The sequence below is a fragment of the Pseudomonas sp. SWRI81 genome (assembly GCF_014268545.1).
Taxonomy (GTDB): Bacteria; Pseudomonadota; Gammaproteobacteria; order Pseudomonadales; family Pseudomonadaceae; genus Aquipseudomonas; species Aquipseudomonas hamedanensis.
Window position 1 is genome coordinate 1 of the sequence record NZ_JABWQS010000019.1, and the last position, 105,092, is coordinate 105,092.

Below are 105,092 nucleotides of genomic sequence, written 5' to 3' on the forward strand. Positions count from 1 at the left end.
GGTATACCGCAATCGCGAGCAGGCTCACTCCTACAATGGTTTTTGGTGTCCTGAAGAGTTGTGTTACAGGCCTACAACATCCTCAGCCTGCAACCCCTTCTCGCCAGTAATCACGGCGTACTCGACCTGTTGACCTTCGGTCAGCGAGCGATGCCCTTCGCCGCGAATCGCGCGGTAGTGCACGAACACGTCCGCTCCGTCTTCGCGCTGGATAAAGCCGTAGCCCTTGGCGTCGTTGAACCACTTCACGTTGCCGGTTTCGCGTGTTGCCATCTGTTCATACTCCTTTTTTATTATTGAACGGGCTTTTCGCAGGAAAGCCTTCGAGGAACGTCAGCCTGCGTCCGACGTCCACAAGAGGGCACCGGCAACAGACCGCCGAGTATATGACAGGTGCGGAAACTCTCAACAGGAGATTACTTCGGCGCTTTTTTGCCGATTTTCCGTGAATCCGGCACACTATCGACCGCCCGAGCGCCTGCTCGGTTTTATTCACTCACGCAGAAGCCGTATGACCCGTTCCCCGTTCCGCCGTCTTGTGTTTGGCACCCTGCGCCGCTTGTTGTATCTCTGGGTTCGCTCCGAGACCATCAACCAGTCGTCGTTCACCCTCAACCTCGACCGCAGTCGTCCGGTGTTCTACGTCCTGCAAAACCCTTCGCTGACCGATCTGGCCGTGCTCGACACCGAGTGCACCAAGGCCGGACTGCCGCGTCCGGTGCTGGCGGTATCGGTGGGTTCGCTGATCGAGCCGGCAGCGTTTTTCTATCTGACGCCGGACCCGGACTGGCTTGGCCGCCAGGACAAGCGCGGTGCGCCGCCAACGTTGACCCGACTGGTCAGCGCATTGACCCAGAACGCTGCCGAAGACGCGCAAATCATTCCGGTCAGCGTGTTCTGGGGCCAGTCGCCGGACAGCGAAAACAGCCCGTGGAAACTGTTGTTTGCCGATAGCTGGGCAGTGACCGGTCGCCTGCGTCGGTTGCTGAGCATCATCGTCCTCGGCCGCAAGACCCGCGTGCAGTTTTCCGCGCCGATCCACCTGCGCGAACTGATCGATCACAACAAGGGCCACGAGCGCACCGTGCGCATGGCCCAGCGCATCCTGCGCGTGCACTTCCGCAACCTGAAAGCAGCAGTCATCGGCCCGGACATTTCCCACCGTCGTAACCTGGTGAAGGGTTTGCTCAATCAGCCGTTGGTCAAGCAGGCGATCCTCGACGAAGCCGAGCGTGAAAATATCTCCCCGGAAAAAGCCAAGGCCCAGGCCCTGCGCTACGGCAACGAGATCGCTTCGGACTACACCTACACGGCGATCCGCTTCCTCGAAGTGGTGCTGAGCTGGTTCTGGAACAAAATCTACGACGGCATCAAGGTCAACCACATCGAAGGCGTGCAGAACGTTGCTCAGGGTCACGAAGTGATCTACGTGCCGTGCCACCGCAGCCACATCGACTATCTGTTGCTTTCGTACCTGCTGTTTCGCAACGGCCTGACCCCGCCGCACATCGCCGCCGGGATCAACCTCAATATGCCGGTGATCGGCAGCCTGCTGCGCCGTGGCGGCGCGTTTTTCATGCGCCGCACCTTCAAGGGCAATCCGCTGTACACCTCGGTGTTCAACGAATACCTGCACACGCTGTTTACCAAAGGCTTCCCGGTCGAGTATTTCGTCGAAGGCGGCCGCTCGCGCACCGGGCGCATGCTGCAACCAAAAACCGGGATGCTTGCCATCACGTTGCGCAGCTTCCTGCGCTCGTCGCGCATGCCCATCGTGTTTGTGCCGGTGTACATCGGTTACGAGCGCGTGCTCGAAGGCCGCACTTACCTGGGCGAGTTGCGCGGGGCAAGCAAGAAGAAAGAATCGATCTTCGATATTTTCAAAGTGATCGGCGCGCTCAAGCAGCGCTTCGGCCAAGTCGCGGTGAATTTCGGCGAGCCGATCAAACTGGCGGAGTTCCTCGACGCTGAACAACCGGACTGGCGCCAGCAGGAACTCGGCCCGCAGTTCAAACCGGCGTGGCTCAACGAAACCACCAACCGCCTCGGCGAAAAAGTCGCCCGGCACCTCAACGAAGCGGCGGCGATCAACCCGGTGAACCTGGTGGCACTGGCCCTGCTGTCGACCACGCGTCTGGCGCTGGATGATCGCGCCATGGCACGGGTGCTGGATCTGTATCTGGCGCTGCTGCGCAAGGTACCGTATTCGCCGCACACGACATTGCCCGAGGGCGATGGCCGCGCGCTGATCGAACATGTGAAGGACATGGACCTGCTCGCCGAACAGAACGACGCACTGGGCAAGATCCTTTATCTGGACGAGCAGAACGCCGTCCTGATGACCTACTACCGCAACAACGTGCTGCACATTTTTGCGCTGCCGTCGCTGCTGGCAAGTTTCTTCCAGAGTACCTCGCGCATGAGCCGCGAGCAGATCCTGCGCTACACCCGCGCGCTGTATCCGTACCTGCAATCGGAGCTGTTCATCCGCTGGAGTCTGGAGGAACTTGATGCGGTGATCGATCAGTGGCTGGAAGCGTTCGTCGAGCAGGGTCTGCTGCGGTTCGAGAAGGACCTGTACCTGCGTCCGGCACCGAGTTCGCGACATTTCGTCCTGCTGACGCTGCTGTCCAAAAGCATCGCCCAGACCTTGCAGCGCTTCTACATGACTGTGTCGTTGCTGCTCAACAGCGGCCAGAACAGCATCAGCGCCGAAGAGCTGGAAGACCTCTGCACAGTCATGGCCCAGCGCCTGTCGATCCTGCATGGTCTGAATGCGCCGGAGTTCTTCGACAAGAGTCTGTTCCGCCACTTCATCCAGACCCTGCTGGACCTCGACGTGCTGCGCCGCGACGAAGCCGGCAAACTCAGCTACCACGAACTGCTCGGCGAACTGGCCGAAGGCGCAGCCAAGCGCGTGCTGCCGGCGGAGATTCGCCTGTCGATCCGCCAGGTGGCGTTACATCGCAGTGAAGATGCGGCGGATCAGATCACGCCACAGCCTGAGGCTTGATGCCTTACCCCTGTGGGAGCGAGCCTGCTCGCGAAGACGGAGTGTCAGTCGACATTTATTTTGACTGAACCACCGATTTCGCGAGCAAGCCCGCTCCCACACTGAAAGGAGATTCATCCATGAAAAAACTACTGACCCTTGCCGCCGCCACGCTGCTCAGCGCCTGCCAATCAACCGCCCCCGCCGGCAAGGCCAGCCTCGACGGCGAGGTCTTTTACCTGCAACGCATCGCCCTGCCACCGAGCGCCACCCTGAGCGTCAGCCTGCGAGACGTGTCACTTGCCGATGCGCCAGCCGTTGTCCTCGCCGAACAGAAAGGCCCGGTCAAAGGCCAGGTGCCGTTGCCGTTCCACTTGAGCTACGATCCGGCGCAGGTCAAACCCGGCCATCGTTACTCGGTCAGCGCACGCATTGAAGTCAACGGCGAGCTGATGTTCATCACCACCGAAAACCACGCCGTGCAACTCGACGGCAACGACCCGCAGCCGCTGAAAGTCCGCGTCGACGCCGTTCGTTAATCCACCTCGCCACAAGGAAGCCGCCATGCGCCGCCCTACCCTTCGCTTCGCCGCCGCCTGCGCCGGCCTGCTGATCTCCGCCAACGCCCTGGCCCTGTCGCTCAACGACCTGTCGCAACAAGACGCCACCGGCGGCCTCAAAGACGCCCTGACCCAAGGCGCGCAGATCGCCGTCAAACAACTCGGCACCCCGGGCGGCTTCAGCAACAATCCCGAGGTCAAAATCGAACTGCCGGGCAAACTCGGCAAAGCCGCAAGCAAGATGAAAGCCTTCGGCATGGGCGCCCAGGTCGAAGAGCTGGAAACAGCGATGAACAAAGCCGCCGAATCCGCCGTGACCCAGGCGCAACCGATCCTCGTCGACGCCGTGAAGAAAATGAGCGTGGCCGACGCCAAAGGCATCCTCAGCGGCGGCAACGACTCGGCGACCCAATACCTGAACAAATCCAGCCGCGAACAGATCCGCGCCAAATTCCTGCCCATCGTCAAACAAGCTACCGACAAGGTTGGCGTCGCGCAGAAATACAACTCCTTTGCAGGTCAAGCTGCGGCCTTCGGCGTGGTCGATGCGAAGAGCGCCAATGTTGAAAGCTACGTCACCGAGCAGGCGCTCAATGGCCTGTTCGAGATGATCGGCAAACAGGAAGAAACGATTCGTCAGAACCCGGCCGCAGCGGCGACGAGTCTGGCGAAGAAGGTGTTTGGTACGCTTTAAACGGTCATCACACAGGGGCGAAGTGATTCGCCCTCAAGTCATTCAGCCTTTTTCGGTAAACCTCGGTAAATCCGACCACGGCTCGCAAAATAACTGAACACTGAAGCTCGATGAAATAAGTCAGATCCAGTTCATCTGCCTCGGTGTGCAGATAGGAGCGTCCGTATTTCACCGGCGCATTGCGCAGCAACAGACTGATCGCAATGTAGCGAAACGCAGCAAACTCGTGTTTGAACATGAACCAGTAGAAAAGCGCCCGGGCGACCCGACCGTTACCGTCGCGAAAGGGGTGTTCAAAACCCAATGCGAAATGCAGCGTGATGGCCTTGATCATTGGATGCAGAAAGTTGTTGTCCAGAATCGAGCCATCGGGCTGGTTGATCCAGCCGGACAGCCTCGCCAACCGCAAAACCAATCCAGCAACAGGAGGCGGTCGGTGCACGGTGTTGCCCGCACCATCCTGAACGACTACTTCATCATTGGTTCTGAACATCCCGGGTGAATACTGCTCGTCATCGATCCCCTCCACACCCACTCGATGGATCTCTGCAATCAGCTCAACGCTCAGTGGTTCATAGCGCTTTTCCCAGGCGAAATTCATCATTCGATAATTACCCATCACCATGCGCTCATCCGGCGTACGCGGCTGGCGCTGATGCTTGAGCATGTCCTTGGCAACACGAGTCGTGGTCGCCGCGCCCTCCAGTTGGCTACTGGCGATGGCTTCGTCTTCAATCAAATCATTGAGCAGGTAGGAGAAATGCACACGCTCGCCGATCTGACTGGTCATGTACTCCAGCGCGGCGGTACTGGTGTGACGATCCACCACAGATATGGTTTTCTGAGCCAACGGCGTCGACACATATTTGCCCCACTGCACCGGTTCGCCCAACGGCAACAAATTGACGTACTGCGCCGCCCGAGCCTTTTTCACCAACGCCCAACAGAGGTTCGCGTCCAACCCTGCAGCCCAGCGATAGCGCAACGCCTCAAAGGGCAAATATCGCCCCTGATCATCGAGCGGCTTCAGCAATGCCAGGTAATCGGGCAGACGCTGTTTATGTGGCGGGCGGGCCAACAGGTCGAAGACAGGATCGGTTCTGCCAGTTAATGTCGGTGGTTTCATCGGGGCAGACTCAGGGATTCGGGAAAACAGAACCCGGAGTACAGCATCTGACAGGCAGCGTCTCAAGATCGGAGGTTTCTGAAAAAGATGTAGGAAGGGAGCGAGGGCTTGCGGATGGAAATGTGTAGGCTGTCAGGCCGCCTTCGCGAGCAGGCTCGCTCCCACAAAGGGAATGGGTGTATTCAAATAGAAATAGGTCGGCTGCCAGGCCGCCTTCGCGAGCAGGCTCGCTCCCACAAAGGGAATGGGTGTATTCAGATAGAAATAGCTCGGCTGTCAGGCCGCCTTCGCTGGCAAGCCAGCTCCCACAAAAGCCGAGCCAGAGCCAGAGCCAGAGCAACCAGTCCAGCCCCACGCGGCGAAGCCGCCCCACTCAACAATGAGCGCAAGCTCGAGTACCGCTCTTGATCTTGATCCACGGGCGACGTCGGAAGGCTGAGTGGAGGGATTGATCCGGGCGTGGGAGCGCAGCGACCGTCTGGCGCAGCCAGACACAGCGGAAGGAGGTGCAGCGAAGCAAACCGGAAACGCTGCGCCCGGATCGATCCCGCAGCGAAGGAACCCGAGCCTGCGAGGGCCGAACGCAGGAGCAAGCGTTTTGGGTTACCTTTTTGGCGTTTGAAAAAGGTGACCCGCCGTAAGGGCGGAACCGTAATCAGCAACCCCCACAGCAACGGATATACACCCAAAACCCCCTAGTCATGGTCGGCCCGAAGGCCGCCAAGACAAAGAAACTCAAGCCTCCTTACGCACCCGAAACCAGGCCGCATACAACGCCGGCAAAAACAACAAAGTCAGCGCCGTAGCCACAATCAACCCACCCATGATCGCCACCGCCATCGGCCCGAAAAACACACTGCGCGACAACGGAATCATCGCCAGCACCGCCGCCAACGCCGTCAACACAATCGGCCTGAACCGCCGCACCGTCGCCTCGATAATCGCCTGCCAGGGCTTAAGCCCGGACGCAATATCCTGCTCGATCTGATCGACCAGAATCACCGAATTACGCATGATCATCCCCGACAGCGCAATCGTCCCCAGCATCGCCACAAACCCGAACGGCTGACGGAATACCATCAGAAACAGTGTCACCCCGATCAACCCCAACGGCGCCGTCAGAAACACCATTGCCGTGCGCGAGAAACTGCGCAGTTGCACCATCAGCAAAGTCAGCACCACCACAATAAACATCGGCACCCCGGCATTCACCGACTTCTGCCCACGCTCGGAATCCTCAACGGTGCCGCCGACGTCCAGCAGATAACCATCGGGCAGTTCGGCACGAATAGAATCCAGCGTCGGCATGATCTGCTTCACCAGAGTCGCCGGTTGTTCCTTGCCATAAATGTCCGCTCGCACCGTCACGTTCGGCAGCCGATTGCGGTGCCAGATGATGCCCTCCTCGAAACCGTATTCCAGCGTGGCAATCTGCGACAGCGCGACACTGCGGCCGTTATCGGTCGGCACCGCGAGACTCGGCAGCAACGACAATTCAGTGCGTTCATGCACGGTGCCGCGCAGCAGAATTTCGATCAATTCGTTGTCTTCGCGGTACTGGCTGACCGTCGAGCCGACCAGTGAACTCTGCAGGAATTTCGCCAGATTGGCCGTGCTCACCCCGAGGGCGCGGGCGCGATCCTGATCGATGTTCAGATAGACGACCTTGCTCGGCTCTTCCCAGTCCAGATGGACGTTGACCACATGCGGGTTCTCGCGAACCTTCGCTGCCACCTTGCGGGCCAGCGCGCGGACCTCCTCGATGTGTTCGCCAGTGACGCGAAATTGCACCGGATAACCAACCGGCGGGCCGTTTTCCAGACGCGTGACCCGCGAACGCAGGGCCGGGAATTGTTCGTTGAGGGTTTCGATCAACCAACTGCGCAGCGCTTCACGCTCTTCGATGGTTTTCGCCAACACCACAAACTGAGCAAAACTTGCCGCCGGCAGTTGTTGATCCAGTGGCAGATAGAAACGCGGCGAGCCGGTGCCGACATAGGCCACGTAGTTGTCGATGCCGGCGTGTTCCTTGAGCAGCGCTTCGAGGCGTTTGACCTCAGCGGTGGTGTTGGCCAGCGAAACACCTTCGGCGAGCTTCAGATCGACCATCAGCTCCAGCCGGTTGGAGGCCGGGAAAAACTGCTGCGGCACGAAGCGGAACAACATCACCGAAGCGATAAACAGGCCAACGGTAAGCACAATCACCGTTTTGCGGTGCGCCACGCACCACTCCACCAGACGCCGCACACGTTGATAGAACGGTGTGGCATACGGATCGGGCTGGCCATTGCCAGTGCCGTGTTTCGCCGCGTGAATTTTCGCCAGATCCGGCAGGAGCTTTTCCCCCAGATACGGCACGAACATCACCGCTGCCACCCATGAGGCCAGCAAGGCAATGGTCACTACCTGGAAAATCGAACGGGTGTATTCGCCGGTGCCCGATTGGGCGGTGGCAATCGGCAGGAAGCCGGCGGCGGTGATCAGCGTCCCGGTGAGCATCGGAAACGCGGTACTGGTCCAGGCATAACTCGCCGCACGAATGCGGTCGAAGCCCTGCTCCATTTTGATCGCCATCATTTCCACAGCGATGATCGCGTCATCCACCAGCAAGCCCAGCGCCAGCACCAACGCACCGAGGGAAATCTTGTGCAAGCCGATCCCCAGGTAGTACATGCAGGCAAAGGTCATCGCCAGTACCAACGGAATGGTCAACGCGACGACCATACCGGTGCGCACGCCGAGGGAGAAGAAGCTCACCAGCAATACGATCGCCAGCGCCTCGACCAACACCTGGACGAACTCACCGACCCCGGTTTTCACCGCGGCCGGCTGATCGGAGACCTTGCGCAATTGCATGCCGGCCGGAAGGTTTTTCTGGATCCGCGAGAACTCGCCCTCCAGCGCTTTGCCGAGCACCAGAATGTCGCCGCCATCCTTCATCGCCACGGCGAGACCGATCGCATCGTCGCCCATAAAACGCATGCGCGGCGCCGGTGGATCGCTGAAACCGCGACGCACGTCAGCGATATCAGAGATGCGGAACGTACGATCGGCGACGCGGATCGGAAAGTTTTTTATCTCATCGACCGTCTGAAAATTCCCCGAGACGCGTAGCTGCAAGCGCTCGCTGCCGGTCTCGAAGAATCCCGCCGTGGACACCGCGTTCTGTTCCTCGAGAGCCTGCTGCACCGCCGCCAGCGGCAAGCCGAGGGTGGCGAGTTTGACGTTGGACAGCTCGACCCAGATTTTCTCGTCCTGCAGCCCGAGCAGTTCGACCTTGCCGACATCCTTGACCCGTTGCAGCTGGATCTGGATGCGGTCGGCGTAATCCTTGAGCACGGCGTAATCGAAGCCGTCACCGGTCAGCGCGTAAATATTGCCGAAGGTGGTACCGAACTCATCGTTGAAGAACGGTCCCTGAATTCCCGGTGGCAGGGTCTGGCGGATGTCGCCGACCTTTTTGCGCAACTGATACCAGAGGTCTGGAATGTCCTTGGAATGCATCGAATCACGGGCAATGAAGGTCACCTGGGATTCACCGGGGCGGGAGAACGACATGATGCGTTCGTACTCACCGGTTTCCATCAGCTTCTTTTCGATGCGTTCGGTGACCTGGCGCGAGACTTCCTGTGCCGTCGCGCCGGGCCAGCGGGTCTGGATGACCATGGCCTTGAAGGTGAATGGTGGGTCTTCGCTCTGGCCAAGTTTGGTGTAGGACAACGCACCGACGACAGCGAGCAAAAGCATCAGGAACAGTACGATCTGGCGATTACGCAACGCCCATTCGGAGAGGTTGAAGCGCATCGGGGCTTACTCCTTGTTCGCCAGATTGACCACACGGTTGGAGCGATCCACCGGCCGCACCTGCTGACCATCGAGCAGCACATGAACGCCAGCGGCCACCACCCAGTCGCTGGCATTCAGGCCTTCGAGCACCGCCACGCTTTTCTCGCCGAAGGGGCCGACCCGCACCGGGGTTTTCTTTAGCGTGTTGTTGCCGTTGACCACCCAGACATAGGTCGCGCCGTTTTCCGCGGTCAGCGCTGAAAGCGGTACTGACAGCGAAACACTGTCGGCCGATTGCACGAAGACGCGGGCGCTCTGGCCCAGTTCAGCCGGGACTTTGCCACTGGTGAACGCGATTCGCGCGGCGAAGGTGCGGGAACGCGGGTCGGCCGATGGCGACAGTTCGCGGATCTGCCCGGCAAAACGCTGATTCTGCTGCGCCCACAACTCCACGGACACCGGCTGACCGACCTTGAAGCGGCCGAAACTCTGCTCCGGCAGGCTGATCAACACTTCGCGCTCGCCATCGGTGGCGAGGGTAAACACTGTTTGCCCGGCGGCGACCACTTGCCCGACCTCAACCGAACGCTTGGCCACTACGCCATCCTGCGGCGCACGCAGCACGGCGTAACTGGCCTGATTGGTCGAGACGTTGAATTCGGCTTTGATTTGTTTAAGGCGGGCTTCGCCGGAGCGGTATAGATTTTCGGCGTTGTCGTAGGCCGAGCGGCTGACCATCTGCCGTTCCATCAGGGTTTTGTAGCGATCCCGTTCGGCGCGCACCAGATTCAGATTGGCTTCGGCGGCGGCGACCTGCGCGCGGGTGGCCTCCAGCTGCAGGCGCACGTCCTGCGGATCGAGTTCGGCCAGCGGCTGGTCGGCCTTCACGCGCTGGCCTTCATCGACCAGTCGTCGGCTGACTTTGCCGCCAATACGGAAGGCCAGATCAGGCTCATAGCGGGCGCGCACCTCGCCCGGATAACTTTCCATCGCCTGCGCCGAAGGCTCGGGCTGTACCACCATGGCCGGTCGCACGGTGACTTTCGTCACCTCTTCCTGACCGCAGGCCGATAACAGGAATGCCAGACTGGCTGGCAATGCAAAGGACAACGCATGGCGGAACATGGTGACGGACCTTTCGCGAATGGGGCTTGGAATATTTATACTGGCGGGTATGGTATTAATAGCAAACTCACCAGTCCAGTATTAAAAACGAAAAATGTCGAACAATCTTTCCGCTCCAAACGGCCCGGGCCGTCCCAAGGACCTGGCCAAGCGCCAGGCCATCCTCGAGGCGGCGAAAACGCTCTTTCTGAGTCATGGCTACGCCAACACCAGCATGGACGCCGTGGCCAGCGAGGCTGGCGTGTCGAAACTGACGGTTTACAGCCATTTCAACGACAAGGAGACGCTGTTCTCCGCTGCCGTGGTCGCGAAATGCGAGGAGCAACTGCCGCCGCTGTTCTTTGAGTTGCCGGACGGCATCGCGGTTGAAGACGTATTGCTGAATATCGCCCGCGGCTTTCACCAACTGATCAATAGCGATGAATCGGTGAATCTGCACCGGCTGATCATGGCCCTTGGCAGCCAGGATCCAAAGCTGTCGCAAATCTTCTTCGAAGCAGGCCCCGAGCGGGTGGTGAGCGGAATGGAAGGGTTGCTGACGAAAATCCACGCCAGCGGCGCGTTGAGCATCGATCAGCCACGCAATGCCGCCGAGCATTTCTTTTGCCTGATCAAGGGCGCGGGCAATTTTCGCCTGTTGTATGGCTGTGGCGAGCCGCTGACCGGGGAAGCGGCCGAGCGGCATGTGCGCGAGGTGGTGGGGTTGTTTATGCGGGCGTACAAACCCTGACTCTTCGCTGCCTGAACTGGCGCTATCGCGAGCAGGCTCACTCCTACAGTGGATTTGCGTTCACCACAGATCAGTTGTGGGAGCGAGCCTGCTCGCGAATAAGGCAACCCGGTCTCACGGCTTGAGCGCTTTCTTCGGGTAGATATCGTACCGGCTCGACTTGCCATCCAGCGCATGGCTCGGTTTCGGCCCCTCAATGCACGGTGCCTTGCGCGGACGCTTGACCACCACCCGGTGCGTCGCCAATGCCAGCGCCGCCTGCAACAGCGCAGGCGCGTCCGGATCATCGCCGACCAGCGGCCGGAACAGGCGCATCTCCTTCTTCACCAATGCGGTTTTCTCGCGATGCGGAAACATCGGATCGAGGTAGATCACCTGCGGCGGCTCTCCTTCCCAGTTCTGCATGACCTCGATGGAATTGCCCTTGAGCAATTTCATTCGCGCGACAATCGGCGCCACCTCGAAATCTTCCGCCGCGCGCGCCAGACCGTCCTCAAGCAACGCACCGATCAACGGCTGGCGTTCGATCAGGCTCATTTCGCAGCCCAGACTGGCCAGCACAAACGCATCCTTGCCCAACCCCGCCGTGGCATCCAGCACCCGCGGGCGCACGCCTTGAGCGATACCGACCGCCTTGGCGATCATCTGCCCGCTGCCGCCGCCATACAACCGACGATGCGCCGCGCCGCCTTCGACAAAGTCGACCCGCACCGGTCCCGGCGCATCCGGGCCGAGCTGTTGCAACTGCAAACCCTGCTCGCCGACCTGCAAGGCGAACTCGCCGTCAGCCTCGTCGAGTGGTAGGCCAAGACGCTCGGCCCACTGCTCGGCTTGCGCTTCAAACGCCGGGCCGAGCGCCTGGACATGGATGCGGCAGGCCGCGGGTGACTCAATCATGAAAAAACGCTCAAAAAAGTTAAGGATCGACAAAAACCGCCGATAAACCATTCAACGCGCATTTTGCCAGAGCTGAGCGTCAACCGAAAAAAATGTCAGGCATTCTTCCCACATCGATTGGCTACATTTCGCCCCATGGCGACTTCAGCCGTCATAACACTCAAGCACTGAGCGGCGTCAGTCACCTGTGGCAGGATTTCTTTGCCCAGGCCCTGGCCGAACAGACGAGTGATGTGGTGCCCGCCTGCGGCACGTTTCCTCCGGTTGACCTGAACAGCCCCGTAGAACCGACCGTCGGCAGCGAGCTGCACGCGCACATCATCAGCCAGCGCGAGTGCGATGTGGTCGAAACCCAGGTTCGCCCGCCAGAACCGCTGTTCCTGCCGATCGCCGAATTTGAAATGGAACTGCTGGACAAGCCGTTCCCACCGTTCCCGCCGGAAGAACTCAAGGCTCAGCAAGAGCAACAGGATTTCGACAGCAGCTGGGTTCGCCCGATCGTCGTCAACAATGGCCAGCCACTGCCAGAGCCGGGCCCTGCTCCGCAGAAACGCCCACTGTACCTGCCGATTGCCGAGTTCGACCTCGACCTGCTGCAAAAGCCTTATCCGCCGTTCCCGCCGGAAGAAATCGTCGAGCAACAGAAGGCGCTGGACTTCGATAATGGCTGGGCGCGCCCGATCGTTCTGCAGAACCTGCGCCTCGCCGCCTGATCCTCAGCGACACACACTCCAGCGCCCGACATCGACATGAAAGTGATTGCGATGGGCGGCGTTGTAATCCGGACTCAACACCACACTGAACGCCTCGCAGGCGCCATCACGCACCTGACGCAAAAACTGTGCATCCTGATTTTGCTTCGGCCAGTCCTTGAGTACGCTGACGGCGCGCCCGTCGGCCAGGCGAAAACCGGCGATATCCAGCGCATCGGCGCTGGCATGGCGGCTGAGTGCACCGCTCTCGCGGTTGTAGACATTGCGGCAGGCAAAGCTGCCGAGGTGATCGAGGCGCGTGACCTTCTGACCGTAAATGGACTGCGCCGCGGGTTGCAAGGTGTGCTGTTCAAACATCGCGTAGGCCACGGCCAGCGGGCAGCTGGCGATGAAACTGCTGCTCAGCGCCACTTCGCCGCCCTGCACACGCAACGCGCCGATCAGCGGGCACTTGGCGCCGGGGCTGTCGGCTTGCCGGCTGACGCGCAGTGCCGAACTGCTCAAGGCCTTCGCGCATAGCGCGGGATCGCCGCGCAAGCGCATGAGTTTGTAACCGGTCAACCCGTTGGGCGCAGCCTTTACGTCCAGTGGTGCCCACGGATTCCATTCGGGCGGCACGTCGAGCCAGCCGCGCCAGACACTCACCGCAGTGCCGCCAAACCCCAAGACGACCAGCCAGAACAACCACCGCCCCATGCTCAATCCTTGAAGAACTGGTTGGCCTTGGCGTACGGCATTGATTGCGAGGTGAAGCCGAATGTGCCGGACTGGCGAATTTCTTCAGCGGCGCGGAAAAATTCACCGAACGCTGCCAGCGCGAGCGCCGAACCGGTGCTGATCCGCCGTACACCCATGTCTGCGAGTTGCTGCACGGTCAGTTTTAATCCGCCAGACATCAACACGTTGACCGGTTTCGGCGCCACCGCACGCACCACCGCCAGCACTTCTTCGGCATTGCGCAAACCCGGCGCGTACAAGACATCGGCACCGGCTTCGGCGAACGCCTGCAAGCGGCGGATGGTGTCGTCGAGGTCGGGATTGCCGTGCAGGTAGTTTTCCGCCCGGGCGGTGAGCATGAAAGGAAACGCTAGGGTGCGCACCGCAGCGACGGCAGCTTCAATCCGCGCCACAGCGTGTTCGAAGCAATAGATCGGCGCGTCCGGGCGGCCCGTGGCATCTTCGATCGAGCCGCCCACAGCGCCCGCCTCGGCGGCGCGCAACAAGCTCTGCGCACACTCGACCGGATCGTCGGCAAAGCCGTTTTCCAGATCCACCGCCACCGGCAAATCCGTCGCGGCGACGATGGCACGGACGTTGGCCAGCGTCTCATCAAGACTTAAGGCACCGTCGGCCTTGCCTTGGGAAAACGCATAACCGGCGCTGGTGGTTGCCAGTGCCGGATAGCCGAGGCTGGCGAGCATTTTCGCCGAGCCGGCATCCCACGGGTTGGGGATGACGAAGATCTCTGGACGATCATGCAGAGCCTTGAAGGCCTGGGCTTTGCGGAGTTGGTCTTGACTGGCTTGAACATTCATCGACGGGCTCCCGGGCAGAAAAAACCGCCTCAGAGCAGGCCAAGCTGCTCGGCGGCGGGTTCTCTGTATAGCTCAGGCAGCGCGGGCAAGCCAGGCAAACGTTGCATCAGTTGCGCATGAAAACGTTGTGCCAGCTTCGCTGCCAACAGGTTGTCGGCCGTGTGCAGAAAGATATAGGGCGTGCGGCCTTCTTCGATCCACTCGGCGATTTTTGCCACCCACGGTGCGAGAAACGTGTCGTTCGCTTCCAGTTGTGGATGGCCGATGAAACGCACCTGCGGAGATTGGGTGAACGCGGCTGGCCGCGTCGGCACGCGGGGCTTTTTCGACTGTGCGTGAATCACCGAAGACTCGGTCGACAGGCAACTGAACAATGCGCGCGGGTCGAGGCAGATGCGCTCCACGCCACGATCGAGCAGCAGACGATTGAGCAGTCGCTCGCTCTCGCCTTTGGCGAAGAATTGGTCATGGCGCACTTCAACTGCCAGCGGACAGTCCAGCGCATCGATGAAGGAGGCCAGCTCGGGCAGACGCTGCGGTGTAAAACCCTTGGATAATTGCAGCCACAACGGCGATACGCGTTGGCCTAACGGTTTGAGCAATTGCAGGAAGGTTTCGGCAGCAGTCAATTGTTCGCGCAAATCGCCGCTGTGGCTGATGTCGCCGGGGAATTTTGCGGTGAAGCGAAAGTGCGTCGGCATGATCTCGGCCCAACGCTGCACGGTGGCGGGTGACGGGCTGGCGTAGAAGGTCGTGTTGCCTTCGACTGCGTTGAATACCTGGCAATAAAGGGCGAGAAAGTCGGAGGTTTTGGCGTCTACCGGATACAGATACTCGCGCCAGGCGTTTTCGCTCCAGGACGGGCAACCGAGGTAGTAAGGCAGATCCATCAGATGTACAGATCGAGGCCCAGCACGTCCGCATCCCAATCGACAAAACCGGCAGTGCTCAGGTAGCTGGCCAGCGCCATGGCTACGCTTTTCTTCATCGCGCGGTGGTAGATCATGTCTTGCTGACGGGCAGGCAGATTGCTCAGGCGTTGCGCAGCAGATTGGGCGGCACGGGCAGCCAACTGCTCTTCGGTCGGTAATTCCAGCTCGCCGTCGATAATCTCGACGGACTCATCCAGCGCCGCATTGCCTTTGCGAGGCTTGCGCTTGATGGGGTAGGACTGAGAGGAAACGCCGTCTATACGCATAATTTCATGCTCGGTATCAATGATGGCAATTTAGCGGCACCTGACCGACTTAGCAAACTGCCGAGTGATAACTAGAACACAGAAAGCGCAAAAGGTTTTAAGCGAGGGGGCAGAAACTGACGATTGGCGATATTTGCCTGTGGACACCGAACCTGTGGGAGCGAGCCTGCTCGCGAATGCGGTGTGTCAGGAAAGCTGATTGAGACTGATACACCGCATTCGCGAGCAGGCTCGCTCCCACAGGGGGAGAGCGTTGTGTCAGCGGGCCTTGGGGGTGGCGACTTTATCGCGCAGGTAAACCGGTTGTGCGTCGTCCGCCACAATCGACTCACCGCGTTCCCAGGCGAAGCGCGCCAGGGTCAGCAGGTCTTCGGCGTGGGGCAGCATGCCGGCATCGGAGCCGGTCAGGTTGACTGCAATGCGCTCTCCATAACCCCAGCCAGTGCCGGCACCGAACCACTCGCCGCTGGCATCGGCCGGCAGCGCAGCGACTTCCGGCGGCAGCACCGCTTCGGCGCCGACCAGACGCATCTCCCCCGCCGTCTCGCGGTAGCAGCCCCAATAGACTTCATCCATTCGTGCATCGATGGCGGCCGCGACCTGGCTCACGCCGTGTTCACGAAAGGCCCGCTGTGCCAGCACCGCAAGGTTGGACACTGGCAACACCGGACGATCCAGCGCAAAGGCCAGGCCCTGCACCACACCAATGGCGATGCGCACACCGGTAAACGCCCCCGGGCCACGACCGAAGGCAATCGCGTCGACTGCCTGCAACGTGGTGCCGGCGTCGGCCAGCAGTTGCTGGATCATCGGCAGCAGCTTCTGCGCGTGCAGGCGCGGGATCACCTCGTAATGGCTCGTGACCTTGCCGTCGTGCAGCAAGGCAACGGAGCAAGCTTCAGTCGCGGTGTCCAGGGCCAGCAAGGTGCTCATCGATGTTTCCAAAACAGGGGTGGGAAAAAGTGCGTCAGTATAAACAACTACGGCCCGCAAGCGGGCCGTGGATGATGCGGCGGTTCAGACTTTTCAGCTCAGCGCTTCAAGTACCTTGGCGGTGATCGCTTCGACCGAACCCACACCCGGAATGTGGCTGTACTTCGGCTTGCCGCCATTCTGCGCGGAGAGGTTCTGATAGAACGCCACCAGCGGCTTGGTCTGCGAATGGTAGACCGACAGGCGATGACGCACGGTTTCTTCGGTGTCGTCCTTGCGCTGGACCAGTTCTTCGCCAGTGATGTCGTCTTTGCCAGCCAGCTTCGGCGGGTTATAGACGATGTGGTAGACGCGGCCGCTGGCTTCGTGAACACGACGACCGGCAATGCGCTGAACGATCTCTTCGTCTTCAACAGCGATTTCAACGACGGCGTCCAGCTCGACGCCGGCAGTGACCAGCGCTTCAGCCTGCGGAATGGTGCGCGGGAAGCCGTCGAACAGGAAACCGTTGGCGCAATCCGGTTGAGCGATGCGGTCCTTGACCAGCGCGATGATCAGGTCATCCGACACCAGGCCGCCGGCATCCATGATGCTCTTGGCTTGCACGCCCAGTGGAGTGCCGGCCTTGACCGCAGCACGGAGCATGTCGCCGGTGGAGATTTGCGGAATGCCGAATTTCTCGGTGATGAACTTTGCCTGAGTACCTTTACCGGCCCCGGGAGCTCCCAGCAGAATGACGCGCATCGATGTGCTCCTCAATTTTTTATATAGAAAACAACGGGATTCGCCTCTTGGGGCCAATCTTAAAAATACGGGTCGTGACCGCACAAACGGCCAAAGGCTGATCAAGATACACAGCAGGCTGCGCCCACACAAGACGCCAAAAGTCGGAGAAACCGACGCGCGCCGCGACGTTGCGCCACGGTGAGCCAAGTCGCAACCCGAGCATTAACTGTCGCCTGGCGATACTTTCACGCGCTGCACAAAGCGACGCCCGAGGTGGGCCTCGGGCGTCGCAGGTCTGCTCAAAAACATCAGCCGGTGTTGCGCAATCCGGCGGCGATCCCCGCCACAGACACCAGCAGCGCCTGTTCCACCGGGCTGCCCTGCTCGACATCCTGCTGCCGCGAACGGGCCAGCAGTTCCGCCTGCAATAGATGCAGCGGGTCGAGATAGGTGTTGCGCAAGCGGATGAATTCGAGGGTCTCGGGGCTGTGTGCGAGCAGCTGCGACTGCCCGGTCAGGCCGAGCACCACCGAGCACGCCTGCGACAATAGGTCGCGTAACTGCGCGCCCAACGGCAGCAGATCCAGCTCGACCAGACGCTCGTCATACGAGCGTGCAATATCCGCGTCCGCCTTGGCCAGGACCATTTCCAGCATGTCGATGCGCGTGCGGAAGAACGGCCATTGCTCGCGCATTTGTCCGAGCAGCTCGCCTTCGCCGCGCGCCAGGGCCTTGCTCAGGGCAGTCTCCCAGCCAAGCCACGCCGGCAACATCAGGCGCGTTTGGGTCCAGCCGAAGATCCACGGGATCGCCCGCAGGCTTTCGATGCCGCCGGCACGACGTTTGGCCGGACGACTGCCAAGGGGCAAACGGCCCAGCTCCTGCTCCGGCGTGGACTGGCGAAAGTACTCGACGAATTGCGGATTTTCCCGCACCACCTGGCGGTAAGCGCTGACACCGTCCGCCGCCAATTCATCCATCAGGTGCCGCCACTCGGGCGTCGGCGGTGGGGGTGGCAGCAGCGTTGCTTCGAGCACCGCCGCCAGATACAGGTTGAGGTTTTGCTCGGCGATGTCCGGCAGGCCGAATTTGAAACGAATCATTTCGCCCTGTTCGGTGGTGCGGAAACGTCCTGCCACCGAACCCGGCGGCTGCGACAGAATCGCCGCGTGTGCCGGGCCACCACCACGGCCCACGGTGCCGCCACGACCATGGAACAACAGCAGCTCGACTTGCTGTTCGCGGCAAATCTCCACCAGCCGTTCCTGGGCACGGTATTGCGCCCAGGCCGCAGCGGTGGTGCCGGCGTCCTTGGCCGAGTCGGAATAGCCAATCATGACTTCCTGCGGGCCCTGCAGCCGTGCGCGGTAGCCCGGCAGGTGCAGCAGGCGTTCCATCACCGGTCCGGCGTTATCGAGGTCAGCGAGGGTTTCGAACAGCGGCACCACGCGCATCGGCCGCAACACGCCAGACTCTTTGAGCAGCAATTGCACGGCGAGCACATCGGACGCGGCGCCGGCCATGGAGATCACGTAAGAACCCAGCGAAGCCGCCGGTGCTGCGGCAATTTCCTTGCAGGTGTTGAGCACCTCAGCGGTATCGGCCGAAGGTTTGAAATGCGCCGGCAGCAATGGCCGACGGTTGTTCAATTCGCCGGTGAGGAAGTCGATGCGCTGGTCTTCGTTCCAGTCCTCATAACGACCAAGGCCCAGATAATCGGTGATTTCGGTCATCGCCGAACTGTGTCGCGACGAGTCCTGGCGCACGTCCAGACGCACCAGAAACAGGCCAAACGTCACCGCCCGGCGCAGGCAGTCGAGCAACGGGCCGTCAGCGATCACGCCCATGCCGCATTCGTGCAGGGAGTTGAAACACAACTCCAGCGGTTCGAGCAGATCACGATTGTTGTGCAAGACATCGGCCGGCGCCGGCGTCGGCGCGGTCAACGCGGCATGGGCCCAATTGCGCGTAGCACGCAGGCGCTCACGCAATTGCTTGAGCACTGCGCGATACGGTTCGGCACTGTCGCCGGCCCTGGCCCGCAGCGCGTCGCTGGCCTGCTGCATCGACAGGTCGGCCGCGAGGTGGTCGACATCGCGCAGGTACAAGTCAGCCGCCATCCAGCGTGCCAGCAGCAACACTTCGCGGGTCACTGCCGCCGTAACGTTGGGATTGCCGTCGCGGTCGCCGCCCATCCACGAGGCGAAACGAATCGGCGCGGCTTCCAGCGGCAGGCGCAGGCCGGTCGCAGCGAACAGCGCCTGGTCGGCCTTGCGCATGTGGTGGGGAATCGCTTGCCACAGCGAATGCTCAATCACCGCAAAACCCCACTTGGCCTCGTCCACCGGCGTCGGCCGGGTGCGGCGGATTTCTTCGGTGTGCCAGGCTTCGGCGATCAGCCGTTGCAACGTGCTCTGGATCTGCTCACGCTCGGCGCTGGTCAGGTCGCGGTGATCCTGCGCAGCCAGTTGCGCGGCGATGGCGTCGTACTTCTGGATCAGCGTGCGTCGCGCCACTTCGGTGGGATGCGCAGTCAGCACCAGTTCAATGTCCAGGCGCGCCAGTTGTCGCGCCAGGGATTCGGCGCTGTGGCCTTCGCTGCGCAAGCGCGCGAGCAATTCAGGCAACACGCGGGATTCAAACGGCGCGGCCTGCGTCTCTTCGCGCCGGTGGATCAACTGATACTGCTCGGCGATGTTCGCCAGATTGAGGAACTGGTTGAAGGCCCGCGCCACCGGGAGCAGTTGGTCCTCGCTCAATTGATTGAGGCTGGCGCTCAGTTCGGCGTCCATCGAGCCGCGACGGTCAGCCTTGGCGCCCTTGCGGATCTCTTCGATCTTGTCGAGGAACGCCTCGCCGTACTGGTCTCGAATGGTGTTGCCCAACAGCTCTCCGAGCAGGTGAACATCTTCGCGCAAGCGTGCATCAATATCGGTCATCAGCAGTTCTCCAGCGGTAATCCGGGCGGCCTAGAAACGAGTGAATGACTCAGAGAGTGCCGCGCTGCGGCGCTTCTTACAAGCAGGCGACGAAGGGACTTTAAACCTTGCGGGCGAAAGCTAGTCTCAACAGTAAGCCGCACAACGGCTGGCCGCCGCGACGGCGGACACTCACCCAGACCTGCCATGAGCGGGTGCGCAATGAGGCCATCATGAAAATCCGTGAACTTGCCCAGCATTGGGAAGAAAATGCCAAAGGTCGCCTGACCGACACCGGCTACACAATTCACCTGGACGTCGAGGCCGCTGCGCGTCTGGCGGCGATTGCCGAGATGTACCCCAAACGCCATCCCGAGGAACTGCTCGGCGAACTGATCGGCGCGGCGCTTGAAGAGTTTGAGGCGAGCCTGCCGTACGTGAAGGGTTCGACCGTGGTTGCGACCGATGAGGAAGGTGATCCGCTGTATGAGGATGTCGGGCCGACGCCGCGATTCCTGGCGCTGTCGAGACGGCATCTGCATGATTTGTCCGCCTCCGAAACCAAGCAAAAGCACTGACACAACGCAGATCAAACTGTAGGAGTGAGCCTGCTCGCGATAGCGTCTTTTCAGCCACCACATGTGTGACTGACGCACCGCTATCGCGAGCAGGCGAAGGCCTACAATGGACTGTGTACACCCTCAATGTCCGGCTTCATTAGACCCCGCGCGTACCGCTTGAAACCGCCAAAGTTCCCGTTCCAGAGCCTTGTCCGAACGGTCAATTTAATTTTTGGCGATAGGCCATCTTTTCTGAACTTTTCAAAAATGCCTTCGGTCGGAACAGGTAACCACGCCTGGAACGAGCGTTTCAATTCGCGTCAACAAGCGATGCTTTCGGCTCCTCTGCCAGGATGGATTCAGTTGTATTTTCAGGAGATGCCTAATGGAGTTGAAGACCATGAAAACCCAAACCTCGTTTTCCCACCTGCACGGTCTGAAACTGGCCGCTCTGGCCATCGGCACCAGCTTCATCCTTGCCGGTTGCGCCGGTAACCCACCCACCGAGCAGTACGCGGTGACCCAGTCGGCGGTCAACAGCGCGGTCAGCGCTGGCGGTACCGAATTCGCCGCCGTGGAAATGAAGCAGGCGCAGGACAAACTGAAACAAGCTGAAATCGCCATGCACGACAAGAAGTATGACGAGGCACGTCGCCTGGCCGAGCAGGCTGAGTGGGACGCTCGTGTCGCTGAACGCAAGGCACAGGCCGCCAAGGCCGAACAGGCTGTGAAGGATTCCCAGAAAGGTGTTCAGGAACTGCGTCAGGAAAGCCAGCGCACCGTGCAGTAAGCGCGCATCCGGACCGCAAAGCTGAAACTCTTACCGATAGAAAGGACGACAAATTATGCGTAAGCAACTGATGATTCCCGCTCTCCTCGCCGCAAGTGTTGCTCTGGCCGCCTGCTCCACCCCGCCTAACCCGAACCTGGAACAGGCGCGCACCAACTACGCAGGCCTGCAAGCCAACCCACAGGCGAGCAAAGTCGCGGCGCTGGAAACCAAAGATGCCAGCGATTACCTGGACAAGGCCGACAAGGCTTATCTGGACAAAGAAGACGCGGCCAAGGTTGATCAACTGGCTTACCTGACCAACCAGCGCGTGGAAGTGGCCAAGCAGACCATCGCTCTGCGCACCGCTGAGAACAATCTGAAAAACGCCGCTGCCCAACGTGCCCAGGCACGCCTGGACGCCCGTGATCAGCAGATCAAACAGCTGCAGGACAGCCTCAACGCCAAGCAGACCGATCGCGGCACGCTGGTGACTTTCGGTGACGTGCTGTTCGCCACCAACAAGGCTGAACTGAAATCCAGCGGCCTGGTGAATATCAACAAACTGGCGCAGTTCCTCCAGGAAAACCCGGATCGCAAAGTGATCGTCGAGGGTTACACCGACAGCACCGGTACCGCGAGCTACAACCAGTCGCTGTCCGAGCGCCGCGCGACGTCCGTGCAGATGGCCCTGATCAAGATGGGCGTCGATCCAGCACGCATCGTCGCTCAGGGTTATGGCAAGGAATATCCGGTCGCTGATAACAGCAGTGTCTCGGGCCGTGCGATGAACCGTCGCGTGGAAGTGACCATTTCCAACGACAACCAACCGGTTGCACCGCGCTCTTCGGTGAGCTCGAACTAAGCTTCACCGCGTAGCGCAAAAGCCCCGCCTGATTTGATTCAGGCGGGGCTTTTTTGTGCATGAAGACAAATCCTGTAGGAGTGAGCCTGCTCGCGATAGCGCCCGATCAGCCAACATTGATTTGGCAGACACACCGCTATCGCGAGCAGGCTCACTCCTACATTGGATCGGGTTACTGCTCGAGTTTTTGTGGGGTCTCTTCGCCCATGCAGCGCACCGCTTTTTTCTGCGCATTGACCAACACTCCGGTCAGGCCTTTCTGCTCGGTATCAAATAGCACCAGCACGCCATCAATGCACTGCGCCACTTGCGGCGCGGGCGTCAGCGAGACTTTGTAGTCCTCGCCGGGAACGGTTTTGAGCATGGTGAATTCGTTGAGCAGCAGCGCATCCTCGGGTTTGGCGAAGTGCAGGTAGCCGTAGTACCACAGCGCCCCGACAGTGCCGAGGATGCTGCAAATACCGGTGATGATCAGCGGGATGGCGTTACGTTCTTCAGTCATTGCGGACTCTCATCTTCAGAATTCGGGGGTGGCGGGTAATTGGGGATTTCGCCGAGGCGGCGCAGGCCGTTGAAGTGTTCGGGATCGTCGAGATAGCGCAGCATGACCTGCCGCCACACCGGGTCGCCGAAGGTCTGTACGTGACCGCCGCGAGTCAGTTGCAAGACGCGTGGTGGCGGCGCTGCCTGATACAGGCGGATGCCGTTGGCCATCGGCACCAGCGGATCGTCGATGCTGTGGAAGATCAGCTTGGGCACGCCCGTCAGCTGCGCCATCGAGTTGATCGCGCTGTCGCCATCCGGCACCAGCCACGACAGCGGCACTTGCAATGGCCAGGTCAGCCATGAGGTGCTGAGGGCGAACTGGCCGACGCTGCGGTAACTGGCGGGCACACCATCGAGCACCAGCGCCTTGAGCTGTTTTTGTCGCTCGGGGTGCTGCACCAGCCAATGCACCGCCATCGCACCGCCGAGGCTTTGCCCGAGCAGCACCAGCGGTTTGCCTTTGACTTCGGGCGCGTTGTCGAGCCAGGCGAACGCGGCGTCGATATCCTGATAAATCGCCGGCAAACTCGGCTTGCCCTCGGACAAGCCGTAGCCGCGATAATCGACCAATAGAACCTGATAGCCGTTCTTCGGGAGCCACCAGCTACCGCCCAGGTGCATCGGCAGATTGCCGCCGTTGCCGTGCAGGTGCAGGACAGTGCCTTTGACCTCGACACCGGGTTTGGCCGGTAGCCACCAGGCGTTGAGCTTGAGGCCGTCGGCGGTGGTCAGGGTGACCGTGCGGTATTCGAGTTTGGCTTTATCGGGGGTAAAGACCTGGCCCGGTTCCGGGTAGAACAGCAGCGAACTGCAACCGCCGAGGGTCAGGAGCAGGCAAAGGATGCCGAGGATTCTCATCCGGTGAAACCTCGCAGAATTCAGGTTGGAATGCAGAACAAACCTGTAGGAGTGAGCCTGCTCGCGATAGCATTGTGTCAGTCGATATATCGGTTGATTGACACACCGCTATCGCGAGCAGGCTCACTCCTACAGGGGGTTTGCGTTGGGGTTAAAGGATATTGGAATAATCCGCCTCAATCCGGTCCAGGCTCAAATGGTTGAGGAAGTTGGAGAAGCACATCCACGCCGACAGCGCGTTCAAATCGCGGAACTGATCGGGCAGATATTTGGGCGGCACCACCAGTCCTTCGTCCACCAGTTGCCGCAGGGTACGCATGTCTTCCAGGGTGGTCTTGCCGCAGAACAACAGCGGAATCTGCTCAAGCTTGCCTTTACGCACGGCCAACTGAATGTAGTTGTAAACCATGATAAAGCCCTTGAGGTAGGACAAGTCTTTGGTGAATGGCAGACCGGTCGGTGTCGAGCCACGGAAAACCCGACTGGCGTTGCCGTAGCTTTCGGCCATCTCGAAGCCCTGCTCGCGGAAGAATTCGAACACCTGCAAAAAGTCCGCGCCCTCCTCGACCATATGAATCGCCCGAGTGCGGTTGGTCAGTTTGCGCAGGCGGCTCGGGTAGGAAGCGAAGGTGATGATTTCCATCAGGATCGCCAGGCCTTCCTGGGTCACCGTCGACGAGGGCGGGCCTTTGGACAGGAAGGTGCAGATCGGCTGATTAAGCCCGTTGAGCGTGGTGCCGACGTGGACCAGCCCTTCGTGGACTTCCAGCGCGCGTACGTCGCGCTCGTTGAACATCGCGTCGGTGCGGATCTTGATGTAGTCAGCGCCTGCCGCGGCGTCGGCCACGATACCGTCGGACTCGAACACGCGGATGGTTTCCTCGGCCTCGCCGAACACTTTGTTCAGCCGGGTCTGCAGCAGGTGCACAGCCTCCTTGGCGGTGAGGACCTTCGGTTCGTCCTTCAGGTCGCCGCGGCCATCGATGTTGTTGAGGTAGTCGGACATCATCAGGCCGAGATCGGCCAGGGTCGGATCCCCCGCATGAAAGGCATCGGAGGCAGCGCCGTACAATTCTTGCGAGATCAGGCCGAAATCCTCGGTGCCGCGCGCTTCGAGCATGCGCACGACCATGCGGTACTCCTTGCACATGCGCCGCATGATCTGCCCGACCGGGTTGAACTGACCGAGCTGACGGGTGATGTCGCGCTCGATGTTCTGGAATTCCAGTTTGACCTGGCTTGAGTCGAACGACAGCGGCCGGTTGAGGTAATAGTCGCGATCAACGGCGGGCAGTTCCTTACCCTTGGCCTTGAGAAAGCCCTTGCGCACGTTCTCGTCCCATTTCACCGCGTCGAGCACGCGGATCGGCGTCTGCGCCAGCACAATGCGGTCGGACAACATGCGTATCGTCTGCTGGTAATCGTCCACCCGAAACTCCTGTAGAAAACGTGACGTACTGAATTATTGGCCGCGCGCCTGGCGTTGATAGCGCACGGCTTCGACGAAGACATCGGAATTGGCCGGATCGTCGAGGTAAGCAAAGACCTTGTCGAGATTGCTGTCGACGTGCATGCCGTCGCCGTCATCGGTCTGGAAGGCTTGACCACTCAGGGCTTGCTGTTTGATGGCTTGATTGATCTGGTCGAGGTCGAGGTTGTAGACCACCAGTTCGTGCGTGTCAGTCAGCTCGAAACCGGCGATGGTGAAGTGGCCGCCGTATTGCGCCGGGACTTTTGCCGACAGATACCAGCGGCTGCCGTGGCGCGACACGGTGAACGGATAGGCTTCACGCTCGCGCGGTTTGGCCTTGAAATACGTGACGGCCTGATAACGATCCTTGCCGACGCGGGTCAGCTCAAGGTTCATCGGCTCGCCCCAGGCGTTGATGCTCGACCATGTACCGAGCAGGCCGTTGGGCGCCGATTCATGGGCCGGCAGTGGTTCCTTGAACGTCACCAGGCAGCCGCTGAGCAGCAGCAACGACAGGGCCATCAGCACGCCACGCCAGGGTTTCATTTGATACTCCTATGAACATTCGCCGCCCTTAGGGTGATCGCTTTCCCTGTAGGAGTGAGCCTGCTCGCGATAGCAGAGTGTCAGCCAACAAAGATGTTGAATGAGAGACAGCCATCGCGAGCAGGCTCACTCCTACAAGGGTTTACGTTACACCGACGCCAGGACGAGGTGCATATACCGCGTCAGAATCCCGAGCATGTCCTCTTCGGCCAAAGGCTCGGCGTCGTTGAGCAGGCCCTGATATTCCATCCGTCCGATAATCGCCGTCAACACTTTGGCATCCTGTTGCGGTTCACGCGAGCCCAGGACCTGAAACAACTGGCAGGTGCCCTGCAACAGAATCTGCTGATGGGAGCGCACCAGCAGCGCCAGACGCGGGTTGAGCAGCGCTTCCTGGCGGAAGGCCTGCTCGGCCATCAGGTGCTCGCGGCGGTTGACCAGTTGCCGGTGAACGTAGTCGGCCATCAGCCGCGCGATATCGTCGGCCAGTTGCGAGCGCGACTCGGGGCTGCCGTCGCCGCTGACCACCATCTCACGCAGCAGGCCTTCATTGTTGATCCACAACTTGGCCATGTAGGCCGCACTGCGTTCAACGTATTGCGCGAAAGTGTCGGTGAGCAGGTCGTCGATGTCCTTGAAGTAATATGTGGTCGCCGACAGTGGCACACCGGCTTCCGCCGCTACCGCCCGGTGTCGTACGGCACGCACGCCGTCGCGCACGACAATGCGCATCGCCGCATCGAGAATGTCCTGGCGACGCTGCTCACTGCCCTGTCGGCTGGCCTTGCGGCCCTGGTACTGAACACTTTCAGCGACCGCAGTGGCGATACCCGCTGCACCTTCTTGAGCTATTGCACCCATCACGACAGCACTTCCTCTGCTATTTGCAAATTAACCAATTGATACATTTGTACCAGACAGGCAATAAAAAGCCGCCTGTTTTAGGCGGCTTTTTAACTGAAACGTTTACGCTTGCGGTCGCATGTGCGGGAACAGGATCACATCGCGGATCGACGGCGAGTTGGTCAGCAGCATCACCAGACGGTCGATGCCGATACCCTCGCCGGCGGTTGGCGGCATGCCGTATTCCAGCGCCCGCACGAAGTCGGCGTCGTAGTGCATGGCTTCGTCGTCGCCAGCGTCCTTGTCGGCGACCTGCGCCATGAAGCGCTCGGCCTGGTCTTCGGCGTCGTTCAACTCGGAGTAGGCGTTGGCGATTTCACGGCCGCCAATGAACAGCTCGAAACGGTCGGTGACGTTCGGGTTGTCGTCGTTGCGACGCGCCAGCGGCGACACTTCGAACGGGTACTGGGTGATGAAGTGTGGCTGCTCCAGCTTGTGCTCGACCAGTTCTTCGAAAATCATCACCTGAAGTTTGCCCAGACCTTCGAAGCCCAGCACCTTGGCGCCGGCCTTCTTGGCGATGGCGCGAGCCTTGTCGATGTCGTTCAGATCATCGGCGGTCAGCTCAGGGTTGTACTTGAGGATCGAATCGAACACCGACAGGCGCACGAACGGCTCGCCGAAGTGGAACACCTTGTCGCCGTACGGCACGTCGGTGCTGCCCAGTACCAGCTGCGCCAGCTCGCGGAACAGTTCTTCGGTCAGGTCCATGTTGTCCTCGTAATCGGCGTACGCCTGATAGAACTCCAACATGGTGAATTCAGGGTTGTGACGGGTCGAAACGCCTTCGTTACGGAAGTTGCGGTTGATCTCGAAGACTTTCTCGAAACCGCCGACCACCAGGCGCTTGAGGTACAGCTCCGGGGCGATGCGCAGAAACATTTCCATGTCGAGAGCATTGTGGTGGGTTTCGAACGGCTTGGCCGCAGCGCCGCCGGGAATGGTCTGCAGCATCGGCGTTTCGACTTCAAGGAAGTCGCGCTTCATCAAGAAGCTGCGGATGTGCGCGATCACTTGCGAACGCACGCGGAAAGTCTGGCGCACGTCTTCGTTGACGATCAGGTCGACGTAGCGCTGACGGTAGCGCTGTTCGGTGTCGGTCAGGCCGTGGTGCTTGTCCGGCAGCGGGCGCAGCGACTTGGTCAGCAGGCGCACGTTGGTCATTTCAACGTACAGGTCGCCCTTGCCGGAACGCGCCAGGGTGCCTTCGGCGGCAATGATGTCGCCCATGTCCCAGGTTTTCACCGCGGCCAGGGTTTCTTCAGACAGGGTTTTACGGTTGACGTAGACCTGAATGCGACCGGTCATGTCCTGAATCACCATGAACGAGCCACGGTTGAGCATGATGCGACCGGCAACCTTGACCGGGATTGCAGCCTCGGCCAGCTCTTCCTTGGTCTTGTCCGCGTACTGTTTCTGCAGTGCATCGCAGTAGTGGTCGCGGCGGAAGTCGTTCGGGAAGGCGTTGCCCTTGGCGCGCTCGGCAGCAAGCTTTTCCTTGCGCAGGGCGATCAGGGAGTTTTCTTCCTGTTGCAGGGCTTGCGGGTCGAGTTGTAGGTCGCTCATGTCTTTAAGTATTCCATCAGGTTCATTGCCCCCGGACCTTGCGGCCCGGGAATCGCTCAGCAGGGACCAGGCGTCCCCCTGAGCTCCTACAGTGATCGAGTCGAATCGGTCGATCCTGTGTTGGCGTCTGTTACAGGCCCGATTTCAGGCTGGCTTCCAGGTATTCGTCGATATCGCCGTCGAGTACCTTGTCGCAGTCGCTGCGTTCGATGTTGGTGCGCAGGTCCTTGATCCGCGACGCGTCGAGCACGTAGGAGCGGATCTGATGACCCCAGCCGATGTCGGACTTGGTGTCTTCAAGCGCCTGCGACGCAGCGTTGCGCTTCTGCATTTCCTGCTCGTACAACTTGGCCCGCAGCATTTTCATCGCGGTGTCCTTGTTGGCGTGCTGGGAACGCTCGTTCTGGCAGCTGACCACGGTGTTGGTCGGTACGTGGGTGATACGTACGGCCGAGTCGGTGGTGTTAACGTGCTGACCACCGGCACCGGAGGAACGATAGGTGTCGATCCGCAGGTCTGCCGGGTTGATTTCGATTTCCACCTTGTCGTCGATCTCTGGCGAGACGAAAACCGCGGAGAACGAGGTATGGCGACGGTTGCCGGAGTCGAACGGGCTCTTGCGCACCAGACGGTGCACGCCGATCTCGGTACGCAGCCAGCCAAAGGCGTATTCGCCCTTGATGTGCACGGTCGCGCCTTTGATCCCGGCGACTTCACCGGCCGACAGCTCCATGATGGTCGCGTCGAAACCGCGTTTGTCGGCCCAGCGCAGGTACATGCGCAGCAGGATGTTGGCCCAGTCCTGCGCTTCGGTGCCGCCGGAGCCGGCCTGGATGTCCAGGTAGGCGTTGTTCGGGTCCATTTCATGGCTGAACATGCGGCGGAATTCCAGCTTGGCCAGATTTTCCTCGAGACGGGCCAGTTCGGCGACGACATCGCCCACTGCGCCTTCGTCGTTTTCTTCGACGGCCATGTCGAGCAAGTCGCGGCAATCGGCCAGACCGCCGTTCAGTTCGTCGAGGGTATCGACGATCTGCGCCAGCGCGGCACGCTCGCGGCCCAGCTCCTGGGCGTATTCAGGTTTGTTCCAGACACTCGGATCTTCAAGCTCGCGATTGACCTCGGTCAGACGCTCATGCTTTTGATCGTAGTCAAAGATACCCCCGAATAGTTTCGGAGCGCTCGGACAGGTCCTTGATGGTGTTCAGGATCGGGTTGATTTCCATGACGGGCAGCACTCGTTGGCGAACTTTTGAAAGCCGGCGAGTATAACGTAAACAGGCTGTCGCGGCAGCCCGTCTGGCGGGTGTGGGGGCGATTCACTTGACATGGCCTGATGGAGATTCCCTGTGGGAGCGGGCTTGCTCGCGAAAGCGGCGTGTCAGGCGACATCAATGCTGAATGACACACCGTATTCGCGAGCAAGCCCGCTCCCACAAGGGTATCGCGTCGCTATTCAATCCCGACCTGATTACGCCCGTTGTTCTTCGCCAGATACAACCCGCGATCCGCCGCCGAAATCAGCAACCGGCAATCACTGCCCGCCTGCGGCACCATGGTCGCCAGGCCGATGCTGATGGTCAGGTTCGAACCTTCGACCGGGGTGTTGTGTGGAATCTTCAATGCCGCCACGGTCTGGCGCAGCTTCTCTGCCAACAGCCGCGCACCGCCCGGCGAGGTGTTCGGCAACACCAGCACAAATTCCTCACCGCCGTAACGCGCCGGCAGATCAGACGGCCTCGCACTGGCATCACGAATGGCCGTGGCGACCTTGCGCAGCGCCTCGTCACCCTCGACGTGGCCAAAACTGTCGTTGTACGACTTGAAATAGTCGACGTCGATCATCAGCAATGACAACTGGCTCTGATCGCGCAACGAACGGCGCCATTCCAGCTCCAGGTATTCGTCGAAATGCCGGCGGTTGGACAGCCCGGTCAGGCCATCGGAGTTCATCAACCGTTGCAGCACCAGGTTGGTGTCGAGCAGTTGCTGCTGACTGACGCGCAGCGCGCGGTACGCCGCATCGCGTTGCAACAGGGTCATGTAGGAGCGCGAGTGGTAACGGATGCGCGCGACCAGTTCGATGGTGTCCGGCAGCTTCACCAGATAGTCGTTGGCCCCGGCGGAGAACGCCGCACTCTTGATCAGCGGGTCTTCCTTGGTCGACAGGACAATGATCGGGATGTCCTTGGTCGCCGGGTGGTTGCGATACTCACGCACCAGGCTCAGGCCGTCGAGGCCGGGCATCACCAGATCCTGCAGGATCACCGTCGGTTTGATGCGCACCGCCTGAGCGATGGCCTGTTGTGGGTCGGAGCAAAAGTGGAAGTCGATGTTTTCCTGGTTCGACAGCCCACGGCGCACGGCTTCGCCGATCATCGCCTGATCGTCTACCAACAACACCATGGCGGCGTTTTCGTCGGTTTTAATGTCGTCGATCTGTAAATCATTCATGGGCGGTCACCTGAGTACTGCGGGGGCCAGGATTGCGGATAAGCCTGTTCATTGAGGGAAAATCTCGAGCAATCGTGGCGCTATCTTTTCCAGAGGGCGGATCTCCACCGCGGCATCAATCGCCGCGGCAGCCTTCGGCATGCCGTACACCGCACTGCTGTGCTGGTCCTGCGCAATGGTCAAATAGCCCTGCTGACGCATAAGCTTAAGCCCTTGGGCGCCATCGCGCCCCATTCCGGTCAACAAAACGCCGACCGCGTCGCCATTCCAGTAACTGGCGACACTCTCGAAAAACACGTCGATGGAAGGGCGATAAATCTCGTTGACTGGCTCGGCGGTGTAGGCCAGCGTGCCGTTTTTCAATAAACGAATATGGTGATTGGTTCCGGCCAGCAGCACCGCACCGCTTTGCGGCGGCTCGCCTTCGCGGGCCAGGCGCACATCCAGGCCACTGGCACTGGCCAGCCATTCGGCCATGCCGGCGGCGAACACCTGATCGACATGCTGCACCAGCACAATCGCCGCCGAGAAATTGTTTGGCAGGCCTTTGAGCAGCACTTCGAGCGCAGCCGGTCCACCGGCGGACGAACCGATGGCGACCAACCGCTGGCGTGAAGCCGAACTGCGTTGAGCGGGCGGTGCCGGGCGCGATCGCGGCGGTTTCTCGCCGATCAGCCAGCCGATATTGAGGATTTTGCGCAGTAGCGGCGCCGCAGCTTCCTGAGCGTTGCCGGCGCCCAGAGCCGGGGTGTCGACCACGTCCAGGGCGCCGTGGCCCATGGCTTCGAACACCCTGTGCACGTTCTGCTGGCGGTCGACCGTGACGATGACGATCGCGCACGGCGTGTCGGCCATGATCCGGCGCGTGGCTTCAACGCCATCCATGATCGGCATGATCAGGTCCATCAGAATCAGGTCCGGCGTGTATTCGGCGCAGCGTTGCACCGCCTCGGCGCCGTTGCTCGCGACCCAGACCACCTGATGCGAAGGCTCGAAGGCCAGCGCTCGACGCAGGGCCTCCACCGCCATTGGCATGTCGTTGACGATTGCGATCCTCATGCCCGCGCTCCCCCGATGAGCTCGACCACTGCATCGAGCAGGGCGTCGTCATGAAAACTGGCTTTGGCTAGATAATAGTCGGCGCCGGCGTCCAGTCCACGGCGCCGGTCTTCTTCACGATCCTTATAAGACACGACCATCACCGGCAGCGATTGCAGACGGCTGTCGCGGCGCAACAGCGTGACCAGTTCGATGCCGTCCATGCGCGGCATGTCGATGTCAGTGATCAGCAGATCAAAGTTTTCCGAACGCAGCGCGTTCCAGCCGTCCATGCCGTCCACCGCGACCGCGACGTCGTAGCCGCGATTGAGCAGCAGCTTGCGTTGCAGTTCGCGCACGGTCAGCGAGTCGTCGACCACCAGCACCCGCTTGCGTGCAGCCTCCGCGGCCTGGTTGCCATGGCGGGCAATGCGTTCCAGGCGGCCGGTATTGAGCAACTTGTCCACCGAACGCAGCATGTCCTCGACGTCGACGATCAGCACCACCGAACCGTCATCAAGGAGGGCACCGGCGGAGATGTCCTGAACCTTGCCCAGACGCTCGTCCAGCGGCAACACCACCAGCGTGCGCTCGCCGACGAAGCGCTCGACCGCCACGCCATAAATCGCCTCGCGCTCGCGGATGACCACGACTTTCAGGGTATCGCCGGCGTTCTGACTGGCCGGGCGATTAAGCAACTGGCTGGCGGCAACCAGCCCGACATGCCGGCCTTCGTGCCAGAAATGCTGGCGGCCTTCTACTTGCACGATGTCTTCGGGCAGCAGATCGCACATGCGTTCAATGTGCGCCAGCGGAAAGGCATAGGCCTCTTCGCCGACTTCTACCACCAGACTGCGCACCACCGACAGCGTCAGAGGTACTTCCAGATGGAAACGACTGCCCTCGCCCGCCGTCTGCTCCAGCACCACCGCCCCGCGCAACTGGCGGACCATGTGCTGAACGGCATCAAGGCCGACGCCACGCCCGGAGACTTCAGTGACTTTGTCGCGCAGGCTGAATCCCGGCAGAAACAGGAACGTCAGCAGCTCCTCTTCACTCAATTGCGCAGCAGTTTCAGCGGGGGACAACTGCCGTTCGACGATGCTGCGGCGGACTTTTTCCAGATCCACGCCATGGCCGTCATCGCTCAATTCCAGCATCAGCAGACCGGCCTGATGGGAGGCGCGCAGGCGGATCACCCCCTCCTCCGGTTTGCCCTTGAGCACACGCTGCTCCGGGGTTTCGATGCCGTGATCGACGGCGTTGCGCAGCAAATGGGTCAGCGGCGCTTCGAGCTTTTCCAGCACGTCGCGGTCAACCTGGGTTTTCTCGCCCTCGATCTCCAGGCGCACCTGTTTGCCGAGGCTGCGACCCAAGTCGCGCACCATGCGCGCCTGCCCGCTCAACACGTCGGCGAACGGGCGCATGCGGCAGGCCAGCGCGGTGTCGTAGAGCACTTGCGCGCGCTGGCTGGCCTGCCAGGCGAACTCGTCGAGTTCGGCGTTCTTCTCGCTGAGCAATTGCTGCGACTCGGCGAGCAAGCGCCGCGCATCCTCCAGCGACTCGAGCGCTTCCAGGCTCAGCGCATGTTCCTTCAAATGTACGTTGAGGTTTTCCAGGGCGCGCAGGCCGTTGTTCTGCATGCGTTTGAGACGCTGCATGGTCGCCAGATGCGGTTTCAGCCGCTGGGTTTCCACCAGCGATTTGCTCGACAAATCGAGCAGGCTATTCAGGCGTTCAGCGGTGACGCGCAACACGCGCTCGCCGCCTTCGGTGGTGCGCTTGCTTTTGCGCGGTGCCGGCTCGGTGGGCTCGTCAACCATGGGCGCTGACGCTATTGGCGCTGGTTCGATTGGCAACTCAGCCAGCGGCTGCGCGGCAACGACAACGGCTGTCGCAGACGGATCGAGCAAGCGCCCCATCAGCGCCACATAGGCTTCGATGTCTGATGGCTGCGGCGCGCTGGCCGGCGTGGCGATACGCATCAGCAGGTCGGTGCCTTGCAGCAACGCGTCGATGTGCTCGGGACGCAGCAATAAACGACCTTCCTGCGCACTGACCAGACAATCTTCCATGACATGCGCGACGCTGACGCCGCTGTCGATACCGACGATTCGCGCCGCGCCCTTGAGCGAGTGCGCCGCGCGCATGCACGATTCCAGTTGATCGGCCTGGGTCGGATTGCGCTCCAGCGCCAGCAACCCGGCGCTGAGCACCTGGGTCTGGGCCTCAGCTTCGAGGCTGAACAGTTCGAGCAGAGAGGCGTCGCGCATTTGCTCGGGGGTCATGTCAGGCTCCGGGTCACGGCGGACAACAGCTGTTCCTCATCCAGCCAGCGCAGACTGCGACCGCGATATTGCAGAACACCACGGGTGTATTTGGCACTGGCCTGCGCGCCGCATTCCGACGCGGCATCGAGAATGCGTTCGTCGATGGCATGAATACCGTCGACCTCATCCACCGGCACCACCACCGGCCCGCCATGGGCGGCGATAATCAGCATGCGCGGCATCACACGCCCGCCGCTGGCCGGCGCAACGCTGCCGTCGAGGTCAAGCAATTCCACCAGCGACAGGCAGGCAACCAGCGCGCCACGCACATTGGCCACGCCAAGCAAAGCGCGCGAGCGCTGATGCGGCAGCGAATGAATCGCCTGTAGCGGCGCGACTTCGACAAGGCTGCGCGTGGCCAGTCCGAGCCACTCTTCGCCGAGGCGGAACATCAACAGCGAGCGGGTTTTGACGTTGGTTTCGACTTGGGTGGCCACCGCATCGCGTTGGTCCTGCTGCAATGAATAACGGTCGAGCAGGCGCGTGGCGGCGGCGGAATACACCGAGCAGTTGCGGCAATGGATGTGCTCTTCCAGCAACGGGCAAGACTTGTCGCCATGGATGCCGATGCGGTTCCAGCAATCGTCGATGGCCCGGGCGTCTTCGTGGGTAACGTTCAAGGTGTCGGACGCGTTCATCGTTTACGCTCACTGTCGGCGGTGCGCCCGCTGCGGGCGGCGCGCTCCTGCAATCGTCGGGCACCCGCCGTGTCGCCCTGGGCCTGCATCAACGCGGCCAGGTGCATCAGCGCTTCGGGGTGTTGCGGTTCGAGGTACAAAGCCTTGCGATAGAACCCCTGCGCTTCGAGGCTCAGACCGGAGACATCGCTGAGCAGGCCGAGCCAGTAAAATACCTGTGCCACCGGCTCATGGCTGCGCAGATACTGCTCGCACGCGGCACGGGCCTCAGCGCTTTTGCCTTCGTTGGCCAGTGCGGCGATCTGGGCCAGCAACGTTGCGGCGTCCGGGTTGGCGGTTTTTTTCGTCACAGGCAAAGCGGTCACTGCGGTGAACGGCCGGTTGCGCACTGGCGCTGGCGGCGTGCTGCGCAGTGGTTGGCTGTGCGGCACGGCAACCGGCTTGGGCGTCGGCAGCGGTTCGGGGTGCGGCTCGCTGTGACGGCTGAAGGCGAACGACTGTGGAATGCCGATTGAGCGCATGCCCAGGCGCCCGAGCAGGCTGCCCTCGGCCGGGCCGATAAACAGCACGCCGTCGACATGGGTCAGGCGCTTAAGCACTTCGAACACTTGCTTCTGCGTCGGCTGGTCGAAATAGATCAGCAGGTTGCGGCAGAACACGAAATCGAAGGCTGGCTCGTTCGCCAACAGCGTCGGATCGAGGACATTGCCGACCTGCCAGCGCACTTGTTCGCGAACGTATTCGTTGACCCGGTGGCCGTCCTGCTCCGGCATGAAATGCCGCTCGCGAAACTGCAAATCCTGCCCGCGAAACGAGTTTTTGCCGTAAACAGCGCGGCGGGCCTTATCCACCGACAACGGGCTGATGTCCATGCCGTCGACCTTGAACTGATGCGGCTTGAGCCCGGCATCGAGCAAGGCCATGGCGATTGAATAAGGTTCTTCGCCGGTCGAGCACGGCAGGCTGAGGATGCGCAACGCGCGCATGTTGTTCAATTCGGCGAGACGTTGGCGGGCCAGTTTTCCCAAGGTGGCGAAGGACTCCGGGTAACGGAAAAACCAGGTCTCGGGGACGATGACCGCTTCGATCAGCGCCTGCTGTTCATCCCGCGAGCCTTGCAGCAAATACCAATACTCATCGGCGTGCGCCGCTTGCGACAGCGTTGTGCGTTGGCGCACGGCACGCTCGATGATCGCCGCGCCCACCGAAGCGACATCAAGGCCGATGCGCTCCTTGAGGAAATCGAAAAAGCGTTGATCGCTGCTCATGACTGCGCCTCAAGCTGCGCCGGGGCCAGCGGCGGATCGGGGAAGAGCAAGGCGCGCACCGATTCATCAAGCAAGTCACTGACCCGCACCCACTGCACCAGTCCGTGCGCGTCCTCGCGCACCGGACCGAGGTAAGGCGCCTCGCGGTTGTCGAGGCCGTAGGGCTGAAAATCCTCGGGATGACAGCGCAGGGTATCGGTGGCCTGTTCCAGGATCAGCCCCAGCCATTGCGCCGATTGCGTGGTGTTCGGACGATAATGCACCAGCACCAGCCGGGTGCTGGTACGCGCCTCGGCAGGTTGGCCAAAGGTCAGCGCGCTGAGGTCGATCACCGGCACCACCGCGCCGCGATAGGCGAACACGCCTGCCACCCACTGCGGCGCCCGGGCGATCGGTTTCAATGGCAGGCGCGGCAATACTTCCGCCACTTCGGTGGCGCGCAGGGCATAGCGTTCGCTGCCGATGCGAAACAGCAGGAACAACACCTGCTTCGCCACTGGCGCGACGCCGCGTTTGGCGATGATGTCGCTCATCAGACTTTGAATCGCGAGACGCCGCTGCGCAGCCCGACGGCCACCTGGCTCAGTTCATCGATGGCGAAACTGGCCTGACGCAACGATTCGACAGTCTGGCTGCTGGCATCGCCCAACTGCACCAGCGCATGGTTGATCTGCTCGGCGCCGGTGGCCTGTGCCTGCATGCCTTCGTTGACCATCAACACCCGCGGCGCCAGCGCCTGCACCTGATGGATGATCTGCGACAGTTGTTCGCCGACCTGCTGCACCTCGGACATGCCCCTACGCACTTCTTCAGAAAACTTGTCCATGCCCATCACCCCAGCCGATACCGCCGACTGGATTTCGCGGACCATCTGTTCGATGTCGTAAGTGGCGACGGCGGTCTGATCGGCCAGACGCCGCACTTCGGTGGCAACCACGGCAAAACCGCGGCCGTACTCGCCGGCCTTCTCGGCTTCGATCGCCGCATTGAGCGACAGCAAATTGGTCTGGTCGGCGACTTTGACGATCGTCACCACCACCTGATTGATGTTGCCGGCCTTCTCGTTGAGGATTGCCAATTTGGCGTTGACCAGATCCGCCGCGCCCATCACCGAATGCATGGTGTCTTCCATGCGCGCCAGGCCCTGCTGACCGGAGCCGGCGAGCACCGAAGCCTGATCAGCGGCGGTGGACACTTCAGTCATGGTGCGCACCAGATCCCGCGAGGTGGCGGCGATTTCCCGAGACGTTGCGCCGATCTCGGTGGTGGTGGCCGCGGTTTCGGTGGCGGTGGCTTGCTGTTGCTTGGAAGTCGCGGCGATCTCGGTGACCGAGGTTGTCACCTGCACCGACGAGCGCTGCGCCTGGGACACCAGCGACGTCAGCTCGGTCATCATGTCGTTGAAGCCGGTTTCCACCGCGCCGAATTCGTCCTTGCGGTCGAGGTTCAAGCGCGAGCTGAGGTCGCCGGTGCGCATGATGTCGAGGATTGTCACGATACGGTTCATCGGCGCCATGATGGCGCGCATCAGCAGCAGGCCGCACAGACCGGCAACCAGGACGGCGACCAGCAAAGAGACGATCATGCTGACTTTGGCTGCCGCTACGGCATCGTCGATATTGGCCATGGCGTTATCGGCGACAACTTTGTTCTCGCCAATGATGTCGTTGAGCTTCATTCGCCCGCTGTACCACGCCGGGGTCAGTTTTTCGTTAAACAGCTTGATGGCATCGGCTTCCAGATTGCGACGGTGCAAGTCCAGCACAGCGTCCTGAATCTGAATGTAAGTGTCATGGTATTTCTCGAACAGGGCGAACTCGGAACGGTCCTCGTCAGTGGCCATGGTCTTGCGGTAATTGGCCATCTGATCTTGCAGGCGCGCCTCGAAGGCCTTGTAGTCCGCCGCATCCTCGCTGGAAATGCCCTGGCCTTCCTTGAGGCCCAGCAGTTCCTGGGTCTGCAGGTAGCTGTCGACCCACGCGCCACGGATCATCGAGCTGTAATAGACACCGGGAATCGCATCGTCACGCACGCTGTTTTCGCTGGCTTCAATCTTCAACAGCCGCGAATAGGACAGCACCACCATCAGCAACATGATGGCGATAATCACCGCAAAGCTCGCCAAAATGCGTTGGCGCAACGTCCAGTTCTTCACAGTGAATCCTCGTACCTGATCGAAATGCGGGGAGTATAGCCGAGCGCGCTGTTTCATTTATAAGACGCTTTCTAACTGGCGACTCCCACAGGTTTCGCGGATGAAACTCGAATTCGGGGCATACCAAAAATCCCCTGTAGGAGTGAGCCTGCTCGCGATAGCCTTTTATCAGCCGCCAACGATTTGCCTGCACGGACGCCTTCGCGAGCAGGCTCACTCCCACAGGTTTTGCGGTGGACCCGGGCTTTCGGGCAACCCACACACCCCCTGTGGGAGCGAGCCTGCTCGCGAAGCAAACACCTCGGTCCCGGCCAATGCCCAACTGCGCAAGAAGTTGCGCAGTAGGTCGTAATATTTCGGGTGTCAATTGCGCTGTAGCCCTTATGGGGCAAGGCCTGTAGCCAAGTGCGCAAGAAGTTGCGCAGTACTGCGCAACTTCTTGCGCACTTTCTCTTGATTATCACGCCGAAAAACCCGCCATTTGGTAGCTCACTGCCCTCAAGCCCCCACCCGCCGGGCACTTCACCAAACCTGGCACGCGTCTTGATACCCCTCAGCCACCCACCGGGCGATTTCGCCTCCGGGCCCTTAACTTTATTCCGCAAGGAGAGCACCCCATGGCAACACCAGCGTACATGTCGGTTACCGGCGAAAAACAAGGCCTGATCACTGCCGGCGCCTTCACCGCCGACTCCGTTGGCAACACCTACCAGGAAGGTCACGAAGACCAGGTCATGGTTCAGGCGTTCACCCACGACGTGATCATCCCGCGTGACCCGCAATCCGGTCAGCCAACCGGTCAGCGCGTACACAAGCCAGTCGTGATCACCAAGGTCTACGACAAGGCTTCGCCACTGCTGCAAGCCGCACTGACTTCCGGCGAGCGCATGAGCGAGATCGTTATCCAGTGGTACCGCACTTCGGCGCAAGGCACCCAAGAGCACTACTACACCACCAAACTGGAAGACGCGATCATCGTCGCCATCAACAACAAAATGCACAACTGCCAGGATCCAGGCAACGCGCACTTCACCCACCTGGAAGAAGTGCAGTTCACCTACCGCAAAATCACCTGGACCCACGAAGTATCCGGTACTTCGGGTTCCGATGACTGGCGTGCTCCAGTCGTTTAATTACGGCTGACCGTTACACGCATCGGCCAGCTCTGCTGGTCGATGTTGTTTACGCCCCTCCAGAATTTCGCGTACGTTGAGCCGCTTTTTTTGCGGCCGTCGACGAGCGCCGCTGTACAGCACGAGGAACAAGGGATGTTCGCGCCGGCCAATGAAACCCACTTTGCCCTGACCATCGAAGGGCTTTCTGCCGACTTTCAGGTGTTTACCCTGCAAGGCCGGGAAGCCATCAGCCAGCCTTTTGTGTTTGAGGTGGAGCTGGTCAGTGAGCAGCCGTCGCTGGACCTCGAAACCCTGCTGCACAAACCGGCCTTTCTGCAGCTGTCGCCCGACGGCAGCGGCATTCATGGCCAGATTTACCGCGCCGCGCAAGGCGATTCGGGCAAGCGCCTGACCCGTTATTCGGTGACGCTGCGCCCGCAACTGTCGTACCTCGCGCACCGTATCAACCAGCGCATCTTCCAGAACCTCACGGTACCGAAAATCATCGGCATGGTCCTCGAAGAGCACGGCATTCAAAGCAATGCCTACGAATTCAAGACCGGCTCGATCTACCCCGAGCGCCTCTACTGCGTGCAATACGACGAGTCGGACCTGCATTTCATCCAGCGCCTGTGCGAAGAAGAAGGCATTCACTACCACTTCCAGCACACCACAACTGGCCACAAACTGCTGTTCGGCGATGACCAGACGGTGTTCCCGAAACTCGCGCCCGTGGCCTATCAGCAAGACTCCGGCATGGTCGCCAACAACCCGGTGATCAAGCGCTTCGACCTGCGCCTGGAAACCCGCACCAGCCGCACCACCCGCCGCGACTACGATTTCGAAAAACCGCGCCTGACCCTGGAAAGCGAAAACCGTGGCGACGCCCTGCCCGACCTCGAAGACTACGACTACCCGGGCCGCTTCATCGACCGCGAGCGCGGCAAACACCTGGCCAAACGCGCCCTCGAACGCCACCGCAGCGACTTCCAGCTCGCCGAAGGCAAGAGCGATCAGCCATTACTGGTCAGCGGCCACTTCCTCGCCCTGACCGAGCACCCAAAGGCCAAATGGAACGACCTCTGGCTGCTCACCGAAGTGCTACACGAAGGCAAGCAACCGCAGGTGCTTGAAGAGTCCGTCACCAGCGACACCACCGCGCTGAAAGACGATTTCCACCAGGGCTACCGCAACCGCTTTCAGGCCACGCCATGGGACGTGCCGAACCGCCCGCCGCTGCGCCACCCGAAACCGCGCATCCTCGGTAGCCAGAGCGCCGTGGTCACCGGCCCGAAAGGCGAAGAAATCCACTGCGACGAATATGGCCGCGTCAAAGTCCAGTTCCACTGGGACCGTGAAGGTCAGGCCGACGACAAAACCAGTTGCTGGCTGCGCGTCTCCAGCGCCTGGGCCGGCGCCCAATACGGCGGCATCGCCATCCCGCGCATCGGCATGGAAGTGCTGGTCACCTTCCTCGAAGGCGACCCCGATCAGCCCTTGATCAGCGGCTGCCTGTACCACAAGGAAAACACCGTCCCGTACGCACTGCCGGCGAACAAAACCCGCAGCACCTTCAAGACCCTGAGTTCCATGGGCGGTGGTGGCTACAACGAACTGCGCATCGAAGACAAAAAAGGTCAGGAACAGATCTACCTGCACGCCCAGCGCGACTGGGACGAAAACATCGAGCACGACCAGAAAATCCGCGTCGGCAACGAACGCCACGACACCGTGGAAAAGAACAGCTACACGGAATTCAAAGCCGAAGAACACCACACCGTCTACGCCGACCGCAAAGTCGAAACCCGCGCCAACGACCACCTCACCGTGGGCGTCAACCAGCACATCAAGATCGGCACCGGCCAGTTCATCGACGCCGGCCAGGAAATCCACCTCAGCAGCGGCATGAAAGTGGTGATGGAAGCCGGGGCGGAACTGACGCTGGTGGGCGGCGGCAGCTTTATCAAGATCGATGCCGGCGGCGTGACGATGAGCGGGCCGGTGATCAACATGAACTCCGGCGGTAGCCCTGGCAGCGGCACCGGTGCGGCGCCGTTGATGCCGGGCGTGTTGAAACAGGCTGATGCGGACAAGGCTGGCCAAGTCCTGACCCCGGCGCAGATCAACACCCTCAAACGCAACGCGCCGTTCTGCGAAGAATGCGAAAAATGCAAGGCAGGTGCCTGTGCCATCTGAACGAATCACCCCCAAGGACTGGCTGGCACAACAGCCGCTGCAAAGTGGCGAGCGTTTGTATCTGGTCATCAGCGCGGCGAGTGATAGCGACGCCTTGAAAAACCTGTACCTCACCGAACCCACCGCCCAGCTCATCCCGATCTGGGGCGGCACGCCCTACGCCACCTGGCAACCGGTGATGCCTTACGTCGCAGAACTCAAAGCCAACTCTGCCTTCCTGCCCTGGATCGCCGAAACCGACGCCCTCGACTGGGGCTGGCTGGCCGTGTCGCGCTCAGAGCCGAACGAAGTGTTCGAACATCTGCGCAGCCTGACCCAGGTGAAAATGCCGGATGGGACCGAGGTGTTTTTTCGGTTTTGGGATGGACGGCATGTCTATCCGATTCTGCAGGGTTTGGGGGAAAAGGCTGGGGAATTGTTGCCGGTGTTTGAGCGGTATTTGATTAACGGATGCTCGCTGGAAGTGGGCACGCGGGTGGTGCCGAAGGTCAGGGACTGGCCGTGGTGGGAGGTGCCGAAGGGGTTGTTGGAGAGGTTGAGCAAGGACAATCCGGCAACGCTGGTCAGCAACCTGATGCAGTGGCTGGAAGAAGACCGCCCGGACCTCTACAACGCGTGGCCCGAGAACAATCTGAAGCTGAAAATCACCCGCTTCGTGCGCCGCCCGGATGCGCCGCAAAATCTTAAAGAAGCACTGATAAACCACCTGATTCTGGAGCAAGGCTGATGGATCGCGTTGCCTTTGTTGACACACAACTCGCTGCCTTCCCTGATAGTTTGAAAGACTATCGCAAAATGACCGAAAGCAAATATGCCGAATGGCTAGACGCAGGACCTCAATTCTTCGATAAACCAGCTTTTTTTGGTTTGAGCAGAACCATAAAGCTTGGAAGCGCGAATGCTACCGTCAGCGTGAAAGATAATGAATTTGAGTCCACGGTCGCACAGTGTCCTAAAGACGGAAGACTGTTAATTGAAAGTAAATTTATTTCCGTAAATGACATTCCCGTAGGCAACATAACGGTAGAAGTCACTCCAAAGGAAGGTGGATCGTCAACCTCAATCACGCTCGATGCTGAAGGCAAAGGCGTTTACAAGGGTATACCGGGGAAGAAATACTACGTCCGCGTACAAAGTTCAGTCACGAAAAATCAGCTGAACGAATTATTTAGCTCTTATGAAGGTCTAAGTGGGCACCTGAACAGCTGGCTGAATTCCGAATGGAATAAATACAGACCATTATGGCCAGAGGAAACGTTTGCTTCCTCTTACATTGCCCAGCAGAAGGGAATGATCATCGGAAGCTGGGAGGCAATAAAGTCAGCGTTTGACGGAATCAAACGTATATTCGAGATATTAAAAGATCCCAAAAATTTCGCGGAAGAATTAGGAGACAGTGCGAAAGATCTGCTCAAACTGGCCAAAGACACACCAGCTGCAATGGAAAAACTGATGTTGTTAGCGAGCGACCAAGCCGCCCTATTCCTTGTCCTCAAGGCGTCGGGAATCTGGTTAGCACAGCTTCCTCCGAGCTTGATTTCCGGAAAAACAGCAGAGCAGCTGTCCGGCGCTATAGTAACTGTCCTGATCGATATACTCTTGGCAATAGTTTTAACTTTCGCAGCGGAGGGCTCAGGGATTGCATATCTGGGTGTTCGTCTTATCAATTACGGCAGCAAAGTCATCGACGCTGTTTCTGGTTTTGTAAGATCAATATTCAGCATCCTCAAAAAATTTATGGAAGCAATCGAGGGTTACAAAAAACTTGCTACGAGAGCTGCTGCTGGAACGTTCGCCAAAGGCAAGGTGAGACTTGGTTGGGATCGACAAGACCATGCGAAGGTAGCGAGTACTGAACACGTTGACGACAAATCAAAACAATCGACGAACCATGACGACAAAACTGTCGCATGCACCAAGGAGACTTGTGTAAACGGATGCCCGGTATCAATGGTTACCGGAGAAGAGCTACTGACTCTTACTGACGGGCAGTTAACCGGAATTCTTCCATTCGAATGGACCCGTCTATACCGTACAAGCTCAGTAGAGGTGGATTGTGGGCTCGGCTACGGATGGAGTCATGCTTTGGCGCAAAGACTCCAGGTTAATCATGATGGGATTGTCTGGACTGATCATGAAAACCGCATTACTCACTTTCCGCTTCCTGGCAGTCAACGGCCAGCTATTACCAACAGCCTAGCTAAAGCCGCCATTTTTTTAGGTGATGATCCCTCTGAACTCATTCTCACCCAAGCTGGCGAGCGCCCGCTGTTCTATCACTTTAAATACGACAATAAGGGCGCAACCCTTATCGCAATAACTGACCGATATAACAATCGACTGCATATTGGTAGAGATATTCACGGAAGAATCAAACGGGTAGATAACGGAGCAGGACGAGGCCTGCTATTAAGATATGACCGACAACATATCGTGTCTGTGGACATTCAACAATTCACTCCTGCAGACAATCTGGAAGACGCTTGGATTACCATTCAAACCCTTGCTACCTACAAGTACGACGAGCGCAATCGGCTTATAGAAGCTAAAAATGCCGCAGGTGAGAGTGAGCTTTATAGCTATGACCATCTGAATGTGATTCAGAAGCGACAACTTGCAGGTGGGGCAAGCTTCTTTTGGGAATGGGAGAAAGAAGGTAAATCCTCTCGATGCGTTCATCACTGGGCAAATTTTACTCAGATAGATGCCCGCTATTCTTGGGATGACAACGGAAGCGTTATCGTCACTAATGTTGACGGAAGTGAGGAGACCTACACTCATGATGATCAGGCAAGACTCATAAGTAAAATCGAGCCAGATGGTGCTGAATACATCAACATTTATGACGACAAAGGTCGATTAATCTCCGAAAAAAACCCATTGGGTGCAGTCACCGAATACCAATACAATGACGCGGGTCGAATGGAAGCGCTCATTCCTCCTGAGGATACACCCACTCTCTTCGATTACTCCTTTGGTTTTCTGTCTGAGGTTCGTCGCGGCGATTCGATCTGGAAATATACTCGAAATAAACAAGGGGATATCACTCAACAAATTGATCCTCATGGGAACTCCACACATTACTCCTACGACAGCCATGGTCGCCTGCTGGAAATTCGGCAGTCAGATGGCAGCCGCCATAAATTAATTTGGAACAACCTCGGCGAATTGTTAGAGGAGCAACTGCCAGACGGTGGCAAACGAAAGTACCGCTACGATGCACTTGGGCGGCAAACCATTCGTCAGGATGAAACTGGCGCGATCACACAATATCAATGGGACGCGGTCGGTCGCCTGGTTCAGGTCACTTTGCCCGGCGGCGCCACCCGCGCTTTTACCTACAACCCGTATGGCCGTGTAACCGCCGAACGCGACGAACTCGGCCGTATCACCCGCTACGAATATGCCGACAACCTGCACCTCGTCAGCCGCCGTATCAACCCCGACGGCAGCCAACTACGTTACCGCTACGACAACTCGCGCCTCTTGCTCACTGAAATCGAAAACGAACGCGGTGAGCATTACCACCTCGATTACTACGCCAACGGCCTGATCCAACAAGAAACCGGCTTCGACGGTCGTCGCACCGCGTACGAGTACGACCTCAACGGCCAACTGCTGAAAAAAACCGAATTTGGCGATGACAGTAGCGAACTGGTTACCGAATACCAGCGCGATGCCGCCAGCCGTTTGCTAGTAAAAACGCTGCCCGATGGGGAAAAAATTCACTACAGCTACGACGCACTCGGTCGCTTGGTCAACGTCGACGACGGTCACTGGCCGCTCGCCTATAAATACGATCTACAAGACCGACTCATCGAGGAACACCAAGGTTGGGGCACCCTGCGCTACGAATACGATAGCGTTGGCCAGCTCAAGCACTGTCGCCTCCCTGACGGCAGCAAACTCGATTACCGGCACCAGCCTGGCGGTCAACTGAGCAGCATCGACCTTAACGGCTCCCGCCTGACCTCTCACCAGTTCAGCGCCGGGCGTGAGCAGCAACGCCAGCAAGGTCTGCTGCTCAGCCAATACCAATATGATGAACAGGGCCGTCTGCAGGCCCACAGTATCAGCCAACGAGACAAACACTTTTTCCAGCGCCGCTACAACTACGATGCCAACGGCAACCTCGCCGGCATCAACGACAGCCGCAAAGGCAACCGCAGCTACCACTACGATCCGCTTGATCGTTTGATCAGCGTGCGTGGCGCCATGCCCGAAAGCTTCGCCCACGACCCGGCCGGCAACCTGCTTGGCCAGAACAACGAAGGCACCGCCAACCTCGCCAACGTCAAAGGCAACCGCCTGCTGATGCAAGGCGACCGCCACTACGACTACGACGCCTACGGCAACCTGGTCCGCGAACGTCGCGGCACCGGCCAGAAGCTCGTCACCGAATACCGCTACGACTGCCAGCACCGCTTGATCGGGGTCAGCCTGCCCGGCGGCAGCACCGCAACCTACAAATACGACGCCTTCGGCCGCCGCATCGAGAAAACCGTAGACGGTCAGACGACTGAGTTTCTGTGGCAAGGCGAAAGACTGATCGCAGAAAGCGGCGAAAACCGCTACCGCAGCTATGTCTACGAGCCGGGCACCTTCCGTCCGTTGGCGATGCTAGACGGCGAAGGCCCGCTAAAAGCGGCCCCGTTCTACTACCAACTTGACCACCTCGGCACGCCTCAGGAACTGACCGACTACAGCGGCGAGATCATGTGGTCGGCGAAGTACCGCGCCTACGGCAACCTCGCAGCGCTGGATGTCAGCGAAATCGATAACCCGTTGCGCTTTCAAGGTCAGTATTTCGACGCCGAAACGGGGTTACATTACAACCGCCACCGCTATTACAATCCGGGAACTGGACGGTTCTTGACGCCGGATCCGATCAAGCTTTCGGGCGGGTTGAACAGCTACCAGTACGTGCCTAACCCTACGGGGTGGGTGGACCCACTAGGGTTGAATACTTGTCCTGGAGGCGAAAATTGTACGCCTGGCATCGGTGCTGATGATTCCGCTACAAAACCAAAAGTAGATGAAGGCGACCAAAAAGCGCCCGAAACAGGGGGAGCTGCCCGAGCGGCTCTATATTCTGCGAATTGGCCTAAAGCAAATTTAAACAGTGCCGTTGAAAAATTCGCTGGAGGCAATCCAATCGTTAGCACCACGGACAAAGGCAAAAGAATATACAAAAACCCTCAGAACGGGTTAGAAGTGGTTGAAGACATGAACGGAAACTATTTCAGAATTTATGACCCCTCCTTACCCGGAAAGCGCAAATATTTAAACCTGGAAGGAATTGTTCCCAGTAACAAAACCCTTCCAAACGGAAAACAAGCAGGAAGAACACAAAGCGAATACAACGAAGTTACGCACTTCAACAAGGAACCATAACATGAAAACAATTTCAGTACCCTTATCTATAGATGCAATGCATCGTTTGGATTTGGATGAATGTTTACCTGGCGACTTAGAAGAACTATTACTCTCAAAGGAAGAATTCTTAGATCTTTCAAAAACTGGAGCAATTGAGGAAATCAATTCAACACTGAGCAAACTTATCGATGAATATGAAGACGAAAGAATACAAGGACAGACCGATCTAGAATCAGCTCTCCAGATATTTCAAAAAATATTCATTACAACCAATTCTGACACACTAAGGAAAATCATACACCTCAACGAAATGGCGATAAAATACAATACAGGAATGTTTTTTTTCTTCTAAGTCTCATACTTGACGGCGAAATCCCGTTAAAGCTTCGCCGCTCTACTACTAGTTCTGCCACTGGTATGCAGCAGGAACTGACCGACTACAGCGGCGAAATCATGTGGCCAGCGGAGTACCGCGTTACGGCAATCTCGCGGTGCAGGATGCCAGCAAAATCGTTAAATTTCTGCGGTTCAGGGTAGTACCTTCGACGCTGAGTTAGGGCTACATTAGAGATACCGCAGGCCGCTTGCTTGTAAAAACGCTGCCCGATGGCGAGGGATTCATTCAGCTACGACGCGCTTGGTCGGTTGTAAGCGCTCCATGAACCCCACATTCAAAGCGCTTAGCTGATCCCGGATGCTGTGCTCCCGATTCTTTCTGGAGCTCGTTCGCCATGATGCGACCCGATGCAAAAGTCGAAAAAGTGTATCTGTATCCCAAACCCGTCGACTTCCGAAAGTCCATCGACGGCCTGGCTGCGCTGGTCGAGTTGGACATTAAGGTCGCGGTTTTTGACCCCGTGCTTTTCGTCTTCCTCAACAAGCCCCGCAACCGAGTGAAGATTTTATATTGGGAGCGCAATGGCTTCTGCCTATGGCTCAAGCGCCTCGAATCCGAGCGCTTTAAAACATCGCCCGATGCCAGCGACGAGGCGATAGTCCTGACCGTCCAGGAACTCAACTGGATGCTCGACGGTTTTGACCTCTGGCGTAACCGTCCCCATCAGGTTTTGACGCCACGATTCGTGGCCTGATTCGGTATAATCCAGGGCATGATTTCGATGCCCAAAGACCTTCCTGACGACCCCGCGCTACTCAAGCAATTGCTAGAGCAGATGCTGATTGAGCGCGAGTCTAATTAGGGCCGCATCGTCCATCTTGAAGAAGAAAACGCGCTGCTGCGCCAGCGCCTGTTCGGACGTAAGTCCGAGCAGACAGCCAATCTGGCGACGCCTCAGCTAGCCCTTTTCAACGAGGCGGAAAGCATCGCCGAGCCTGTCGACGAAGACGTCGAAGAAGAGGTTGTCGCACCGGGCAAGCGTCGCGGCAAACGCAAGCCGCTGCCTGCCGACCTGCCACGTATCGAGGTTATCCACGAACTTCCCGAGCATGAACTGACGTGTGCCTGCGGCTGCCGTAAACACGCGATTGGCGAGGAAGTCAGCGAGCAGCTTGAAATCGTACCGATGCAAATCCGAGTGATCAAACACGTTCGTAAAGTTTACGGTTGCCGCGACTGCGAGACGGCCCCGGTCACTGCGGACAAGCCGGCTCAACTGATTGAAAAAAGCATGGCCAGCCCAAGTGTTCTGGCGATGCTGCTGACCACCAAATACGTGGACGGTTTACCGCTCCACCGCTTTGAAAAAGTACTGGGCCGCCATGGCATCGATATTCCACGTCAGACCCTGGCTCGCTGGGTTATCCAATGCGGTGAGCACTTTCAGCCATTGCTGAATTTAATGCGCGACAGCCTCTTGGCCAGTCGGGTCATCCACTGCGATGAAACACGCGTGCAGGTGTTGAAAGAGCCTGACCGGGAGCCAAGCAGTCAGTCCTGGATGTGGGTGCAAACCGGTGGCCCGCCAGACAAACCAGTGATCCTTTTTGACTACTCCACCAGCCGCTCGCAGGAGGTTCCAACGCGCCTGCTCGATGGCTACTGCGGCTATCTCATGACCGATGATTACGCCGGTTACAACGCGCTTGGCGCGCAGGACGGAGTCGAGCGTTTAGGGTGCTGGGCTCATGCACGCCGTAAGTTTGTCGAAGCGCAGAAAGTGCAACCCAAAGGCAAGACAGGCCGGGCGGATATAGCGCTGAAGCTGATCAGCAAGCTATACGGCATCGAGATCGCCTTCAAAGAGAGCAGCGATGAGGGGCGGAAAAATGGACGTCAGGATTTAAGTCTCAAGGTGATGAGTGAGCTGAAGGCCTGGATGGAAAAAACGCTCCCATACATGACCACGCAGAATGCACTGGGCAAGGCTGTGACCTACCTGGCAAACAACTGGAGCAAACTGGAACGGTACGTCGAGCAAGGCTACCTGCCCATCGACAACAATACCGCCGAGCGCGCGATCCGGCCTTTCGTCATCGGAAGGAAGAACTGGTTGTTCAGCGATACACCCAAAGGCGCGACGGCCAGTGCTCAACTTTACAGCCTGGTCGAGACCGCCAAAGCCAACGGCCAAGAACCTTATGCGTGGCTGCGCCACGCACTGGAGCGCCTACCACAGGCATCCTCGGTCGAAGATTACGAAGCTCTGTTGCCGTGGAATTGCAAGCCTGGATCCCACAGCTAAACGCACCGCCCACTTTTGACTAGGTGGGGTTTATGGAGCGCTTACGTTGGATCGAACAGGCCAGGCAGTCGGCATAAAAGAGTTTGGCAGTCCAAAAACCGTCTACGACCCAGCTATAATTTCTACAGATAAAATGTTCAACACAGGTAGAGAAGCGGCCACCAAGGGCTACCACCAAGCCCGATCCGATGGCAACCGAGCTTACAGCGCTTCTCATGACGGAATAACTTTCAGAATCTTTCTAGATGAATCTTTAACCACAGTCACCAACTTTCACCAAACAATGAAATAGTTATGAATATAAATATTAGCAACTCTCAAGAAAACATAATTCACAACTGCTTGCTAGATCTCTTAGAGTCCTCTTCAAGCAACGATTCCAGCTTCCTACCCAAAGCGCTCCAAAGCCTTCTTCAATCACAAGGATTCGGAATCGAGATGTCTGGTATATACATCAGCACCGACGCCGACCGAGAAAACATACCCACTTATTTAACTAAAGGGATTGCGTTTGAGTTCATGGATAGTCACGTCACTTTACCATTCAGAGATGCGATCACATGCATCACCAATTGGTACAACCATCACGATAAGATCAAAAACCCTGAACTAAATAAAATTATTGAGGACTTAAATAGAAAGTTTTTATAATAGAATCTTTTACCGCAAAAATGCGCCACCTTTCATTAGAGACCTTAGAAAAAATGAGAACGAGCAAAAGGGGATCGAGCAAAAGGGGATCGAGCAAAAGAGCAAAAGGGGACAGTTTTATCTTCTACAAACCGAATATAAATCCGCCCCCCTTTTCTTACTACAATGATACAAATGTTCTCCCATCCGCCTCTGGCTGAACTTGGTATGAAGCCGACGTCGGACTGAACAACACTATGTCACGGAGCAACCAACTTGGAACTAGGCTGCTCTATTCGAATGATGGCCTGCTTATATCACCAGTGATCATTATGAAACTGTCAGCCCAATCGAAAAGTGGAAATAATCTTAATGAAAATTGAACTTGACGGCCTATCCATTTCCTCCGAGCAAGATTTCCATAAGCGTATAGCTTCTGCATTTTCCGTGGCTCAGCACTATGGGAACAACCTAAATGCTCTGTGGGATTTGCTCAGTACGGACGTAGAGCGTCCGATTGAAATAGCATGGAAAAATTTGAAAGAATCTGAACAAAGCATGGGCGAAACTTTTAGTAAAATAATATCTATATTCGAGCGAACAAAAAATCAGGATATATCTCTGGGCTTAGATGAAACATTCGAATACAAATTAAAGTAAAACAACTTGATACTTGCCAGCGCTTTTGTTCAGCACTGCAGTGAGCACGATTATCATTAGGATGATCAGAGCAAGGTATTCACGGGTACAAAGATTCGAAGAGAGCCAATGAGATCAAAACTCGAATACAAACTCCAACCTATCCGAGTACCAAGCGGCTGGACTATAACAATCAACAACTTGTTTGAGGTGGAGCTGACACCGGAGACTTGCGACTGGTTCTCTAGCTCGGTACTGATAGGAGGAGTCCGTCAGAGTACCGGGCATTGCTTTGATACGAGGGTCGAGCCCGAAGGGGATCCCGACGGAGAGTTTGTGATTGATATGCTAACAATCGAATATGATAAAAGAGGTGAGCCAATCAAAAATTCCGAAAAGTTTCTAGGTGAGTTCAGAACCAAAAGCAAAATCGAATTCATCGAAAGAATTGAAGACTTCATGATTGAGGCTTGATTACATCGTTGCTCACGCATCAAAAAGATTGATAACGGCTTTCCAAGCTCAATCTGTATTGAAGCCAGAATCGGCGACGCAGGGTAAAATCGCAGCATAACACTGCGATTTCTCAGCCAATAACGTCAGACCGCCGCCAGCCGCACCTGCCTCTCCAACTCCACCTTCAACCCCGGCTCCAATTTCAACTGTCGCGCCAGTTCGTCCAGATAGCTCTTCTCCATAAAGTTCTCCTCATCCACCAACATCACACTGGCGATGTACATCTCTGCCGCCATTTCCGGCGTGCTCGCCGCGCGAGCGACGTCGGTAGGGTCGAGGGGTTTGTTCAGTTCGGCGTGGAGCCAATGTTGCAGTTCCTGATCGTTGTCGAGTTTTGTGAACTCGCCTTCGATCAGTTCGCGCTCACGCTCATCGATGTGGCCGTCGGCTTTGGCGGCTGCGACCAGGGCTTTGAGAATGGCTTGGCTGTGCTGCTCGACCTGTGCCGGAGGCAGACGGTCGAGGGTTTGCGGTTCCCGTTGGGGAGCGCTGCCTTTTTGCGCGTTGTAGTTGCCGTAGGCCTTGTAGGCCAGAACGCCCAGCGCGGCGAGGCCGCCGTAGATCGCGACTTTGCCGCCGACCTTGCGCACCTTTTTATTGCCGAGCAACAGGCCCATCGCGCCTGCGGCCAATGCACCACCGCCCGCGCCGGAGAGCAGGCCGCCAAGGCCGCCACTACCAGAGGCGCCGCCCAGCAAGCCGCCCAAGCCACCGCTGGCCGATTTGTTCTGAGCGCCGCCGGCCTTGTTCTGCAGCATTTCCTGCCCGGACTTGAGCAGTTGATCGAGCAATCCACGGGTGTTCATGTTCCGCCTCCAAACAAGGGTTATCCGGATCTAAGGCCCTCAGCCTAGTTCGAAAGTGCCCGAACCCGACCTGCGAGTGTGCTTCGAGATGTTGCTCGATCACAGCGGACGTTGGGATATGCACTCAATCCAAGCTATCAGAGCTCACCACGGTTTATCCTGGTGATGGCCCTGCGTCAAAACCGTCATTTCATTTCATTGCAATGCCGAAACGGATTCCACTTTGGTCGCCGTATGACTGCGGGCAGGGACTCGCCAGAACCCTTTGGCCCCGCTACCGGGACGGTGCCGGGCTCAGAAAGACGACGCACATTATCAAAAAGAAAGCTCTGCCTGATCGTGTTTCAGCAAGGAAATCCGCTCGAACAACCTGATTTTTTCGTTGGCTTTTTGCTTGGCGTGTTCGGACATGAACGCAATCAACTCTTCGAGCTGACAGACGTCACCCACTACTTTGAACGACTTTTCTTTATTGACGAAAACAAGCGACTTCTTCTTCCTCGACAGCAGCTCTATGACGTTGCTGAGCGTACCGGTGCTTTTTGCGTCCCAGATCATCAATCCGTAGTCAGCCTGTTCTGCCATCGCTACGTCTTTTTCAGTAAAAAAAGCTCTCGACCCCTTTGAATGTCTGGATTCGACTGTTTTGGCGGGCCATTGACCAAGGTTGTTACGCGGCGCTGAACCGCTGCAAAAAACGGTGGTTTTGGACCGCTCGAGGCTCAGTAAATACTCCTGAATCGAAGTATCGGCGCCACCCGCATCACCCACAACCACGTCAAAATCAGACGCCACGATATTATTGATGCGCTCTTTAACCTTTGGATCAAGGTTCTTGATATTGATAGAGCCAGCAATAAATACAGTTGTCATTGGGTTCATTTCCAAGTTAGCGGCTGCTACATAAAACTTTCCAGCGCCCAGCCTTGATCCAAGGGCCGCGCACCTGCAGCGATGCGCAAGATTCAAACAAATAACGGAAAAAACACTGGTTAGGGTTGGTCACGCTGGCGTGAGCGCAAAAACAGGCATTTCCTACAGATGTAGCCTTCCTGAAAAAGTCCCATTTCCTACGCTGTACGTCCACAGAGTAGACTTGGCGCCGCTAGCGCCTGACCGATAGGCTTTATCCCGTCGCTGCAAAATCAGCGGCCCGGGGTCGAAGCCGGAACATCATCAACATGGCGCATCTGCGTCTTCCATAGAAGCTGAGGTATTTTTGCCTTTCAGTTTCGCTTTATGGCGGATCGTGTGGCGCGGGCCTCTCGGCTTACATGTTGATCGAGAATGTTCCGACTTCGAACGCCGCACGGTTCGCCACCCAAAATCTGTCGAAGGATTCGTGGCGACTCTCATTTCAACATGGAGTCAGAAATGCCTAAGCACACGCCAAATCCACCTGAAACCCAGCCGTATTTCACCCCCACCGTCTTCACCCGCCACAATCGCTTCCTCCACGCGTTCATGCAAGACCACCAAGCCTGGTTCTGTGTCCAGGATCTCGGACGTCTGATGGGCTATCCGCTGAACGAACGCCTCACGCTGAAACTCGATCCCGACCAGCGTCGCAAAGTCCTCCTGCGCCGGGACGGCGAAATCCTCGATTGCGCAGTGGTCAGCGAGTCCGGACTGTTCGCCCTCCTCGTCCATCACTTCGTCCCGGAAAACCGTCACCTGCGCCAATGGCTGAGCCATGAGGTCATTCCGACGATGCGCGAAATCCATTCAAGCCCACAGGAAAACCACCCGTGCCTGAGTTCGATGCATTGGGCGGGCGTTACCGTGCCGTTGCTGCACTGGCAACAACAGGCATGGGTCAAATGGCGTGATGTGCCGGAGTTGATGCACGGCCAGCGGCCGTATCCGGTTCAGGGAAGTTGTCGCTAAAACCTGGTGAGCAAAATTCTGTGGCGAGGGAGAAAGCTCCCTCGCCACAGGTTTATTGAACCGGCCTCCGTGAAAGTCAAATGGCTTTCACGGTGCCTGCCCCGGCGTTAAAACCGCGAAACACTCCGCATCGCATCCACCAGATACCGCATGGCGATCCGGTCGCTCTCCGACAGCTCTCGATAACGCTCCACCAGTTTCAATTCTTCGGAGTTGAGCCGGCGTCTTCTGCGCCCGCCGCCCAAGCAAGGGAAGATGCCCAACATTTCGGTGATGCCCTGTATTTTTGCCATGGACGATGTCCTTCTCTATTGAGTCAAGAAACTGCAAAACCCCACATCGCCCTGCCTCTTCGAGCAGCGTCGTGTGCCCTGCCGGCACGAAGGCTTGTATCCGGTCTTGCCCATAGAATAGGAATTAAATCGGCGCTGAAAAGCAGTTTTTAGAGTAATTAATCGAAAAAAGCAGATATGCCCTCTAAATCAGAAGAGCCTGTCGGACATTTAACCGACATGTCTTGTTTCATTGACGCGCCATCGCTGTGCTATCAACGAATTTTGCTATTCGAGCGAACCGTTTAAGCTAGCCGGCATCTGTTACTAGTCCGCTGCGTTTGGCCAAAGGCATGTCCAAACCGATATTTCTGATCCAGCACGTGCCAGGAAAGGCGCGGGATTGCACACGACAGGTTGTATTTATGCATCGCAGGAATTTGCTCAAAGCGTCCGTGGCCATCGCGGCTTACACCGGTCTGTCGGCCACTGGCCTGCTGGCTACGCGTGCCTGGGCTGCCAATGGTGGCGCCGCCGATGGGGAGGCCCAGGCCTTCGATTTCGAATCGTTGAAGCGGCAGGCAAAGCAGCTCGCCGGCAGCGCCTATCAGGATACGAAGCAGGTCTTGCCGCCAACCCTGGCGACCATGACGCCGCAAAACTTCAACGCGATCCGCTATGACGGCGAGCATTCCCTGTGGAAGGAGAACAAAGGTCAGCTGGACGTGCAGTTCTTCCACGTCGGCATGGGTTTCCGCCAGCCGGTGCGCATGTACAGCGTCGATCCGAAGACCCGCATGGCGCGCGAAGTACATTTTCGCCCTGCCTTGTTCAACTACGAAAACACCTCGGTCGACACCCAGCAGCTCAAGGGTGACCTGGGGTTCGCCGGCTTCAAACTGTTCAAGGCGCCGGAACTGGACCGTCATGACGTGGTGTCGTTTCTCGGCGCCAGCTATTTCCGTGCCGTCGATGCCACTGGCCAATATGGCCTGTCGGCGCGTGGTCTGGCGATTGACACTTACGCGAAGAAGCGAGAAGAGTTTCCCGACTTCACCAAGTTCTGGTTCGAGACCCCGGACAAGAACGCCACACGCTTCGTAGTCTACGCCCTGCTCGACTCGCCAAGCGCCACCGGCGCCTATCGCTTCGACATCGATTGCCAGGCCGAGCGCGTGGTCATGGAAATCGACGCGCACATCAACGCGCGCACTGCCATTGAACAGTTGGGCATTTCGCCAATGACCAGCATGTTCAGTTGCGGCACCCACGAACGCCGCATGTGCGACACCATCCACCCGCAAATCCACGATTCGGATCGCCTGGCAATGTGGCGCGGCAACGGCGAGTGGATCTGCCGACCGCTGAATAACCCGGCGAAGCTGCAATTCAACGCGTTCGCCGACAAGGACCCGAAAGGTTTCGGTCTGGTGCAGACCGACCACGAGTTCGCCAACTATCAGGACACCGTCGACTGGTACAGCAAGCGCCCGAGCCTGTGGGTAGAACCTACAACCGCATGGGGCGAAGGGTCTATCGATTTGCTGGAAATTCCTACGACGGGCGAGACGCTGGATAACATCGTCGCGTTCTGGACGCCGAAGAAGCCAGTGGCTGCTGGTGATTCGCTGAATTACGGGTACAAGCTGTACTGGAGCGCACTGCCACCGGTCAGCACACCGTTGGCGCGGGTGCATGCAACGCGCTCGGGCATGGGCGGCTTCACCGAGGGCTGGGCGCCGGGTGAGCATTACCCGAAGGTGTGGGCGCGGCGCTTTGCCGTGGACTTCACCGGTGGCGGCCTGGAGCGTCTGCCGCAGGGCACCGGAATCGAACCGGTGGTGACCTGTTCCAACGGCAAGGTGCAGGACTTCAGCGTGTTGGTGCTGGACGACATCAAGGGTTATCGGATCCTGTTCGACTGGTATCCGACCAATGACAGCGTCGAGCCGGTGGAGCTGCGCTTGTTCATCCGTACCAATGACCGCACGTTGAGCGAGACGTGGTTGTATCAGTATTTCCCGCCGGCGCCGGAGAAGCGCAAATACCCTTGAGGTTTCGTAGCGTCTGATAGGGCCTCATCGCGAGCAGGCTCACTCCTACAGGGGATCGCATTCCAAAATGTAGGAGTGAGCCTGCTCGCGATAGCGCCAGACCAGGCAACCGATGATTTTCAGGACACAAGAAAAGCCCCGACCATCACGGCTCGGGGCTTTTGCTTTTCAGCCTTTTATCAATCGCGTAAATCCGACTCATGAATCGGCTGATCCCGATGGGTCGCCCGCTGATACTGCGCGGGCCACACGGCTTTTCGCCCTCCCAGATCATCGTCTGCATGCAGCGGCCAGTAGGGATCACGCAGCAATTCCCGTGCGAGGAAGATGATATCGGCCTGACAGGTACGCAGGATGTGCTCGGCCTGTGCGGGCTCGGTAATCATGCCTACGGTGCCGGTGGCGATGCCTGACTCTTTCCTGACACGTTCGGCAAACCGCGTCTGATAGCCCGGCCCGACCGGAATCTCGGCATTGGCCGCGGTACCGCCCGACGACACGTCAATCAGATCGGCCCCCAGCGTGTGCAGACGTCGCGCCAGCTCCACGGTTTCATCCGGGTTCCAGCCGTCTTCCACCCAGTCGGTGGCAGACACACGAACAAACACAGGCAGCTCTTCCGGCCACACCGCCCGCACTGCTTCGGTGACTTGCAGCACCAGACGGATTCGGTTTTCGAACGAACCGCCGTACTGATCGCGACGTTGATTGCTCAGCGGTGAAAGAAACTGATGCAGCAGATAGCCGTGCGCTGCGTGCACCTCGACCACACTGAAACCTGCTGTCAACGCGCGCCTGGCAGCGTCGACGAAGGCCTGAATCACTTCGGCGATCTGCTGCTCATCGAGCTGTTTCGGTTGGGTGTGCTGGGGATCGAAGGCAATCGGCGACGGCCCGACCGGTGTCCAGCCGCCATCCTCGGGTTTGACGCTGCCATGTTTGCCGATCCACGGCCGGTGGGTGCTGGCCTTGCGCCCGGCATGGGCCAGTTGAATGCCAGCCACCGCGCCTTGTGCGGTAATGAAACGGGTGATGCGTTGCAGCGGTGCGATCTGTTCGTCATTCCACAGACCGAGATCTTCGGCGGTGATCCGCCCGTCGGCCGTGACCGCTGTGGCTTCAGTGAAAACCAGACCGGCGCCGCCCACCGCACGGCTGCCGAGATGCACCAGGTGCCAGTCGTTGGCCAGGCCATCGACGCTGGAATACTGGCACATCGGCGAAACGGCAATGCGGTTGGGCAAAGTCAGTTGGCGAAGGGTAAAGGGTTCAAGCAGCAGACTCATGGGGCACCTCTCGAATCAGTGGGCAGGCTCCAGGGTTCTGTTTGAAAAGTCGACGAGTGACAGAAAAAGGTGCAGCACCCGCCCCCGCGGGCAAAAAATTCGACAGGACGTCACAAGGCCAATCAAGCAGTGTTTAGAGCCTAGTTGACAACCGCCGATGCGGGAGGGTTCAGAGTGATTCAGGGTGTGATAGGACGCTTTCGCGAGCAGGCTCGCTCCCACAAGGACACCACCGTACCTGTGGGAGCGAGCCTGCTCGCGAAGGGCTTAACGCGGTTCGATATGGGCAATCATCAACTGCACGGTCTCGTTGCCACGAAATTCGTTTACATCGAGTTTATAAGCCAGCTCTACCCACTGAATCGTCGGATTCGGCCAGATATCGCGATCAATCCCGAAGGCGATGCCGTCGAGTTTCACCGAGCCGCATTCGCTTTTCAGCACCACTTTCAGATGCCGCTCGCCAACGACGCGCTGCTCGACCAACTGAAACACGCCGTGAAACACCGGCTCCGGGAAATGCTGCCCCCACGGCCCGGCGTGACGTAAAGCGCGTGCCAGTTCCAGGTGGAACTCTTCAACCGCCAGAGTGCCATCGGTCAGCATTCGTCCGGTAAGGTCTTCCTCGCGAAGTTGTCGACGTACTTCGGCGTCGAATGCTTCGGCGAACAGCGGAAAATTCTCCTGGCGCAGGGTCAGACCGGCCGCCATCGCATGGCCGCCGTACTTGGCGATCAGCGTCGGGTGTTGTGCGGCCACTACGCTCAAGGCATCGCGAATGTGGAAGCCTTGCACCGAACGTCCCGAGCCCTTGAGCAGCCCATCGCCGGCATCGGCGAAGGCGATGGTCGGGCGGAAATACCGTTCTTTCATGCGCGAAGCGAGAATACCGATCACCCCCTGATGCCATTCAGGATCGAATAAACACAGACCAAACGGCATCGATTCGACCGGCAAGTCCTTGAGCTGCGCCAGTGCCTCGCGCTGCATGCCCTGCTCGATGGATTTGCGATCCTGGTTCATGCCGTCCAGTTGCGCGGCCATTTCCCGGGCCAGATGGGCGTCAGCCGTGAGCAGGCATTCGATGCCCAGGCTCATGTCGTCCAGGCGCCCGGCGGCGTTCAGACGCGGACCGACGATAAAGCCCAGATCGGTGGACGTGATGCGCGCAGCATCACGCTTGGCCACTTCCAGAATCGCCTTGATCCCCGGCCGCGCGCGCCCGGCGCGAATCCGCTCCAGACCCTGGTGAACGAGGATGCGGTTGTTGGCATCCAGCGGCACCACGTCGGCAACGCTGCCCAGGGCCACAAGATCAAGCAGTTCGCCAATGTTCGGTTGGGGCTTGCTTTCATACCAGCCGAGGCTGCGCAGGCGCGCGCGCAGCGCCATCAAGACATAGAAAATCACCCCGACGCCGGCCAGTGCCTTGCTCGGGAATTCGCAACCGGGCTGGTTCGGATTGACCAGCGCATCGGCCTGCGGCAGCTCATCGCCGGGCAAATGGTGGTCAGTAATCAGGACTTTCAAACCCGCACGCTTGGCCGCTGCGACGCCTTCGACACTTGAAATACCGTTATCCACGGTAATCAGCAATTGCGGTTCGCGGGTCAGCGCGACATCGACGATTTCCGGCGTCAGGCCATAGCCGTATTCGAAGCGGTTGGGCACCAGATAATCGACATGGGCCGCGCCCAGCAGGCGCAAGCCAAGCACACCGACGGTGCTGGCGGTGGCGCCGTCCGCATCGAAGTCACCGACAATAAGAATGCGCTGACGCTGTTCCAGCGCGGTCACCAGCAAGTCCACCGCCGCATCGATGCCCTTGAGCTGTTGAAACGGAATCAACCGCGCCAGACTCTTGTCCAGCTCTGCCTCCGATTGCACGCCCCGCGCCGCGTACAGGCGGGTCAGCAGTGGTGGCAAATCACCCAGGAAGGGCAGCGTGGCAGGCAGTTGACGAGGTTCGATACGCATGGGGTGACGGAAACTTCTCTTCAGTACGTGGGATTAATCAGCAGTGCCGCGACCTCAGCCGCGCTCGCCTTGCAGCCATTGCAGCTGGACTTCGTGCTGACCGCGGTCGTCGGTGACGAAGATCGTCCCTTCGCTGATCATCACGTCCCACTTGATCACGCGGGGCATGTCCTTGGCGAGGGTCTCCAGCACTTCCTGCGGGACCGCGGCGATGTTGACGTTTTTCAGGTTCTTGATCGCCGGGATCACCTTGGTTTCCCAGACGCGCAGGCTGCCGTAGGCCAGCAGACTGGTGCGCTCGGTGCGGCGCGAGCACCAGGTCAGGCGATCGGCGTCTGGCTGGCCGACTTCGATCCAGTGCAGGACGCGGTCGTCCAGACTCTTTTCCCACAGCGCAGGTTCATCCACGTCTGACAGACCACGGCCGAACGACAACTGCTCGTTGTACCAGAGCGCGTAGGCCAGCAGCCGCACGGTCATGCGCTCTTCGGTCTCCGAAGGGTGACGGGCGATGGTCTGCTTGACGCTCTCGTAGACGCTGCGGTCGAGGTCGGTGAGGTTCAGTTCAAATTTGTAGGTGGTGGACGGCTGGGCCATGAACGGGCTTCTTGATACGAGGAAAGTCGGCAAGTCTAACCGATGCGGCAGGCAATCATCGAATTGATGGCGATCAACCTGCGGCGCCTGACAGCCGGCTATGTTAAAACGCTGTATCCGCACAACGTCGTCCTACAGGATCGAGTATGCCGTTCGCCAACAAACCGCTCAGCGGTGTGAAAGTCATTGAATTGGGTACGCTGATTGCCGGGCCGTTTGCCTCGCGCATTTGCGGCGAGTTCGGCGCTGAAGTCATCAAGATCGAGTCGCCGGACGGCGGTGATCCGCTGCGCAAGTGGCGCAAATTGTACGAAGGGACTTCGTTGTGGTGGTTTGTGCAGGCGCGCAACAAGAAGTCGCTGACGCTCAACCTCAAGCACCCCGACGGTTTGGCGATCCTGAAAAAACTGCTCGGCGAAGCAGACATTCTCATCGAGAACTTCCGCCCCGGCGTGCTGGAAAAACTCGGCCTGGGCTGGGACACCCTGCACACCCTCAATCCAAAACTGGTGATGGTGCGCCTGTCCGGGTTCGGCCAGACCGGCCCGATGAAAGATCAGCCAGGTTTCGGCGCGGTCGGTGAGTCCATGGGCGGCCTGCGTTATATCACCGGCTTCGAGGACCGACCGCCGGTGCGCACCGGGATCTCCATCGGCGATTCGATCGCCGCGCTGTGGGGCGTGATTGGCGCATTGATGGCCCTGCGGCACCGCGAGGTCAACGGCGGGCTTGGCCAAGTGGTCGACGTGGCGTTGTATGAAGCCATTTTCGCCATGATGGAAAGCATGGTGCCGGAATTCGATGTGTTCGGTTTCATCCGCGAGCGCACCGGCAATATCATGCCCGGCATCACCCCTTCCTCGATCCACACCAGCGCTGACGGCAAACATGTGCAGATTGGCGCCAACGGCGATGCGATTTTCAAGCGCTTCATGCTGATCATCGGCCGCGAAGACCTCGCCAATGACCCGACGCTGACCAGCAATGACGGGCGCGACAACCGCCGTGACGAGTTGTACGGCGTGATCGATCGCTGGGTCAATTCGTTGCCGCTGCAAAGCGTGCTCGAGCTGCTCAATCAGGCCGAGGTGCCGGCCAGCCGGATCTTCAGCGCCGAGGATATGTTCAGCGATCCTCAGTACCTGGCCCGGGAAATGTTCCTGCACGCCAAGCTGCCCGACGGAAAGGACTTCAAGATGCCGGGCATCGTGCCGAAACTCTCTGAAACACCAGGCAGTTCCGAATGGGTCGGACCGCAGCTGGGTGAACACAATGCGCAGGTACTGCACGACCTTGGCTACGACGAAAAACAGATCGCCCGGTTGCGCGAAGATGGCGCCATTTAAGCTGAGCCCCCTCCAGACATCCGGCAACAACCGAGCCCGTCACGGGTGGACATGGCGGCTGTTCGGCCTGATGTTTCTGCTCACCGTGTCGGCCGGAGCGCAGGCGAAACCGACCTTGATCTGGCTGCTGCGCGACTTGCCGCCGATGACGATACTGGAGGGTCCGAAACAGGGTCAGGGCGTGATCGATCAACTGATACCGCTGTTGATCGCCGGCATGCCGCAATATGAACATTCACTGATGCGAGTCAACCGCGCGCGTGGCCTGCAAATGCTCCATGAAAACCCCTTTGCCTGCGATCCGGCGCTGCTGTGGAGCCGCGCGCGCGCGCAATGGATTGCCTATTCGAACCCGGCCGTTCGCGCCGTAAGCAATGGACTGGTGATTCGTCAGCAGGATCGAAACATGCTCAAGCCCTATCTGGTGGCGGGCGAGGTCAACCTGTCCGCCCTGTTGGCGGGTGGCGAGCGAAAAGTTGGCGTAGTCGCCGGGCGCAGCTATGGCGAATTTCTCGACAGCGTTCTGGACAACGCCCCGGGCAGCGCGCTGACCGTCCATTACGCTGACGATGCGCTGAGCAATCTGCTGTCCATGCAGCGTATGGGTAGACTGCAGTTGGTGATGGGCTATTGGCCGGAAATCCGCTATCAGGCAAAACAGGCGCAGATTGCCGAGGATGAGCTGGCGTTTTACTCGATCCAGGGCACCGAGAAATATCTCTCCAGCTACGTCGGCTGTTCCGATACAAAGCTGGGACGGCAGGCCATCAAGGAGATCAACCGGTTGCTCCGCGCCCTGCCCCGCGAGCCGTTGGACCAGCGCTACGCCGCGTGGCTGGACCCTGAGCGCCAAACCGATTATCTGGAACACGCCCGGGCATTTTTCAAGGATCAGGCTGCCCGATGAACAAACGTCGGGCAAAAAGAAACCCCGAGTAGTGGGGAGACAACCCGGGGTTAAACGTGGTCTGTAAAAAGACCCGTAGCAGCAAGCGACAAGCACCGGAGCACAATGCTTGATCCTGCTGTTATGGGGTCTGACTGACAGGGATGCAGGAAGGTTCCCACAAAATAAATTTCATCTTCAGAGCAGCGCACGCTTGTCCAGCGCTGCATTGCGTAACGCTGCGATGACGCAGGGTTCCAGCCGTCCTTCGGCAATCATCACGTCACGGTGCAAGCCATCGACGACATCCGTCAGCAAGCGTTTGTCGCTCAACTGGGCCTGATTGAATTCGCGTTCTACGACAATCGCGCCGTTGCTGTTCTTCAGGGTGACCAGGCATTCGCCATGGCTGCCGCGAGGGGTCAACGTCACGTGATACGGGCTCAGAGCCTCACCGAGCAATAGACTGATACTTTCCATCTCGATCTCCACTCAATAGTCCGAAAACATTGTGCCTGGGGCGTGCTCACAATAAGTGACCATCGGCCCGAGAAGAAAGTTCTGCCTGCAGGCGCCTCGATCCGGGCGTGGCGCCGGCCTGACAGAGCATGCCTGGCGAAGATTACAGAACAAAAACGACCCGCTTCAAGCCCCGACAGGCTGCAACGGGGTCAGCAGGTAGTTGTCCAGCAGGCCTCGCATCAATACCGCCGAGACCGGCGTTTGCAGGCGCCCCAGCAGGCGCAGGCGATGCTCGTACAACAAGGGTTCGAGATCGCTCAGCAGGCTCGCGGCGACCGAGCCCAGCAGGATCAGGGCACGCGCCTCCTGTTCGACCGCCAGGTGCCGGATCAGGGCCAGGCCCTCGCCGCCCTTTAGCTGCGGATCACATATGGCGATGTCCACCGCACCGCGATGCCCCAGCGAACACATGGCCGAGGCCAGCGACGGCGCCGTCAGTACGTCATAAATGCCAACGGCATTGAGCATTTGGTGCAATGCCATCAGTTGGAACGGGTTAGGTTCGAATATCAGGACTTTAAGCGAGCGCATGGGCGACCTCTGGAACGACAATCGCGGACTCTCACCGCATTTGTCGTTCACTCTAGGGCAGGCGTCTTAAGCCTCCCATCAGAAAAGTAGCCGCGTCTTATAGGACATTTCCCATCTTCAATGCAGACATCTGCATCCGCTCTCTACCCGACGCTGGGTGATGTCCGTCCAGCCTCCCAGCAATCCGCGTAATTTGCCGTCGGCACTGTAAAACGGCACCGTCCACTGATAGACCTCGCGCGGACCGCTCTTGAACTGCAACTGACGATTACTGAAGCGCGCTTTACGCGTACGCAGTTGCACCATGAACTCATCGTGCAGCGTCCTTGCGGTGGTTTCCGGCAGCGCGTCGACCTCGAACAACAGCCGTCCTTGCACTTGATCCAGGCGAACCGAGAGCGCCTCTTCGTAACTGCGATTACACAGAATCAAGCGTCCCTGCAGGTCACGCACGAACAGCGGATCGGGCATTGAATCGATCAACGCCTGCTGAAACGCCAGTTGATCGCTCAGATCCTTTTCCGCTTCGCGGCGCAGCTTGATCACCGCCGTCAACCGCCGGTTCCACACCAATGACAGCAGACCGAACAGCCCCAGCCCGCCCATTCCCCAAAAGCCCCACTGTGTCAGCCGTTGACTGACCGACGGCACGGGCACCGGGGTGATGCCCTCCAGCCACTTCAGGCGAATGGATCGCAGTTCAGCGGCGGGAAACGCCTCCAGCGCCTTGTTGAGAATGCTCAGCAGCACCGGCAAGCCCTTGCGTACGGCCAAGTGGTCGGCCTCCCATTTGCCTTCGACCAGTCCGCCGACCTTGAGCAAGCCCAGCGGATAAAGCTGCGCGCCGATCTCGTTTTCGATGGTCGCGTAGGCTTCGCCACTCTCGACGAGCGCCCGGGCCTCGGCGTAGGTTTTGACCGAGCGTATGTTTATCGCCGGATAGTCACGCCGGATCACGTCTTCCAGAGCATGCCGCGCCGGTAGCACCACTGTGCGCTGGCTCAGTTGTTCAAACGACTCCACCGCCGGCGCGCCGGAACGCCCGACAAATACCCAGCCCGCCCCGCCGAAGGCATGGCTGAAATCCAGAAACAGCTTGCGCTCATCGCTCATCGCCAACGTTGTGCTGATATCCGCCGACCCGCTTTCGAGGCGTTCGAGCATGTGATCGGTGGAGAACGACTCCTGATGCTCGAATTGCAGTCCGGTCATCGCGCTGACGCGTTTGAGTACGTCGTTGTTGAGGCCACTCCAATGTCCGTGCTCATCCTGAAACAGATACAACGGGTACTGCACCGAGGCCACCGCCACTGTAGGGTTTTCACGAATCCATTGACGCTCATGCTCTTCCAGCTCGATAGGCTCAATATCGCTGGCCACAGCTTCCCCATGCAACGCCAACTGCGCCGCCATCCCTGCCTGCCCCCAGCCGAGCACTGCCAATAACAACAACCAGCCCAGTGCCGGTTTAACACCTCTATAAAACCGCATTGCCACTTCCTTCGTGATCGGCTCACCCGTCCTTCGAGGGTGAAAACCCGAGCAGTGTGGCAGCAGAAACAAAAAAGCCCGTCAGGAGACGGGCTTCAAAATGTGACAGCTTTTGCAGGCTTAGAGCGGTTTGCCGCGGTTGCCATGCTGGCTGACAAAGGCCTGCACGGCTTTCAGCTCGTTTGGCAGAACAGTGCAGCGCTCGTTTCGCTCAAACAAATCAGAAAGATGTGCAGGTAGTTCGAGCGCTTTTCCTACACCGGCTTTCTCCACGGCGTCCGGGAACTTGACCGGGTGGGCGGTGCCGAGAATGACCATCGGGATGTCCAGGCTGCGACGACATTCGCGCGCGGCCTTCACACCGATGGCAGTGTGCGGGTCAAGGACTTCACCCGTCTGCTCGTAGACTTCAGCGATGGTTTCGCAGGTCTGCGCATCGTCTACGGCCAGTGAGTCGAACAGCTTGCGCGCTTCGGTCCAGCGCTCTTGCTCGACGCTGAAGCTGCCGTCCTTTTTGAACGAGTTCATCAGGCCGGCAATCGCCGCACCATTGCGACCGTGCAGGTCGAACAGCAGGCGTTCGAAGTTCGACGACACCATGATGTCCATCGATGGCGACAGCGTGGCGTGCAGGGTTTCCTTGACGTACTGATTGCCGCTCATGAAGCGGTGCAGGATGTCGTTGCGGTTGGTGGCGACGATCAACTGGTTGATCGGCAGGCCCATGTTGCGCGCCAGGTAACCGGCGAAGATGTCGCCGAAGTTGCCGGTCGGCACCGAGAACGACACCGAACGCGCCGGCCCGCCCAACTGCAGGGCAGCGTGGAAGTAGTAGACGATCTGGGCCATGATCCGCGCCCAGTTGATCGAATTCACCGCCACCAGACGCGTGCCCTTGAGGAAGCTCTGGTCGGCGAAGCTGGCCTTGACCATTTCCTGGCAGTCATCGAAGTTGCCTTCGATGGCGATGTTGTGAATGTTCTCGCCGAAAATCGTCGTCATCTGCCGACGCTGCACTTCTGACACGCGGTTGTGCGGGTGCAGGATGAAGATGTCGACGTTTTCGCAGTGCTTGCAACCTTCGATGGCGGCCGAACCGGTATCACCGGAAGTGGCACCGACGATCACCACGCGCTCGCCGCGTTTTTCCAGCACGTAGTCGAGCAGGCGACCGAGCAGTTGCAGGGCGAAGTCCTTGAACGCTAGGGTCGGGCCGTGGAACAGCTCCATCACCCATTCATTGCCATTGAGCTGACGCAGCGGGGCGACGGCGCTGTGGGCGAACACACCGTAGGTTTCTTCAAGAATCTTTTTGAAATCGGCGTCCGGAATGCTGCCGGTGACGAACGGGCGCATCACCCGGAAAGCCAGTTCGTGATACGGCAGGCCGGCCCAGGAAGCGATTTCTTCCTGGGTGAAACGTGGCAGGTTTTCCGGAACGTACAGACCGCCGTCGGTCGCGAGACCGGCCAGCAGGACGTCTTCGAAATTCAGGGCCGGTGCCTGGCCGCGAGTACTGATATAACGCATAGGGGCAAACCTTTGGTTTGAGCTGCAAGCTTCAAGCTACAAGCCGCAAGTAAAAGCCGAACCGCTTTGACTTGCCGCTTGTAGCTTGCCGCTTGTAGCTGCTGTTAATTCAAATGTTCGACACGGATCCGTACAACCGGGCCGTCGACACCCGCCAGCGCTTCAAGGGCGGCGATCGCATCGTTGATGCGCTGCTCCACCACGCGGTGGGTCAGCAGGATCATCGGCACCAGACCGTCATGCTCTTCGACTTCTTTCTGCATGATCGATTCGATATTGATGCCGCGCTCCGAGAGGATGCTCGCCACCTGTGCCAGTACGCCCGGATGGTCCTTGGCCTGAATGCGCAGGTAGTACGCGCTTTCGCAGGCTTCGATCGGCAGGATCGGATGGGCCGACAGCGAATCCGGCTGGAAGGCCAGGTGCGGCACACGGTTTTCCGGATCGGACGTCATGGCGCGAACCACGTCCACCAGGTCGGCAATCACCGACGACGCCGTCGGCTCCATGCCGGCGCCGGCGCCGTAGAACAGCGTCGAACCGGCCGCATCACCGTTGACCATCACCGCGTTCATCACGCCGTTGACGTTGGCGATCAGGCGATCGGCCGGAATCAGCGTCGGGTGCACGCGCAGTTCGATGCCCGCGTCAGTGCTGCGCGCGACACCGAGGTGCTTGATGCGATAGCCCAGCGCTTCGGCGTAATTGACGTCAGCAGTGGTCAGCCTGGTGATGCCTTCGGTGTAAGCCTTGTCGAATTGCAGCGGAATACCGAACGCGATCGACGCCAGGATCGTCAGTTTGTGCGCCGCGTCGATGCCTTCGACGTCGAAGGTCGGATCGGCTTCGGCATAGCCCAGCGCCTGCGCTTCGGCGAGCACGTCTTCGAACGTACGGCCCTTCTCGCGCATTTCGGTGAGGATGAAGTTGCCGGTACCGTTGATGATCCCCGCGACCCAATTGATGCGGTTGGCCGACAGGCCTTCACGAATCGCCTTGATCACCGGAATGCCACCGGCCACCGCCGCTTCGAATGCCACGATCACGCCTTTCTCGCGCGCCTTGGCGAAAATCTCATTACCGTGAACGGCTATCAGCGCCTTGTTCGCGGTGACCACATGCTTGCCATTCTCGATGGCCTTGAGTACCAGCTCGCGGGCAACGGTGTAGCCGCCCATCAGCTCTATGACGATGTCGATCTCAGGGTTCGTGGCCACTTCGAAGACATCGTTGGTAATCGCAATACCGGTCGTCTGGAACTGAGGCTTTGGCGTGCGCATGGCAATTTGTGCCACTTCGATCCCACGCCCGGCACGACGAGCAATTTCCTCGGCGTTGCGCTGAAGTACGTTGAAGGTCCCGCCACCGACGGTCCCTAACCCACAGATGCCTACTTTGACCGGATTCACTGTGAACTCCCCATGAAACGGCCGACTCGAGGTCGGCCGGAAAACAACCGCGTGCTCGCGGCTCTCTATTAATGGCCCGGTGAAGTGACCACCGGACCATGATCGTCAAGGCTGACCGTGACGATGCGAATTACTTCGCGCCCAGCGCCAGTTTGGCGACTTGTGGCGCAGGCTGGTAGCCCGGAATGACTTGTCCGTCGGCCAAAACGATGGCCGGTGTACCGTTCACGCCGATCGACTGACCGAGGGCGAACTGTTTGGAAACCGGGTTATCGCACTTGGCGGCCTTGATTTCCTTGCCATCGACCATTTTGTCCATGGCGGCTTTCTTGTCTTTCGAGCACCACACGGCTTGCAACTGCTCGTCACCTGGCGAATTCAGGCCCTGACGCGGGAACGCCACGTAGCGCACTTCGATGCCGCGCTTGTTCAGCTCGGGGACTTCGGCGTGCAGTTTGTGGCAGTACGGGCAGGTGGTATCGGTGAACACGGTGATGTGCGATTTGGTCTCGCCCACGGCCGGGTAGACCACGGTTTCGGCCACCGGGATGGCGTTGATCAGTTTGGAAATGCCCAGGCGTTCGGTCTTCTCGGTCAGGTTGACCGGTTTGCCGTCCTTGAGCTGGTACAGGTTGCCCTGAACGATGTACTGACCATCGGCGCTGGCGTACAACACGCGGCTGCCCTTGAGCTTGACTTCGTACATGCCTGGCAGCGGGCTTGAATTGATGCTTTCTACCGGAACCTCGAGTTCGAGTTTTTCCAGGCTTTGACGAATGGCTTTGTCGGCCGCGTCATCGGCGACGGCAAAGGTGCTCGCCAACGCAATGGCGGCGGCGGCGAAAATCTGGGTCAGACGCATGAGAACTCCTGAAGGCGGACAAATGGAACGTTCAGAACGCCCGTGCGAAACACCGGGTCATGACCGTCCATCGTGCAAACCGGGAAAGCCTAACACATAAGGCCACGGTGGCCGAATGCGCCTGTCGCCGCAGGTTTAAACATCTTCGAAGGTCCCCTGTAGGAGTGAGCCTGCTCGCGATAGCGGTCTGTCAGTCGAAGCTGTGTCGTCAGGACTACAGCTATCGCGAGCAGGCTCACTCCTACAAGGGATTTTTGTTCAGCCGCGAGGGTGGTGTTTGGCGTGCAGGTCTTGCAGGCGGGCGCGGGCCACGTGGGTGTAAATCTGGGTTGTGGACAAGTCGCTGTGCCCGAGCAACATCTGCACCACGCGCAGGTCTGCACCGTGGTTGAGCAGGTGCGTGGCGAACGCGTGTCGCAAGGTGTGCGGCGACAGCGACTTGCCGATCCCGGCGACCTTGGCCTGATGCTTGATCCGGTGCCAGAAAGTCTGGCGAGTCATCTGCTCACCGCGCTGGCTGGGGAACAGCACATCGCTGGGCCGGCCACCAAGCAGTTCACCGCGACCGTCACGCATGTAGCGTTCGACCCAGACAATCGCCTCCTCGCCCATCGGCACCAGGCGCTCTTTGCTGCCCTTGCCCATCACCCGTAATACACCTTGGCGCAGGTTGACCTGTTCCAGTGTCAGGCTGACCAGTTCAGTCACGCGCAAACCACAGGCATACAGCACCTCAAGCATGGCGCGGTCACGCTGGCCGATGGCTTCGCTCAGGTCCGGCGCCTTGAGCAGCGCTTCGACGTCGGCTTCCGACAGGGATTTGGGCAATGGCCTACCGAGTTGCGGCATGTCGACGCGTAACGTCGGGTCGACGCTGATCAGCTTTTCCCGCAGCAGATAGCGATAAAAGCCACGCACCCCGGAGAGGAATCTCGCGGTCGAGCGTGGCTTGTAGTTTTGCTCCAGACGCCAGGCCAGGTGATCGAGAATCAAATCCCGGCCGGCGTTGATCAGTTCAAGGTTTTTCTCCTGCAACCAGCCGTTGAACAGCGCAAGGTCGCTGCGATAGGCGTCGCGGGTGTTGTCGGACAGGCCTTTCTCCAGCCATAAGGCGTCGAGGAATTGATCAATCAGCGGATGGTCGATGGCAGGCATGGATACTCAGAGCAGGGCTTTTTCGCGCGGCGCGCAAATAGACAGTGAATGGGCGTCAGTCTTTCATAGCCGGCCAGATCAAGGAACAGAGAGATTCGCTGAACGAGGCGTTCGAGATGGATTTGCTAAATCGCAGGCAACAAAAAAGCAGCCCGCAGGCTGCTTTTTTCTGCATCGGAAGCTGGACTTAAGCCAGTTTTTCCTTGATGCGAGCTGCTTTACCCGACAGGTCACGCAGGTAGTACAGCTTGGCTTTACGTACGTCACCGCGACGCTTGACAGCCATGCTGTCGATTTGCGGCGAGTAGGTCTGGAAAGTACGTTCTACGCCAACACCGTTGGAGATTTTACGAACGGTGAACGCACTGTTCACGCCGCGGTTACGCTTGGCGATGACAACGCCTTCGAACGCTTGCAGACGGGAACGATCGCCTTCCTTCACTTTCACCTGAACGACAATAGTGTCGCCTGGGGCGAAGGTAGGGATTTCTTTGGTCATCTGCTCTGCTTCGAGTGCAAGGATGATTTTGTTGGTCATGCTGTGCTCCTAAGGTAAATCGTTCGATCTACCATCGATACGTTGTTAACTATCGTCCCGCTCGCGGATGTATTCCTCGAGCAGCTTCTTCTCTTCTCCAGAAAGCGAGCGGCTTTCCAGAAGATCGGCGCGTCGTTCATAGGTCCGACCAAGGGACTGCTGTAAACGCCAACGCCGGATATGCGCGTGATTGCCACTTAGCAACACGTCGGGAACACGCTGATCCGCATACACCTCCGGTCGGGTGTAGTGCGGGCAATCCAGCAGACCATCCGTAAAGGAATCTTCCTCAGCGGAATCCGCATGCCCTAAAGCTCCAGGCAGCAGTCGTGTAACCGCATCGATCAGGACCATGGCCGGCAGCTCGCCGCCAGACAATACATAGTCGCCAATCGACCACTCTTCATCGACATGAGCCTCAATAAAGCGCTCGTCAATGCCTTCGTAACGGCCGGCAATCAGGATCAATGCATCCGATTGTGCCAGCTCGCGTACCGCCGACTGAGTCAGTTGACGGCCTTGGGGGGACAGGTAAATTACCTTCGCCGCCTCCCCGGCTGCCGCCTTGGCCTGAACCAGAGCATCTTCCAGGGGCTTGATCTTCATCACCATGCCCGGACCACCGCCAAACGGGCGATCGTCCACAGTGTGATGCCGATCCGTCGTGTAATCTCGCGGATTCCAGCAGGTCAGCTGCAACAGCCCCTGCTTGACCGCACGACTGGTGATGCCGTAATCGCCAATGGCGGAAAACATCTCGGGAAACAGACTGATCACTTCTACGCGCAAGTTAGCCACGTTTAGAAGTCCGCGTCCCAATCCACCTTCATCTCGCCCGCGGCCAGGTCGACGGCCAACACGCATTGCTCGGTATAGGGCAACAGGCGTTCGCGATCATCCAGGCTGCCAGCGCAAGGCTTGACGACCATTACATCATTGGCGCCGGTTTCCAGAAGATGATCGATTTTCCCGAGCAGTTGCCCAAGGGTGTCGATGACCTTCAGACCTTCCAGCTGGTACCAGTAGTACTCGCCATCGGTCAATTCAGCGAACAGGTTGCGCGGCACGCAGATCTCATAACCGGCCAGAAGACGAGCTTCTTCACGATCATCGAGACCCTTGAGCTTGGCGACCAGGAACTTGTCGCTCCCACGTCCACTGACCAGCTCGACCTGTTTGACATTGCCTTCGCGCTTGAGCGTCCAGGTTTTGTACTGCAACAGGTTTTCAGTCGGATCAGTAAAGGAATACACCTTCACTTCGCCGCGAACGCCATGAACAGAATAAATTTTGCCAATAACGATCAAATCATCGGCAGCAGCAGGCGTCGCGTTCATATTGCTCAGGCCGCAGCCTTGGCAGATTCCTTCAACAACTGAGCAACGCGCTCAGAAGGTTGTGCACCAACGCTCAGCCAGTAGGCAACGCGCTCTTGGTTCACGGACAGACGGATTTCCTGACCACGGGCAACAGGGTTGAAGAAACCAACCTGTTCTTTGTGGGAGCCGTCACGCGGGTTACGCGAGTCGGTTACGGTCAGGTGGTAAAACGGGCGCTTTTTGGAGCCGCCAAGGGCAAGACGGATTGTTAGCATGTGAACATCGTTCCTGTAGTCGGTGCTGCAAATCTAAATGCACAGCGGGCATGGGTGCCCGAAAGGCCGCATATTCTAAGGAATATCCGGACTTTTGCAAATGACTTTTTCCGGCGCCTGTGGCATGCCGTGCAGATTTGCATAGAGAGCCGTCGGTTAAAACGGCCAGTCAGCTCCCGCCGAGTGCGGGTTTGCTGTTGATCCCGCATCCTTGCGGGGCCTGCGCCGGTGCGACGACCGGCCAGTTAGTTACATTTTTGGCATACCGCCGCCGGGCAACATACCGCCCATGCCGCGCATCATTTTTGCCATACCGCCCTTGGCGGTGAATTTCTTCATCATCTTCTGCATCTGCTTGTGCTGCTTGATCAAGCGACCGATGTCCTGCACCTGAGTGCCGGAGCCCATGGCGATCCGGCGCTTGCGCGAACCGCTGATCAGCTCAGGGTCGCGGCGCTCGGCCGGGGTCATGGAATTGATGATGGCTTCCATCTGTTTGAATTGCTTTTCTGCGGCGTTCTGGGCATTGCCCATCTGCGACAGATTCACCCCGCCGATGCTCGGCAGCTTGTCCATGAGCCCGCCAAGGCCGCCCATGTTCTTCATTTGTTGCAGCTGATCGCGGAAGTCTTCGAGGTCGAAGCCCTTGCCCTTCTTCAGCTTCTTGGCCAGTTTGTCGGCCTTGTCCTTGTCGAGGGTCGCTTCGGCCTGTTCGATCAGGCTGAGCACGTCGCCCATGCCGAGGATCCGCGAGGCGATCCGCTCAGGGTGGAACGGATCGAGCGCTTCGCTCTTCTCGCCCATACCGATGAACTTGATCGGCTTGCCGGTGATGGCGCGCACCGACAGCGCGGCACCGCCACGGGCGTCGCCGTCGACCTTGGTCAGGATCACACCGGTCAGCGGCAGTGCATCACCAAAGGCCTTGGCCGTGTTGGCGGCGTCCTGACCGGTCATGGCGTCGACCACGAACAGGGTTTCGACCGGGTTGATCGCGGCGTGCAGCGCCTTGATCTCGCCCATCATCTCTTCGTCGATGTGCAGACGACCGGCGGTATCGACGATGACCACGTCGATGAATTTCAGTTTTGCTTCTTTAATGGCAGAAGTGGCGATGTCGACCGGCTTCTGGCTCAGGTCGGACGGGAAGAACGTCACGCCGATGTCGTTGGCCAGGGTTTCCAGCTGCTTGATCGCCGCCGGACGGTAGATATCCGCCGACACGACCATCACCGACTTCTTCTTGCGCTCTTTAAGGAAGCGCGCCAGCTTGCCGGCGGTGGTGGTTTTACCCGCGCCCTGCAGACCGGCCATCAGAATCACCGCCGGCGGCACGGCGCTCAGGTTCAGGTCTTCGTTGGCCGCGCCCATCAGGCTTTCGAGTTCGGCCTGGACGATCTTCACGAACGCCTGGCCCGGCGTCAGGCTGCGCGACACCTCAGTGCCGACAGCGCGCTCCTTGACCGAATTGACGAAGTCCTTGACGACCGGCAGCGCGACGTCAGCTTCAAGCAACGCCATGCGCACTTCACGCAGGGTGTCTTTGATGTTGTCCTCGGTCAGCTTCGCCTTGCCGGTGACATGGCGCAGCGTCTGCGAGAGACGGTCGGTTAAGTTTTCAAACATTGCGCGATCCTTTCAGGCCCTGTACAGACCGGGATAATGGCGGCCCAGACCGGAATCAACATGTGCTCGGCGAGCCTGCGGCGTGGGCAGGTCGCGGATTATAGCGAAGACTGCGGCCGGCGGACACCTCGCTGTCAGCTTGCTGAGTCTTTCGTGCGATAGCGGTTCTATGCCAAACTCAGCCCCTTTCGGGCTTGCCTAACAGGATTTATGCTCCCCTTGTCACCCAGTTTGCTGACCACCCTCGCCGCCGCCCTTCTTTACGCCGCTGCGACCCTTTATCAGAGCACCCGTCTGGCCACCGGCGCCAAGGCGAACAAGCGCCTGCTGGTTACCCTCGGCGTCCTCGCCGTCGTGGCCCACGGCGCCAGCCTGCTCACGCACCTGCTGACCCCGATCGGCCTGGGCCTGGATTTCTTCAGCGCCTCCAGCCTGATTGCCGCAGCGGTGATCGCCCTGACCCTGCTCGCCTGTTCACGGATCCCGGTGGAGAACCTGCTGGTGCTGCTGTTTCCGCTGGGCGCCATCACCGTGCTGCTGGCGCAGTTCGCGCCGACCGGCACGGTGCAGATCATTGATGAAGAACCGGGCATCCTCGCCCATATTCTGCTGTCGATCCTCGCCTACGGCATGTTCACCATCGCAGTGTTCCAGGCGTTGTTGCTGCTGGTCCAGGATCACCAGCTCAAGCACAAGCACCCATCCGGACTGATCAAGAACTTCCCGCCGCTGCAAACCATGGAAAGCCTGCTGTTCGGCTTCCTCTGGGCCGGCTGGACGCTGCTGTCGCTGTCGCTGATCTCCGGCTGGCTGTTCGTCGAGAACCTGTTCGCCCAGCACCTGGTGCACAAGACCTTGCTGGCGTGCCTGGCGTGGATCGTGTTCAGCGTGCTGCTGTGGGGCCGCAATCGTCTTGGCTGGCGCGGCCACAAGGCGATTCGCTGGACCCTCGCCGGTTTCTGCCTGCTGATGCTGGCGTATTTCGGCAGCAAACTGGTTCGTGAATACATTTTGCACATCTGACGGGCGGCATAAATGGACGGTTTGCCCATAGGGCCGATGCTCGCGGTATTTGTCCTGCTGATTTTGTGGTCGGGACTGTTTACCGCCGTCGAAATCGCGCAGCAGCATCTGCTCGCGCAACGCACCGCCTCGCGCGCCAGCGATAAGCCGCTGGCGAAGCTGAGCTTCCCGCTCGACAGCCTGATCCTGTGCAACACCCTGTGTCGCGCGCTCGCGGTCATCATCGCAACGTTGCTGGCGATTTTCCTCTGCGAAGAAAACGGTCCGTGGGCGGCTTGCCTCGGCGCTGGCGCCATCCTGCTGGTGTTTGCCGATTATTTTCCGCGCACCGTTGCCCGGCGCTATCCCGATGCGGTGCTGACGTTCGGCAATGCCCTGCTGGCGGTGCCACTGCGAATCGTCTACCCGTTCGCCTGGCTATTCAGCCGTCTGAGCGCTTTGCTGATGACGCCGTTCACGCGCAAGGCCCAGGTCGTGCAACAGAGTGAGGACGACCTGCCGGCCGATCATCAGGATGATTTCGAACACCCTGTTCGCGCCCATCCGGTGTCGGGCATCCACGCGCTGGAAAACATCACGGTCAATGACATTCTGGTCCCGCGCAGTGACGTCGACGGCATCAATCTTGACGATTCGATCGAAGAAATCATCGAGCAACTGCGCCACAACAAACGCACGCGCCTGCCGCTGTTTCACAGCGACATCAATCAGGTCGAAGCGGTCCTCAACACCCGCCAGATCGGCCACTTGCTGAACAACGGCCAACTGACCCGCGAAGCACTGCTGGCGGCCAGTTACGAGCCGTACTTCGTTCCGGAAAGCACGCCGTTGCAACTGCAGTTGCTGAACTTTCACAAACAGCAGCGGCGCCTGGGCATGGTGGTCGACGAGTACGGCGAAGTGCTGGGGATCGTCACGCTGGAAGATATTCTTGAAGAGATCGTCGGCGAATTCGAAAGCGAACACAGCCTCGAAAACCCGCACATTCATCCACAAGCCGACGGGCGCATGGTGATCGATGGCGCCGCCTCGATCCGCGAACTGAACAAGTGCCTGGGCTGGCATTTGCCGAGCGATGGTCCGAAGACGCTGAATGGGCTGGTGACCGAAGCGCTGGAGACCATTCCGGAGAGTGCGGTTTGTCTGAAGATCGGCCGTTATCGCCTGGAAATCCTTGAAACCGAGGAGAACCGGGTAAGCAAAGTGTTGATCTGGCTTACGAGCCTGGCACCCGCCAAGGCCTAAGCCCTGTGGTGAGGGGAGCTTGCTCCCGCCAAGGTCTAAGCCTTGTGGCGAGGGAGCTTGCTCCCGCTCGGGCGCGCAGCGGCCGCAAAATAGCGGCACCACATCAATAGATAGGGCTGCTTCGCAACCCAGCGGGAGCAAGCTCCCTCGCCACATCATCATTTGCCTGCAGAATGGGCGAAGCTTTAATTGCGCTTGTTCGATTGTTAGCCTCCTTCCTATAATCGAGGCGCTTACCCAAGCGCCGTCAATCCCTGTGCTTACCCGGCACTCCATGGATCCCGACTGTTTTGCGCTACACACCGACGACTGTTCCTACTCGAAACAGCGATCGCGCCTCATCCCACATCCCTGGGTGTTCGACCATAATAATTCGCTCCAACGGAGCTCATGACTGTCAGGGATCACCGCATGACGACCCAAACCGCTTACAGCGAAACCGCGCCTGCCCAACCGACCAACTCCGCCACTCGTGTGGCCACGGCCAGCTTTATCGGCACCGCCATTGAGTTTTACGACTTCTATGTCTACGCCACCGCTGCGGCGCTGGTGATCGGGCCGGTGTTCTTTCCGCAGACGTCCGGGACAGCGCAAATGCTCTCGGCGTTTCTCACCTTTGGCATCGCTTTCCTTGCCCGCCCACTGGGTTCGGCGCTGTTCGGCCATTTCGGCGACCGCGTCGGCCGTAAATCGACGCTGGTCGCTTCGCTGCTGCTGATGGGCGTGTGTACAACTTTGATTGGCGTCCTGCCGGGCTACGACAGTATCGGTGCCTGGGCGCCGATTCTGCTCTGTGTACTACGTTTCGGTCAGGGTCTGGGCTTGGGTGGTGAATGGGGTGGCGCTGCGCTGCTGGCCACGGAAAACGCACCGAAAGGCAAACGCGCCTGGTTCGGCATGTTCCCGCAGCTCGGGCCATCGATTGGTTTCCTTGCAGCCAACGGTCTGTTCCTGACCCTGGCAATGACTCTGGATGACGAACAGTTCCGCAGCTGGGGCTGGCGCATTCCGTTTCTGCTCAGCGCCGCGCTGGTAATGGTCGGCCTGTACGTGCGCCTCAAGCTTCACGAAACGCCAGTGTTCGCCAACGCCATCGCCCGTCAGGAGCGGGTGAAGGTGCCGCTGGTCGAACTGTTCAGTCAGTACTGGGCACCGACCTTGCTGGGCGCAGCGGCGATGGTGGTCTGCTATGCGCTGTTCTATATCTCGACGGTGTTTTCCCTCAGCTACGGCGTGTCCACGCTGGGTTATAGCCGCGAAACGTTCCTTGGCCTGCTGTGCTTTGCGGTGCTGTTCATGGCAGCGGCCACGCCGTTGTCGGCCTGGGCCAGCGACCGTTACGGGCGCAAACCGGTGCTGATCATCGGTGGTGTACTGGCGATTCTTTCCGGGTTTCTGATGGAGCCGTTGCTGACTCAGGGTTCGACCTGGGGCGTGGCGCTGTTCCTGTGCATCGAATTGTTCTTGATGGGCGTGACGTTCGCGCCGATGGGAGCGCTGTTGCCTGAGCTGTTTCCGACCCATGTGCGTTATACCGGCGCGTCAGCGGCGTACAACCTGGGCGGGATCGTCGGCGCCTCGGCGGCACCGTTCTTTGCGCAGAAACTGGTGGCGATGGGCGGGTTGAGTTATGTCGGCGGGTATGTGTCGGCGGCGGCGGTGTTGAGTGTGATAGCGGTGTTGTGTTTGAAAGAGACCCGTGGCAATGACCTGAATCGGGTCGCTTGATAGACAGCTATCGCGAGCAGGCTCACTCCTACAGGGGAACGCATTACAAATTGTAGGAGTGAGCCTGCTCGCGATGGGCGCGACTCGGTTTAGAGTTCTACAACAACCGCCTGAGACGCACGAGTCGCCTTGGCACGCGCGGCCTCGATCGATTCATCGCGCGCCAGCGCCACGCCCATGCGGCGCTGGCCGTTCACTTCTGGCTTGCCGAACAGGCGCAGCGCGGTATCCGGTTCGCTCAACGCGGCGCCCAGGTTGGCGAACGCGGTCTGGGTCGACTGCCCTTCCACCAGAATCACCGCCGACGCCGAAGGCCCGAACTGACGAATCAGCGGCACCGGCAAGCCCAGAATGGCTCGGGCGTGCAGGGCGAACTGCGACAGATCCTGAGAAATCAGCGTGACCAGGCCGGTGTCATGCGGACGCGGCGACACTTCGCTGAACCACACCTGATCGCCCTTGATGAACAACTCGACGCCAAACAGACCACGACCACCCAGCGCCTCCGTCACCGCTTTGGCGACGCGCTCGGATTCAGCCAGGGCAATTGGACTCATGGCCTGCGGCTGCCAGGATTCCTGGTAATCGCCCTTCTCCTGACGGTGACCGACCGGAGCACAGAAGGTGGTGCCGCCGATGTGGCGCACGGTCAGCAGGGTAATTTCGTAATCGAAATCGATGAAGCCTTCGATGATCACCCGACCTTTGCCGGCACGACCGCCCTCTTGCGCGTAATCCCAGGCTTTCTGCACATCATCGGCGCTGCGCAGCAGGCTCTGGCCTTTGCCCGAGGAGCTCATCACCGGCTTGACGACACAAGGGAAGCCCAGGTCCTGCACGGCTTTGCTGTAATCCTCGAAGGTGTCGGCAAAGTGGTACGGCGAAGTCGGCAGGTCCAGCTCTTCAGCGGCCAGACGACGGATGCCTTCGCGGTTCATGGTCAGCTGTGCAGCGCGGGCCGTCGGGATCACGGTAAAGCCTTCGGCCTCCAGCTCAACCAGGGTGGCGGTGGCGATGGCTTCGATTTCCGGCACGATGAAGTGCGGCTTCTCGGCCTCGATCACCGCACGCAGGGCGGCGCCGTCGAGCATGTTGATCACGTGGCTGCGGTGGGCGACTTGCATGGCCGGCGCATTGGCATAGCGATCGACGGCAATCACTTCAACGCCGAGGCGCTGCAATTCGATTACCACTTCCTTGCCCAACTCACCACAGCCACACAGCAATACGCGGGTCGCGGTTGGCGACAATGGAGTTCCGATACGGGTCATCTCAGGTCCTCAAAGAAGCGGATCATCGAGGAAAGCCACGCAAGTGCGCTTTCCATGGGGAGAAAGCGCGGCATTTTACATGAACCCGAGGGTTTGGCTTCAGCTGGCGACAGCCTGTTTGCGCTCGCGCCAGGCCATGATCAGCCAGACGGCGGTGACGCCGGCAAACTTCGACGCCAGTGCGGTGATGATCACCGGCGGGGTCAGCAGGTCGATCATGCCGAAGAAAATGAACGTATCCAGCGGAATGCTCAACGCCGAACTGATCCACAAGCGGTCACGCAGCGGGCGCTTGGTGATGCTGAACACCAGCCAGTCAATGCACTCGGAAACGGCGAACGCGGTGGCACTGGCCAAGGCAATGGAAGGGTCGGACGTCACGTAGGACAGCACCAGCGCCGCCAGCATCGCCACAATCGCACCATGACCGAAACGGGTTTGCACCATGTCGCGCAACACAAACACCAACCCGCCCCACGCCGACCAGATGATGTCCAGGTGCGGCGCGGTGGAAAAAGCGAAGTTGATCAGCACGACGCTGCTGATGTAGGCGATGAGAAAGATCATGGAGGCGGCCTGTGAATGTGGCGCACAGGTTACTTCAGGCTGTGTTGTGAGCCAATAAGATGTAGTGAATGTACTGGCCTCTTCGCGGGCAAGCCCGCTTCCACATGAGATCTCATTCCAAATGTGGGAGCGGGCTTGCTCGCGAAAGCGGTGGTCTAGGCGCCGGATTTTCCGGGGATCATCCACACCAACCCACTCGCCTTCGCCCGCTCATGGCACAACCCCAGCACCACGCGGCGCTCCTCATTGCTCATGCGGCCCCAACGGGTGATCTCTGCGACCGTGCGCTGGCACCCGGTGCAAACATCATCGTCGTCCAGCGCGCAAATATTCACACAGGGCGAGGCGACGGGACGTTCGACGGCAGTCATTCTTCCTGCTCAACCAGATCGCGGGCATAACGCTGCGAGTTATGCACATAGTGCGCGGCGCTGGCTTCGAGCATCTTCTTTTGCGCCTCGGTCAGCTCCCGCACGACTTTTCCAGGCGAGCCCATCACCAGCGAACCGTCGGGAATTTCCTTGCCTTCGCCGATCAGCGAATTGGCGCCGATGATGCAGTTCCTGCCGATCTTCGCGCCGTTGAGAATCACCGCGTTGATACCGATCAGGCTGTAATCGCCAACCGTGCAGCCGTGCAGCATTGCGTTGTGGCCGATGGTCACGCCAGTGCCGATGGTCAACGGATAGCCCATGTCGGTGTGCATCACCGTGCCGTCTTGAACGTTGCTGTTTTTGCCAATCAGGATCAGTTCGTTGTCGCCGCGCAGCACGGCGTTGAACCAGACGTTGGCGCCTTCTTCCAGTCTGACCTTGCCGACCAGCACGGCATTGGGGGCGACCCAGCTCTGCGGGTGAGTCTCGACGCGGGCGTCGCCCAGGCGGTATTTCATGTTGTTTTCCTCAGGGCTTACGGTGTTCGGCCACTCGAACGGCGGCTCAGGTATTGAGAAAGCTTTTCGGCGGCTGGTGCAAGCTGATATCAGCGTCATAAAGCAGGTTGATCAGCTCGACGATCATGATTGCCGTCAGCCCCCAGATCTTGTATTCGCCGTAGCGATAACTGGGCACGTACCAGCTTCTGCCCTGGTAGTCGATGCGATGGGTGTGTTCGCGGGGGTCCTTGCGGAAGAATTCCAGCGGCACGCTGAAGACTGCGGCAATTTCGGCATCGTTGGGCTGGTATTCGACGAAATCGGGAATCACCCCGACGTACGGCGTGACCTTGATGCCATGCAGGGAAATCAACGGGCTGAGCGGGCCGATGACTTCGACCAGTCCCGGCGGCAGGCCGATCTCTTCTTCGGCCTCGCGCAGGGCGGTAAAGATCAGATCCGGGTCTTCAGGGTCGCGGCGGCCACCGGGAAAGGCGACTTCGCCGCCATGGGTCGAAAGCCCGCTGGCACGCAGCGTCAGGACCAGTTCCGGCTCGTCACTGCGGGTGATCGGCACCAGAACGGCGGCTTCGGGGAAACGCGTGTCGGTCTCCAGCGTGCGCGGTGTGTGGTTGCTTACCCTATGCAGTAGCTCGTCCAGCATGAGTGTTCTCGATCGGGGCCTTACCCTGCATCATGCACCAATCGATGCGAGTGCCCAAGCCCCCGAAACCCGTCGTGTCGCGAAACGACAACTTGCCGACCGGCACCGCTGCACGCCAAGATAGGCGCAGCATTCAGGAACCTGAGCATGAAATTTTGCAGCCAATGCGGTAACCCGGTGACGCAGCGCATTCCCGAAGGCGATTCGCGGCTGCGATTTGTCTGCGACAGCTGTCAGACCATTCACTACCAGAACCCCAACATCGTCGCCGGGTGCGTGCCGACCTGGGGCAGCAAAGTGCTGCTCTGTCGTCGCGCCATCGAGCCACGTTTGGGGTACTGGACGTTGCCGGCCGGTTTCATGGAAAACGGCGAGACCATCGAACAGGCCGCCATCCGCGAAACCGCTGAAGAAGCCTGCGCCCGGGTTCGCCACCTGAGTATCTACACGCTGATCGACGTGCCGCACATCAGCCAGGTGCATGTGTTCTTTCGTGCCGAGCTGGTCGATGTGGATTTTGCCGCTGGCCCCGAGAGCCTCGAAGTGCAACTGTTCGACGAAGCCGACATTCCCTGGGACGAGCTGGCGTTCCGCACGGTGGGGCGTACGCTGGAATGCTTCTTCGCGGATCGGCGCAACGAGGTTTATCCGGTGCGCTCGGAATCCATTCCGCCACTGGTCCAGCCGGCGATCACCTGATCTTTTCAAGGGGCGGCCGATAACCACAGCGCGTTTGCACTACATCCGCGTCTATCAATCATGTATCTGCTTCATAGCTGGGGAATCGTTTCAATGCGTTGGTTGCTTGCCCTGTTTTGCCTGTCGTTCGTTGCAGTCTCGCAAGCGTCATTCGTGACCACCGTGACGCCGTCGAATACCCCTCTCATCGAAAAGGTCCTGGTGCTCAAATCGGCGCATCAGTTGCAATTGATCGTCGACGGCAAGCCGCTCAAGACCTATCGCATCTCCTTGGGCAAGGGCGCGAAAAAAGGTCCGAAACTGATCGAAGGCGATAAACGCACCCCGGAAGGCTTCTATTGGATCGACTGGCGCAAGACCAGCGACAAATTCAATCTGTCGATGCACATTTCCTATCCGAACATCAGCGACTCGGCCCGCGCCCGGCGTGAAGGCGTCGAGCCCGGCGGGATGATCATGATCCATGGCACGCCGGATTCGGAAGAAACCCCTGAAGAGCTGTTCCACACGCTGGACTGGACCGACGGCTGCGTCGCGATGCGTAACGTCGACATGCGCGAAGTATGGAGCCTGGTGCCGGATGGCACGATGGTCGAAATTCGCCCTTAATCGCTGACCACTGGTCACCTGCAAAAAATAAATCAAAAGATCGCAGCCTGCGGCGGCTCCTACAGAGGTGATACCACTCTCAACTGTAGGAGCTGCCGCAGGCTGCGATCTTTTGCTTTGTACAGGCCACCACTAATACCACTTAAAAATACGCCCCCCTGAAAACCACCATTCCATTGGGTCAGGCACCCTTTCATCGCGTTGACATGGTATTGAAGTGGTATTAATTTCCGCCCCACAAGCGCGCCACAACAATCCTATACCCGCGCCGGAAATGACCGCCATGAACGACCTCCACGCCTTGCGCCCCGACGATTCCCAGCCGACGCCGTTGTACCTGCAACTGGCGCGCAATCTGGAAGCCGCGATCCATGCCGGGCAATGGAAAGCCGAACAGGCGATGCCGTCCGAGCGCAACCTCAGCGACCAGCTCGGCATTTCCCGGGTCACCGCGCGCAAAGCCCTGGAAGTCTTGCTCGATCAAGGTCTGATCCGCCGCCTGCAAGGTTCCGGCACTTTCATCACGCCCCGCCTGGAACAACCGCTGTCGCGCCTGTCCGGCTTCAGCGAAATGCTCCGCCTGAAAGGTTTCGTGCCGAGTTCGCACTGGCTGGAGCGGGAAATCACCCTGCCAACCCATGAAGAGCTGATCCGCCTCGGCCTGTCGCCGAACGACAAGGTCGCGCGCATGAAGCGCCTGCGCAAAGCCGACGACACGGTGATGGCCATCGAAATGAGCACGTTGCCCGCCTCGATCATGCCCAAGCCGCAAGCGGTGGGCGATTCGCTGTACGAATACCTCGACGGCATCGGCAAACCGATCGTGCGCGCCTTGCAGCATATCCAGGCGATCAACGCCTCGGACGAGTTCGCCGCGCTGGTCGGCATCGCCCCAGGCACCGCCATGTTGCTGATGACCCGGGTCGGTTATCTGGAAGACAACACCCCTATCGAAGTCACCGACACCTACTGCCGCAACGATTACTACGACTTTGTTGCAGAGCTGCGACGTTAGGCGCGGCCACAAGCGAGAACGAAAATGTCCGAAGACAACATCCTCACCGCCAGCGGCTGGGTTCGCGGCCGGCTGATCCACGAACACGGCAGAGTCGTATCGATCGAAGGCGTGCCGTGCGATCCGGCCGATAACGATCTGCCCTATCTGCTGCCGGGCTTCATCGACCTGCACGTTCACGGCGGTGGCGGCAAAGACATCATGGAAGGCGCCAGCGCCTTCGAGACCATCACCCGAACCCATGTGCGTTTCGGCACCACGTCGCTGCTGGCCACCACCATGACCGCGCCGAGTGCCGAGATTTCCAGCGTCCTGAAAGAGGTAGGAGAATTCTGCAAACGACGCCCAAAAGGCACCGCGCGAGTCCTCGGCGTACACCTCGAAGGCCCCTACATCAATCCTGGAAAACTCGGCGCGCAACCGAATTTCGCCCACACCGCATTGATGGCCGAAGTCGAAGCGTATCTGGCGCTGGCGCCGATCCGGGTAATTACCATCGCCCCGGAAATTGCCGGCCACGATGCGTTGATCCGTGAACTGAGCAGTCGCGGCATCCGTATGCAGATCGGCCACACCCTCGGCAGTTACGAGGAAGGCGTCGCCGCGCTGGCAGCCGGCGCGACCAGTTTCACTCACCTGTACAACGCCATGAGCCCACTGCATCACCGTGAGCCGGGCATCGTCGGCGCGGCGCTGGCCCACGCTACTTTCGCCGAACTGATTCCCGATCTGCTGCACGTGCATCCGGGCGCCATTCGCGTGGCCCTGCGTTCGATTCCATGCCTGTATTGCGTCACCGATTCGACCGCTGCCGCCGGCATGCCCGATGGCGAATACAAGCTCGGCAGCCACACCGTGACCAAATGTCTGGGCGGCGTGCGCCTGCCCGACGGCACGCTGGCCGGCAGCACCCTGACCATGGATCAGGCCCTGCGCAATCTGGTGAAGATCGGTCTGCCGATCAACGAAGCCTCGCAGCGCCTGTCGCAATTTCCCGCCGACTACCTCGGCCTCAACGAACGCGGGCGCCTTGCACCGGGCGCCTGGGCCGACTGCGTGCGGCTCGATCGCACACTGACACTGACCGCCGTGATGGTCGAAGGAGAAGACATTGACTTCAAAAATGCTTGAGGAGGCGCTGTCCTCGTTCGAGGCCGTGCAAGCCCAGTTGCAACAGCTCGACGCGCCGATGATCGAGATCGCCGGGCGCCTGCGCCGCCAGCCGCCGCAAGTGGCGATGACCGTCGCCCGGGGCAGTTCCGACCACGCCGCCAGCTACTTCGCTTACCTGACCATGCAGCACGTGGGAGTGCCGGTGGCCTCGTTACCGATGTCGGTGGTGACCATGCAGCAAGCGCCGTTGAAGGTCAGCGGTCAGGTCGCCTTCGCTTTCTCGCAGTCGGGACAGAGCCCCGACCTGGTCAACAGCCTGCGTCTGTTGCGCAAGCGTGGCGCCCTCAGTGTGTCGATGGTCAACGCCGCCGACTCGCCACTGGAAGCCGCTTGCGAATTCAGCCTGCCGTTGCTCGCCGGGACTGAAAGCAGTGTCGCCGCGACCAAGAGTTTTATCGCCACCCTCAGCGCCAGCGCCCGTTTGATCGCGCACTGGAAAGAAGACCGCGAGTTGCTGCAAGCCCACGATGCGCTGCCCGAAGGCCTGCGTGAAGCGGCCAAACAGGACTGGAGCGTGGCCATCGAAGCCCTGCGCGACTGCGAGCGTTTGATGGTCATCGGCCGTGGCGCCGGTTTTGCCATCGCTCAGGAAGCGGCATTGAAATTCAAGGAAACCTCGGCCATCCAGGCCGAAGCCTTCAGCAGCGCCGAGGTCCGTCACGGCCCGATGGCGCTGATCGACGAACACTATCCGCTGCTGGTGTTCGCGCCACGCGGTGCCGAGCAGGCCGGCCTGTTGAGTCTGGCCGCAGAGATGCGTCAACGCGGCGCCCGGGTATTGCTGGCTGCGCCGGACGACGTCAGCGAACGCGACTTGACCTTGTCCCGCGCCGAACACCCGGCCCTCGACCCGATCCTGGCGATCCAGAGTTTTTACGTGATGGCCGCCGGCCTGGCCGTGGCCCGTGGCATGGACCCGGATCAACCGCGCCATTTGAGCAAAGTGACCCGCACGCATTAAGTCCGACTGACTGCACACCTGATGAGATCCAGCCATGCCCGATAACAATAAAGAGCTGACCCTCAGCGCCCCGCTCAGCGGCCCCGTGCTGACGCTCGCCAACGTCCCGGACGCGGTGTTCGCCAGTGGCGCTATGGGCGACGGCATCGCCATCGACCCGCTCAACGACACGCTGTATTCGCCCTGCGCCGGCGTGGTCATTCACGTCGCGCGCAGCAGCCACGCGGTAACCGTGCGTGCCGACAATGGCGCGGAAATCCTCCTGCACCTGGGCCTCGACACCGTTGAACTGAACGGCGAAGGTTTCGCCATGCTGGTCAAGGAGAGCGATCGCGTCAGCCTCGGTCAGCCGTTGTTGCGCTATGACCTCGACAAGGTTGGCCAGCATTGCAAAAGCCTGGTCAGCCTGTTGATTCTTACCAACAGCGCGGATTTTCAGGTGCGGCCGATTACGCTCAAAGCGGTGAAGGTCGGCGAACCGTTGCTGCACGTCATCGCGCGCAACACGGTGGCGGCGAACACTGAAGCAGCCGGTGGGCCTGAGGCTAGCGGCCAGGTACGGGTGGCTCATCGTGGCGGTCTGCATGCGCGGCCTGCTGCGCTGATCCGGCAAACCGCGCAGGGCTTCAATAGCCAGTCAGAGCTGCACTTCAACGGCAAATCGGCGCCGTGCAACAGCCTGATCGGTTTGATGGGGCTGGCCATTGGCGAGCAGGATGAAGTGCAGGTCAGTTGTCAGGGGCCGGAGGCCGATGCCGCGCTGCAAGCTTTGCTCAGCGCATTGGCGACGGCGTTGCCGGACGATCATCACGCGCAAGCACCGGTCAGTACTGCGCCGCTGAAACGCCCGGTCGAGGCTGGCGTGTTGCACGGCGTCTGCGCGGCGCCGGGGCTGGTCGCCGGGCCGTTGTTTCGTTTGAACGCAATGACCTTGCCGACAGATGCGGGCAATCACGATCCAGCGCAACAGCAACAGATTTTCGAAGCGGCATTGAACGCGGTGCGCAGCGAAATCGCCGCCACCCTTGCCCAGGCGAAAAAGCACAAGAACGCCGACGAAGAAGCCATCTTCGCCGCGCACATGGCGCTGCTTGAAGACCCGGCCCTGCTCGACGCCGCGCAGCAGTTCATCGCGCAAGGCACGGCGGCGACCCACGCCTGGAGTCAGTCGATCGACGCCCAGTGCGACATGCTCCAAGGCACCGGCAGCGCGCTGTTGGCCGAGCGCGCCAACGACTTGCGTGATCTCAAGCAACGCGTGCTCCGCGCCCTGCTCGGCGAGGCCTGGCAATACGAAGTACCGGCCGGCGCCATCGTCGCCGCCCTCGAACTGACGCCATCGGATCTGCTGCAACTCAGCGCCCAAGGTGTCGCCGGATTGTGCATGGCCGAGGGCGGCGCGACCTCGCACGTAGCGATTCTGGCGCGTGGCAAAGGTCTGCCGTGTCTGGTTGCCTTGGGTGCAGAGTTGCTTGATCAGCCGCAAGGCCAGGCAGTGGTGCTCGACGCTGACCGTGGTCGTCTCGAACTGGCGCCGAACGCCGAACGCCTGGCCGAAGTGCAGCAAGCGCAAACCGAGCGCCAGCGGCGCCGCGAAAGCCAACAAGCCAAAGCCCATCTGCCCGCCGAAACTCGCAATGGCGTGCACATCGAAGTAGTCGCCAATGTCGCCTCAAGCAGCGAAGCGGCAGATGCCTTTGCCAACGGCGCCGATGGCGTCGGGCTGCTGCGCACCGAATTTCTGTTCGTTGATCGCCAGACTGCGCCAGATGTCGAAGAACAGCGTGCGGCCTATCAAGCCGTATTGGACGCGATGGGCGAGCACTCGGTAATCATCCGCACCATCGACGTCGGCGGCGACAAACAACTCGACTACCTGCCGCTGCCCGCCGAGGCCAACCCGGTGCTCGGTCTGCGCGGCATTCGTCTGGCCCAGGCCCGCCCGGAAATCCTCGACCAGCAGTTGCGCGCGCTGCTGCAAGTCAGGCCGTTGGCGCGTTGCCGGATCCTGTTGCCGATGGTCACTGAAGTCGACGAACTGCTGCACATTCGCCAGCGCGTCGATCAGTTGTGCCTGGAAATGGGCATCACGCAACGCCCCGAGATCGGCGTGATGATCGAAGTCCCCGCCGCCGCGCTGCAAGCCGAACAACTGGCCGAACACGCTGACTTTCTCTCGATCGGCACCAACGACCTGTCGCAGTACGCCCTGGCCATGGACCGCGATCACGCCGGTCTGGCCGCCCGCGTCGATGCCTTGCACCCGGCGCTGTTGCGCCTGATCGCCATGACCTGTGAGGGCGCGGCGGTGCATAAGCGCTGGGTCGGTGTGTGTGGCGCCCTCGCCTCTGATCCGTTGGCAACGCCGGTGCTGATCGGTCTGGGCGTCAGCGAACTGTCGGTGAGCCCGGTGCAGATCGGTGAAATCAAGGACCGCGTGCGTCAACTGCACGAAGCCGAATGTCAGCGCCTGAGCCGCGACCTGCTCAAGCTCTCCAGCGCCGCCGCTGTGCGTCACGCCTGCCATCAGCATTGGCCGTTGCCCTAACAACAAGCTCTGTCCAAAGAGCAGGAGAACCACCATGTACCAACTCTTCATCGAAGGCCTGCAACGCCTGGGTCGCGCGCTGATGCTGCCGATCGCGATCCTGCCGATTGCCGGTCTGCTGCTGCGCCTGGGCGACACCGACCTGCTGAACATCGCGATCATCCACGACGCCGGCCAGGTGATCTTCGCCAACCTGGCGATGATCTTTGCCATCGGTATCGCCGTCGGGTTCGCCAAGGACAACAACGGCACGGCTGGCCTGGCCGGGGTGATCGGTTATCTGGTGATGATCTCCACCCTCAAAGTGCTCGACTCGACCATCAACATGGGCATGCTTGCCGGCATCGTCAGCGGGCTGATGGCCGGCGCGCTGTACAACCGCTTCAAAGACATCAAGCTACCGGAGTACCTGGCGTTTTTCGGCGGACGGCGTTTCGTGCCAATCGTCACCGGGTTTGCAGCGGTCGGCCTGGGCGTGGTGTTCGGCTACATCTGGCCACCGATCCAGCACGGTATCAATGCCTTCGGCACGCTGATGATGGAAAGCGGCAGCATCGGCGCCTTCGTCTTCGGTGTGTTCAACCGACTGCTGATCGTTACCGGCCTGCACCACATCCTCAACAACATGGCGTGGTTCGTCTTCGGCAACTTCACCGACCCGACCACCGGCGCGCTGGTGACCGGCGACCTTTCGCGTTACTTCGCCGGCGACCCGAAGGGCGGCCAGTTCATGACCGGCATGTTCCCGATGATGATCTTCGGCCTGCCTGCCGCTTGCCTGGCGATGTACCGCAACGCCCTGCCGGAGCGCCGCAAAGTCATGGGCGGGATATTCCTGTCGATGGCATTGACCTCGTTTCTCACCGGCGTGACCGAACCGATCGAATTCGCCTTCATGTTCCTCGCGCCGCTGCTGTATCTGCTGCATGCGCTGCTGACCGGTCTGTCGATGGCGATCACCAACGGCCTGAACATTCACCTGGGCTTCACCTTCTCCGGCGGCTTCATCGACATGATTCTGGGCTGGGGCAAGTCCACCAACGGTTGGCTGGTGGTCCCGGTGGGCATCGCCTACGCCGTGATCTATTACTGCGTTTTTGACTTCTGTATTCGCCGCTTCAATCTGAAGACGCCGGGGCGTGAGGATGTCGCGACAGCCGAGAAGGCCGTGCTTTCTGAAAACGAACGTGCCAGCGCGTACATCAAGGCCCTGGGCGGCGCCGAGAACCTGCTGACCGTGGGCGCCTGCACCACGCGGTTGCGGCTGGAAATGGTGGATCGCAACAAGGCGTCGGATGCCGACCTCAAAGCGTTGGGCGCGATGGCCGTGGTGCGTCCGGGCAAAGGTGGCAGCCTGCAAGTGGTGGTCGGGCCGCTGGCCGACAGCATCGCCGACGAAATACGCCTGGCCATGCCAGCGCTCGGCCGTGCGTTGGTGCGTGAACCCGTGGCGGTGGCCGATGAGCCGAAGGCAATTGCAGTCACCAGCGCCGAAGCACAGCAATGGCTCGACGCGTTGGGCGGTGGCGACAACGTGCTGCAACTTGATTGCATTGCAATGACACGGATCCGCTTGCAACTGGCCGATGGCAAGGCGCTGTCCGAGGCGCAGTTGAAGGCGCTGGGCTGTCAGGGTGTCAGCCCGCTGGACGGTGGGGTGTGGCATTTGCTGGTGGGCGAGAAGGCGGCGGGTTTGAGCGGGATGATTGGAAGTCTGGTTGATCGCAGCAAGGTCAGCGCCAAGGTCTGAGTCGCTACGTCAGAGGCGAAGCTGTCGGAGACTGCGATCTGTTGATTTCGGATTGTCCGGCCTGGCCAGCAGGATCAAAAGCTCGCAGCCTCGTTGCACTCGACAGCTCCTACAGGAGATGGGGGTCACCTCTTAACGTTTGCATCTGTCAACTGTCAGGTCTGACAGTTGACCGGGTTTTATGGGGCTATTAGGTTGAAAGAATCAGGCCGTTTTTTATGCTGTTGCCTGGATATTCCTGCATTCAATGAAGGAGGTCTGCGACATGCCAGAGAAGATGAGTGACGAGCAATATCTAGTTTATCTTAAACGGAAATACGAGGAGCTTGATGCCAACGGTGACGGCAAGGTTTCGCTTCTCGAGTTCACCCAAAATACTCAAGGATGTTCCAAAGAGCTCAGAGAGTTTGTTTGGGACCACTTCAACTCGAATAGGGACCAGGGTTTAAGTTTCGAGGAATACTTGGCTAGCCAAGGAAATCAACGCAATTAAGTTCGCTTGCATGATGTAAATACCGGCTGATGCCGGTATTTACTTGTGTCAGGTGCTTGGATCAACCCGATTGCGCTCGGTTTACGGCGAGTTCCTCGTGCATGACGATCTGCTGAATAATTCAACGCCGTACTGCGCTGCACACCGACCAACGCAACGGCCGAGTGCATGGCCACGGTAATTTGCCGAGGCCCACGATTTGAGGCAAAACAAAAGCGGCCGGTTGATTTGAACGGTGCCATCGCCAACAGACCAGCTTCCACAGTTGAACTGAGTGCACCCAGCTAGATAATGGCAACTGTCAGGCCGCCTTCGCCAGCCGGCTCGCTCCCACAGGTTTTGCATACCTCAGGCAGAGAATGGCCGGCTGCCAGACCCCTTCGCTGGCAAGCCAGCTCCCACAGTTGGGATTGGGTGAATCTGATGGATATGAGGTGGCTGGTTGGCCGTCATCGCGAGCAGGCTCACTCCTACAGTGGGATTGTGGTGGGTCAGGAGGATATGGGTCGGCTGGCAGGCCGCCTTCGCTGGCAAGCCAGCTCCCACAGAAAAGCAAAAGCAAGCCGCTCTGGCTTCTGACCACTCAACACGATGAGCGTTAGCTCGAGTAAGGCTCTTGATCTTGATGCACGGCGCCCGTCGGAAGGCTGAGCGGAGGGATTGATCCGGGGGTGGGAGCGCAGCGACCGTACGACGAAGTCGTACACAGCGGAAGGAGGTGCAGCGAAGCAAACCGGAAACGCTGCGCCCGGATCGATCCCGCAGCGAAGGCACCACGAGCCACGGCGAGGGGCCGTACGTCAGGGCAAAAGGCCTTTGGTTACTTTGGGCCCCCAAAGTGACCCGCCGTCAGGGCGGAACCCTAAGCCGCCATCACCCAAAAAACGGATATCCCCCCATCCGCCAGAACCAGGCCGGCTGTCAGGCCGCCTTCGCGAGCAGGCTCGCTCCCACAGAGTTTGAATACATCAGGCAGAAAATGGCCGGCTGTCAGGCCCCTTCGCTGGCAAGCCAGCTCCCATAGAAAAGCAAAAGCTCGCAGCCTCGTTGCACTCGAGCTCCTACACACGATGAGCGTTAGCTCGAGTAACGCTCTTGATCTTGATGCACGGCGCCCGTCGGAAGGCTGAGCGCAGGGATTGATCCGGGCGTGGGAGCGCAGCGACCGTACGACGAAGTCGTACACAGCGAGAGGAGGTGCAGCGAAGCAAACCGGAAACGCTGCGCCCGGATCGATCCCGCAGCGAAGGCACCCCGAGCCACAGCGAGGGGCCGCACGTCAGGGCAAAAGGCCTTTGGTTACTTTGGGCCCCCAAAGTCACCCGCCGTAAGGGCGGAACCGCCAGCCGCAGCACCGAAAAAAACGGATATTCCCCCAACCCGCCAGAGCCAGGCCAGGCCAGGCCAGAGCCAGGCCAGGCCAACTGTCAGGCCGCCTTCGCGAGCAGGCTCGCTCCCACCCCAGTGAAGGGCACTACGCGAAAACCAGCGATCCCCCGCAATACATATCTACCACCAAAGCCGCCACCCCCCTCGCCATGCTGAAGGCTCTTCCCACCAGCCTGGAGACCGTGTCCATGAGCACACCCAACAGCCCACCCTCACCGGCAGAAACCAAAAGCGACCTCAACCAGATCGGACAAAACCTGTTCAGGATCGACACCCCACTGCTCGAAGAACAACCGCCGACCGCCGAACAGCGCTACCTCAAGCGCCTCGACGAGCAGCTCAAGGACTACCGCGAACGCTACCTGCAACGTAGCCGTCCGCTGTACCAGAAACTGGCCAACAGCGACCTGCACAGCGAAGAAGGCAAGAAGCTGCTCGCGACACTGAAAATCCGCCTCAACACGCAACTGATCAACCTGGACCTGAACGAGCGCATCGAGGGCAAGCCGGCGAAAACCTACCTGATCTACGAGGCCGGGTTTACCGCTCTGGAACAGGAGGCCCGCCAGGCCGTCAAGGATCGGCTGCTGCACCCGCAAGTCGGCGCGCTCCTGGAAAAAACCGCGCTGGCGCCGATGCTGCGTCCGGCCATGTACGCCTTACAGTTCAGCTATCAGGAAAACACCGTCGAACTGGCCGGAGCCTTTGTCATCACCGAAAAGGATCACCCCAGGGTCAGCGACTTGCTGTCCGACCAGAGCGTCGGGTATGCGGTGTTGTTCACCCCGGCCAGAGGTATTGAGTTCTTCGACTCTCTGGCCGACCTTGATGCTCACCTGCTCAAGTGTGTGAAGCATGCCGGTGCCGAAGACGAATTCATGCACATGCTGCCCTCGCGTTTCCATGGAGTGGGCGTCGCCGGAATCTGGCCGCTGCAGCTGTCGTTGATCGACAGTGAGCCACTGTTCGAACATACCTATGATGCGTTGATCGATAAACGCACGCAGGATGTCGAACGCGCCTTGAGCCTGATCGACAACCCGCAACATGACGCCGCCCGGCTGTGCGCAGCGCTCGACCGGGCCATCGCCGACGTACTGCCGGACCTCACGCCGCGCCTCGAACTACGCGCGCAAACCTTGTTTGAACGCCACCTTTATTACAGCGCACCGAATTGGTATCGCAGCGCCAGCGAACCCCACCGAACCGAACTGGCGCAGCATCTGCACAACTACAGCCAGGCGCGTCACGATCTGTTGCAACTGATGGGGGCGGCGACCAGTCCACCGACGCTGGCACGCTACCAATGGCTGGAGCTGCTCAGCGATGACCTGGAGATCGACGACCTTGATCCCGACCACTTACAGATCAATACCCGTCGCCATCTCGCCGGGTACGGCGTGTATGAGCACCAACGCAGCCTGACCGATCTGGCCCTGCTCGGCCCGCATACGGGGGATGAGTCGGCGGGTTCGGACTTTCTGCTCAAGACCACACTCACCTACAACAACGCGCCGCTGCCTGAGGAGTACGCAGACGTGACGCCGGCGTGGCTGATCGAGCAAGCGCTGACCCTGCAACCGCGAATCGATTTTTCCAACGTGCAAAAACAACTGCACGCGTTGCCCGCCGTCAGCCAGGCCATCGAGCATATGTTCGATCAGCGCATTGTCGCGCTGGCCTACACGGCGTGGCTGCAAGGCCATTTGCTCGCAAGTGACTGGCAATTGATTCAGGACTTGCGCGCCGGCAATGCGTCACACCTGCAAGCCGCGCTTTTGTCGCTGCACGGTGCGCAACTCCAGGACCTCTGGGTCCTGCGCCAGAGCGATGCCTCCGGCGCCCTCAAGCGCGTACTGCTGTGTACTCCGCAAGCCCCGCGGGAGCAGCAGTTTCAGGCGTTTGCCAGCGAGCTGGAGTGTCAGACCCATCTGCTCGGGTGGGCCGCTCACAATGACGCCGCCGACAGCATGAAAGCCTATCTGGTCAACCGCACGCCGCTGCGTTTTCGCCAGAACATGCAGAAAATTCTCGCGGCGCTGGGCTTCAAGCCTGAGGCGATGGAACACAAGGAAGTCAAATTCATCAATATCGGCACTCACCGCGATTGCCTCAGGGCTATGACCCGGCACTTGCTGGCTACGCGGGTTGACGACTATGACTTTGGCACCCCGCTGTGGTACCGCTCGACCTCGGCCAGCAACCGCAAAAAGCTCACCACGCTGACCGAAGAGGCCGAGTGTGTCCTTCGTGCATTCGATAAGCACCCTTCTTCGGGCAGCGGTTTTCAAGGCTTTGACGCCTATGTCCACGAACAGGCGAAAATCAGCCTCAACCGTCTGCTGAATCGTCCCGCCAACGACGTCGATCCGGATAGCGTGCGGGTACACGCTCAGACCTCGGTCGTGCCGTCACAGACACCGGCGCCGCTGACCTACACACGGTTGTTTCGTGACGGCTATCCAGATGATTTCGGCCTGATCGATCCGAAAATTTCGCAGTCGGCGCGTTTCACCGGCCCGCCGGGGATTGATGTGAGTGCACTGACCCCGCAAAACGTCGCGCGCTCGGTCACCGGCGTTTGGATCGGCCAACGTTATACCGACAAGGTCAAGGCCGAGCTGCAAAGCGCTGCAAGCGTGGGCTACGGATTGCGACGCAACACCACGCTGGCGATTACCCTGCGCCAGATGAAGCGCGCCGCTCTTGAATGCCAGCTGCAAGGACACATCGCCAGTGCGGACCTGCAATGGCTCGAACAGAGTATCGACAGCCTGGGCGATACGACGCCAGCGACACGCACTCGCTACGCCCTGCATCGCCTGATGATCGACGGCGAATGGGTCATCGACACCTGGCTGTTCAGCCACGACAAGAACCCGGTTCTGCTCTACACCCCGCAAGCACCGGACGGGGTCAGTTTCCGTGAAGCCAGGCTGTTCAATTACCTGCTCAAAGAGCAGCCTGGATTCGGCGGATACCTCGCAGGACGGGTTGGGGTGCAAGCGCAAAGCCGGGTTCGCACGTTCCTCGACAGCGCTCGCAAAGGCTTGCCTGACACGCTGAACAGAACCACTCCCAGCCCTGCGCGTTACGACTCGACCCGCTCGGTCGCGCCGGTCAGTGACATGCGCTACGCCCTTTACGACATGAAATTGCAGCGCAAGATCGACGATGTTCACGCTACCACCACCAGTCGTGCGCAGATGATCGGCGGGCTGATCTGGACCTGCGTCGAATGGGTCACGGCGATTGCCACCGCGCCCTTTCCGCTGCTGAGCCTGACCACCGGCGTGTTGCTGGCCTTCAAAGACGCCATGCTCGCCCTGCACGCCTACCGACAGGGTGACAACGCCATGGCGCTGCAGCATTTGCTTGGTTACCTGTTCAACACTGCCGGCGCGCTGCTGACCGACCTGCGCCCGGCGCTGCGTTCGCTCAAACAGGTGGTGCGCTTGCCACGCCTGCGGGCCGCCGCAGCCACCCCCGAAGAGGCATTGAAGCTGATCGAACCGCTGGAAGCGGTTTCCACGCTGCCGACGGACATACAACCGGTGGTCTTCCGTGGACAGACCTTTTGGGCTGCGACAGATCCGGACTCACTCGGCCGCTTTCTGTTGCATCGCCTCGACCCTGACACCGGCACACTGCGCTCGACCGGCATGCTGGTATCGCCCAATGCCGACGGGGTCATGGTGCGCAGCGGTGTGGCTGGCGGCGCGCCGAAGTATGAAGCCGTTTCGGACACGCCTGGGCTGCACAAGGAATTCGGCATACCGCCGCAATACCGCGATCGCCTTGAAAGCGCCATGAATCCAGAAACGCGCAAGGAGGTCATCGCTCGCAGCAAGGACTTTAGGAGCCACCCCGACACGATTGTCGGCGCCGCGGTGATGGATCTTCATGAGACGCGCAAGGCCCACCTGCTACAGGCCGAAAAACTGACCGCCGCCGCCACCCGGCATTGGGACACGCTGGCGCCACTGTCGGCCCGGGCCCCGGTTCCTGCTGTCTCTGCCGACACGACCTTTGCACAACTGATCGCCAGCGAAGCCTTCAGCGGCAAGAGCCTGGTGATCGGTGCCCGCCCCGGCTCCATTGCCAGCAAGCAAGCGCTGATCACGAACATTGACGCGCTGATCGAAAGAGGCTTCAAGCGCCTTTATCTGGAATACCTGCCGGACGATGTCTTTCATCTCAAGCTGGAAAAACTGAATAAGGGAGGCACCTGGCAGCACATCAAAGAACATTTGAAGGCCATCGACCGCGCATTGGGGTACCCGCCCAAAGCCCCGTTTTCTTTCGTGGCGCTTGTGCGCGAGGCGCGCAAAAAGGGTCTGAAGATCAAGGCACTGGATGCCTCCACCTCCTACCAGCTGGACGATGTGTTGAAACTTGAAGATGCTTCGCCGCTGACGCCACGAGGCAATAACATCCGCAACTTCTATTCGCACAAGGCCATTGCCGCCGACATCGCCGATACTCCGGACGAGCGCTGGATCGTCCTGGCCGATGATTCGCGAATGGTGACCCACAACACCACGCCAGGCCTCGCTGACCTGCATGACGCCATCGCCTTGCGCATCGAGGATGTCGCTCTGGGTCAACCGGCGAGGATCAAGGTCGATACCACCGGCGCGATCACCGGCGACGCAGCGGCCAAAGGCGATTACCACATGACGCTGCCCACCGCGTACAAAGCGCCGAGGACGCCGGCAAAAACCGTCGCTGCCTCCGGCTCCGGTACTGGGCATTTCGATGAGTTCGACATTGCATCGGTGCACCACGAACAGCTGCATGAAATGCATTACCAGCCACGCGGACTGGACCCGCGGTACGGGCACGTCGTAAAAGCCAAGTCCGACGCGGCCGAAGCGTTTATCGACATGCGCACAAAACTGCTCGAGAAGGCAGAGAGTCATTTCACCCATTACACCCCACCCGCTCGAGCGACACTGCCGACGCTCACTACGGACGCCACAGCGGATTCGTTATTCAAGCAAGTTGCCGACGGTGACTTTGCCGGCCTGGTGCTCGGCGAAGCCCATTCGGCGCAATCGAGCAAGGCGCTGCTGATCAAGCAGCTGGAAAAACACAAAGGCCGCTACAAAACGCTGTATGTGGAACATTTGCAGACCGATTTGCATCAAGCTGACCTGGACGATTTCTGTGCCGGCAAGACCATGTCCGCCCATTTGCGCCGATACCTGAGCAGTCAGGACGAAGGGCACATGCGGTTCTACAAAGGCACGACAGACAATTACACCAGCGTCATTGAAAAAGCGGCCAAATATGGCTATCGCATCAGAGCGCTTGATTGCGTCGCCAGCTATCACATGAAGGCGCTCTCCGACCCGCGCGTACAGCGCAACCGCATGTTCAGCTATTTTGCCTCCAGAGTGATCGAAGCCGACCAACTGGCCAACGGGCCGCACAAGTGGATCGCCTTCGTCGGCAGCGCCCACACTGGTTACAACCTGGGGGTACCGGGCCTGGCGGATATGCTCGGTGCCGTCAGCCTGCACGTGCACGACACGACGCCCGCGCTCGCTCAACGCCTTCAGCGCGGTTACTGGGAGGTCGCCACCGAAAGCATGCCCACTGCCACTCGCGCAATACGCAGTGATTTCAAAATGGAGGTCGGCATCCCCGGCAAGCGGCTCGACCCAGCCCCCGCAGCTGTACAACGCGAACGCTTGACCGAGCAAGGGCAATTCATCATCGAGCGCCCGAATACTCGGGAAACCCGCCTCGTTCATCGATCTCGCACCGGTGAAACCGTCGAGACGCCGATCCAGGTGGACGACAAAGGCCTGTTTTTCATTGATTACCGGGATAGAGCGCTGGACCGTTTCAAAACCCTCGAAGAGCTCATCATGATGCTACGGAGCGAGTTCAATCTCAGGCCGGTGACCTGAGTCGACGATCTTGCGCCGGGCTGCCGCGGTTGGTAGCCCATCGCAGGCAACAAAAAACCCGCTGAAATCACTTTCAGCGGGTTTTCTGTTTCAGCAGCAGCGGTCAGAAATCTGCCAACTGCCACACCTCATAAGCCGGTGTTTCGTAGGGATGACTAAGCTTCAACGCTGCCACAACAGCAACAATCAGCTCGTCTGCCACCACCAGCTCGACCTTCCACTCCTCAACCCGCTCAACCTGCCCCGCCTCGCCAATGAACGACTGACTGCCGTCCAGAGGCCGAAACTGACCAGACCCGAGCACTTGCCAGGCGCAATGGTCATAGTCGCCAATTCGCCCGCCACCGGCAGCGAACACAGCGTCTTTGACCACTTCGACATGACTGTCGGGAACAAAAAAAGCGAGTTTGTACACGACGCTTAGTTCACCCACACGCGAGCGTTGCGGAACATGCGCATCCACGGTGCGTCTTCGTTCCACTCTTCCGAGCGCCACGAGTTCTGCACGGCGCGGAAAACCCGCTCCGGGTGCGGCATCATGATCGTCACGCGGCCGTCGCGGCTGGTGAGGCCGGTAATTCCGCGCGGCGAGCCGTTCGGGTTGGCCGGGTAGGCTTCGGTGACCTTGCCATGGTTGTCGACAAAACGCATCGCCACGCAACCGGACAGATCGGCTTCCAGCAACGCTTCCTCGCTGGAGAACTCGGCATGGCCTTCACCGTGGGCGATGGCGATCGGCATGCGCGAACCGGCCATGCCCTGCAGGAAGATCGAGTTCGACTCCTGGACCTGCACCATTGCCACGCGCGCTTCGAACTGCTCGGAGCGGTTGCGCACGAAGTGCGGCCAGAACTCGCTGCCCGGGATCAGCTCGTGCAGGTTGGACATCATCTGGCAACCGTTGCACACGCCGAGGGTGAAGCTGTCGTTACGTTCGAAGAAACCCTGGAACGCATCGCGGGCGCGGCTGTTGAACAGCGCCGATTTGGCCCAGCCTTCACCGGCGCCGAGCACGTCGCCGTAGGAGAAACCGCCGCACGCCACCAGACCTTTGAACTCATTGAGGTCGACACGCCCAGCGAGGATATCGCTCATGTGCACGTCGATCGCGCTGAACCCGGCGCGGTCGAACGCGGCAGCCATTTCCACCTGACCGTTGACGCCCTGCTCGCGCAGCACGGCCACTTGCGGGCGAATGCCTTTCTTGATGTAAGGCGCAGCGATGTCCTGGTTGACGTCGTAGCTGAGCTTGACGCTCAGGCCCGGGTTGTCTTCTTCCAGCAGCACGTCGAACTCTTGTTCGGCGCATTCGGCGTTGTCGCGCAGACGCTGGATCTGGTAGCTGGTCTCGGCCCACTGACGCTGCAACAGACGGCGCTGGCCTTCGAACACAGTGTCACCGTTGAAGGTGATGTTGATCTGGCCATTGTTGATCGGCTGGCCGATCACCGACACGCAGTCGCCCAGGCCAGCGGCGCTGAACTGCGCGAGGATGTCCGGGGTAGCGTCCTGACGAACCTGGATCACTGCGCCGAGTTCTTCGTTGAACAGGATCGCGGCGATTTCCGAGGCGGATTCGGCAACGCTGTCCAGGTTCAGGCTCAGACCGCAGTGGCCGGCGAAAGCCATTTCCACTACGGAGGTCAGCAGACCACCGTCGGAACGGTCGTGGTACGCCAGCAGATGACCGTCGGCGTTGAGGCCCTGGATCACCGCGAAGAAGGCTTTCAGGTCTTCGGCGTCATCGACGTCCGGCGCGTGCTGGCCGAGTTTGCCGTGCACTTGTGCAAGGATCGAGGCGCCCATGCGGTTCTGCCCGCGACCGAGGTCAATCAGGATCAGGTCGGTGGTGCCCTTGTCCATACGCAGTTCCGGGGTCAGGGTCTGACGGATGTCAGCCACTGGCGCGAAACCGGTCACGATCAGCGACATCGGCGACGTCACGGTTTTTTCTTCGCCGTTGTCGTTCCAGCGCGTGGCCATGGACATCGAGTCCTTGCCCACCGGAATGGTGATGCCCAGCTCCGGGCACAGTTCCATGCCGACGGCTTTGACGGTGTCGTACAGACGCGCGTCTTCGCCCGGGTGGCCGGCCGCCGACATCCAGTTCGCCGACAGTTTGATGTCGGAGAGTTTGTTGATGCGCGAGGCGGCAATGTTGGTGATGGTTTCGCCGATGGCCATGCGGCCCGACGCCGGAGCGTCCAGCAGAGCCAGCGGAGTACGCTCGCCCATCGCCATCGCTTCACCGGTGTAGACGTCAAAACTGGTGGCGGTGACGGCAACGTCGGCCACCGGCACCTGCCATGGGCCGACCATTTGATCACGGGCCACAAGGCCGGTGATGGTGCGGTCGCCGATGGTGATCAGGAAGCTTTTGCTCGCCACGGCCGGGTGATGCAGAACGCGTTCGATGGACTCGGTGATATCGAGGTTCGACGGATCGAAATCATCGCCCAGTTCGGCTTCGCGGACCACCGAACGGTGCATGCGCGGCGCCTTGCCCAGCAACACTTCGAGCGGCATGTCCACAGGGTTGTTGCCGAAGTGGCTGTCGGTCACGGTCAGCTGCGGTTCGGCGGTGGCTTCGCCGACGACGGCAAACGGGCAACGCTCGCGTTCGCAGATCGCCTGGAAGCGCTCGAAATCTTCCGGGCCAACCGCCAGAACGTAACGTTCCTGGGATTCGTTGGACCAGATTTCGTGCGGGGCCATGCCCGGCTCGTCGTTGGGAATGTTGCGCAGTTCGAAGCGGCCACCGCGGTCGCCGTCGTTGACCAGTTCCGGGAAGGCGTTGGACAGACCGCCCGCGCCGACGTCGTGGATGAAGCTGATCGGGTTCTTGTCACCCAGTTGCCAGCAACGGTCGATGACTTCCTGGCAGCGACGCTCCATTTCAGGGTTTTCGCGCTGCACGGAAGCGAAGTCCAGATCCGCCGAGCTGGTGCCGGTGGCCATCGAGGAAGCGGCGCCGCCGCCCAGACCGATCAACATCGCCGGGCCGCCGAGGACGATCAGCTTGGAGCCGACGACGATCTCGCCTTTCTTGACGTGTTCTTCGCGGATATTGCCCATGCCGCCAGCGAGCATGATCGGCTTGTGATAACCGCGAACTTCATCGCCGTGCGGGGTGCTGATCGACTGCTCGAAGGTACGGAAGTAGCCCGTCAGCGCCGGACGACCGAATTCGTTGTTGAACGCAGCGCCGCCGAGCGGCCCTTCGATCATGATGTCCAGCGCGGTAACGATGCGTTCAGGCTTGCCGTACGGCACTTCCCACGGCTGTTCGAAGCCCGGGATCTGCAGGTTGGATACGGTGAAACCGGTCAGGCCGGCCTTCGGCTTGGCGCCGCGACCGGTTGCGCCTTCGTCACGGATCTCGCCACCGGAACCGGTGGATGCGCCCGGGAACGGGGCGATCGCGGTCGGGTGGTTGTGAGTCTCGACCTTCATCAGAATGTGCACCGGCTCCTGCACCGCGCCGTACTGGCGGGTTTCAGGATTCGGGAAGAAACGGCCGGCGACGTTGCCGACGATCACCGAGGCGTTGTCCTTGTACGCCGACAGAACGCCTTCGCTGTGCATCTGATAGGTGTTCTTGATCATGCCGAACAGGCTTTTTTCCTGGCTCTGGCCGTCGATGTCCCAACTGGCGTTGAAAATCTTGTGGCGGCAGTGCTCGGAGTTGGCCTGGGCGAACATCATCAGTTCGATGTCGTGCGGGTTGCGCTTCAAACCATTGAAGGCGTTGACCAGATAATCGATCTCGTCTTCGGCCAGGGCCAGGCCCAGTTCGGTGTTGGCCTTTTCCAGCGCAGCGCGACCGCCACCAAGAATGTCGATGGCCGTCAGCGGTTTCGGTTCGGCGTGACTGAACAGACCGGCGGCCTGCTCGAGACTGGCCAGCACGATCTGGGTCATGCGGTCATGCAGGGCGTCCGAAATCACTTGGGCTTCGGCTTCGCTGAACTGGCCGGCGACGTAGAAGGCAATACCGCGCTCCAGGCGCTGGATCTTGCTCAGGCCGCAGTTGCGGGCGATGTCGCTGGCCTTGCTCGACCACGGCGAGATGGTGCCGAAACGCGGCAACACCAGAAACAGACGACCGGTCGGCTCTTGAACCGGAACACTTGGGCCGTACTTCAGAAGGCGCGCAAGCACCTGCTGTTCGTCGCCGGTCAGGACGCCGGTGACTTCGGCGAAGTGAGCGAATTCAGCATACAGGCCACTGACAGCTGGAACCTTCTGGCTCAGTTGCTCAAGGAGTTTGCTGTGGCGAAAGGCAGAAAGGGCAGGAGCGCCGCGCAGGATCAACATCTTCGGGACAGCCTCGGGAAGGGGTGTGCTTTGAGGCCGTGCATTCTAGCCTAAACCGCCTTCAACATCACCCGAAACGCTACGCACGGTTGCACTCTGACCGCATTGTGTGTTTCTGCCCCCAAAGTCAGGTAAATCGTCCATTTGAGCGCTGCTTATTTTTACTGTAACAAAATGCCCTCAAGGCCCGTTTTCATGGGGTTTCGGTCGATTTTGTGACCCTTAGCAGACTCATACAGTGCTGTCGAGATATGGCGCCCGTGGCCGTTTGCGTATACTGCGCAGATGTTTTTCCCAACGGCTTTGCGTCCGCGGTACGCCAAATGGCTGATCGCAACCGGACTCTTCCTGATGCTCGGTGGCTGTGTTGATAAACCCAACACGCTCGAGCGCGTAAAGGAGGACGGTGTGCTGCGGGTGATTACCCGAAACAGCCCCGCCACCTACTTTCAGGATCGCAGCGGCGAAACCGGCTTCGAATACGAGCTGGTGAAGCGCTTCGCCGACGATTTGGGCGTCGAACTGAAGATCGAGACCGCCGACAACCTCGACGACCTGTTCAACCAGGTCGGCAAACCGAATGGCCCGGTCCTCGCCGCGGCCGGCCTGGTCAGCAGCGACGAACGCAAAAAGCAGGTGCGGTTTTCCCACTCGTACCTCGAAGTCACCCCGCAGATCATCTATCGCAACGGCCAGTCGCGGCCGACCGATCCGGCGGACCTGGTCGGCAAGAAGATCACCGTGCTCAAGGGCAGCACCCACGCCGAACAGCTGGCTGAGCTGAAACAGAAATTTCCCGGCATCGAATACGAAGAATCTGACGCCGTCGAGGTGGTCGACCTGTTGCGCATGGTCGATGAAGGCCAGATCGACCTGACCCTGGTCGATTCCAACGAAGTGGCAATGAATCAGGTGTACTTCACCAACATCCGCGTCGCCTTCGACCTTGGCGATGCGCGCAGCCAGAGCTGGGCGGTCGGCCCGGGCGAAGACAACAGCCTGCTCAACGAAATCAACGCGTATCTGGACAAAGTACAGAAGAACGGCACCCTGCAACGCTTGAAAGACCGTTATTACGGCCACGTTGATGTGCTGGGCTACATGGGCGCCACCACTTTCGCCCAGCATTTGCAGCAGCGCCTGCCAAAATACGAACAGCACTTCAAGAACTACGCCAAGAAGGAAAAAGTCGACTGGCGCCTGCTCGCCGCCATCGGTTATCAGGAATCGCTGTGGCAACCGACGGTGACCTCAAAAACCGGCGTACGCGGCCTGATGATGCTGACCCAGAACACCGCGCAGGCCATGGGCGTGTCCAATCGCCTCGATCCGAAACAGAGCATCATGGGCGGCGCCAAGTACTTGGCCTATATGAAGGATCAGCTCGACGATTCGATCAAGGAACCGGATCGCACCTGGTTTGCCCTGGCCGCGTACAACGTCGGCAGCGGTCACCTGGATGACGCGCGCAAATTGACCGCCAAGGAAGGTCTGAACCCGGACAAGTGGCTGGACGTGAAGAAAATCCTGCCGCGCCTGTCGCAGAAGCAGTGGTACAGCAAGACCCGCTATGGCTACGCCCGCGGCGGCGAGCCGGTGCACTTCGTGGCGAACATCCGTCGCTACTACGACATCCTGACCTGGGTGACTCAGCCGCAGCTTGAAGGTGATCAGGTCGCTGAGGGCAATCTGCACGTGCCGGGGATCGACAAGTCAAAACCGGCCCAGGAACCTGCCCCGCTCTAACCAACACCACAAATCGAATTGTAGGAGTGAGCCTGCTCGCGATAGCGGTGTGTCAGTCAATTTGATGCTGGCTGACACACCGCTATCGCGAGCAGGCTCACTCCTACAAGGGGTTTGTGTTGTTGCTTAGTGCTTGGCGGCAGCCAGGATCAACGCTTTCATTTCCGATACGGCGGATTTGAACCCGACGAACAGCGCATGCGCCACCAGCGCATGGCCGATGTTCAACTCGTTGATGCCCTTGATCGCCGCCACCGCCTCGACGTTGTGGTAATGCAGACCATGCCCGGCATTGACGATCAGCCCCTGCGCCAGGCCAAACGCGACACCGTCAGCGACACGTTTGAGCTCTTCAGCCACTTCAGTCGGAGTTTCGGCATCAGCGTAGCGCCCAGTGTGCAGCTCGATGGCCGGCGCACCGACGCGCTTCGATGCAGCGATCTGACGTTCATCAGCATCAATGAACAGCGAGACTTCGCTGCCAATCTTCGACAGACGTTCGACCGCTGCCCTGATGCGTTCTTCCTGCCCTGCCACATCCAGACCGCCTTCGGTGGTCAGCTCCTGCCGGGTTTCCGGGACCAGACAGATGTGCGCCGGGCGAATGCGCTCGGCGAACGCCATCATCTCTTCGGTGACACCCATTTCGAAATTCATTCGGGTTTGCAGGACATCCTTGAGCAGCAGCACGTCACGTTCCTGGATGTGTCGGCGATCTTCACGCAGGTGCACCGTGATGCCATCGGCCCCCGCCTCTTCCGCGTCCAGCGCCGCCTTGACCGGGTCCGGGTAGCGCGTGCCACGGGCCTGACGCAGGGTGGCGACGTGGTCGATGTTCACGCCAAGAAGAATGCGATTGCTGGTGGTCACGGGTGCGCTCCTGAAATGAGAGATTCGGCGCACAGCATATCAGGGCTTGCGAAACAGCTCGCGGCTTACAAGGGGCCGACCGCCGAGGTGAACGGCCAGCGCCTGACGCATCAGACGCTTGGCGGCAGACAGGGCGCCGGGGGCGGACCAGTCGGCTTCGGCCATGGCCAGCAGTTCGGTGCCGTTGAACAGGCCCGGCTGCAGCAGATGGACCTGCTCAAGCCCGGCGTCCACTTGCAGACGATAGAGACCGTCCGGCGCGATCGGGTCGCCGTGCAAATCTGTATTGAGCGAAAAGCCGTAGCCGAGATCGTCCAGCAAACGCCATTCGAAGGACCGCAATAACGGCTCCAACGGGCGACCTTCAGCCAAGGCCAGCAGCGTCGCGGCGTAGTGATCGAACACGGCAGGATGTGGATCTTCGGCGGGCAACAGGCGAATCAACAGCTCGTTCAGATACAACCCACTGAACAGCGCCTCGCCATTGAGCCACGCCGAGGTACCGGAACTCTCCATGCGCCCGACATTCTTCAGCTCGCCCTTGCCACGAAACTCCACTTCCAGCGCCACGAATGGCCGCGCCAGCGTCCCGGCCTTGCCCCGCGCGCTGCGCAACACCGCCCGCAACCGACCTTGCGGCGTGAGGAAGTCGACCAGCGCGCTGGTCTCGCGATAAGCACGCGAGTGCAGGACGTAGGCGGGCTGGGCGGGAGGCGGGTTTTGCGACATTGAGTTCTCGATGAAGAAACGCATTCTTGAGATCAACATAAACCAAATGTGGGAGCGGGCTTGCTCGCGAAGACGGTGAGTCAGTCGAAAAAATGTATCGACTGATTCACCGTCTTCGCG

At 59.6% G+C, this 105,092-nt stretch carries 87 protein-coding genes and 1 pseudogene; 35 read left to right on the plus strand and 53 right to left on the minus strand.

Annotation, left to right across the window (positions count from 1 at the left end; translation table 11 throughout):
* Nucleotides 1-63: 63 nt before the first annotated feature.
* On the minus strand, nt 64-273 hold the full coding sequence (locus HU765_RS13960; protein ID WP_186551068.1) for a cold-shock protein: 210 nt from the start codon (nt 271-273) through the stop codon (nt 64-66).
* A 238-nt stretch (nt 274-511) separates the two neighbouring features.
* Between HU765_RS13960 and plsB the strand changes: the two genes are divergently transcribed.
* The 3 genes from plsB to HU765_RS13975 all read left to right on the plus strand — a co-directional run bounded on the left by plsB (nt 512) and on the right by HU765_RS13975 (nt 4,246).
* The gene (gene plsB / locus HU765_RS13965) at nt 512-3,013 is read left to right on the plus strand and encodes a glycerol-3-phosphate 1-O-acyltransferase PlsB (RefSeq protein WP_186621195.1); all 2,502 of its coding nucleotides are present in this window, start codon (nt 512-514) and stop codon (nt 3,011-3,013) included.
* Between the two features lie 119 nt (nt 3,014-3,132).
* Entirely contained in the window at nt 3,133-3,531 is a 399-nt protein-coding gene (locus HU765_RS13970) for a YbaY family lipoprotein (protein WP_186621196.1), read from the plus strand.
* Nucleotides 3,532-3,556: 25 nt separating this feature from the next.
* Nucleotides 3,557-4,246, plus strand: coding sequence for a DUF4197 domain-containing protein (locus HU765_RS13975; protein WP_110645885.1), 690 nt, complete (start codon nt 3,557-3,559; stop codon nt 4,244-4,246).
* Nucleotides 4,247-4,253: 7 nt separating this feature from the next.
* On the opposite strand, the gene HU765_RS13980 is transcribed toward HU765_RS13975, so the two are convergent.
* From HU765_RS13980 to HU765_RS13990, 3 genes are all read right to left on the minus strand, one after another.
* The gene (locus HU765_RS13980; protein ID WP_186621197.1) at nt 4,254-5,372 is read right to left on the minus strand and encodes a Fic family protein; all 1,119 of its coding nucleotides are present in this window, start codon (nt 5,370-5,372) and stop codon (nt 4,254-4,256) included.
* A gap of 735 nt (nt 5,373-6,107) precedes the next feature.
* A complete protein-coding gene (locus tag HU765_RS13985; protein ID WP_186621198.1) occupies nt 6,108-9,176 on the minus strand; it encodes an efflux RND transporter permease subunit in 3,069 nt (1,022 codons plus the stop codon).
* A gap of 6 nt (nt 9,177-9,182) precedes the next feature.
* A complete protein-coding gene (locus tag HU765_RS13990) occupies nt 9,183-10,283 on the minus strand; it encodes an efflux RND transporter periplasmic adaptor subunit (RefSeq protein ID WP_186621200.1) in 1,101 nt (366 codons plus the stop codon).
* A gap of 94 nt (nt 10,284-10,377) precedes the next feature.
* On the opposite strand from HU765_RS13990, the gene HU765_RS13995 reads away from it, so the two are divergent.
* The gene (locus HU765_RS13995) at nt 10,378-11,013 is read left to right on the plus strand and encodes a TetR/AcrR family transcriptional regulator (RefSeq protein ID WP_186551074.1); all 636 of its coding nucleotides are present in this window, start codon (nt 10,378-10,380) and stop codon (nt 11,011-11,013) included.
* A 114-nt stretch (nt 11,014-11,127) separates the two neighbouring features.
* On the opposite strand, the gene HU765_RS14000 is transcribed toward HU765_RS13995, so the two are convergent.
* Nucleotides 11,128-11,907, minus strand: a complete 780-nt coding sequence (locus HU765_RS14000; protein WP_186621294.1) for a class I SAM-dependent methyltransferase — start codon at nt 11,905-11,907, stop codon at nt 11,128-11,130.
* Nucleotides 11,908-12,002: 95 nt separating this feature from the next.
* Here HU765_RS14000 and HU765_RS14005 point away from each other — a divergent pair, with 95 nt between their 5' ends.
* A complete protein-coding gene (locus HU765_RS14005; RefSeq protein WP_186621202.1) occupies nt 12,003-12,623 on the plus strand; it encodes an energy transducer TonB in 621 nt (206 codons plus the stop codon).
* A gap of 3 nt (nt 12,624-12,626) precedes the next feature.
* On the opposite strand, the gene HU765_RS14010 is transcribed toward HU765_RS14005, so the two are convergent.
* From HU765_RS14010 to ppc, 7 genes are all read right to left on the minus strand, one after another.
* Nucleotides 12,627-13,319, minus strand: coding sequence for an extensin family protein (locus HU765_RS14010; RefSeq protein WP_186621203.1), 693 nt, complete (start codon nt 13,317-13,319; stop codon nt 12,627-12,629).
* A 2-nt stretch (nt 13,320-13,321) separates the two neighbouring features.
* Nucleotides 13,322-14,158: an isocitrate lyase/phosphoenolpyruvate mutase family protein gene (locus tag HU765_RS14015; protein ID WP_186621204.1), complete on the minus strand. Its 837-nt coding sequence runs from the start codon at nt 14,156-14,158 to the stop codon at nt 13,322-13,324.
* 29 nt (nt 14,159-14,187) lie between these two features.
* Complete coding sequence (locus HU765_RS14020; protein ID WP_186621205.1) at nt 14,188-15,048, minus strand: DUF72 domain-containing protein; 861 nt, start codon at nt 15,046-15,048, stop codon at nt 14,188-14,190.
* Complete coding sequence (locus tag HU765_RS14025; RefSeq protein ID WP_186551079.1) at nt 15,048-15,356, minus strand: hypothetical protein; 309 nt, start codon at nt 15,354-15,356, stop codon at nt 15,048-15,050. The genes HU765_RS14020 and HU765_RS14025 overlap by 1 nt, the downstream gene beginning before the upstream one ends.
* Before the next feature lie 258 nt (nt 15,357-15,614).
* On the minus strand, nt 15,615-16,289 hold the full coding sequence (gene tsaB / locus HU765_RS14030) for a tRNA (adenosine(37)-N6)-threonylcarbamoyltransferase complex dimerization subunit type 1 TsaB (protein WP_186621206.1): 675 nt from the start codon (nt 16,287-16,289) through the stop codon (nt 15,615-15,617).
* Nucleotides 16,290-16,382: 93 nt separating this feature from the next.
* Nucleotides 16,383-17,033, minus strand: a complete 651-nt coding sequence (adk, locus tag HU765_RS14035) for an adenylate kinase (protein WP_186621207.1) — start codon at nt 17,031-17,033, stop codon at nt 16,383-16,385.
* A 290-nt stretch (nt 17,034-17,323) separates the two neighbouring features.
* Nucleotides 17,324-19,954 (minus strand): phosphoenolpyruvate carboxylase, encoded by a 2,631-nt coding sequence (ppc, locus tag HU765_RS14040; protein ID WP_186621208.1) that lies wholly within the window; start codon nt 19,952-19,954, stop codon nt 17,324-17,326.
* 212 nt (nt 19,955-20,166) lie between these two features.
* Here ppc and HU765_RS14045 point away from each other — a divergent pair, with 212 nt between their 5' ends.
* The 3 genes from HU765_RS14045 (at nt 20,167) to HU765_RS14055 (ending at nt 22,127) form a co-directional block, all read left to right on the plus strand.
* On the plus strand, nt 20,167-20,511 hold the full coding sequence (locus HU765_RS14045; protein ID WP_186621210.1) for a pilin assembly protein: 345 nt from the start codon (nt 20,167-20,169) through the stop codon (nt 20,509-20,511).
* Between the two features lie 367 nt (nt 20,512-20,878).
* Entirely contained in the window at nt 20,879-21,283 is a 405-nt protein-coding gene (locus tag HU765_RS14050; protein ID WP_186621212.1) for a DUF4398 domain-containing protein, read from the plus strand.
* Between the two features lie 55 nt (nt 21,284-21,338).
* Nucleotides 21,339-22,127, plus strand: a complete 789-nt coding sequence (locus HU765_RS14055) for an OmpA family protein (RefSeq protein WP_186621214.1) — start codon at nt 21,339-21,341, stop codon at nt 22,125-22,127.
* A 172-nt stretch (nt 22,128-22,299) separates the two neighbouring features.
* On the opposite strand, the gene HU765_RS14060 is transcribed toward HU765_RS14055, so the two are convergent.
* From HU765_RS14060 to prfB, 7 genes are all read right to left on the minus strand, one after another.
* A complete protein-coding gene (locus HU765_RS14060; protein ID WP_039762415.1) occupies nt 22,300-22,629 on the minus strand; it encodes a hypothetical protein in 330 nt (109 codons plus the stop codon).
* Nucleotides 22,626-23,531: an alpha/beta hydrolase gene (locus tag HU765_RS14065; RefSeq protein ID WP_186621216.1), complete on the minus strand. Its 906-nt coding sequence runs from the start codon at nt 23,529-23,531 to the stop codon at nt 22,626-22,628. The genes HU765_RS14060 and HU765_RS14065 overlap by 4 nt, the downstream gene beginning before the upstream one ends.
* 151 nt (nt 23,532-23,682) lie before the next feature.
* Entirely contained in the window at nt 23,683-24,933 is a 1,251-nt protein-coding gene (locus tag HU765_RS14070) for a flavohemoglobin expression-modulating QEGLA motif protein (RefSeq protein WP_186551137.1), read from the minus strand.
* 60 nt (nt 24,934-24,993) lie between these two features.
* Entirely contained in the window at nt 24,994-25,548 is a 555-nt protein-coding gene (locus HU765_RS14075; protein WP_186621218.1) for a hypothetical protein, read from the minus strand.
* 147 nt (nt 25,549-25,695) lie between these two features.
* Nucleotides 25,696-26,409, minus strand: coding sequence for a TetR family transcriptional regulator (locus HU765_RS14080; RefSeq protein ID WP_186551087.1), 714 nt, complete (start codon nt 26,407-26,409; stop codon nt 25,696-25,698).
* Nucleotides 26,410-26,514: 105 nt separating this feature from the next.
* Complete coding sequence (gene lysS / locus HU765_RS14085) at nt 26,515-28,017, minus strand: lysine--tRNA ligase (protein WP_186621220.1); 1,503 nt, start codon at nt 28,015-28,017, stop codon at nt 26,515-26,517.
* A 130-nt stretch (nt 28,018-28,147) separates the two neighbouring features.
* Nucleotides 28,148-29,243 (minus strand): peptide chain release factor 2 gene (prfB, locus tag HU765_RS14090; RefSeq protein WP_099758102.1). Its coding sequence is split into 2 segments (ribosomal slippage): nt 28,148-29,170 and nt 29,172-29,243, totalling 1,095 coding nucleotides; the frame shifts between segments, so codons are not numbered across the junction.
* Nucleotides 29,244-29,366: 123 nt separating this feature from the next.
* Between prfB and HU765_RS26835 the strand changes: the two are divergent.
* Nucleotides 29,367-29,456 (plus strand): annotated as a pseudogene (locus tag HU765_RS26835) (DUF4381 domain-containing protein); the annotation flags it as partial.
* Between the two features lie 13 nt (nt 29,457-29,469).
* On the opposite strand, the gene HU765_RS14095 reads toward HU765_RS26835, so the two are convergent.
* The 7 genes from HU765_RS14095 to HU765_RS14125 are packed head-to-tail and all read right to left on the minus strand — an operon-like array spanning nt 29,470 to nt 37,900.
* Nucleotides 29,470-30,471, minus strand: a complete 1,002-nt coding sequence (locus tag HU765_RS14095; protein ID WP_186621222.1) for a PleD family two-component system response regulator — start codon at nt 30,469-30,471, stop codon at nt 29,470-29,472.
* Nucleotides 30,472-30,519: 48 nt separating this feature from the next.
* Entirely contained in the window at nt 30,520-31,530 is a 1,011-nt protein-coding gene (locus tag HU765_RS14100; protein WP_186621224.1) for a chemotaxis response regulator protein-glutamate methylesterase, read from the minus strand.
* Nucleotides 31,527-33,797 (minus strand): hybrid sensor histidine kinase/response regulator, encoded by a 2,271-nt coding sequence (locus HU765_RS14105; protein ID WP_186621226.1) that lies wholly within the window; start codon nt 33,795-33,797, stop codon nt 31,527-31,529. Before HU765_RS14105 ends, HU765_RS14100 begins: the two co-directional genes overlap by 4 nt.
* On the minus strand, nt 33,794-34,477 hold the full coding sequence (locus tag HU765_RS14110) for a chemotaxis protein CheW (protein ID WP_186621228.1): 684 nt from the start codon (nt 34,475-34,477) through the stop codon (nt 33,794-33,796). The genes HU765_RS14105 and HU765_RS14110 overlap by 4 nt, the downstream gene beginning before the upstream one ends.
* Nucleotides 34,474-35,745, minus strand: coding sequence for a CheR family methyltransferase (locus tag HU765_RS14115; RefSeq protein WP_186621230.1), 1,272 nt, complete (start codon nt 35,743-35,745; stop codon nt 34,474-34,476). Before HU765_RS14115 ends, HU765_RS14110 begins: the two co-directional genes overlap by 4 nt.
* Nucleotides 35,742-36,278 carry a chemotaxis protein CheW gene (locus HU765_RS14120; RefSeq protein ID WP_186621232.1) on the minus strand — a complete coding sequence of 179 codons (537 nt, stop codon included), beginning with the start codon at nt 36,276-36,278 and terminating at the stop codon, nt 35,742-35,744. The genes HU765_RS14115 and HU765_RS14120 overlap by 4 nt, the downstream gene beginning before the upstream one ends.
* The gene (locus HU765_RS14125) at nt 36,278-37,900 is read right to left on the minus strand and encodes a methyl-accepting chemotaxis protein (protein WP_186621234.1); all 1,623 of its coding nucleotides are present in this window, start codon (nt 37,898-37,900) and stop codon (nt 36,278-36,280) included. The genes HU765_RS14120 and HU765_RS14125 overlap by 1 nt, the downstream gene beginning before the upstream one ends.
* Before the next feature lie 617 nt (nt 37,901-38,517).
* Here HU765_RS14125 and HU765_RS14130 point away from each other — a divergent pair.
* From HU765_RS14130 to HU765_RS14175, 9 genes are all read left to right on the plus strand, one after another.
* Nucleotides 38,518-39,033, plus strand: a complete 516-nt coding sequence (locus HU765_RS14130) for an Hcp family type VI secretion system effector (protein WP_007949952.1) — start codon at nt 38,518-38,520, stop codon at nt 39,031-39,033.
* Between the two features lie 135 nt (nt 39,034-39,168).
* Nucleotides 39,169-41,211, plus strand: coding sequence for a type VI secretion system tip protein TssI/VgrG (tssI, locus tag HU765_RS14135; RefSeq protein ID WP_186621236.1), 2,043 nt, complete (start codon nt 39,169-39,171; stop codon nt 41,209-41,211).
* Entirely contained in the window at nt 41,201-41,938 is a 738-nt protein-coding gene (locus HU765_RS14140; RefSeq protein ID WP_186621238.1) for a DUF4123 domain-containing protein, read from the plus strand. Before tssI ends, HU765_RS14140 begins: the two co-directional genes overlap by 11 nt.
* Nucleotides 41,938-46,605, plus strand: a complete 4,668-nt coding sequence (locus HU765_RS14145; protein WP_186621240.1) for an RHS repeat-associated core domain-containing protein — start codon at nt 41,938-41,940, stop codon at nt 46,603-46,605. The genes HU765_RS14140 and HU765_RS14145 overlap by 1 nt, the downstream gene beginning before the upstream one ends.
* Nucleotide 46,606: 1 nt before the next feature.
* Nucleotides 46,607-46,939 (plus strand): hypothetical protein, encoded by a 333-nt coding sequence (locus HU765_RS14150; RefSeq protein ID WP_186621242.1) that lies wholly within the window; start codon nt 46,607-46,609, stop codon nt 46,937-46,939.
* A 379-nt stretch (nt 46,940-47,318) separates the two neighbouring features.
* Complete coding sequence (gene tnpB / locus HU765_RS14155; RefSeq protein ID WP_034127541.1) at nt 47,319-47,678, plus strand: IS66 family insertion sequence element accessory protein TnpB; 360 nt, start codon at nt 47,319-47,321, stop codon at nt 47,676-47,678.
* 114 nt (nt 47,679-47,792) lie between these two features.
* A complete protein-coding gene (locus HU765_RS14160; protein ID WP_346727530.1) occupies nt 47,793-49,229 on the plus strand; it encodes an IS66 family transposase in 1,437 nt (478 codons plus the stop codon).
* A gap of 1,002 nt (nt 49,230-50,231) precedes the next feature.
* Nucleotides 50,232-50,519, plus strand: a complete 288-nt coding sequence (locus tag HU765_RS14170; protein ID WP_186621245.1) for a barstar family protein — start codon at nt 50,232-50,234, stop codon at nt 50,517-50,519.
* Between the two features lie 108 nt (nt 50,520-50,627).
* Complete coding sequence (locus tag HU765_RS14175; protein ID WP_186621246.1) at nt 50,628-50,972, plus strand: hypothetical protein; 345 nt, start codon at nt 50,628-50,630, stop codon at nt 50,970-50,972.
* A gap of 125 nt (nt 50,973-51,097) precedes the next feature.
* Here HU765_RS14175 and HU765_RS14180 read toward each other — a convergent pair whose 3' ends face one another.
* Nucleotides 51,098-51,820: a tellurite resistance TerB family protein gene (locus HU765_RS14180; protein WP_186551104.1), complete on the minus strand. Its 723-nt coding sequence runs from the start codon at nt 51,818-51,820 to the stop codon at nt 51,098-51,100.
* 315 nt (nt 51,821-52,135) lie between these two features.
* Nucleotides 52,136-52,693: a hypothetical protein gene (locus tag HU765_RS14185; RefSeq protein WP_186621247.1), complete on the minus strand. Its 558-nt coding sequence runs from the start codon at nt 52,691-52,693 to the stop codon at nt 52,136-52,138.
* A gap of 501 nt (nt 52,694-53,194) precedes the next feature.
* Between HU765_RS14185 and HU765_RS14190 the strand changes: the two genes are divergently transcribed.
* On the plus strand, nt 53,195-53,707 hold the full coding sequence (locus HU765_RS14190) for a Bro-N domain-containing protein (RefSeq protein WP_186621248.1): 513 nt from the start codon (nt 53,195-53,197) through the stop codon (nt 53,705-53,707).
* Nucleotides 53,708-53,814: 107 nt separating this feature from the next.
* Here the strand turns inward: HU765_RS14190 and HU765_RS14195 are convergent, their stop codons facing one another.
* Nucleotides 53,815-54,000, minus strand: coding sequence for a hypothetical protein (locus HU765_RS14195; protein WP_016771524.1), 186 nt, complete (start codon nt 53,998-54,000; stop codon nt 53,815-53,817).
* Between the two features lie 404 nt (nt 54,001-54,404).
* On the opposite strand from HU765_RS14195, the gene HU765_RS14200 reads away from it, so the two are divergent.
* Nucleotides 54,405-56,033, plus strand: a complete 1,629-nt coding sequence (locus HU765_RS14200) for a glucan biosynthesis protein D (RefSeq protein ID WP_186621249.1) — start codon at nt 54,405-54,407, stop codon at nt 56,031-56,033.
* A gap of 179 nt (nt 56,034-56,212) precedes the next feature.
* On the opposite strand, the gene HU765_RS14205 is transcribed toward HU765_RS14200, so the two are convergent.
* From HU765_RS14205 to HU765_RS14215, 3 genes are all read right to left on the minus strand, one after another.
* Nucleotides 56,213-57,319, minus strand: coding sequence for an NADH:flavin oxidoreductase/NADH oxidase (locus tag HU765_RS14205; RefSeq protein ID WP_186621250.1), 1,107 nt, complete (start codon nt 57,317-57,319; stop codon nt 56,213-56,215).
* Nucleotides 57,320-57,586: 267 nt separating this feature from the next.
* Nucleotides 57,587-59,296 (minus strand): single-stranded-DNA-specific exonuclease RecJ, encoded by a 1,710-nt coding sequence (gene recJ, locus HU765_RS14210; RefSeq protein ID WP_186621252.1) that lies wholly within the window; start codon nt 59,294-59,296, stop codon nt 57,587-57,589.
* 54 nt (nt 59,297-59,350) lie between these two features.
* Nucleotides 59,351-59,893, minus strand: a complete 543-nt coding sequence (locus HU765_RS14215; RefSeq protein WP_007908961.1) for a YaeQ family protein — start codon at nt 59,891-59,893, stop codon at nt 59,351-59,353.
* Between the two features lie 146 nt (nt 59,894-60,039).
* Here HU765_RS14215 and HU765_RS14220 point away from each other — a divergent pair, with 146 nt between their 5' ends.
* Both HU765_RS14220 and HU765_RS14225 read left to right on the plus strand, forming a co-directional pair.
* Entirely contained in the window at nt 60,040-61,239 is a 1,200-nt protein-coding gene (locus tag HU765_RS14220) for a CaiB/BaiF CoA-transferase family protein (RefSeq protein WP_186621254.1), read from the plus strand.
* Between the two features lie 70 nt (nt 61,240-61,309).
* Complete coding sequence (locus HU765_RS14225; protein ID WP_238344706.1) at nt 61,310-62,146, plus strand: TIGR02285 family protein; 837 nt, start codon at nt 61,310-61,312, stop codon at nt 62,144-62,146.
* A 177-nt stretch (nt 62,147-62,323) separates the two neighbouring features.
* Here the strand turns inward: HU765_RS14225 and HU765_RS14230 are convergent, their stop codons facing one another.
* The 12 genes from HU765_RS14230 to ffh form a co-directional block, all read right to left on the minus strand.
* Nucleotides 62,324-62,605, minus strand: coding sequence for a DUF3509 domain-containing protein (locus tag HU765_RS14230; protein WP_186551113.1), 282 nt, complete (start codon nt 62,603-62,605; stop codon nt 62,324-62,326).
* A gap of 165 nt (nt 62,606-62,770) precedes the next feature.
* The gene (locus tag HU765_RS14235; RefSeq protein WP_186551114.1) at nt 62,771-63,178 is read right to left on the minus strand and encodes a DNA-binding protein; all 408 of its coding nucleotides are present in this window, start codon (nt 63,176-63,178) and stop codon (nt 62,771-62,773) included.
* Between the two features lie 117 nt (nt 63,179-63,295).
* Nucleotides 63,296-64,669 carry a transporter substrate-binding domain-containing protein gene (locus tag HU765_RS14240; RefSeq protein ID WP_186551115.1) on the minus strand — a complete coding sequence of 458 codons (1,374 nt, stop codon included), beginning with the start codon at nt 64,667-64,669 and terminating at the stop codon, nt 63,296-63,298.
* Between the two features lie 120 nt (nt 64,670-64,789).
* Complete coding sequence (gene thrC / locus HU765_RS14245; RefSeq protein WP_186551116.1) at nt 64,790-66,199, minus strand: threonine synthase; 1,410 nt, start codon at nt 66,197-66,199, stop codon at nt 64,790-64,792.
* A 104-nt stretch (nt 66,200-66,303) separates the two neighbouring features.
* Entirely contained in the window at nt 66,304-67,608 is a 1,305-nt protein-coding gene (locus HU765_RS14250; RefSeq protein ID WP_186551117.1) for a homoserine dehydrogenase, read from the minus strand.
* A 130-nt stretch (nt 67,609-67,738) separates the two neighbouring features.
* The gene (dsbC, locus tag HU765_RS14255) at nt 67,739-68,470 is read right to left on the minus strand and encodes a bifunctional protein-disulfide isomerase/oxidoreductase DsbC (protein ID WP_186621262.1); all 732 of its coding nucleotides are present in this window, start codon (nt 68,468-68,470) and stop codon (nt 67,739-67,741) included.
* Nucleotides 68,471-68,728: 258 nt separating this feature from the next.
* Nucleotides 68,729-69,625, minus strand: coding sequence for a site-specific tyrosine recombinase XerD (xerD, locus tag HU765_RS14260; protein WP_186621264.1), 897 nt, complete (start codon nt 69,623-69,625; stop codon nt 68,729-68,731).
* 187 nt (nt 69,626-69,812) lie between these two features.
* Nucleotides 69,813-70,163: a 50S ribosomal protein L19 gene (gene rplS, locus HU765_RS14265; RefSeq protein WP_003175895.1), complete on the minus strand. Its 351-nt coding sequence runs from the start codon at nt 70,161-70,163 to the stop codon at nt 69,813-69,815.
* Between the two features lie 45 nt (nt 70,164-70,208).
* Nucleotides 70,209-70,961, minus strand: a complete 753-nt coding sequence (gene trmD / locus HU765_RS14270) for a tRNA (guanosine(37)-N1)-methyltransferase TrmD (RefSeq protein ID WP_090281920.1) — start codon at nt 70,959-70,961, stop codon at nt 70,209-70,211.
* A gap of 2 nt (nt 70,962-70,963) precedes the next feature.
* A complete protein-coding gene (gene rimM, locus HU765_RS14275) occupies nt 70,964-71,500 on the minus strand; it encodes a ribosome maturation factor RimM (RefSeq protein WP_186551120.1) in 537 nt (178 codons plus the stop codon).
* 5 nt (nt 71,501-71,505) lie between these two features.
* On the minus strand, nt 71,506-71,757 hold the full coding sequence (rpsP, locus tag HU765_RS14280; RefSeq protein ID WP_003185073.1) for a 30S ribosomal protein S16: 252 nt from the start codon (nt 71,755-71,757) through the stop codon (nt 71,506-71,508).
* 249 nt (nt 71,758-72,006) lie between these two features.
* On the minus strand, nt 72,007-73,383 hold the full coding sequence (gene ffh / locus HU765_RS14285) for a signal recognition particle protein (protein WP_186621266.1): 1,377 nt from the start codon (nt 73,381-73,383) through the stop codon (nt 72,007-72,009).
* Between the two features lie 210 nt (nt 73,384-73,593).
* Between ffh and ccsA the strand changes: the two genes are divergently transcribed.
* The 3 genes from ccsA (at nt 73,594) to HU765_RS14300 (ending at nt 77,379) form a co-directional block, all read left to right on the plus strand.
* Nucleotides 73,594-74,406: a cytochrome c biogenesis protein CcsA gene (gene ccsA, locus HU765_RS14290; RefSeq protein ID WP_186551121.1), complete on the plus strand. Its 813-nt coding sequence runs from the start codon at nt 73,594-73,596 to the stop codon at nt 74,404-74,406.
* Nucleotides 74,407-74,418: 12 nt separating this feature from the next.
* Nucleotides 74,419-75,651: a transporter associated domain-containing protein gene (locus HU765_RS14295; protein ID WP_186621268.1), complete on the plus strand. Its 1,233-nt coding sequence runs from the start codon at nt 74,419-74,421 to the stop codon at nt 75,649-75,651.
* Nucleotides 75,652-76,062: 411 nt separating this feature from the next.
* Complete coding sequence (locus HU765_RS14300; RefSeq protein ID WP_186551123.1) at nt 76,063-77,379, plus strand: MFS transporter; 1,317 nt, start codon at nt 76,063-76,065, stop codon at nt 77,377-77,379.
* A gap of 89 nt (nt 77,380-77,468) precedes the next feature.
* Here the strand turns inward: HU765_RS14300 and purT are convergent, their stop codons facing one another.
* The 5 genes from purT to HU765_RS14325 form a co-directional block, all read right to left on the minus strand.
* Nucleotides 77,469-78,650, minus strand: coding sequence for a formate-dependent phosphoribosylglycinamide formyltransferase (purT, locus tag HU765_RS14305; protein ID WP_024011715.1), 1,182 nt, complete (start codon nt 78,648-78,650; stop codon nt 77,469-77,471).
* 99 nt (nt 78,651-78,749) lie between these two features.
* Nucleotides 78,750-79,217 carry a VUT family protein gene (locus HU765_RS14310; protein ID WP_090281913.1) on the minus strand — a complete coding sequence of 156 codons (468 nt, stop codon included), beginning with the start codon at nt 79,215-79,217 and terminating at the stop codon, nt 78,750-78,752.
* A gap of 155 nt (nt 79,218-79,372) precedes the next feature.
* The gene (locus tag HU765_RS14315) at nt 79,373-79,588 is read right to left on the minus strand and encodes a DUF1289 domain-containing protein (protein WP_186621270.1); all 216 of its coding nucleotides are present in this window, start codon (nt 79,586-79,588) and stop codon (nt 79,373-79,375) included.
* The gene (locus HU765_RS14320; RefSeq protein ID WP_186621272.1) at nt 79,585-80,109 is read right to left on the minus strand and encodes a gamma carbonic anhydrase family protein; all 525 of its coding nucleotides are present in this window, start codon (nt 80,107-80,109) and stop codon (nt 79,585-79,587) included. The genes HU765_RS14315 and HU765_RS14320 overlap by 4 nt, the downstream gene beginning before the upstream one ends.
* A 46-nt stretch (nt 80,110-80,155) precedes the next feature.
* Nucleotides 80,156-80,755 carry a CoA pyrophosphatase gene (locus HU765_RS14325; protein WP_186621274.1) on the minus strand — a complete coding sequence of 200 codons (600 nt, stop codon included), beginning with the start codon at nt 80,753-80,755 and terminating at the stop codon, nt 80,156-80,158.
* 147 nt (nt 80,756-80,902) lie between these two features.
* On the opposite strand from HU765_RS14325, the gene HU765_RS14330 reads away from it, so the two are divergent.
* The 9 genes from HU765_RS14330 to HU765_RS14370 all read left to right on the plus strand — a co-directional run bounded on the left by HU765_RS14330 (nt 80,903) and on the right by HU765_RS14370 (nt 97,310).
* Nucleotides 80,903-81,454 carry an NUDIX hydrolase gene (locus tag HU765_RS14330; RefSeq protein WP_186551128.1) on the plus strand — a complete coding sequence of 184 codons (552 nt, stop codon included), beginning with the start codon at nt 80,903-80,905 and terminating at the stop codon, nt 81,452-81,454.
* A 93-nt stretch (nt 81,455-81,547) separates the two neighbouring features.
* A complete protein-coding gene (locus HU765_RS14335; protein ID WP_186551129.1) occupies nt 81,548-82,063 on the plus strand; it encodes a L,D-transpeptidase family protein in 516 nt (171 codons plus the stop codon).
* Nucleotides 82,064-82,346: 283 nt separating this feature from the next.
* Complete coding sequence (locus HU765_RS14340; protein ID WP_186551130.1) at nt 82,347-83,078, plus strand: GntR family transcriptional regulator; 732 nt, start codon at nt 82,347-82,349, stop codon at nt 83,076-83,078.
* Between the two features lie 24 nt (nt 83,079-83,102).
* The gene (gene nagA / locus HU765_RS14345; protein ID WP_186621276.1) at nt 83,103-84,209 is read left to right on the plus strand and encodes an N-acetylglucosamine-6-phosphate deacetylase; all 1,107 of its coding nucleotides are present in this window, start codon (nt 83,103-83,105) and stop codon (nt 84,207-84,209) included.
* Nucleotides 84,190-85,212 (plus strand): SIS domain-containing protein, encoded by a 1,023-nt coding sequence (locus HU765_RS14350; protein ID WP_186621278.1) that lies wholly within the window; start codon nt 84,190-84,192, stop codon nt 85,210-85,212. Before nagA ends, HU765_RS14350 begins: the two co-directional genes overlap by 20 nt.
* A gap of 34 nt (nt 85,213-85,246) precedes the next feature.
* Entirely contained in the window at nt 85,247-87,760 is a 2,514-nt protein-coding gene (gene ptsP / locus HU765_RS14355) for a phosphoenolpyruvate--protein phosphotransferase (RefSeq protein ID WP_186621280.1), read from the plus strand.
* Nucleotides 87,761-87,794: 34 nt separating this feature from the next.
* Nucleotides 87,795-89,510 carry an N-acetylglucosamine-specific PTS transporter subunit IIBC gene (gene nagE, locus HU765_RS14360; protein WP_186621282.1) on the plus strand — a complete coding sequence of 572 codons (1,716 nt, stop codon included), beginning with the start codon at nt 87,795-87,797 and terminating at the stop codon, nt 89,508-89,510.
* Between the two features lie 265 nt (nt 89,511-89,775).
* Nucleotides 89,776-90,003, plus strand: a complete 228-nt coding sequence (locus HU765_RS14365) for a hypothetical protein (RefSeq protein WP_186621284.1) — start codon at nt 89,776-89,778, stop codon at nt 90,001-90,003.
* Between the two features lie 1,577 nt (nt 90,004-91,580).
* On the plus strand, nt 91,581-97,310 hold the full coding sequence (locus tag HU765_RS14370; RefSeq protein ID WP_186621286.1) for a membrane-targeted effector domain-containing toxin: 5,730 nt from the start codon (nt 91,581-91,583) through the stop codon (nt 97,308-97,310).
* Between the two features lie 103 nt (nt 97,311-97,413).
* Here HU765_RS14370 and HU765_RS14375 read toward each other — a convergent pair whose 3' ends face one another.
* Nucleotides 97,414-97,725, minus strand: coding sequence for an NGG1p interacting factor NIF3 (locus HU765_RS14375; protein WP_186621288.1), 312 nt, complete (start codon nt 97,723-97,725; stop codon nt 97,414-97,416).
* Between the two features lie 5 nt (nt 97,726-97,730).
* The gene (gene purL, locus HU765_RS14380; protein WP_186621290.1) at nt 97,731-101,627 is read right to left on the minus strand and encodes a phosphoribosylformylglycinamidine synthase; all 3,897 of its coding nucleotides are present in this window, start codon (nt 101,625-101,627) and stop codon (nt 97,731-97,733) included.
* Nucleotides 101,628-101,912: 285 nt separating this feature from the next.
* Between purL and mltF the strand changes: the two genes are divergently transcribed.
* Nucleotides 101,913-103,373 carry a membrane-bound lytic murein transglycosylase MltF gene (gene mltF, locus HU765_RS14385; RefSeq protein ID WP_186621292.1) on the plus strand — a complete coding sequence of 487 codons (1,461 nt, stop codon included), beginning with the start codon at nt 101,913-101,915 and terminating at the stop codon, nt 103,371-103,373.
* Between the two features lie 126 nt (nt 103,374-103,499).
* Here mltF and pdxJ read toward each other — a convergent pair whose 3' ends face one another.
* Together pdxJ and recO are read right to left on the minus strand one after the other, a co-directional pair.
* The gene (gene pdxJ, locus HU765_RS14390) at nt 103,500-104,243 is read right to left on the minus strand and encodes a pyridoxine 5'-phosphate synthase (protein WP_064382428.1); all 744 of its coding nucleotides are present in this window, start codon (nt 104,241-104,243) and stop codon (nt 103,500-103,502) included.
* Nucleotides 104,244-104,282: 39 nt separating this feature from the next.
* On the minus strand, nt 104,283-104,972 hold the full coding sequence (gene recO, locus HU765_RS14395) for a DNA repair protein RecO (RefSeq protein ID WP_186551276.1): 690 nt from the start codon (nt 104,970-104,972) through the stop codon (nt 104,283-104,285).
* Nucleotides 104,973-105,092 lie beyond the last annotated feature (120 nt).

Coding starts and splice junctions, on each gene's coding strand:
- HU765_RS13960 (WP_186551068.1), bottom strand. CDS start 273: ATGGCAACACGCGAAACCGGCAACGTGAAGTGGTTCAACGACGCCAAG.
- plsB (WP_186621195.1), top strand. CDS start 512: ATGACCCGTTCCCCGTTCCGCCGTCTTGTGTTTGGCACCCTGCGCCGC.
- HU765_RS13970 (WP_186621196.1), top strand. CDS start 3,133: ATGAAAAAACTACTGACCCTTGCCGCCGCCACGCTGCTCAGCGCCTGC.
- HU765_RS13975 (WP_110645885.1), top strand. CDS start 3,557: ATGCGCCGCCCTACCCTTCGCTTCGCCGCCGCCTGCGCCGGCCTGCTG.
- HU765_RS13980 (WP_186621197.1), bottom strand. CDS start 5,372: ATGAAACCACCGACATTAACTGGCAGAACCGATCCTGTCTTCGACCTG.
- HU765_RS13985 (WP_186621198.1), bottom strand. CDS start 9,176: ATGCGCTTCAACCTCTCCGAATGGGCGTTGCGTAATCGCCAGATCGTA.
- HU765_RS13990 (WP_186621200.1), bottom strand. CDS start 10,283: ATGTTCCGCCATGCGTTGTCCTTTGCATTGCCAGCCAGTCTGGCATTC.
- HU765_RS13995 (WP_186551074.1), top strand. CDS start 10,378: ATGTCGAACAATCTTTCCGCTCCAAACGGCCCGGGCCGTCCCAAGGAC.
- HU765_RS14005 (WP_186621202.1), top strand. CDS start 12,003: ATGTCAGGCATTCTTCCCACATCGATTGGCTACATTTCGCCCCATGGC.
- HU765_RS14010 (WP_186621203.1), bottom strand. CDS start 13,319: ATGGGGCGGTGGTTGTTCTGGCTGGTCGTCTTGGGGTTTGGCGGCACT.
- HU765_RS14015 (WP_186621204.1), bottom strand. CDS start 14,158: ATGAATGTTCAAGCCAGTCAAGACCAACTCCGCAAAGCCCAGGCCTTC.
- HU765_RS14020 (WP_186621205.1), bottom strand. CDS start 15,048: ATGGATCTGCCTTACTACCTCGGTTGCCCGTCCTGGAGCGAAAACGCC.
- HU765_RS14025 (WP_186551079.1), bottom strand. CDS start 15,356: ATGCGTATAGACGGCGTTTCCTCTCAGTCCTACCCCATCAAGCGCAAG.
- tsaB (WP_186621206.1), bottom strand. CDS start 16,289: ATGAGCACCTTGCTGGCCCTGGACACCGCGACTGAAGCTTGCTCCGTT.
- adk (WP_186621207.1), bottom strand. CDS start 17,033: ATGCGCGTCATTCTGCTGGGAGCTCCCGGGGCCGGTAAAGGTACTCAG.
- ppc (WP_186621208.1), bottom strand. CDS start 19,954: ATGACCGATATTGATGCACGCTTGCGCGAAGATGTTCACCTGCTCGGA.
- HU765_RS14045 (WP_186621210.1), top strand. CDS start 20,167: ATGAAAATCCGTGAACTTGCCCAGCATTGGGAAGAAAATGCCAAAGGT.
- HU765_RS14050 (WP_186621212.1), top strand. CDS start 20,879: ATGGAGTTGAAGACCATGAAAACCCAAACCTCGTTTTCCCACCTGCAC.
- HU765_RS14055 (WP_186621214.1), top strand. CDS start 21,339: ATGCGTAAGCAACTGATGATTCCCGCTCTCCTCGCCGCAAGTGTTGCT.
- HU765_RS14060 (WP_039762415.1), bottom strand. CDS start 22,629: ATGACTGAAGAACGTAACGCCATCCCGCTGATCATCACCGGTATTTGC.
- HU765_RS14065 (WP_186621216.1), bottom strand. CDS start 23,531: ATGAGAATCCTCGGCATCCTTTGCCTGCTCCTGACCCTCGGCGGTTGC.
- HU765_RS14070 (WP_186551137.1), bottom strand. CDS start 24,933: ATGTTGTCCGACCGCATTGTGCTGGCGCAGACGCCGATCCGCGTGCTC.
- HU765_RS14075 (WP_186621218.1), bottom strand. CDS start 25,548: ATGAAACCCTGGCGTGGCGTGCTGATGGCCCTGTCGTTGCTGCTGCTC.
- HU765_RS14080 (WP_186551087.1), bottom strand. CDS start 26,409: ATGGGTGCAATAGCTCAAGAAGGTGCAGCGGGTATCGCCACTGCGGTC.
- lysS (WP_186621220.1), bottom strand. CDS start 28,017: ATGAGCGACCTACAACTCGACCCGCAAGCCCTGCAACAGGAAGAAAAC.
- HU765_RS14095 (WP_186621222.1), bottom strand. CDS start 30,471: ATGAATGATTTACAGATCGACGACATTAAAACCGACGAAAACGCCGCC.
- HU765_RS14100 (WP_186621224.1), bottom strand. CDS start 31,530: ATGAGGATCGCAATCGTCAACGACATGCCAATGGCGGTGGAGGCCCTG.
- HU765_RS14105 (WP_186621226.1), bottom strand. CDS start 33,797: ATGACCCCCGAGCAAATGCGCGACGCCTCTCTGCTCGAACTGTTCAGC.
- HU765_RS14110 (WP_186621228.1), bottom strand. CDS start 34,477: ATGAACGCGTCCGACACCTTGAACGTTACCCACGAAGACGCCCGGGCC.
- HU765_RS14115 (WP_186621230.1), bottom strand. CDS start 35,745: ATGAGCAGCGATCAACGCTTTTTCGATTTCCTCAAGGAGCGCATCGGC.
- HU765_RS14120 (WP_186621232.1), bottom strand. CDS start 36,278: ATGAGCGACATCATCGCCAAACGCGGCGTCGCGCCAGTGGCGAAGCAG.
- HU765_RS14130 (WP_007949952.1), top strand. CDS start 38,518: ATGGCAACACCAGCGTACATGTCGGTTACCGGCGAAAAACAAGGCCTG.
- tssI (WP_186621236.1), top strand. CDS start 39,169: ATGTTCGCGCCGGCCAATGAAACCCACTTTGCCCTGACCATCGAAGGG.
- HU765_RS14145 (WP_186621240.1), top strand. CDS start 41,938: ATGGATCGCGTTGCCTTTGTTGACACACAACTCGCTGCCTTCCCTGAT.
- HU765_RS14150 (WP_186621242.1), top strand. CDS start 46,607: ATGAAAACAATTTCAGTACCCTTATCTATAGATGCAATGCATCGTTTG.
- tnpB (WP_034127541.1), top strand. CDS start 47,319: ATGATGCGACCCGATGCAAAAGTCGAAAAAGTGTATCTGTATCCCAAA.
- HU765_RS14170 (WP_186621245.1), top strand. CDS start 50,232: ATGAAAATTGAACTTGACGGCCTATCCATTTCCTCCGAGCAAGATTTC.
- HU765_RS14175 (WP_186621246.1), top strand. CDS start 50,628: ATGAGATCAAAACTCGAATACAAACTCCAACCTATCCGAGTACCAAGC.
- HU765_RS14180 (WP_186551104.1), bottom strand. CDS start 51,820: ATGAACACCCGTGGATTGCTCGATCAACTGCTCAAGTCCGGGCAGGAA.
- HU765_RS14185 (WP_186621247.1), bottom strand. CDS start 52,693: ATGACAACTGTATTTATTGCTGGCTCTATCAATATCAAGAACCTTGAT.
- HU765_RS14190 (WP_186621248.1), top strand. CDS start 53,195: ATGCCTAAGCACACGCCAAATCCACCTGAAACCCAGCCGTATTTCACC.
- HU765_RS14195 (WP_016771524.1), bottom strand. CDS start 54,000: ATGGCAAAAATACAGGGCATCACCGAAATGTTGGGCATCTTCCCTTGC.
- HU765_RS14200 (WP_186621249.1), top strand. CDS start 54,405: ATGCATCGCAGGAATTTGCTCAAAGCGTCCGTGGCCATCGCGGCTTAC.
- HU765_RS14205 (WP_186621250.1), bottom strand. CDS start 57,319: ATGAGTCTGCTGCTTGAACCCTTTACCCTTCGCCAACTGACTTTGCCC.
- recJ (WP_186621252.1), bottom strand. CDS start 59,296: ATGCGTATCGAACCTCGTCAACTGCCTGCCACGCTGCCCTTCCTGGGT.
- HU765_RS14215 (WP_007908961.1), bottom strand. CDS start 59,893: ATGGCCCAGCCGTCCACCACCTACAAATTTGAACTGAACCTCACCGAC.
- HU765_RS14220 (WP_186621254.1), top strand. CDS start 60,040: ATGCCGTTCGCCAACAAACCGCTCAGCGGTGTGAAAGTCATTGAATTG.
- HU765_RS14225 (WP_238344706.1), top strand. CDS start 61,310: ATGTTTCTGCTCACCGTGTCGGCCGGAGCGCAGGCGAAACCGACCTTG.
- HU765_RS14230 (WP_186551113.1), bottom strand. CDS start 62,605: ATGGAAAGTATCAGTCTATTGCTCGGTGAGGCTCTGAGCCCGTATCAC.
- HU765_RS14235 (WP_186551114.1), bottom strand. CDS start 63,178: ATGCGCTCGCTTAAAGTCCTGATATTCGAACCTAACCCGTTCCAACTG.
- HU765_RS14240 (WP_186551115.1), bottom strand. CDS start 64,669: ATGCGGTTTTATAGAGGTGTTAAACCGGCACTGGGCTGGTTGTTGTTA.
- thrC (WP_186551116.1), bottom strand. CDS start 66,199: ATGCGTTATATCAGTACTCGCGGCCAGGCACCGGCCCTGAATTTCGAA.
- dsbC (WP_186621262.1), bottom strand. CDS start 68,470: ATGCGTCTGACCCAGATTTTCGCCGCCGCCGCCATTGCGTTGGCGAGC.
- xerD (WP_186621264.1), bottom strand. CDS start 69,625: ATGCCTGCCATCGACCATCCGCTGATTGATCAATTCCTCGACGCCTTA.
- rplS (WP_003175895.1), bottom strand. CDS start 70,163: ATGACCAACAAAATCATCCTTGCACTCGAAGCAGAGCAGATGACCAAA.
- rimM (WP_186551120.1), bottom strand. CDS start 71,500: ATGAACGCGACGCCTGCTGCTGCCGATGATTTGATCGTTATTGGCAAA.
- rpsP (WP_003185073.1), bottom strand. CDS start 71,757: ATGCTAACAATCCGTCTTGCCCTTGGCGGCTCCAAAAAGCGCCCGTTT.
- ffh (WP_186621266.1), bottom strand. CDS start 73,383: ATGTTTGAAAACTTAACCGACCGTCTCTCGCAGACGCTGCGCCATGTC.
- ccsA (WP_186551121.1), top strand. CDS start 73,594: ATGCTCCCCTTGTCACCCAGTTTGCTGACCACCCTCGCCGCCGCCCTT.
- HU765_RS14295 (WP_186621268.1), top strand. CDS start 74,419: ATGGACGGTTTGCCCATAGGGCCGATGCTCGCGGTATTTGTCCTGCTG.
- HU765_RS14300 (WP_186551123.1), top strand. CDS start 76,063: ATGACGACCCAAACCGCTTACAGCGAAACCGCGCCTGCCCAACCGACC.
- purT (WP_024011715.1), bottom strand. CDS start 78,650: ATGACCCGTATCGGAACTCCATTGTCGCCAACCGCGACCCGCGTATTG.
- HU765_RS14310 (WP_090281913.1), bottom strand. CDS start 79,217: ATGATCTTTCTCATCGCCTACATCAGCAGCGTCGTGCTGATCAACTTC.
- HU765_RS14315 (WP_186621270.1), bottom strand. CDS start 79,588: ATGACTGCCGTCGAACGTCCCGTCGCCTCGCCCTGTGTGAATATTTGC.
- HU765_RS14320 (WP_186621272.1), bottom strand. CDS start 80,109: ATGAAATACCGCCTGGGCGACGCCCGCGTCGAGACTCACCCGCAGAGC.
- HU765_RS14325 (WP_186621274.1), bottom strand. CDS start 80,755: ATGCTGGACGAGCTACTGCATAGGGTAAGCAACCACACACCGCGCACG.
- HU765_RS14330 (WP_186551128.1), top strand. CDS start 80,903: ATGAAATTTTGCAGCCAATGCGGTAACCCGGTGACGCAGCGCATTCCC.
- HU765_RS14335 (WP_186551129.1), top strand. CDS start 81,548: ATGCGTTGGTTGCTTGCCCTGTTTTGCCTGTCGTTCGTTGCAGTCTCG.
- HU765_RS14340 (WP_186551130.1), top strand. CDS start 82,347: ATGAACGACCTCCACGCCTTGCGCCCCGACGATTCCCAGCCGACGCCG.
- nagA (WP_186621276.1), top strand. CDS start 83,103: ATGTCCGAAGACAACATCCTCACCGCCAGCGGCTGGGTTCGCGGCCGG.
- ptsP (WP_186621280.1), top strand. CDS start 85,247: ATGCCCGATAACAATAAAGAGCTGACCCTCAGCGCCCCGCTCAGCGGC.
- nagE (WP_186621282.1), top strand. CDS start 87,795: ATGTACCAACTCTTCATCGAAGGCCTGCAACGCCTGGGTCGCGCGCTG.
- HU765_RS14365 (WP_186621284.1), top strand. CDS start 89,776: ATGCCAGAGAAGATGAGTGACGAGCAATATCTAGTTTATCTTAAACGG.
- HU765_RS14370 (WP_186621286.1), top strand. CDS start 91,581: ATGAGCACACCCAACAGCCCACCCTCACCGGCAGAAACCAAAAGCGAC.
- purL (WP_186621290.1), bottom strand. CDS start 101,627: ATGTTGATCCTGCGCGGCGCTCCTGCCCTTTCTGCCTTTCGCCACAGC.
- mltF (WP_186621292.1), top strand. CDS start 101,913: ATGTTTTTCCCAACGGCTTTGCGTCCGCGGTACGCCAAATGGCTGATC.
- recO (WP_186551276.1), bottom strand. CDS start 104,972: ATGTCGCAAAACCCGCCTCCCGCCCAGCCCGCCTACGTCCTGCACTCG.